Source organism: Pseudaquabacterium terrae (assembly GCF_013266755.1).
Classification (GTDB): domain Bacteria; phylum Pseudomonadota; class Gammaproteobacteria; order Burkholderiales; family Burkholderiaceae_C; genus Pseudaquabacterium; species Pseudaquabacterium terrae.
On record NZ_JABRWJ010000008.1, the window covers coordinates 332,840 to 445,784 of the forward strand.

The 112,945-nt window shown below is 68.7% G+C and carries 102 protein-coding genes, 2 tRNA genes and 1 pseudogene (2 of these 105 cut by a window edge); 66 read left to right on the forward strand and 39 right to left on the reverse strand.

The window, feature by feature from the left end:
• The 23 genes from HLB44_RS26130 to HLB44_RS26240 form a co-directional block, all read left to right on the forward strand.
• Positions 1–1,039: the 3' portion of a pyridoxal phosphate-dependent aminotransferase gene (locus tag HLB44_RS26130; protein ID WP_173129603.1), read on the forward strand. It extends 125 nt beyond the left edge of the window; only the last 1,039 of its 1,164 coding nucleotides appear in the window; the start codon falls outside the window, past its left edge; its stop codon occupies positions 1,037–1,039.
• Between the two features lie 169 nt (positions 1,040–1,208).
• A complete protein-coding gene (gene rpsO, locus HLB44_RS26135) occupies positions 1,209–1,478 on the forward strand; it encodes a 30S ribosomal protein S15 (protein WP_173129620.1) in 270 nt (89 codons plus the stop codon).
• 216 nt (positions 1,479–1,694) lie between these two features.
• Positions 1,695–4,019: a polyribonucleotide nucleotidyltransferase gene (gene pnp, locus HLB44_RS26140; RefSeq protein WP_173129623.1), complete on the forward strand. Its 2,325-nt coding sequence runs from the start codon at positions 1,695–1,697 to the stop codon at positions 4,017–4,019.
• Between the two features lie 21 nt (positions 4,020–4,040).
• Positions 4,041–5,033 carry an NAD(P)H-quinone oxidoreductase gene (locus HLB44_RS26145; protein WP_173129626.1) on the forward strand — a complete coding sequence of 331 codons (993 nt, stop codon included), beginning with the start codon at positions 4,041–4,043 and terminating at the stop codon, positions 5,031–5,033.
• Positions 5,034–5,044: 11 nt separating this feature from the next.
• Positions 5,045–5,785: a triose-phosphate isomerase gene (tpiA, locus tag HLB44_RS26150; protein WP_173129629.1), complete on the forward strand. Its 741-nt coding sequence runs from the start codon at positions 5,045–5,047 to the stop codon at positions 5,783–5,785.
• Between the two features lie 48 nt (positions 5,786–5,833).
• Positions 5,834–6,247, forward strand: a complete 414-nt coding sequence (gene secG / locus HLB44_RS26155; RefSeq protein WP_173129633.1) for a preprotein translocase subunit SecG — start codon at positions 5,834–5,836, stop codon at positions 6,245–6,247.
• Positions 6,248–6,392: 145 nt separating this feature from the next.
• Positions 6,393–6,477: transfer RNA gene (locus HLB44_RS26160), tRNA-Leu, on the forward strand.
• A 154-nt stretch (positions 6,478–6,631) separates the two neighbouring features.
• Positions 6,632–6,991 carry an NADH-quinone oxidoreductase subunit A gene (locus HLB44_RS26165; protein ID WP_173129637.1) on the forward strand — a complete coding sequence of 120 codons (360 nt, stop codon included), beginning with the start codon at positions 6,632–6,634 and terminating at the stop codon, positions 6,989–6,991.
• A gap of 33 nt (positions 6,992–7,024) precedes the next feature.
• Positions 7,025–7,504 (forward strand): NuoB/complex I 20 kDa subunit family protein, encoded by a 480-nt coding sequence (locus HLB44_RS26170; RefSeq protein ID WP_173129640.1) that lies wholly within the window; start codon positions 7,025–7,027, stop codon positions 7,502–7,504.
• Between the two features lie 12 nt (positions 7,505–7,516).
• On the forward strand, positions 7,517–8,116 hold the full coding sequence (locus HLB44_RS26175) for an NADH-quinone oxidoreductase subunit C (RefSeq protein ID WP_173129643.1): 600 nt from the start codon (positions 7,517–7,519) through the stop codon (positions 8,114–8,116).
• Position 8,117: 1 nt separating this feature from the next.
• Positions 8,118–9,371, forward strand: a complete 1,254-nt coding sequence (locus HLB44_RS26180) for an NADH-quinone oxidoreductase subunit D (RefSeq protein ID WP_173129646.1) — start codon at positions 8,118–8,120, stop codon at positions 9,369–9,371.
• A gap of 70 nt (positions 9,372–9,441) precedes the next feature.
• Positions 9,442–9,963 carry an NADH-quinone oxidoreductase subunit NuoE family protein gene (locus HLB44_RS26185; RefSeq protein ID WP_173129649.1) on the forward strand — a complete coding sequence of 174 codons (522 nt, stop codon included), beginning with the start codon at positions 9,442–9,444 and terminating at the stop codon, positions 9,961–9,963.
• Positions 9,964–9,974: 11 nt separating this feature from the next.
• Positions 9,975–11,333, forward strand: coding sequence for an NADH-quinone oxidoreductase subunit NuoF (gene nuoF, locus HLB44_RS26190; protein WP_246312487.1), 1,359 nt, complete (start codon positions 9,975–9,977; stop codon positions 11,331–11,333).
• Between the two features lie 88 nt (positions 11,334–11,421).
• Positions 11,422–13,746 (forward strand): NADH-quinone oxidoreductase subunit NuoG, encoded by a 2,325-nt coding sequence (nuoG, locus tag HLB44_RS26195; protein ID WP_173129652.1) that lies wholly within the window; start codon positions 11,422–11,424, stop codon positions 13,744–13,746.
• 81 nt (positions 13,747–13,827) lie between these two features.
• On the forward strand, positions 13,828–14,889 hold the full coding sequence (nuoH, locus tag HLB44_RS26200) for an NADH-quinone oxidoreductase subunit NuoH (RefSeq protein WP_173129655.1): 1,062 nt from the start codon (positions 13,828–13,830) through the stop codon (positions 14,887–14,889).
• Between the two features lie 87 nt (positions 14,890–14,976).
• The gene (nuoI, locus tag HLB44_RS26205) at positions 14,977–15,471 is read left to right on the forward strand and encodes an NADH-quinone oxidoreductase subunit NuoI (protein ID WP_173129658.1); all 495 of its coding nucleotides are present in this window, start codon (positions 14,977–14,979) and stop codon (positions 15,469–15,471) included.
• 84 nt (positions 15,472–15,555) lie between these two features.
• Complete coding sequence (locus HLB44_RS26210) at positions 15,556–16,209, forward strand: NADH-quinone oxidoreductase subunit J (protein ID WP_173129661.1); 654 nt, start codon at positions 15,556–15,558, stop codon at positions 16,207–16,209.
• Entirely contained in the window at positions 16,206–16,523 is a 318-nt protein-coding gene (nuoK, locus tag HLB44_RS26215) for an NADH-quinone oxidoreductase subunit NuoK (protein WP_173129666.1), read from the forward strand. Before HLB44_RS26210 ends, nuoK begins: the two co-directional genes overlap by 4 nt.
• Before the next feature lie 6 nt (positions 16,524–16,529).
• Positions 16,530–18,560, forward strand: a complete 2,031-nt coding sequence (gene nuoL, locus HLB44_RS26220; RefSeq protein WP_173129669.1) for an NADH-quinone oxidoreductase subunit L — start codon at positions 16,530–16,532, stop codon at positions 18,558–18,560.
• 22 nt (positions 18,561–18,582) lie between these two features.
• Positions 18,583–20,058, forward strand: coding sequence for an NADH-quinone oxidoreductase subunit M (locus HLB44_RS26225; RefSeq protein WP_173129672.1), 1,476 nt, complete (start codon positions 18,583–18,585; stop codon positions 20,056–20,058).
• A 93-nt stretch (positions 20,059–20,151) separates the two neighbouring features.
• Complete coding sequence (nuoN, locus tag HLB44_RS26230; protein ID WP_173129675.1) at positions 20,152–21,648, forward strand: NADH-quinone oxidoreductase subunit NuoN; 1,497 nt, start codon at positions 20,152–20,154, stop codon at positions 21,646–21,648.
• Between the two features lie 8 nt (positions 21,649–21,656).
• A complete protein-coding gene (locus HLB44_RS26235) occupies positions 21,657–21,956 on the forward strand; it encodes a DUF2818 family protein (protein ID WP_173129678.1) in 300 nt (99 codons plus the stop codon).
• 25 nt (positions 21,957–21,981) lie between these two features.
• Complete coding sequence (locus tag HLB44_RS26240; RefSeq protein ID WP_173129681.1) at positions 21,982–22,431, forward strand: DUF1178 family protein; 450 nt, start codon at positions 21,982–21,984, stop codon at positions 22,429–22,431.
• On the opposite strand, the gene HLB44_RS26245 is transcribed toward HLB44_RS26240, so the two are convergent.
• On the reverse strand, positions 22,432–23,841 hold the full coding sequence (locus tag HLB44_RS26245) for an FAD-binding oxidoreductase (protein ID WP_173129684.1): 1,410 nt from the start codon (positions 23,839–23,841) through the stop codon (positions 22,432–22,434).
• The gene (locus HLB44_RS26250) at positions 23,838–24,245 is read right to left on the reverse strand and encodes a DUF2069 domain-containing protein (RefSeq protein WP_425500856.1); all 408 of its coding nucleotides are present in this window, start codon (positions 24,243–24,245) and stop codon (positions 23,838–23,840) included. Before HLB44_RS26250 ends, HLB44_RS26245 begins: the two co-directional genes overlap by 4 nt.
• Positions 24,246–24,359: 114 nt before the next feature.
• Here HLB44_RS26250 and HLB44_RS26255 point away from each other — a divergent pair, with 114 nt between their 5' ends.
• The 4 genes from HLB44_RS26255 to HLB44_RS26270 all read left to right on the forward strand — a co-directional run bounded on the left by HLB44_RS26255 (position 24,360) and on the right by HLB44_RS26270 (position 30,854).
• Complete coding sequence (locus tag HLB44_RS26255) at positions 24,360–25,622, forward strand: YihY family inner membrane protein (RefSeq protein ID WP_173129687.1); 1,263 nt, start codon at positions 24,360–24,362, stop codon at positions 25,620–25,622.
• A gap of 34 nt (positions 25,623–25,656) precedes the next feature.
• On the forward strand, positions 25,657–29,634 hold the full coding sequence (hrpA, locus tag HLB44_RS26260; RefSeq protein WP_425500857.1) for an ATP-dependent RNA helicase HrpA: 3,978 nt from the start codon (positions 25,657–25,659) through the stop codon (positions 29,632–29,634).
• Between the two features lie 49 nt (positions 29,635–29,683).
• Positions 29,684–29,944, forward strand: a complete 261-nt coding sequence (locus HLB44_RS26265; protein ID WP_173129690.1) for a GlsB/YeaQ/YmgE family stress response membrane protein — start codon at positions 29,684–29,686, stop codon at positions 29,942–29,944.
• Positions 29,945–30,107: 163 nt separating this feature from the next.
• Positions 30,108–30,854 carry an energy transducer TonB family protein gene (locus HLB44_RS26270; protein WP_173129692.1) on the forward strand — a complete coding sequence of 249 codons (747 nt, stop codon included), beginning with the start codon at positions 30,108–30,110 and terminating at the stop codon, positions 30,852–30,854.
• Here HLB44_RS26270 and serB read toward each other — a convergent pair.
• From serB to mfd, 3 genes are read right to left on the reverse strand one after another with little or no spacing between them, the layout of a single operon-like run.
• Positions 30,844–31,557, reverse strand: coding sequence for a phosphoserine phosphatase SerB (gene serB / locus HLB44_RS26275; RefSeq protein ID WP_173129694.1), 714 nt, complete (start codon positions 31,555–31,557; stop codon positions 30,844–30,846). The two genes, HLB44_RS26270 and serB, sit on opposite strands and share 11 nt — an antisense overlap.
• Positions 31,557–33,491, reverse strand: a complete 1,935-nt coding sequence (gene sppA, locus HLB44_RS26280) for a signal peptide peptidase SppA (protein WP_173129697.1) — start codon at positions 33,489–33,491, stop codon at positions 31,557–31,559. The genes serB and sppA overlap by 1 nt, the downstream gene beginning before the upstream one ends.
• Positions 33,492–33,507: 16 nt before the next feature.
• Positions 33,508–36,963: a transcription-repair coupling factor gene (gene mfd, locus HLB44_RS26285; protein ID WP_173129700.1), complete on the reverse strand. Its 3,456-nt coding sequence runs from the start codon at positions 36,961–36,963 to the stop codon at positions 33,508–33,510.
• A gap of 26 nt (positions 36,964–36,989) precedes the next feature.
• Here mfd and ispD point away from each other — a divergent pair, with 26 nt between their 5' ends.
• Together ispD and ispF are read left to right on the forward strand one after the other, a co-directional pair.
• On the forward strand, positions 36,990–37,700 hold the full coding sequence (gene ispD, locus HLB44_RS26290) for a 2-C-methyl-D-erythritol 4-phosphate cytidylyltransferase (protein WP_173129703.1): 711 nt from the start codon (positions 36,990–36,992) through the stop codon (positions 37,698–37,700).
• Positions 37,697–38,206: a 2-C-methyl-D-erythritol 2,4-cyclodiphosphate synthase gene (gene ispF, locus HLB44_RS26295; RefSeq protein ID WP_173129706.1), complete on the forward strand. Its 510-nt coding sequence runs from the start codon at positions 37,697–37,699 to the stop codon at positions 38,204–38,206. The genes ispD and ispF overlap by 4 nt, the downstream gene beginning before the upstream one ends.
• An 8-nt stretch (positions 38,207–38,214) precedes the next feature.
• Here ispF and HLB44_RS26300 read toward each other — a convergent pair whose 3' ends face one another.
• From HLB44_RS26300 to ompR, 4 genes are all read right to left on the reverse strand, one after another.
• Positions 38,215–38,610, reverse strand: coding sequence for an Hsp20/alpha crystallin family protein (locus HLB44_RS26300; protein ID WP_173129709.1), 396 nt, complete (start codon positions 38,608–38,610; stop codon positions 38,215–38,217).
• A 17-nt stretch (positions 38,611–38,627) separates the two neighbouring features.
• Positions 38,628–39,065: an Hsp20/alpha crystallin family protein gene (locus HLB44_RS26305; RefSeq protein ID WP_173129711.1), complete on the reverse strand. Its 438-nt coding sequence runs from the start codon at positions 39,063–39,065 to the stop codon at positions 38,628–38,630.
• 102 nt (positions 39,066–39,167) lie between these two features.
• On the reverse strand, positions 39,168–40,505 hold the full coding sequence (locus HLB44_RS26310) for a sensor histidine kinase (protein ID WP_173129714.1): 1,338 nt from the start codon (positions 40,503–40,505) through the stop codon (positions 39,168–39,170).
• A gap of 19 nt (positions 40,506–40,524) precedes the next feature.
• Positions 40,525–41,259, reverse strand: coding sequence for an osmolarity response regulator transcription factor OmpR (ompR, locus tag HLB44_RS26315; protein ID WP_173129733.1), 735 nt, complete (start codon positions 41,257–41,259; stop codon positions 40,525–40,527).
• A gap of 167 nt (positions 41,260–41,426) precedes the next feature.
• Here ompR and HLB44_RS26320 point away from each other — a divergent pair, with 167 nt between their 5' ends.
• Positions 41,427–42,146: an SIMPL domain-containing protein gene (locus tag HLB44_RS26320; protein ID WP_173129736.1), complete on the forward strand. Its 720-nt coding sequence runs from the start codon at positions 41,427–41,429 to the stop codon at positions 42,144–42,146.
• A 3-nt stretch (positions 42,147–42,149) separates the two neighbouring features.
• Here HLB44_RS26320 and HLB44_RS26325 read toward each other — a convergent pair whose 3' ends face one another.
• Positions 42,150–42,920, reverse strand: a complete 771-nt coding sequence (locus tag HLB44_RS26325) for a 3-hydroxybutyrate dehydrogenase (RefSeq protein ID WP_173129739.1) — start codon at positions 42,918–42,920, stop codon at positions 42,150–42,152.
• An 84-nt stretch (positions 42,921–43,004) separates the two neighbouring features.
• Between HLB44_RS26325 and HLB44_RS26330 the strand changes: the two genes are divergently transcribed.
• The 3 genes from HLB44_RS26330 to HLB44_RS26340 all read left to right on the forward strand — a co-directional run bounded on the left by HLB44_RS26330 (position 43,005) and on the right by HLB44_RS26340 (position 46,268).
• Entirely contained in the window at positions 43,005–43,874 is an 870-nt protein-coding gene (locus HLB44_RS26330; RefSeq protein WP_343051561.1) for an alpha/beta fold hydrolase, read from the forward strand.
• Entirely contained in the window at positions 43,871–46,126 is a 2,256-nt protein-coding gene (locus HLB44_RS26335; protein WP_173129742.1) for a RelA/SpoT family protein, read from the forward strand. The genes HLB44_RS26330 and HLB44_RS26335 overlap by 4 nt, the downstream gene beginning before the upstream one ends.
• A gap of 65 nt (positions 46,127–46,191) precedes the next feature.
• A tRNA-Val gene (locus tag HLB44_RS26340) sits at positions 46,192–46,268 on the forward strand.
• Positions 46,269–46,589: 321 nt separating this feature from the next.
• Here HLB44_RS26340 and HLB44_RS26350 read toward each other — a convergent pair.
• From HLB44_RS26350 to HLB44_RS26385, 8 genes are read right to left on the reverse strand one after another with little or no spacing between them, the layout of a single operon-like run.
• A complete protein-coding gene (locus HLB44_RS26350) occupies positions 46,590–47,522 on the reverse strand; it encodes an alpha/beta hydrolase (RefSeq protein ID WP_173129745.1) in 933 nt (310 codons plus the stop codon).
• 28 nt (positions 47,523–47,550) lie between these two features.
• Positions 47,551–48,504 carry an NAD(P)H-dependent flavin oxidoreductase gene (locus HLB44_RS26355; RefSeq protein WP_173129747.1) on the reverse strand — a complete coding sequence of 318 codons (954 nt, stop codon included), beginning with the start codon at positions 48,502–48,504 and terminating at the stop codon, positions 47,551–47,553.
• 15 nt (positions 48,505–48,519) lie between these two features.
• On the reverse strand, positions 48,520–49,722 hold the full coding sequence (locus HLB44_RS26360) for an ABC transporter substrate-binding protein (protein WP_173129751.1): 1,203 nt from the start codon (positions 49,720–49,722) through the stop codon (positions 48,520–48,522).
• A complete protein-coding gene (locus HLB44_RS26365; RefSeq protein WP_173129761.1) occupies positions 49,719–50,669 on the reverse strand; it encodes a branched-chain amino acid ABC transporter permease in 951 nt (316 codons plus the stop codon). The genes HLB44_RS26360 and HLB44_RS26365 overlap by 4 nt, the downstream gene beginning before the upstream one ends.
• A gap of 3 nt (positions 50,670–50,672) precedes the next feature.
• A complete protein-coding gene (locus tag HLB44_RS26370) occupies positions 50,673–51,542 on the reverse strand; it encodes a branched-chain amino acid ABC transporter permease (RefSeq protein ID WP_173129763.1) in 870 nt (289 codons plus the stop codon).
• Positions 51,542–52,264 (reverse strand): ABC transporter ATP-binding protein, encoded by a 723-nt coding sequence (locus HLB44_RS26375; protein ID WP_173129765.1) that lies wholly within the window; start codon positions 52,262–52,264, stop codon positions 51,542–51,544. Before HLB44_RS26375 ends, HLB44_RS26370 begins: the two co-directional genes overlap by 1 nt.
• A 58-nt stretch (positions 52,265–52,322) precedes the next feature.
• Positions 52,323–53,123, reverse strand: coding sequence for an ABC transporter ATP-binding protein (locus HLB44_RS26380; RefSeq protein ID WP_173129767.1), 801 nt, complete (start codon positions 53,121–53,123; stop codon positions 52,323–52,325).
• Positions 53,124–53,133: 10 nt separating this feature from the next.
• Positions 53,134–54,639, reverse strand: a complete 1,506-nt coding sequence (locus HLB44_RS26385) for an AMP-binding protein (protein ID WP_173129769.1) — start codon at positions 54,637–54,639, stop codon at positions 53,134–53,136.
• Positions 54,640–54,708: 69 nt separating this feature from the next.
• Here HLB44_RS26385 and HLB44_RS26390 point away from each other — a divergent pair, with 69 nt between their 5' ends.
• Positions 54,709–55,806 (forward strand): AraC family transcriptional regulator, encoded by a 1,098-nt coding sequence (locus HLB44_RS26390; RefSeq protein WP_173129771.1) that lies wholly within the window; start codon positions 54,709–54,711, stop codon positions 55,804–55,806.
• A 66-nt stretch (positions 55,807–55,872) separates the two neighbouring features.
• Here the strand turns inward: HLB44_RS26390 and HLB44_RS26395 are convergent, their stop codons facing one another.
• The gene (locus HLB44_RS26395) at positions 55,873–56,781 is read right to left on the reverse strand and encodes a LysR family transcriptional regulator (protein ID WP_173129773.1); all 909 of its coding nucleotides are present in this window, start codon (positions 56,779–56,781) and stop codon (positions 55,873–55,875) included.
• 94 nt (positions 56,782–56,875) lie between these two features.
• Here HLB44_RS26395 and HLB44_RS26400 point away from each other — a divergent pair, with 94 nt between their 5' ends.
• From HLB44_RS26400 to HLB44_RS26435, 8 genes and pseudogenes are all read left to right on the forward strand, one after another.
• Complete coding sequence (locus tag HLB44_RS26400; RefSeq protein WP_173129775.1) at positions 56,876–57,547, forward strand: RraA family protein; 672 nt, start codon at positions 56,876–56,878, stop codon at positions 57,545–57,547.
• A 24-nt stretch (positions 57,548–57,571) separates the two neighbouring features.
• Positions 57,572–58,558: a Bug family tripartite tricarboxylate transporter substrate binding protein gene (locus HLB44_RS26405; RefSeq protein ID WP_173129778.1), complete on the forward strand. Its 987-nt coding sequence runs from the start codon at positions 57,572–57,574 to the stop codon at positions 58,556–58,558.
• Between the two features lie 16 nt (positions 58,559–58,574).
• Entirely contained in the window at positions 58,575–59,213 is a 639-nt protein-coding gene (locus HLB44_RS26410; RefSeq protein WP_173129780.1) for a 4-carboxy-4-hydroxy-2-oxoadipate aldolase/oxaloacetate decarboxylase, read from the forward strand.
• A gap of 28 nt (positions 59,214–59,241) precedes the next feature.
• Positions 59,242–60,207, forward strand: a complete 966-nt coding sequence (locus tag HLB44_RS26415) for a Bug family tripartite tricarboxylate transporter substrate binding protein (RefSeq protein ID WP_173129782.1) — start codon at positions 59,242–59,244, stop codon at positions 60,205–60,207.
• A 54-nt stretch (positions 60,208–60,261) separates the two neighbouring features.
• Positions 60,262–60,927 (forward strand): RraA family protein, encoded by a 666-nt coding sequence (locus HLB44_RS26420; protein WP_173129784.1) that lies wholly within the window; start codon positions 60,262–60,264, stop codon positions 60,925–60,927.
• A pseudogene (locus tag HLB44_RS26425) lies at positions 60,924–61,082 on the forward strand (aspartate transaminase); the annotation flags it as partial. The gene HLB44_RS26420 and the pseudogene HLB44_RS26425, both read left to right, overlap by 4 nt.
• Positions 61,083–61,247: 165 nt before the next feature.
• On the forward strand, positions 61,248–61,799 hold the full coding sequence (locus tag HLB44_RS26430; RefSeq protein ID WP_173129786.1) for a hypothetical protein: 552 nt from the start codon (positions 61,248–61,250) through the stop codon (positions 61,797–61,799).
• A 3-nt stretch (positions 61,800–61,802) separates the two neighbouring features.
• Positions 61,803–62,513, forward strand: coding sequence for a Fic family protein (locus HLB44_RS26435; protein ID WP_173129788.1), 711 nt, complete (start codon positions 61,803–61,805; stop codon positions 62,511–62,513).
• A gap of 306 nt (positions 62,514–62,819) precedes the next feature.
• Here HLB44_RS26435 and HLB44_RS26440 read toward each other — a convergent pair whose 3' ends face one another.
• Positions 62,820–63,710 (reverse strand): LysR substrate-binding domain-containing protein, encoded by an 891-nt coding sequence (locus HLB44_RS26440; protein ID WP_173129790.1) that lies wholly within the window; start codon positions 63,708–63,710, stop codon positions 62,820–62,822.
• A gap of 124 nt (positions 63,711–63,834) precedes the next feature.
• Between HLB44_RS26440 and HLB44_RS26445 the strand changes: the two genes are divergently transcribed.
• The 6 genes from HLB44_RS26445 (at position 63,835) to HLB44_RS26470 (ending at position 68,876) form a co-directional block, all read left to right on the forward strand.
• The gene (locus tag HLB44_RS26445) at positions 63,835–64,803 is read left to right on the forward strand and encodes a Bug family tripartite tricarboxylate transporter substrate binding protein (protein ID WP_173129794.1); all 969 of its coding nucleotides are present in this window, start codon (positions 63,835–63,837) and stop codon (positions 64,801–64,803) included.
• A gap of 69 nt (positions 64,804–64,872) precedes the next feature.
• Positions 64,873–65,571 carry an RraA family protein gene (locus HLB44_RS26450; protein WP_173129797.1) on the forward strand — a complete coding sequence of 233 codons (699 nt, stop codon included), beginning with the start codon at positions 64,873–64,875 and terminating at the stop codon, positions 65,569–65,571.
• The gene (locus HLB44_RS26455; RefSeq protein ID WP_173129799.1) at positions 65,568–66,488 is read left to right on the forward strand and encodes an NAD(P)-dependent oxidoreductase; all 921 of its coding nucleotides are present in this window, start codon (positions 65,568–65,570) and stop codon (positions 66,486–66,488) included. The genes HLB44_RS26450 and HLB44_RS26455 overlap by 4 nt, the downstream gene beginning before the upstream one ends.
• 66 nt (positions 66,489–66,554) lie before the next feature.
• A complete protein-coding gene (locus HLB44_RS26460; RefSeq protein WP_173129802.1) occupies positions 66,555–67,520 on the forward strand; it encodes a Bug family tripartite tricarboxylate transporter substrate binding protein in 966 nt (321 codons plus the stop codon).
• A gap of 21 nt (positions 67,521–67,541) precedes the next feature.
• Positions 67,542–68,465: an SMP-30/gluconolactonase/LRE family protein gene (locus HLB44_RS26465; protein WP_173129805.1), complete on the forward strand. Its 924-nt coding sequence runs from the start codon at positions 67,542–67,544 to the stop codon at positions 68,463–68,465.
• A gap of 45 nt (positions 68,466–68,510) precedes the next feature.
• Positions 68,511–68,876 (forward strand): hypothetical protein, encoded by a 366-nt coding sequence (locus tag HLB44_RS26470; protein WP_173129808.1) that lies wholly within the window; start codon positions 68,511–68,513, stop codon positions 68,874–68,876.
• A gap of 24 nt (positions 68,877–68,900) precedes the next feature.
• On the opposite strand, the gene HLB44_RS26475 is transcribed toward HLB44_RS26470, so the two are convergent.
• A complete protein-coding gene (locus HLB44_RS26475; RefSeq protein WP_173129811.1) occupies positions 68,901–69,734 on the reverse strand; it encodes an AraC family transcriptional regulator in 834 nt (277 codons plus the stop codon).
• A gap of 102 nt (positions 69,735–69,836) precedes the next feature.
• Here HLB44_RS26475 and HLB44_RS26480 point away from each other — a divergent pair, with 102 nt between their 5' ends.
• On the forward strand, positions 69,837–70,769 hold the full coding sequence (locus tag HLB44_RS26480; RefSeq protein WP_173129814.1) for an alpha/beta fold hydrolase: 933 nt from the start codon (positions 69,837–69,839) through the stop codon (positions 70,767–70,769).
• A gap of 10 nt (positions 70,770–70,779) precedes the next feature.
• On the opposite strand, the gene HLB44_RS26485 is transcribed toward HLB44_RS26480, so the two are convergent.
• Positions 70,780–72,483 carry a M14 family zinc carboxypeptidase gene (locus tag HLB44_RS26485; protein WP_173129817.1) on the reverse strand — a complete coding sequence of 568 codons (1,704 nt, stop codon included), beginning with the start codon at positions 72,481–72,483 and terminating at the stop codon, positions 70,780–70,782.
• 131 nt (positions 72,484–72,614) lie between these two features.
• Here HLB44_RS26485 and HLB44_RS26490 point away from each other — a divergent pair, with 131 nt between their 5' ends.
• Positions 72,615–72,821: a hypothetical protein gene (locus tag HLB44_RS26490; RefSeq protein WP_173129820.1), complete on the forward strand. Its 207-nt coding sequence runs from the start codon at positions 72,615–72,617 to the stop codon at positions 72,819–72,821.
• An 82-nt stretch (positions 72,822–72,903) separates the two neighbouring features.
• Complete coding sequence (locus HLB44_RS26495) at positions 72,904–75,600, forward strand: winged helix-turn-helix domain-containing protein (RefSeq protein WP_173129823.1); 2,697 nt, start codon at positions 72,904–72,906, stop codon at positions 75,598–75,600.
• Between the two features lie 50 nt (positions 75,601–75,650).
• On the opposite strand, the gene fahA is transcribed toward HLB44_RS26495, so the two are convergent.
• Genes fahA through HLB44_RS26510 form a run of 3 tightly spaced genes read right to left on the reverse strand, consistent with a single transcriptional unit; the run spans position 75,651 to position 78,489 of the window.
• A complete protein-coding gene (gene fahA, locus HLB44_RS26500; RefSeq protein ID WP_173129826.1) occupies positions 75,651–76,952 on the reverse strand; it encodes a fumarylacetoacetase in 1,302 nt (433 codons plus the stop codon).
• Positions 76,946–77,752, reverse strand: a complete 807-nt coding sequence (locus tag HLB44_RS26505; RefSeq protein ID WP_173129829.1) for a cyclase family protein — start codon at positions 77,750–77,752, stop codon at positions 76,946–76,948. The genes fahA and HLB44_RS26505 overlap by 7 nt, the downstream gene beginning before the upstream one ends.
• Positions 77,749–78,489, reverse strand: coding sequence for a TetR/AcrR family transcriptional regulator (locus HLB44_RS26510; protein WP_173129832.1), 741 nt, complete (start codon positions 78,487–78,489; stop codon positions 77,749–77,751). Before HLB44_RS26510 ends, HLB44_RS26505 begins: the two co-directional genes overlap by 4 nt.
• Positions 78,490–78,769: 280 nt before the next feature.
• Here HLB44_RS26510 and HLB44_RS36825 point away from each other — a divergent pair, with 280 nt between their 5' ends.
• The 3 genes from HLB44_RS36825 (at position 78,770) to HLB44_RS26525 (ending at position 84,662) form a co-directional block, all read left to right on the forward strand.
• Entirely contained in the window at positions 78,770–82,984 is a 4,215-nt protein-coding gene (locus HLB44_RS36825; protein WP_217283812.1) for a beta strand repeat-containing protein, read from the forward strand.
• 131 nt (positions 82,985–83,115) lie between these two features.
• Positions 83,116–84,183: an extracellular catalytic domain type 2 short-chain-length polyhydroxyalkanoate depolymerase gene (locus tag HLB44_RS26520; RefSeq protein WP_173129835.1), complete on the forward strand. Its 1,068-nt coding sequence runs from the start codon at positions 83,116–83,118 to the stop codon at positions 84,181–84,183.
• Between the two features lie 32 nt (positions 84,184–84,215).
• Entirely contained in the window at positions 84,216–84,662 is a 447-nt protein-coding gene (locus HLB44_RS26525) for a hypothetical protein (RefSeq protein WP_173129838.1), read from the forward strand.
• A gap of 137 nt (positions 84,663–84,799) precedes the next feature.
• Here the strand turns inward: HLB44_RS26525 and HLB44_RS26530 are convergent, their stop codons facing one another.
• Both HLB44_RS26530 and HLB44_RS26535 read right to left on the reverse strand, forming a co-directional pair.
• Positions 84,800–84,961, reverse strand: a complete 162-nt coding sequence (locus HLB44_RS26530) for a hypothetical protein (RefSeq protein WP_173129841.1) — start codon at positions 84,959–84,961, stop codon at positions 84,800–84,802.
• A 12-nt stretch (positions 84,962–84,973) separates the two neighbouring features.
• The gene (locus tag HLB44_RS26535; protein ID WP_281375234.1) at positions 84,974–85,267 is read right to left on the reverse strand and encodes a DUF6345 domain-containing protein; all 294 of its coding nucleotides are present in this window, start codon (positions 85,265–85,267) and stop codon (positions 84,974–84,976) included.
• An 18-nt stretch (positions 85,268–85,285) separates the two neighbouring features.
• On the opposite strand from HLB44_RS26535, the gene eat reads away from it, so the two are divergent.
• Positions 85,286–86,680 (forward strand): ethanolamine permease, encoded by a 1,395-nt coding sequence (gene eat, locus HLB44_RS26540; RefSeq protein ID WP_173129846.1) that lies wholly within the window; start codon positions 85,286–85,288, stop codon positions 86,678–86,680.
• 222 nt (positions 86,681–86,902) lie between these two features.
• A complete protein-coding gene (locus HLB44_RS26545) occupies positions 86,903–88,054 on the forward strand; it encodes a DUF3616 domain-containing protein (RefSeq protein WP_246312492.1) in 1,152 nt (383 codons plus the stop codon).
• 26 nt (positions 88,055–88,080) lie between these two features.
• Here HLB44_RS26545 and HLB44_RS26550 read toward each other — a convergent pair whose 3' ends face one another.
• A complete protein-coding gene (locus tag HLB44_RS26550) occupies positions 88,081–91,359 on the reverse strand; it encodes an acetyl-CoA carboxylase family protein (protein WP_173129849.1) in 3,279 nt (1,092 codons plus the stop codon).
• Positions 91,360–91,494: 135 nt separating this feature from the next.
• Between HLB44_RS26550 and HLB44_RS26555 the strand changes: the two genes are divergently transcribed.
• The gene (locus HLB44_RS26555) at positions 91,495–92,127 is read left to right on the forward strand and encodes a TetR/AcrR family transcriptional regulator (RefSeq protein ID WP_343051566.1); all 633 of its coding nucleotides are present in this window, start codon (positions 91,495–91,497) and stop codon (positions 92,125–92,127) included.
• Positions 92,128–92,154: 27 nt separating this feature from the next.
• Here HLB44_RS26555 and HLB44_RS26560 read toward each other — a convergent pair whose 3' ends face one another.
• Positions 92,155–93,090, reverse strand: coding sequence for a diguanylate cyclase (locus HLB44_RS26560; RefSeq protein ID WP_173129862.1), 936 nt, complete (start codon positions 93,088–93,090; stop codon positions 92,155–92,157).
• Between the two features lie 297 nt (positions 93,091–93,387).
• Here HLB44_RS26560 and HLB44_RS26565 point away from each other — a divergent pair, with 297 nt between their 5' ends.
• Genes HLB44_RS26565 through HLB44_RS26580 form a run of 4 tightly spaced genes read left to right on the forward strand, consistent with a single transcriptional unit; the run spans position 93,388 to position 95,737 of the window.
• On the forward strand, positions 93,388–94,146 hold the full coding sequence (locus HLB44_RS26565; RefSeq protein ID WP_173129865.1) for a MotA/TolQ/ExbB proton channel family protein: 759 nt from the start codon (positions 93,388–93,390) through the stop codon (positions 94,144–94,146).
• A gap of 13 nt (positions 94,147–94,159) precedes the next feature.
• Complete coding sequence (locus HLB44_RS26570; protein WP_173129868.1) at positions 94,160–94,585, forward strand: ExbD/TolR family protein; 426 nt, start codon at positions 94,160–94,162, stop codon at positions 94,583–94,585.
• Entirely contained in the window at positions 94,585–95,037 is a 453-nt protein-coding gene (locus tag HLB44_RS26575; RefSeq protein WP_173129871.1) for an ExbD/TolR family protein, read from the forward strand. Before HLB44_RS26570 ends, HLB44_RS26575 begins: the two co-directional genes overlap by 1 nt.
• A gap of 10 nt (positions 95,038–95,047) precedes the next feature.
• The gene (locus HLB44_RS26580; protein WP_173129874.1) at positions 95,048–95,737 is read left to right on the forward strand and encodes an energy transducer TonB; all 690 of its coding nucleotides are present in this window, start codon (positions 95,048–95,050) and stop codon (positions 95,735–95,737) included.
• A gap of 219 nt (positions 95,738–95,956) precedes the next feature.
• On the opposite strand, the gene HLB44_RS26585 is transcribed toward HLB44_RS26580, so the two are convergent.
• Positions 95,957–96,592 carry a hypothetical protein gene (locus tag HLB44_RS26585; protein WP_173129877.1) on the reverse strand — a complete coding sequence of 212 codons (636 nt, stop codon included), beginning with the start codon at positions 96,590–96,592 and terminating at the stop codon, positions 95,957–95,959.
• Positions 96,593–96,966: 374 nt separating this feature from the next.
• Here HLB44_RS26585 and HLB44_RS26590 point away from each other — a divergent pair, with 374 nt between their 5' ends.
• Positions 96,967–98,646 carry a sulfatase-like hydrolase/transferase gene (locus HLB44_RS26590; RefSeq protein WP_173129880.1) on the forward strand — a complete coding sequence of 560 codons (1,680 nt, stop codon included), beginning with the start codon at positions 96,967–96,969 and terminating at the stop codon, positions 98,644–98,646.
• Positions 98,647–98,748: 102 nt separating this feature from the next.
• Here the strand turns inward: HLB44_RS26590 and HLB44_RS26595 are convergent, their stop codons facing one another.
• From HLB44_RS26595 to HLB44_RS26630, 8 genes are all read right to left on the reverse strand, one after another.
• Positions 98,749–99,303, reverse strand: coding sequence for a hypothetical protein (locus tag HLB44_RS26595; protein WP_173129883.1), 555 nt, complete (start codon positions 99,301–99,303; stop codon positions 98,749–98,751).
• A gap of 39 nt (positions 99,304–99,342) precedes the next feature.
• On the reverse strand, positions 99,343–100,047 hold the full coding sequence (locus HLB44_RS26600) for a lectin (RefSeq protein WP_173129886.1): 705 nt from the start codon (positions 100,045–100,047) through the stop codon (positions 99,343–99,345).
• A 22-nt stretch (positions 100,048–100,069) separates the two neighbouring features.
• The gene (locus HLB44_RS26605) at positions 100,070–100,534 is read right to left on the reverse strand and encodes a c-type cytochrome (protein WP_173130054.1); all 465 of its coding nucleotides are present in this window, start codon (positions 100,532–100,534) and stop codon (positions 100,070–100,072) included.
• Positions 100,535–100,587: 53 nt separating this feature from the next.
• A complete protein-coding gene (locus tag HLB44_RS26610; protein ID WP_173129888.1) occupies positions 100,588–101,181 on the reverse strand; it encodes a redoxin domain-containing protein in 594 nt (197 codons plus the stop codon).
• A 7-nt stretch (positions 101,182–101,188) separates the two neighbouring features.
• Complete coding sequence (locus tag HLB44_RS26615) at positions 101,189–101,905, reverse strand: cytochrome c (RefSeq protein WP_173129891.1); 717 nt, start codon at positions 101,903–101,905, stop codon at positions 101,189–101,191.
• A gap of 18 nt (positions 101,906–101,923) precedes the next feature.
• The gene (locus HLB44_RS26620; protein ID WP_173129893.1) at positions 101,924–103,342 is read right to left on the reverse strand and encodes a DUF1501 domain-containing protein; all 1,419 of its coding nucleotides are present in this window, start codon (positions 103,340–103,342) and stop codon (positions 101,924–101,926) included.
• A gap of 45 nt (positions 103,343–103,387) precedes the next feature.
• A complete protein-coding gene (locus tag HLB44_RS26625) occupies positions 103,388–105,889 on the reverse strand; it encodes a DUF1549 and DUF1553 domain-containing protein (RefSeq protein ID WP_173129896.1) in 2,502 nt (833 codons plus the stop codon).
• Positions 105,890–106,028: 139 nt separating this feature from the next.
• A complete protein-coding gene (locus tag HLB44_RS26630) occupies positions 106,029–108,737 on the reverse strand; it encodes a TonB-dependent receptor (RefSeq protein ID WP_173129898.1) in 2,709 nt (902 codons plus the stop codon).
• Positions 108,738–108,887: 150 nt separating this feature from the next.
• On the opposite strand from HLB44_RS26630, the gene HLB44_RS26635 reads away from it, so the two are divergent.
• The gene (locus HLB44_RS26635; RefSeq protein WP_173129901.1) at positions 108,888–109,325 is read left to right on the forward strand and encodes a rhodanese-like domain-containing protein; all 438 of its coding nucleotides are present in this window, start codon (positions 108,888–108,890) and stop codon (positions 109,323–109,325) included.
• Between the two features lie 63 nt (positions 109,326–109,388).
• Here the strand turns inward: HLB44_RS26635 and HLB44_RS26640 are convergent, their stop codons facing one another.
• Positions 109,389–110,417: a sulfate ABC transporter substrate-binding protein gene (locus HLB44_RS26640; RefSeq protein ID WP_173129904.1), complete on the reverse strand. Its 1,029-nt coding sequence runs from the start codon at positions 110,415–110,417 to the stop codon at positions 109,389–109,391.
• 165 nt (positions 110,418–110,582) lie between these two features.
• On the opposite strand from HLB44_RS26640, the gene HLB44_RS26645 reads away from it, so the two are divergent.
• The 3 genes from HLB44_RS26645 to HLB44_RS26655 form a co-directional block, all read left to right on the forward strand.
• Positions 110,583–111,722: a sigma-54 interaction domain-containing protein gene (locus HLB44_RS26645; protein WP_425500859.1), complete on the forward strand. Its 1,140-nt coding sequence runs from the start codon at positions 110,583–110,585 to the stop codon at positions 111,720–111,722.
• Positions 111,723–111,845: 123 nt separating this feature from the next.
• The gene (locus tag HLB44_RS26650) at positions 111,846–112,871 is read left to right on the forward strand and encodes an LLM class flavin-dependent oxidoreductase (RefSeq protein ID WP_173129911.1); all 1,026 of its coding nucleotides are present in this window, start codon (positions 111,846–111,848) and stop codon (positions 112,869–112,871) included.
• A gap of 34 nt (positions 112,872–112,905) precedes the next feature.
• On the forward strand, positions 112,906–112,945 hold the 5' portion of the coding sequence (locus HLB44_RS26655; protein ID WP_173129914.1) for an alpha/beta fold hydrolase. 767 nt of this gene lie beyond the right edge of the window; the window shows 40 of its 807 coding nt (coding positions 1–40); its start codon is at positions 112,906–112,908; the stop codon falls past the right edge of the window.

The following is a 112,945-nucleotide window of genomic DNA, read 5'->3' on the forward strand; positions in this document are numbered from 1 at the left end:
GCGCCAGGCGGCGGCCGAGTCGCTGGCGCGCGGCGAGACCTTCTATTCGCACAACCTCGGCCTGCCGGAGCTGCGCGCCGCACTGCGCGAGTACACCGCGTCGCTGCACGGCGATCCGGGTGATCACCGCATCGCCGTGACCTCCTCCGGCGTCACCGCGCTGATGCTGGCGATGCAGCTGCTGGTCGATGCCGGCGACGAGGTCGTCGTCGTCACGCCGGTGTGGCCGAACCTGCCGGCCCAGCCGGCGATCCTCGGCGCGCGCGTGACGCGGGTGGCACTGCAGCCCGATCCGGCCGGCCTGTGGCGGCTCGACCTCGAGCGCCTGATCGCCGCGATCACGCCGGCGACGCGCGTGCTGCTGGTCAACGCGCCGAACAATCCGAGTGGCTGGACGCTCTCGCGCGACGAGCAGCAGGTGCTGATCGAGCACTGCCGCCGCACCGGCACCTGGATCGTCGCCGACGAGGTCTACGAGCGGCTGTGGTTCGGCGCCCGCGGCGCCTGCGCGCCGAGCTTTCTCGACGTCAGCACGCCCGACGACCGGCTGGTGGTCGTGCACAGCTTCTCGAAGAGCTTCCTGATGACCGGCTGGCGGCTCGGCTGGCTGGTGCTGCCGCGCGGGCACCTGGACGCGATGGCCAAGCTGATCGAATTCAACAGCTCCTGCGCGCCGGTTTTCGTGCAACGCGGCGGGTTGGCCGCGCTGCACGGTGCCGCCGCCAGCGTGCCGGTCCTGGTCGAGCACCTGCGCGGCTGCCGCGACACGCTGTGCAACGCGCTGGCCGCGCTGCCCGGGCTGCGGCTGGCGGTGCCGCCCGGTGGCATGTACGCCTTCCTGCAGGTCCCCGGTCTGCCCGAAGCGGCCGACTCGCTGGCCTTCGCCAAGCGCCTGGTCACCGAGCACGGCCTGGGCCTGGCGCCCGGCGCGGCCTTCGGCGAAGAGGGTGAAGGCTGGCTGCGCTGGTGTTTCGCTTCGCGCGACCCGGCGCGGCTTCTGCAGGGGGTCGAGCGGCTGAGCGGCGCGCTGCGTCTATAATCCGCAGGTTTTGCGCACCGGTCCGACCGGTCAACGCGAAATCAACGCACGGCGCGGGTTGGTTTCACCCGCGTCCGCAAGTGGAAACTTGGAAACCGCAGCTGGCGCGCCGTTCAACGGTGCTAGGCAGGCGGCTTCCGACATCAGGAACTGAAAGAAGGAAATCCGCATGTCCGTCGCCGACATCAATCGTGCCGAAATCGTCAAGGGCAACGCCCGCGCTGCCAACGACACCGGCTCCCCCGAAGTGCAGGTGGCCCTGCTGACCGCCCGCATCAACGAACTGACCCCCCACTTCAAGACCCACTTGAAGGACCACCACGGCCGCCGCGGCCTGCTGAAGATGGTCAGCCGCCGCCGCAAGCTGCTGGACTACCTGAAGGGCAAGGACGCTGACCGCTACACCGCGCTGATTCACAAGCTCGGCCTGCGCAAGTAAGCGAACCACCCACGAAAGAGCCTGTCTGGACCTCCTCCAGCACAGGCTCTTTTGACTTTGGAGCGTGCCGATTCAGTCGCAGCTGTGTCATTCCACCGCCGTCCCGCACCGGGCCGCGCTGGAATGGCATGCCGCTGAAGCCGGTTCATCAGACGCTCCCGGTCCCACCGGCGCCACCGCCTGCAAGTGCGCCGAGCAAGAACTGGAGACGCTTCCATGAGCATGTTCAACAAGATCACCAAGACCTTCCAATGGGGCCAGCACCAGGTCACGATGGAGACCGGCGAGATCGCGCGCCAGTCGGGCGGCGCGGTCGTCGTCGACATCGAGGGCACCGTGGTGCTGGCGACCGTCGTCGCGCGCGCCGAGGCCAAGGCCGGCCAGGACTTCTTCCCGCTGACGGTTGACTACATCGAGAAGACCTACGCCGCCGGCAAGATCCCCGGCAGCTTCTTCAAGCGTGAAGGCCGTCCGAGCGAGCTCGAGACGCTGACCAGCCGCCTGATCGATCGCCCGATCCGCCCGCTGTTCCCCGAGGGCTTCTTCAACGAGGTGCAGGTCGTCATCCACGTGCTGAGCCTGAACCCCGAGGTGCAGGCCGACATCGCCGCGCTGATCGGCACCAGCGCCGCGCTGTCGGTGTCGGGCATCCCGTTCAATGGCCCGATCGGCGCCGCGCGCGTCGGCTACATCAACGGCGAATACGTGCTGAACCCGGGCAAGACCCAGCTCGCCGACTCGAAGATGGACCTGGTCGTCGCCGGCACCGAGGCTGCGGTGCTGATGGTCGAGTCCGAGGCCGACCAGCTGAGCGAAGAGATCATGCTCGGCGCCGTCGTCTTCGGCCACGAGCAGGGCAACATCGCGATCAACGCGATCCACGAGATGGTGCGCGAAGCCGGCAAGCCCGAGTGGCAATGGCAGGCCCCCGCGAAGGACGAAGCCTTCATCGCCAAGGTCGGCGCGCTGGCCGAAGAGCCGCTGCGCGCCGCCTACCAGATCCGCAGCAAGCAGGCCCGCACCCAGGCCACGCGCGAGGCCTACGCCAACACGCTGGCCGCGCTGAAGGCCGAAGGCGCCGAATTCGACAGCGTCAAGGTCGAAGGCCTGCTGTTCGACATCGAGGCGCGCATCGTGCGCAGCCAGATCCTCGGCGGCGAGCCGCGCATCGACGGCCGCGATACCCGCACCGTGCGCCCGATCGAGATCCGCACCGGCGTGCTGCCGCGCACCCACGGCTCGGCGCTGTTCACGCGCGGCGAGACGCAGGCGCTGGTGATCTCCACGCTCGGCACCGACCGCGACGCGCAGCGCATCGATGCGCTGGCCGGCGAGTTCGAAGACCGCTTCATGCTCCACTACAACATGCCCCCGTTCGCCACCGGCGAGACCGGCCGCGTGGGCAGCCCGAAGCGGCGCGAAATTGGTCATGGGCGGCTCGCCAAGCGCGCGTTGATCGCCGCGCTGCCGAGCAAGGAAGACTTCCCGTACTCGATCCGCGTCGTCTCGGAGATCACCGAGTCGAACGGCTCGTCGTCGATGGCCTCCGTGTGCGGCGGCTGCCTGGCGCTGATGGACGCGGGCGTGCCGATGAAGGCGCACGTCGCCGGCATCGCAATGGGCCTGATCAAGGAAGGCAACCGCTTCGCGGTGCTGACCGACATCCTGGGTGACGAGGATCACCTCGGCGACATGGACTTCAAGGTCGCCGGCACCACCGGCGGCGTGACCGCGCTGCAGATGGACATCAAGATCCAGGGCATCACGAAGGAGATCATGCAGGTCGCCTTGGCGCAGGCCAAGGAAGCGCGCATGCACATCCTGGGCAAGATGCAGGAAGCCGTCGGCGGCGCGAAGACCGAGGTCTCGCAGTTCGCCCCGCGCCTGTACACGATGAAGATCAACCCGGAGAAGATCCGCGACGTGATCGGCAAGGGCGGCGCGACGATCCGCGCGCTGACCGAGGAAACCGGCTGCACGATCGACATCGGCGAAGACGGCACGATCACCATCGCGTCGACCGATGCCGACAAGGCCGAGTTCGCGAAGAAGCGCATCACCGAGATCACCGCGGAAGCCGAGATCGGCAAGATCTACGAAGGCGCGATCACCAAGATCCTGGACTTCGGCGCGTTGGTCAACATCCTGCCCGGCAAGGACGGCCTGCTGCACATCAGCCAGATCGCGCACCAGCGCGTCGAGAAGGTCACCGACTTCCTCAGTGAAGGCCAGGTCGTCAAGGTCAAGGTGCTCGAGACCGACGAGAAGGGTCGCATCAAGCTGTCGATGAAGGCGCTGCTCGACAAGCCCGAGGGCTACGAGGAAGAGCGTTTCGACCGCGGCCCGCGGGGCGATCGCGGCGACCGGGGTGACCGCGGCCCGCGTGGTGACCGCGGCGATCGTCCGCCGCGCCGCGAGCGCAGCGACCGTCCGGATCGTGCCGAGCAGCCGCGTGAAGGCGGCGAGGTGCCGGCCGAAGGCGGCGAGGGCGCTGGCGGCGAGCCGACGTCCGACACGCGCGGCATCGAGCAGCAGCAATAAGCCCGCGCGGCCTCGTCGACGATGCGTGCAATCGGACTGAACGGCTTCGGCGGCCCCGAGGTGCTGGTCGAGACGACCCGCCCGGATCCGCAGCCGGGGCCGGGTGAGCTGCTCGTGCGCGTCAGCGCGTCGGGGATCAATCGCCCCGATGTGCTGCAGCGCAAGGGCGCCTATGCGCCGCCGCCGGGGGCGTCGGACCTGCCGGGGCTCGAGATCGCCGGCGCCGTCGCCGGTGGTGATCCGGCCGAGCTGGCCGCGGCCGGCTTGGCGCTCGGTGACCGCGTCTGCGCGCTGGTTGCCGGGGGGGGTTATGCCGAGCTCTGCGTCGTGCCGATCCCGCAGTGCCTGCCGGTGCCCCAGGGCCTGAGCGATGTCGAAGCGGCGAGCCTGCCCGAGACCTTCTTCACCGTCTGGTCCAACGTCTTCGACCGCGCGCAGTTGCAGCCCGGCGAGACGCTGCTGGTGCAGGGTGGCTCGAGCGGCATCGGCGTCACGGCGATCCAGCTCGCGAAAGCGTTTGGCGCGCGCGTGCTGGTCACCGCCGGCAGCGACGACAAGGTCGCCGCCTGCCTGGCGCTGGGTGCCGACGTCGGCATCAACTACCGCACGCAGGACTTCGTCGCCGAGGTCAAGGCCGCCACGCAGGACCGCGGCGCGGACGTGATCCTCGACATGGTCGCCGGCGACTACGTCGGCCGCGAGCTGAAGTGCCTGGCCGATGACGGGCGCCTCGTGATCATCGCCGTGCAAGGCGGCGTGAAGAGCGAGGTCAACGCCGGAGAGATCCTGCGCCGCCGCCTGACGATCACCGGCTCGACGCTGCGGCCGCGGCCGGTGGCCTTCAAGGGCGCGATCGCCGCGTCGTTGCGCCGCCATGCCTGGTCGTGGATCGAGGCCGGCAAGGTGAAGCCGGTGATCAACCGCGTGTTCCCGGCCGCGCAGGCGGCCGACGCGCATGCGCTGATGGAATCGAGCCAGCACGTCGGCAAGATCGTGCTGGACTGGACGATCTGAAGGAATCCTCTATGCGACGCAAGCTCGTGGCCGGCAACTGGAAGATGCACGGCAACCACAAGGCGAATGCCGACCTGCTGGCGGCCATCGTCGCGGCACGCCCGTTCGGCTGCGACGTGGCGGTCTGCGTGCCGTTTCCGTACCTGTCGGAGACGGCGGTCACGCTGACCGGCACCGACGTCCGCTGGGGCGCGCAGGACTGCTCGGCGCACGAGCAGGGCGCCTACACCGGCGAGGTCTCGATCGGCATGCTGGCCGAGTTCGGCTGCCGTCACGTCATCGTCGGCCACTCGGAGCGCCGGCAGTACCACCACGAGAGCGACCAGCTGGTCGCCGACAAGGCCAAGGCGGCGCTGGCGCGCGGTGTCACGCCGATCGTCTGCGTCGGCGAGACGCTGGCCGAGCGCGACACCGGGCAGACCGAGGTCGTCGTCAAGCGCCAGCTCTCGGCGGTGATCCACACGCTCGGCCACTGCGCCGGCGAGATGGTCGTCGCTTACGAGCCGGTGTGGGCGATCGGCACCGGCCGCACCGCGACGCCGGAGCAGGCGCAGGCCGTGCACGCGCTGCTGCGCGCGCAGCTGCAGGCCGCGACCGCGCACGCCGCCGACATGAAGATCCTCTACGGCGGCAGCGTCAAGCCCGACAACGCGGCCACGCTGTTTGCCCAACCCGACATCGATGGTGGACTGATCGGCGGCGCCAGCCTGAAGGCGGCCGACTTCGTCGCCATCTGCCGCGCGGCCGCTTGAACACGAGCTTCAGCCCGCGGCACTTTCGAATCCTGGAGAAAAGAGAACATGCAAGTCTGGATGAACCTCATTCTGGTGCTGCAGCTGATTGCGGCGCTGGCGATGATCGGCCTGGTGCTGGTGCAGCACGGCAAGGGCGCGGACATGGGCGCATCGTTCGGCAGTGGCGCGTCGGGCAGCCTGTTCGGTGCCACCGGCAGCGCGAACTTCCTGTCGCGCTCGACGGCGATCTGCGCGACGGTCTTCTTCGTCACCACGCTGGCGCTGGCCTACATGGCCAACACCAACGTCGTGCGCGCGCCGAGCGGCGCCGAGAGCGTGCTCGACCGTGCAGGCAAGCCCGCGAGCGCCCCATCGGCCCCCGCGCAAGCGCAGATCCCCGGTGCCGCGCCGGCACCGCAGGTGGCACCGGCACCCGCGCCGGCACCGGCTGCATCGGCCGGCGAAATTCCGACCAAGTGAGCGTCGGTCGAGCGTGTGCCGGCCGGCGTCACACGCTCGCGACAAAGCCTCGGATTCGGTCGACTTTCGGCTTAGAATGCGCGGCTGTTCAGGGCGCCATCCTCACGCTAACTGAACACTGAAAAGGGCTGCGGTCCTTGACAAAGCCGACGTGGTGAAATTGGTAGACACGCTATCTTGAGGGGGTAGTGGCGAAAGCTGTGCGAGTTCGAGTCTCGCCGTCGGCACCAAAGAATCCAGCAGCGCAGGTCCTTATCCGGTGCCTGGGCTGTGCGCCCTGCAAAGCAGGGGCAAAAGGGGGCGCACCGTTGCAGCACCGAACGTGTTGTCACCGGAGCGCCTTTTTTACGCCGGATCGTTGTCTGACACCACACTGACGCCGCCATGGACCTGCAACAGTACCTCCCTGTCATCCTGTTCATCCTGGTTGGCGTGGGGGTCGGCGTTGCGCCCCAGGTGCTGGGCTTCCTGCTCGGGCCGAACCGCCCGGACGCACAGAAGAACAGCCCCTACGAATGCGGCTTCGAGGCCTTCGAGGACGCGCGCATGAAGTTCGACGTGCGCTACTACCTGGTCGCCATCCTCTTCATCCTGTTCGACCTCGAGATCGCCTTTCTCTTCCCGTGGGCAGTCGCGCTGAAGGACATCGGCGCCACCGGCTTCTGGGCCATGATGATCTTCCTGGCGATCCTGGTCGTCGGCTTCGTCTACGAATGGAAAAAGGGTGCGCTGGACTGGGAGTGATCTCCCGCGTCGACACGCATTCGAGGAATCAAGATGGGCATTGAAGGCGTTCTGAAGGAAGGCTTCATCACCACGTCGGTCGATACGCTGGTGAACTGGTCGAAGACCGGCTCGCTGTGGCCGATGACCTTCGGTCTCGCGTGCTGCGCGGTCGAGATGATGCACGCGGGTGCCGCGCGCTACGACATCGACCGCTTCGGCATGCTGTTCCGTCCCAGCCCGCGCCAGAGCGATCTGATGATCGTCGCCGGCACGCTGTGCAACAAGATGGGGCCGGCGCTGCGCAAGGTGTACGACCAGATGGCCGAGCCGCGCTGGGTGCTGAGCATGGGCTCCTGCGCCAACGGCGGCGGCTACTACCACTACAGCTACTCGGTCGTGCGCGGCTGCGACCGCATCGTGCCGGTCGACGTCTACGTGCCGGGCTGCCCGCCGACCGCCGAAGCGCTGCTGTACGGCATCCTGCAGCTGCAGGCCAAGATCCGGCGCGAGAACACGATCGCCCGCGCCTGACTGAAAGCCTTCATGACAGCACGTCTAGACAACCTGCAAGCCGCGCTCGACGGCGCACTCGGCGCGAAGATCAAGCACTTCAAGCGCGAGCGCGGCGAGATCACGATCACCGTTGCCGCGGCCGACTACCTCGCGGTGGCGCAGCAGCTGCGCGACGAGCCCTCGCTGAAGTTCGAGCAGCTGATGGACCTGTGCGGCGTCGACTACAGCAGCTACAAGGACCAGCCCTGGGACGGCCCGCGCTACTGCATCGTCTCGCACCTGCTGTCGGTCAGCAAGAACTGGCGCGTGCGGCTGAAGGTCTTCGCGCCGGATGACGACGTGCCGGTGGTGGCCAGCCTGACCGAAGTCTGGGCCGCCGCCAACTGGTTCGAGCGCGAGGCCTTCGACATGATCGGCGTGATCTTCGACGGCCACGTCGACCTGCGCCGCATCCTCACCGATTACGGCTTCATCGGCCACCCGCTGCGCAAGGACTTCCCGGTGTCGGGCCATGTCGAGATGCGCTACGACCCCGAGCAGAAGCGCGTGATCTACCAGCCGGTGACGATCGAGCCGCGCGAGATCACGCCGCGCATCATCCGCGAAGACAACTACGGCGGTCTCCACTGAAATGGCCGAGATCAAGAACTACACGCTCAACTTCGGTCCCCAGCATCCGGCTGCGCACGGCGTGCTGCGCCTGGTGCTCGAGCTCGACGGCGAGGTGATCCAACGCGCCGACCCGCACATCGGCCTGCTGCACCGCGCGACCGAGAAGCTCGCCGAGAGCAAGACCTACATCCAGTCGCTGCCGTACATGGACCGACTCGACTACGTGTCGATGATGTCCAACGAACACGCGTACTGCCTGGCGATCGAGAAGCTGCTCGGCCTCGAGGTGCCGATCCGCGCGCAGTACATCCGCGTGATGTTCGACGAGCTGACGCGGCTGCTGAACCACCTGCTGTGGCTCGGCGCCCACGGTCTCGACTGCGGTGCGATGAACATCCTCATCTACTGCTTCCGCGAGCGCGAGGACATCTTCGACATGTACGAGGCGGTCTCGGGCGCGCGCATGCACGCGGCCTACTACCGCCCGGGCGGCGTCTACCGCGACCTGCCGGATTCGATGCCGCAGTACCAGCCGTCGAAGCTGCGCAATGCACGCGCGATGGCGCAGCTCAACGAGAACCGCCAGGGCTCGCTGCTCGACTTCATCGACGACTTCTGCAAGCGCTTCCCGAAGAACGTCGACGACTACGAGACGCTGCTGACCGACAACCGGATCTGGAAGCAGCGCACCGTCGGCATCGGCGTCGTCTCGCCCGAACGCGCGCTGAACCTCGGCCTGACCGGCGCGATGCTGCGCGGCTCCGGCATCGCGTGGGACCTGCGCAAGACGCAGCCCTACGAGGTCTACGACAAGATGGACTTCGACGTGCCGGTCGGCGTCAACGGCGACACGTATGACCGCTACCTGGTGCGCGTCGAGGAGATGCGCCAGGCCAATCGCATCATCCAGCAGTGCGTCGAGTGGCTGCGCAAGAACCCCGGCCCGGTGATCACCGACAACCACAAGATCGCTCCGCCGCCGCGCGTGGACATGAAGTCCAACATGGAAGAGCTGATCCACCACTTCAAGCTCTTCACCGAAGGCTTCCGCGTGCCCGAGGGCGAGGCCTACGCGGCCGTCGAGCACCCGAAGGGCGAGTTCGGCATCTACATCGTTTCGGACGGCGCGAACAAGCCGTACCGGCTGAAGATCCGCGCCCCCGGCTTCCCGCACCTCGCGGCACTGGACGAGATGGCGCGCGGCCACATGATCGCCGACGCCGTCGCGATCATCGGCACCATGGACATCGTGTTTGGCGAGATCGACAGATGAATTTCGCCGGGCCGTTCCCAAGAAATTCGCTCCCCCTCGGGGGGATGGCGCGCAGCGCCAAGGGGGCCAATTGAATCTTTCTGACGCTCAGCAGGCGCGCATCGCGTCGCTGCCCCAGGCAACGATCGATCGCTTTGCGAAAGAAGTGGCCAAGTACCCGGCCGAGCAGCGCCAGTCGGCCGTGATGGCCTGCCTGGCGATCGTGCAGCAGGAGCAGGGCTGGATCTCGGGTGAATCCGAGGAGGCGGTCGCCGCCTACCTCGGCATGGCGCCGATCGCGGTGCGCGAGGTCACGACCTTCTACAACATGTACAACCAGCGGCCGGTGGGGCAGTTCAAGCTCAACGTCTGCACCAACCTGCCGTGCCAGTTGCGTGATGGCGAGACGGCGCTCGCACACGTGTGCCAGAAGCTGGGCGTGGAAGAGGGCGGCACGACGGCCGACGGCCTGTTCACGGTGCAGAAGAGCGAGTGCCTGGGCGCCTGCGCCGATGCGCCGGTGGTGCTGGTCAACGACCGCCAGATGGTCAGCTTCATGGACAATCCGCGGCTCGATGCGTTGATCGAGACGCTGAAGTCGCACGCAAAGTGAGCGTCCAGACCATGCAGATGCTCGATCTCTCGAAGTTCCAGGCCAAGGGCGTGGAGACCTGCTTCCACGACCGCCACATCACGCCGCAGATCGTCGCCGGCCTCGACGGCAGCAACTGGCGGCTGAAGGATTACGAAGCGCGCGGCGGTTACCAGGCGCTGCGCAAGATCCTCGGCAAGGACGGCGGCGAGGGCCTGACGCCCGACCAGGTCGTGGCCGAAGTCAAGAACTCCGGCCTGCGCGGCCGCGGCGGCGCCGGTTTCCCGACCGGACTGAAGTGGAGCTTCATGCCGCGCGCGCTGCCGGTGCAGAAGTACCTGGTGTGCAATTCGGACGAGGGCGAGCCGGGCACCTGCAAGGACCGCGACATCCTCGCCTACAACCCGCACATCGTCATCGAGGGCATGATCATCGCCGCCTACGCGATGGGCATCACGGTCGGCTACAACTACATCCACGGCGAGATCTTCGAGATCTACGACCGCTTCGAAGAGGCGCTCGCAGAGGCCCGCGCCGCCGGCCTGCTCGGCAACAACATCCTCGGCTCGAGCTACAGCTTCCAGCTGCACGCGCACCACGGCTTCGGCGCCTACATCTGCGGCGAGGAAACCGCGCTGCTCGAATCGCTCGAAGGCAAGAAGGGCCAGCCGCGCTTCAAGCCGCCGTTCCCGGCCAGCTACGGCCTGTACGGCAAGCCGACGACGATCAACAACACCGAGACCTTCGCCGCGGTGCCGTGGATCATCCGCCACGGTGGCCAGGCCTACCTCGAGTGCGGCAAGCCGAACAACGGCGGCACCAAGCTCTTCTCGATGGTCGGCGACGTCGAGCGGCCGGGCAACTACGAGATTCCGCTCGGCACGCCGTTCTCGAAGCTCCTCGAGCTCGCGGGCGGCGTCAAGGGCGGCCGCAAGCTCAAGGCCGTGATCCCCGGCGGTTCGTCGGCACCGGTGCTGCCGGCGCAGGTGATGATGGACTGCACGATGGACTACGACTCGATCGCCAAGGCCGGCTCGATGCTCGGTTCCGGCGCGGTGATCGTGATGGATGAGACGCGCTGCATGGTCAGCAGCCTGCTGCGCCTGTCGTACTTCTACATGCACGAGAGCTGCGGCCAGTGCACGCCGTGCCGCGAAGGCACCGGCTGGCTGTGGCGCGTGGTCAACCGCATCGAGCACGGCCAGGGCAAGCAAGACGACATGCAACTGCTCGACTCGGTGGCCGAAAGCATCATGGGCCGCACCATTTGCGCGTTGGGTGACGCGGCCGCGATGCCGGTGCGCGGCATGCTGAAGCACTTCCGCGACGAGTTCGCGTACCACGTCGAACACAAGCACTGCATGGTTGGCGGCGCACACACGCACGCCTGAATCACATGTACCCCCACGCTCACATTCGTTCGCTGCCCCCCGAGGGGGCTGGCCTCCCTTGGGGCGGCCCTGCGGGAGGCCCTCGCCGATGATTGAAATCGAACTCGACGGCAAGAAGGTCTCGGTCGCCGAAGGCAGCGTCGTGATGCACGCGGCCGATGCCGCCGGCATCACGATTCCGCACTTCTGCTATCACAAGAAGCTGAGCATCGCGGCGAACTGCCGCATGTGCCTGGTCGACATCGAGAAGGCGCCCAAGCCGATGCCGGCCTGCGCGACACCGGTGACGCAGGGCATGATCGTGCGCACCAAGAGCGACAAGGCGCTGAAGGCGCAGAAGTCGGTGATGGAGTTCCTGCTCATCAATCACCCGCTCGACTGCCCGATCTGCGACCAGGGCGGCGAATGCCAGCTGCAGGACCTGGCCGTCGGCTATGGCGCCAGCAACTCCCGCTACGAAGAAGAGAAGCGCGTCGTCTTCCACAAGAACGTCGGCCCGCTGATCTCGATGGAGGAGATGACGCGCTGCATCCACTGCACCCGCTGCGTGCGCTTCGGCCAGGAAGTGGCCGGCGTGATGGAGCTGGGCATGATCCACCGCGGCGAGCACAGCGAGATCACGACGATGACCGGCGGCACGGTCGACTCCGAGCTGTCGGGCAACATGATCGACATCTGCCCGGTCGGCGCGCTGACCAGCAAGCCGTTCCGCTATTCGGCACGGACCTGGGAGCTGTCGCGCCGCAAGAGCGTCAGCCCGCACGACTCCACCGGCGCCAACCTGATCGTGCAGGTCAAGGGCGGCAAGGTGATGCGCGTCGTGCCGCTGGAGAACGAAGCCGTCAACGAGTGCTGGATCGCCGACCGCGACCGCTTCAGCTACGAAGCGCTGAACAGCGAGCGTCGGCTGACGACGCCGATGATCAAGCAGGGCGGGCAGTGGAAGGCCGTCGACTGGAACACCGCGCTCGGCTACGTGGCCGACGGCCTCAAGCGCATCAAGAGCGAACACGGGCCGGCCGCGATCGGCGCGCTGGCCACGCCGCACCGCACCGTCGAAGAGCTGCACCTGCTGGCCAAGCTGGTGCGGGGCCTCGGCAGCGAGAACGTCGATACGCGCCTGCGCCACGCCGATTTCTCGAACACCGCTCCGCCAGGATATGCGCGCTGGCTCGGTCTGCCCGTTGCCGAGCTGTCGACGCTGGATCGTGCGCTGGTCATCGGCTCGTTCCTGCGCAAGGATCATCCGCTGTTCGCGCAGCGCATCCGCCAGGCCGCACGCCGCGGTGCGCAGGTGTTCAGCCTGAATGCCGCGCACGACGACTGGGCGATGCCGGTCGCCGGCCGGGTCACCGCGGCACCGAGCGGCTGGGCCCAGGCCCTCGCTGACATCGCGGGTTATGTCGCGACCGCGCGTGGCGTTGCCGCGCCGGCCAATGCGCTTGTCAACGAGGCCGCGAAGGCCGTCGCCGACGCGCTGCTCAGCGGCGAGCGCAAGGCGGTGCTGCTCGGCAATGCCGCCGCGCAGCATCCGCAAGCCGCCACGCTGCTGGCGCTGGCGCAGTGGATCGCCGAGCAGACCGGCGCGAAGCTGGGCTATCTGGGCGAAGCGGCCAACACGGTCGGCGCCCAGCTGGTCAACGCGGTGCCGGGCGATGGCGGGCTGAATGCCGGCCAGATGCTCGGCGCGCCGATGAAGGCGCTGCTGCTGCTCGACGTCGAGCCGGTGCTCGATGCCGCGAATGCCGCGGCCGCGCGCGCTGCGATGAACGGCGCCGGCCTGGTCGTCGCGCTGACCTCGTTCGAAGACGCGGCGGTCGACAACGCCGACGTGCTGCTGCCGATCGCGCCATTCAGCGAAACGGCAGGCACCTTCGTCAATGCCGAGGGCCGCGTGCAGAGCTTCCACGGCGTCGCCAAGCCGCTCGGCGAGAGCCGCCCGGCCTGGAAAGTGCTGCGGGTACTCGGCAACCTGCTGGGCCTGCCGGGCTTCGGGCACGAGAGTTCGGAAGAGGTTCTGGCCGAGGCGCTCGGCGACCTGGCAGCCGTCCCGGCGCGGATGGACAACCGCAGCGCCGTGCCGCTCACGCTGGCCCCGTCGGCGCCCAACGGCCTCGAGCGCATCGCCGACGTGCCGATCTACAGCACCGATGCGCTGGTGCGCCGCGCGGTCTCGCTGCAGCGCACGGCCGACGCCGCGCCGCCGGTGATCGGCGTGTCGACTGCGCTCGCCCAGCGCATGGGCCTGGTGCCGGGTGCCGAGGTGCGGGTCTCGCAAGGCAACGGCGCGACGCTGCTGCCGGTGCGCATCGAGTCGACGCTGGCCGACAACGCGGTCCGCGTCTCTGCGGGTCATCCGGTGACGGCGGCGCTGGGCGCCATGTTCGGCCCGATCAGCATCGAGAAGGCATGAAATGAAACCCCCACGCTCACTCCGTTCGCTGCCCCCCGAGGGGGCCTCAGTGCCCTTCGGGCGGCCGGGCGGGCACTGACCATGTTCGATCAAATCAACCAGTACGGCCTGCAGACGCTCGGTGGCACGCTGTGGCCCGTCGTCTGGACGCTGGCGAAGATCGTCGCGGTCGTCGCGCCGCTGATGGTCTGCGTCGCCTACCTGACGCTGTGGGAACGCAAGGCGATCGGCTGGACCCAGATCCGCCCGGGGCCGAATCGCGTCGGTCCGTTCGGCCTGCTGACGCCGATCGCCGACGCGGTGAAGCTGATCTTCAAGGAGATCATCCGCCCGACCGCGGCCCACAAGGGTCTGTTCTTCCTCGGCCCGGTGATGACGATCATGCCGGCGCTGGCCGCCTGGGCCGTCGTGCCCTTCGGCCCCGAGGTCGTGCTGGCCGACGTCAATGCCGGTCTGCTGTTCGTGATGGCGATCACCTCGCTCGAGGTCTATGGCGTGATCATCGCCGGCTGGGCGTCGAACTCGAAGTACGCCTTCCTCGGTGCGCTGCGCGCTGCCGCGCAGATGGTGAGTTACGAGATCGCGATGGGCTTCGCGTTCGTCGTCGTGCTGATGGTCTCGGGCTCGCTGAACATGACCGAGATCGTCAACGTGCAGAACCGCGGGATGATGGCCGATGCCGGCCTGAATTTCCTGTCGTGGAACTGGCTGCCGCTGCTGCCGATCTTCGTCGTCTACTTCATCTCCGGCCTGGCCGAGACCAACCGCCATCCGTTCGACGTCGTCGAAGGTGAATCGGAGATCGTCGCCGGCCACATGATCGAGTACTCGGGCATGGCGTTCGCCATGTTCTTCCTCGCCGAGTACGCGAACATGATCCTGGTCTCGACGCTGGCCGTGGTGCTGTTCCTCGGCGGCTGGGCGGCACCGATCGCGCTGCTCGACTTCATCCCGGGCTGGATCTGGCTGGCGATCAAGGTCTTCGTGGTCGTCACGATGTTCCTGTGGGTGCGCGCCACGTTCCCGCGCTACCGCTACGACCAGATCATGCGCCTGGGCTGGAAGATCTTCATCCCGGTCACGCTGGTCTGGCTGATCGTCGTCGGCGCGTGGATGCAGACGCCGCTCAACATCTGGAAGTAACGACATGACGCCCCCACGCTCACTTCGTTCGCTGCCCCCCGAGGGGGCGCAGGCCTCCTTTGGGGCGGCCCGGCAGGAGGCCTGACCATGTCCACCGCAACACTGAAAGACTTCGTCTCCAGCTTCCTGCTGCTGGAGCTGCTCAAGGGCTTGAAGCTCACCGGGCGCCATTTCTTCCAGAAGAAGATCACGGTGCAGTTCCCGGAAGAGAAGACGCCGCTGAGCCCGCGTTTCCGCGGCCTGCACGCGTTGCGCCGCTATGAAAACGGCGAAGAGCGCTGCATCGCCTGCAAGCTCTGCGAAGCGGTGTGCCCGGCGCTGGCGATCACCATCGAATCCGATGTGCGCGACGACGGCACGCGCCGCACGACGCGCTACGACATCGACCTGACCAAGTGCATCTTCTGCGGCTTCTGCGAAGAGAGCTGCCCGGTCGATTCGATCGTCGAGACGCACATCTTCGAATACCACGGCGAAAAGCGCGGCGACCTGTACTTCACGAAGGACATGCTGCTGGCCGTCGGCGATCGCTACGAGAAGGAAATCGCCGCCAACAAGGAGGCCGACGCGAAGTACCGCTGACGCCTTCACTCGCCCGCACCCGGCCGCACGACAGGCTGGGACCGGGCCGGAGGAGCGCGAATGCCTGGTCGCGGCTAGATAACCATGAATACCACTGGCGCACTGTTCTACCTGTTCTCCGCCGTGCTGCTGTTTGCTTCGTTCCGTGTCATCACGGCGAAGAGCACTGTGCACGCCGCGCTCTACCTGGTGCTGGCCTTCGCCAATGCCGCCGTCGTCTGGATGCTGCTGAAGGCCGAGTTCCTGGCCATCGCGCTGGTGCTGGTCTATGTCGGCGCGGTGATGGTCCTGTTCCTCTTCGTCGTCATGATGCTGGATCTCAAGGGCGACGAGTTCCGCGACGGCTTCTGGAAGCACCTGCCGCTGGCCGGCCTGATCGGCGCGGTGATCGCGCTCGAGATGGCACTCGTGCTGATGGGCGGCTTCCGCCTGACCGATGCGCCGGTGCTCGATCCGGCGCTGGCGAAGATGGGCAACACCCGCCTGCTCGGTATCGAGGTCTACACCAAGTACCTCTATCCGCTGCAGGTCGCCGCGGTGCTGCTGCTGGTGGCGATCGTCGCCGCCATCGCGCTGACGCTGCGCCGCCGCAAGGACAGCCGCTACCTCGACGCCGGCCAGCAGGTGCGCGCGAAGAAGGCCGACCGCCTGCGCATCGTCAAGATGTCGCCGGTGATCGACGAGCCCTCGGCGCCGCCGACACCGCCCGCGGCACCCGGCGCAGGAGACAAGAAATGACGCTCGGTCCGATCACGCTCGGTCACTACCTGTCGCTCGGCGGACTGCTGTTCGCGCTGTCGGTGATCGGCATCTACCTGAACCGCCGCAATCTGATCGTGCTGCTGATGGCGATCGAACTGATGCTGCTGGCGGTGAACCTGAACTTCATCGCCTTCTCGCACTACCTGGGCGACATGGCGGGCCAGGTGTTCGTGTTCTTCATCCTCACGGTGGCTGCCGCCGAATCGGCGATCGGCCTCGCGATCCTCGTGGTGCTGTTCCGCAACCGCGCGACCATCAACGTCGAAGAGCTCGACGCGCTGAAAGGCTGACCGCGCATGGCTTCCCAACTCTCCCAGAACCTGCTGCTGACGGTGCCGCTGGCCCCGCTGGCCGGCGCCGTGATCGCCGGCTTCTTCGGCAAGACCATCGGCCGCCGCGGCGCGCATGTCGTGACGATCCTCGGCGTGCTGATCTCCTTCATCGTCTCGGTGATGGTGTTGCGCTCGGTCGCCGACGGCGCACGCTTCAATGCCACCGTCTACGAGTGGATGGTGCTCGGGCCGCTGAAGATGGAGGTCGGCTTCCTGATCGACGGCCTGACCGCGATGATGATGTGCGTGGTGACCTTCGTGTCGCTGATGGTGCACGTCTACACCATCGGCTACATGGAAGACGACCCCGGCTACCAGCGCTTCTTCTCGTACATCTCGCTGTTCACGTTCTCGATGTTGATGCTCGTGATGAGCAACAACTTCCTGCAGCTGTTCTTCGGCTGGGAGGCGGTGGGCCTGGTGTCGTACCTGCTGATCGGTTTCTGGTTCAAGAAGCCGACGGCGATCTTCGCGAACCTGAAGGCCTTCCTCGTCAACCGGGTCGGCGACTTCGGCTTCATCCTCGGCATCGGCCTGATCGTCACCTATGCCGGCTCGCTGAGCTACGCCGAGGTCTTCGCCAAGGGCCCCGAGCTCGCGAAGCTGACGTTCCCCGGCACCGACTGGCTGCTGATCACGGTGACCTGCATTTGCCTCTTCATCGGCGCGATGGGCAAGAGCGCGCAGTTCCCGCTGCACGTCTGGCTGCCCGATTCGATGGAAGGCCCGACGCCGATCTCGGCGCTGATCCACGCGGCGACGATGGTCACCGCGGGCATCTTCATGGTCGCGCGCATGTCGCCGCTGTTCGAGCTGTCCGACACGGCGCTGAACTTCGTGCTGGTGATCGGCGCGATCACGGCGCTGTTCATGGGCTTCCTGGGCATCATCCAGAACGACATCAAGCGTGTCGTCGCGTACTCCACGCTGAGCCAGCTCGGCTACATGACGGTCGCGCTCGGCGTCTCGGCCTATTCGGTGGCGGTGTTCCACCTGATGACGCACGCCTTCTTCAAGGCGCTGTTGTTCCTCGGCGCCGGCTCGGTGATCATCGGCATGCACCATGACCAGGACATTCGCAACATGGGCGGCCTGCGCAAGTACATGCCGATCACCTGGCTCACGTCGCTGCTCGGATCGCTGGCGCTGATCGGCACGCCGTTCTTCGCCGGCTTCTACTCGAAGGATTCGATCATCGAGGCGGTGCACTTCAGCAAGCTGCCCGGCGCCGGCTTCGCGATGTTCGCCGTCACGCTCGGCGTCTTCGTCACCGCGTTCTATTCGTTCCGGATGTACTTCCTCGTCTTCCACGGCAAGGAGCACTTCCACCACAAGCCGTTCCCGCCCGAGGACCACGGCGCGCACGAGGAACCCGGCGACCACAGCGAGGTGCACGCGCCCCACGAGAGCCCGTGGGTCGTCACCGCGCCGCTGGTGCTGCTGGCGATCCCTTCGGTGGTGATCGGCTTCATGACGATCCAGCCGATGCTGTTCGGCGAGCTCTTGAAGGATTCGATCATCGTCGACGCGGCGCGCCATCCGGCGATGGCCGAGCTGGCGAAGATGTACCACGGCGCCACCGCGATGGCCTTGCACGGCCTGCAGACGCTGCCGTTCTGGCTGGCGCTCGGCGGCGTGGTCGCGGCCTACCTGTTCTACATGGTGATGCCGTCGATCCCGGCGACCATCGCGCGCATCTTCCGCCCGATCGTCGTGGTCCTCGAGAACAAGTACTACATGGACTGGATCAACGAGCACCTGCTCGCGCCGCTGGCGCGTGGCGTCGGCATGGGCCTGTGGAAGGGCGGTGACCAGGGGCTGATCGACGGCGCGATCATCAACGGCTCGGCGCGCGCGGTGAACGGCGTCGCGTCGCTGACGCGGCTGATCCAGACCGGCTATCTCTACTGGTATGCGCTGGTGATGCTGCTCGGCGTCTTCGGCCTGTTGACCTGGCAGCTGTGGCCCACCGTGTCCGGCGTATTCGGCCGTTGACCGGCAAGGGCGGAGAACAACAATGGGTCTGTTGAGTGTTTCGATCTGGCTGCCGATCGCTTTCGGCGCCTTGTTGCTGGCGCTGGGCAAGGACGACAAGGCGGCGATGGTGCGGCGTGTCGCGCTGGTCGGCGCGCTGGCCGGCTTCCTGGTCACGATCCCGCTGATCACCGGCTTCGACAATGCGAAGGCGACGCTGCAGTTCGTCGAGAACCTGCCGTGGATCGAGCGCTTCAACGTGCGCTACCACCTCGGTGTCGACGGCATCTCGGTCTGGTTCGTGCTGCTGACGGCCTTCATCAACGTGATCGTCGTCGTCGCCGGCTGGGAGGTGATCACCGAAAAGGTCGCGCAGTACATGGGCGCGTTCCTGATCCTGTCGGGCCTGATGATCGGCGTGTTCTCGGCCGCCGACGGGCTGCTGTTCTACGTCTTCTTCGAAGCCACGCTGATTCCGATGTACATCATCATCGGCGTCTGGGGCGGGCCGCGACGCGTCTACGCGGCCTTCAAGTTCTTCCTCTACACGCTGGCCGGCTCGCTGCTGATGCTGGTGGCGCTGTGCTACCTGTACTACAAGTCGGGCGGCAGCTTCGACATCGCCACCTGGCACAAGCTGCCGCTGACGATGCCGGCGCAGACGCTGCTGTTCTTCGCGTTCCTCGCGGCGTTCTCGGTCAAGGTGCCGATGTGGCCGGTGCACACCTGGCTGCCGGACGCCCACGTCGAGGCGCCCACCGGCGGCTCGGTCGTGCTGGCCGCGATCATGCTGAAGCTCGGCGCCTACGGCTTCCTGCGCTTCTCGATGCCGATCGCGCCCGACGCGAGCCGTGAGTACGACTGGTTCATCATCGCGCTGAGCCTGATCGCGGTGGTCTACATCGGCCTGGTCGCGCTGGTGCAGCAGGACATGAAGAAGCTGGTCGCGTACTCGTCGGTCGCACACATGGGCTTCGTGACGCTGGGCTTCTTCATCTTCAGCGAGCTCGGCATCTCGGGCGGGCTGGTGCAGATGATCTCGCACGGCTTCGTCTCGGGCGCGATGTTCCTGGCGATCGGCGTGCTGTACGAACGTGTGCATTCGCGTGACATCTCGTCGTACGGCGGTGTCGCCAACACCATGCCCAAGTTTGCTGCCTTCGCGCTGTTCTTCGCGATGGCCAATTGCGGCCTGCCGGGTACGGGCGGCTTCGTCGGCGAGTGGATGGTGATCCTCGGCACGGTGAAAACGAGCTTCTGGCTCGCCGCGCTGGCCGCCACCGCGCTGATCTTCGGTGCTGCGTACACGCTGTGGATGTACAAGCGCGTCTACTTCGGCGATGTCGCCAACGACGACGTCAAGGCGCTGCAGGACCTGAATGCGCGCGAGTTCGGCGTGATGGCCGCGCTGGCCATTGCCACGCTGTGGATGGGCGTCTATCCGAAGCCCTTCACCGACGTGATGCACCACTCGGTGAACAACTTGCTCACCCACGTCTCGGCCTCGAAGCTGAAGTGAACCAGGCATGAACCAACCCCCAAGCTCACTTCGTTCGCTGCCCCCCGAGGGGGCGCCAGTGCCTTCGGGCGGCCGGGCGGCACTGTGAACACCATGACCGACATGAACTGGATGGTGATCTGCCCCGAGGCGCTGCTGCTGGTCGCGGCCTGCGTCATCGCGATCGTGGATCTTTTCGTCACCGACGAGCAGCGCCGCCCGACCTTCTGGCTGACGCAACTGAGCTTCGCCGCGGTGGCCGCGCTGCACTTGAGCCAATACGACGGCGGGCTGTCGCTCTACGGCATGCAGGGCATGGTCGTCAGCGATCCGATGGGGCATCTGCTGGCTTTCTTCGCGACGATCGCGATGATGGTCACGGTGGCCTATGCGCAGCCCTACATCGCCGCGCGCGAGATGCTCAAGGGCGAGTTCTTCGTGCTGGCGCTGTTCGTGCTGCTGGGCATCCTGGTGATGATCGCGGCGAACAATTTCCTCGTGATCTACCTCGGCCTCGAGCTGATGAGCCTGTCGCTGTACGCGCTGGTGGCGCTGCGCCGCGACAACGGTGTCGCGACCGAAGCCGCGATGAAGTACTTCGTGCTCGGCGCATTGGCCTCTGGCTTCCTGCTGTACGGCCTGTCGATGATGTACGGCGCCACCGGCTCGCTCGAGATCCCGAAGGTCTACGAGCTGATCGGCAAGGGCGCGATCAATCAGCAGGTGCTGATCTTCGGCATCGTCTTCATCGTCGCCGGCCTGGCGTTCAAGCTCGGCGTCGTGCCCTTCCACATGTGGGTGCCCGATGTCTACCAGGGCGCACCGACCGCGGTGACGCTGCTGATCGGCGGCGCGCCGAAGCTGGCCGCGTTCGCGATCACGATCCGGCTGCTGGTCGAGGGCATGATCGGCCTCGCGGCGCACTGGCAGCAGATGATGATCGTGCTGGCGGTCGGTTCGCTGGTGATCGGCAACCTGGCGGCCATCGCGCAGAGCAACCTGAAGCGCATGCTGGCGTATTCGACGATCTCGCAGATGGGCTTCATGCTGCTGGCCTTGACCGCCGGCGTCTTCGGCGCCGACCGCACGCACGCCGGCAATGCCTACAGCTCGGCGATGTTCTACGTCGTGACCTACGTGATCACGACGCTCGGCACCTTCGGCCTGATCATGGTGCTGTCGCGCCAGGGCTTCGAGAGCGAAGAGATCACCGACCTGGCCGGGCTCAACAAGCGCGCACCGTGGCTGGCCGGCGTGATGACCGTGTTCATGTTCTCGCTCGCCGGCGTGCCGCCGATGGTCGGCTTCACCGCCAAGTTCGCGGTGCTGCAGGCGCTGGTGTCGACCGACGTGACGTTCTACGTCTGGCTCGCGGTGGTCGCGGTGATGCTGTCGCTGATCGGCGCGTTCTACTACCTGCGCATCGTCAAGGTGATGTATTTCGACGAGCCCGCCGGCGGCCTGGCCGCGTCGACGATCATCCCCGGCAGCACCAGCGGCATCAACGCGCTGCTGGCGCTCAACGGCTTCGCGGTGCTCGTCTTCGGCGTGCTGCCCGGCAGCCTGATGGCGATGTGCCGTGACGCGATCCTGAAGGCGTTGGCGACCTGAGCTCACCCGTGTCGGCTTCCATCTGGCTGCTGCTTGCTGTCGGTTTCGTCGCAGCCAACCTGCCGTTCTTCAGCGAGCGCGTGCTGCTGGTCGGTCCGCGGCCCGAGCACAAGTCGTTCTGGTGGCGCTTGCTCGAGCTGCTGCTGCTCGCGGCGCTGACGATCGGCCTCGGCGTGCTGATCGAGTCGCGCATCGGCCAGCGCCACCCGCAAGGCTGGCAGTTCTACGCCGTGGCGCTGTGCCTGTTCGCGACCTTCGCATTCCCTGGCTTCGTCTGGCGCCATCTGAGGCGCCACCGCCCCTCCTGACGTCGCGCCGGATAATGCCGGGCAGATGAAAGTCTTCAACCTGCGCTGCGGGCGCGATCACCATTTCGAAGGCTGGTTCGCTTCGGAAGAAGCGTTCACCGAGCAGCGCGCCGGCGGTCTCGTCGAATGCCCGCTGTGCGCCGACCGCGACGTCGTGCGCCTGCCGTCGGCGCCGCGGCTGAACCTGTCGGGCGCGCGCGAACAGCAGCAGCCCGGTCCGGTGGTGCAGCCGCGCGACAGCGATTCGCTCGAGGCGATGTGGTTGAAGGCGGTGCAGCACGTGCTGCAGAACACCGAGGACGTCGGCACGCAGTTCACCGAGGAAGCGCGCCGCATCCACTACGGCGAGGTCGAGCGCCGCGGCATCCGCGGCGAGGCGACGCCGCAGCAGCGCGAGGCGCTGGCCGACGAGGGCATCGAGGTGATGCAGCTGCCGATGCCCAAGGTCCTGGAAGGCGGCGGCAAGCCGCACTGATCAGAGCACGCGGCCCGGATTCATCCGGTTTTGCGGATCGAGCGCCTGCTTGATCGCACGCATCAGCTTCAACGCCACCGGCGACTTGCGCTCGGCGAGCTCGTCGCGCTTCAGCGCGCCGATGCCGTGTTCGGCCGAGAACGAGCCCGCGTGGGCCTGCACCGCGTCGTAGACGATGCGGTTGATGCCGTGCTCGTGCGCGCCGAGGAATTCGCCGGCGGGCGTGCCTTCCGGCGCCTGCACGTTGTAGTGCAGGTTGCCGTCGCCCAGGTGGCCGAAGTTCACCAGCCGAATGCCGGGATAGGCGGCGCGCAGCGCGGCGTCGGTGTGCTCGACGAACTCAGGAATCGCCGACACCGGCAACGCGATGTCGTGCTTGACGTTCAGGCCTTCCTCGCTCTGCGCCAGCGGGATCGATTCGCGCAGATGCCACAGCGCGGCCGACTGCGCGATGCTCTCGGCCACCGCCGCATCACTGATGAGCGCCTGCTCGAGCGCCGCTTCGAGCAGCGCTTCGAAGCGCGCCCGGGCCGAATCGACGCCTTCGCTGTCGGCGAATTCGAGCAGCACGGTCCACGGCGACGCGGCGAGCGGCTGCGGCAAGTGCGGGAAATGCCGGCGCACCAGCGCGAGCGCGAAATCGCCCATTACCTCGAAGCCGGTCAGGCCCGAGGCGAGCCGTGATTGCGAGAGCGCCAGCAGCGCGACGCACTGCTTGAGGTCCGCACAGGCGGCGAGGGCGGTCAGGCTCGCCGCGGGCTGCGGATGCAGCTTCAGCGTCGCCGCGGTGATGATGCCCAGCGTGCCTTCGCTGCCGATGAACAGGTCGCGCAGGTCGTAGCCGGTGTTGTCCTTGCGCAGGCCGGCCAGGCCGTTCCAGACCTCGCCGTCGGCGGTGACCACCTCGAGCCCGAGGCACAGCTCGCGGGCATTGCCGTAACGCAGCACCTGCGTGCCGCCGGCATTCGTCGCCAGGTTGCCGCCGATCGTGCAGCTGCCCTCGGCGGCCAGGCTCAGTGGCAGCAGCAGGCCGGCGTCGGCAGCAGTCTGTTGCAGCGTCTGCAGCACGCAGCCGGCATCGACTGTCAAGGTCAGGTTCGCCGCATCGAGGGCGCGCACGCGGTTCATCCGCGTCAGGCTCAGCAGCACTTGCGTGCCGCTGTCATCGGGCACGCCACCACCGACCAGGCCGGTGTTGCCGCCTTGCGGCACCAGGCTTGCACCGTGTGCGGCACAGGCCTGGACCACCGCCGCGACTTCCGCCGTGCTGCCCGGCCGCACGACCGCCAGCGCCTTGCCGCGCCAGCGCTTGCGCCAATCCAGCTCCCAGGCCGACAGGTCGCCCCCCGCCAGCACCTGCGAAGAACCGACCGCCGCACGCAGCGCGTCGAGCAGGGCAGCGCGGTTCATGTGGCGGCGAGCTTCGCCTGCGCGAGCCGGTGCCGCACGTGCGCCGCGCAGGCACCGAACAGCAGCACGCACAGCACCACCTGCGTCCAGGCCAGCGGCACGACGAGGCCGTCACTGCTGGTCGCACGCACGATGCCTTCGGTGAAGTACAGCCACACCAGCAGGCTCAGCCAACGATACGTGTAGAGCCGGTGCTTGAGCAGTCCGGCCAGCGGCAGCGCGAGCGGCAGCACCTTCAGCGCCCAGGTGCGCTGCCCCGTCGGCGCGAGCCACAGCTCCCACGCCAGGCCGAGCACGATCAGCGCGAGCAGGCTGCCGACGGCGAGGACCCGGGTGCGCCGCACGAAACCGTCCGGCGGCAGCGGCGACGGAGGTGTCATCGGCAGCGTTGTCACGGCTGGCATGATAGCCATCATGAACGGCCCCCAGCTCACTTCGTTCGCGGCCCCTGGGATCCGAAGGATCCTCTGCGGGATCCTTGGGCGCTCAGTGCCCTTCGGGCGGCCGGGCGGGCACTGATGACCCTCGACGAACCCCGCGCGGCGGACGGATTCACCCATGAAGCCGTGCGGCGGCGCCTGCGTTCGCACCTGCGCCGCCTGCTCGAGGTGCTGCGCACCTGGCCGTGGTTCGACACGCTGCGCATGCTGCGGCTGCGCTTCCGCGAAGACCGCCTCGGCCTGACCGCCAGCAGCCTGACCTTCACGACGCTGATCGGCCTGGTGCCGCTGGTCACCGTGACGCTGGCGCTGTTCTCGGCCTTCCCGATGTTCAACCGCTTCCAGATGGCGCTGCAGCAGTACCTGCTGCAAAGCCTGGTGCCGGACAACATCGCCCGGCCCGTGATGCAGGCGCTGACGCAGTTCGCCAGCAAGGCGAGCCGGCTCGGCAGCGTCGGCCTGATCCTGCTCGGCCTGACGGCACTGGCGCTGGTGTTCACGATCGACCGCACGCTCAACAGCATCTGGCGCGTCTCGAAGCCGCGGCCGCTGGCGCAGCGCGTGCTCGTCTACTGGGCGGCGATGACGCTCGGGCCGCTGCTGCTCGGCGCCAGCCTGACGCTCACTTCGTACGCTATCTCGGCCTCCCGAGGCATCGTCGACGACCTGCCTGGCGGAGTCAGCCTGCTGCTCGGGCTGATCGAATTCACGCTGCTGGCCGGCGGCGTGGCGGGGCTGTTCCGCTTCGTGCCGAACACGCACGTGCGTTGGGCCCATGCCTGGGCCGGCGGGCTGTTCGTCGCGGTCGGCTTCCTGATTGCGAAGCGGCTGCTGGCCTGGTATGTCGCCGCGGTGCCGACCTATTCGGTGGTCTACGGCACCTTCGCGACGCTGCCGATCTTCCTGCTGTGGATCTACCTCGGCTGGGTCATCGTGCTGCTCGGCGCGGTGATCGCCGCGTACGCGCCGAGCCTTGCGCTGCGCGTCGTGCGGCTGCCCGACCGCCCGGGGCAGCGCTTCGCGCTGGCCGTCGCCATCCTGCGGCTGCTGGCCAATGCGAGAGGCGATGCGCAGCGCGGCTACAGCCCCGAAGCGCTGGCCGGCGCGCTGCGGATCGATCCGCTGCAGGTCGAGCCGGTGACCGAGGCGCTGGTCCAGCTCGACTGGTGCGGCCGGCTCGACGAGGAGGGCGAACAGCGCATCGTGCTGCTGATCGACCCGGTGCAGACCAGCGCCGAGCCGCTGATCGACCGGCTGTTGCTGGCCGACAAGCAGTCGACCGGCGCCTTCCGGCAACGCACCGGGCTCGGCACCCTGACCGTCGAAGCCCTGATCCACTGAACGGCCGCAACCAGCGCGGATAATCCGCGCTCCCGTGAATCCAACCGTCCCCGCACAAAAGGCGCCGCGTGAAGTGCGCCCGCCACGCGCACCGCGTGCGCCAGGGTCGGGAGAGCGCCGCGGCGCACCGCGCCCGGCCACCCCGGTCCCGCCCATCACCTATCCCGAATCGCTGCCGGTCTCGAGCCGGCGCGAGGAGATCGCGCGCGCCATTCGCGAGCATCCGGTCGTCATCGTCTGCGGCGAAACCGGCTCGGGCAAGACGACGCAGTTGCCGAAGATCGCGCTCGAGCTCGGCCGCGGCCTGGGTGCCGGTGGCCGCGGGCTGATCGGCCACACGCAGCCGCGCCGCATTGCCGCGTCCAGCGTCGCCAAGCGCATCGCCGACGAGCTGAACTCGCCGCTCGGCGAGGTCGTCGGCTACAAGGTGCGCTTCCATGACCGGCTGCAGCCCGGCGCCTCGGTCAAGCTGATGACCGACGGCATCCTGCTCGCCGAGACGCAGGGCGACCCGGACCTGCGCGCCTACGACACGCTGATCATCGACGAGGCGCACGAGCGCAGCCTGAACATCGATTTCCTGCTCGGCTACCTGCGGCAATTGCTGCCGCGCCGGCCGGACCTGAAGATCATCGTGACCTCGGCGACGATCGATGCCGATCGGTTCGCGCAGCATTTCGCGAGCATCCGCGGGCCGGCGCCGGTGATCCAGGTGTCGGGCCGCCTGTTTCCGGTGGAACAGCGCTGGCGGCCCTTCGAGGAGTCGCGCGAGCACGACCTGAACGACGCGATCGCCGAGGGCGTCGATGAGCTCTGGCGCGGCGGCGGACCGGGCGACATCCTCGTCTTCCTCCCCGGCGAGCGCGAGATCCGCGAAGCCGCCGACCACCTGCACAAGCACCTCGCGCAACAGCACCGCGCCGGCCCGCCGGCGGAAATCCTGCCGCTGTTCGCGCGGCTGTCGCAGGCCGAGCAGGACCGCGTGTTCGAACCCGGCAACGGCCGCCGCATCGTGCTGGCGACGAACGTCGCCGAGACCTCGCTGACGGTGCCCGGCATCCGCTACGTGATCGATTCGGGGCAGGCGCGGGTCAAACGCTACAGCTACCGCAACAAGGTCGAGCAGCTGCAGGTCGAGCCGATCAGCCAGGCCGCGGCCAACCAGCGCGCCGGCCGCTGCGGCCGCGTGGCGAACGGCATCTGCATCCGGCTCTACGACGAGAAGGACTTCGAAGGCCGGCCGCGCTTCACCGACCCGGAAATCCTGCGCTCGTCGCTGGCCGGCGTGATCCTGCGCATGAAGAGCCTGCACCTGGGCACGGTCGAGCAGTTCCCGTTCCTCGAGCCGCCGCGCGCCAAGGCGATTGCCGACGGCTACGCGCTGCTCGGCGAGCTGAACGCCGTCGACGACGACAACGAGCTGACCGCGATCGGCCAGGAGCTGGCGAAGCTGCCGCTCGACCCGCGCATCGGCCGCATGATCATCGAGGCGCGCGAGCGCCAGTCCTTGAGCGAAGTGCTGATCATCGCGTCGGCGCTCAGCGTGCAGGACGTGCGCGACCGGCCGCTCGACCACGCGCAGGCCGCCGACGAGAAGCACAAGAAGTTCGACGACGAGAAGAGCGAGTTCGCCGGTTATCTCAAGCTGTGGAAGTGGCTCGAAGAGGCGCGGGGCGCAGCCGGCGCGTCGACCGAGGGCGCCGCGAAGCAGCACAAGCTCAGCCACCGCAAGCAGGAGCAGCTGCTGCGCGAGCACTTCGTCAGCCCGCGCCGCGTGCGCGAATGGCGCGACATCCATTCGCAGCTGCATACGGTGGTGGCAGAACACGGCTGGCGGCTCAATGGCTCGCCGGCCACCTACGACCAGGTGCACCTCGCGATGCTGGCCGGACTGCTCGGCAACGTCGGCTGCAAGCATGACGAGGAAGACTGGTACCTCGGCGCGCGCGGCATCAAGTTCTGGCGCCATCCGGGCGCGCACCTGTCGAAGAAGCCCGGCCGCTGGCTGATCGCCGCCGAGCTGGTCGAGACGACGCGCCTGTACGGCCGCGGCCTCGCCGCCATCGACGTGCAGTGGATCCCGGCGATCGCCGGCCATCTGCTGAAGAAGCAACTGCTCGAGCCGCACTGGGAGAAGAAGGCCGCCGAGGTGGTCGCGCTCGAACGCGCGACGCTCTACGGCATCGTCGTCTACAACAACCGGCGCGTGAACTTCGGCCAGGTCGATCCGAAGGCCGCGCGCGAGCTTTTCATCCGCGCCGCGCTGGTCGAGGGCGACTGGGACACGAAGCTGCCCTTCCTCGCGCACAACCAGAAGCTGGTCGCGCAGGTGCAGGAGCTGGAGCACAAGTCGCGCCGCCAGGACGTGCTGGTCGACGACGAGCTGATGTTCGCCTTCTACGATCAGCAGCTGCCTGCCGACGTGCACTCCGGCGCGTCGCTGGAGCGCTGGTTCCGCGAGGAGTCGAAGCGCCAGCCGCGCCTGCTGCAGATGTCGCGTGACGAGCTGATGCGGCACGAGGCCGCCGGCATCACGACGGCGAGTTACCCGAAGACGATTCGCCTCGGCGGCATCGACTGCAGCGCGAGCTACCTGCACGAGCCGGGCGATGCGAAGGACGGCGTGACCGTCACGGTGCCGATCTACGCGCTGAACCAGGTCAACGAGGAACGCTGCGAATGGCTGGTGCCGGGCATGCTGCCGGGCAAGGTCACCGCGCTGGTCAAGAGCCTGCACCAGAAGCCGCGCTCGCGGCTGCAGCCGCTGGTCGACTTCGTCGCCGAGTTCGTCGAGCTGAATGCCTTTGGCGAGGGCGCGCTGATGGACGTGTTGCTGAAGGCGGTGCGCGAGCGCACGCAGATCGCCGTGCAACGCAACGACTTCAAGCTCGACATGCTGCAGCCCCACCTGTTCATGAACTTCCGCATCGTCGATGAGCACGGCCGGCAACTCGGCATGGGCCGCCACCTGGCGACGCTGAAGGCCGAGCTCGGCGGCCAGGCGCGCACGGCCTTCCAGGCGCTGGCGGCGCTGAAGCTCGGCACGGCGGCGCCGGCCGCTGCCGCGCCTGCGCCCAGTGCGGCCAAGACGCCGCAGGGGCTCTCACGCGCCGAGGCCGGCCGCCCGGCACCCACCGCGCCGCCACCCGCGCCGCCGGCCGTCCCGGTCGCCTACACCCGCTGGAGCTTCGGCGAGCTGCCCGAGCTGATGGAGCTGAAAAAAGGCGGCCAGACGCTGGTCGGCTTCCCGGCGCTGATCGACAAGGCCACGCACGTCGAGATCGAGGTCTTCGACGAGCCGGTGGTCGCGGCGACCCGGCACCGCGCCGGCCTGCGCCGCCTCCTCGCGCTGCAGATCAAGGAACCCCTGAAGTACCTCGAGAAGAGCCTGCCCGAACTGCAAAAGATTGCTGTGCCCTTCATGCCGCTCGGCACGCTGGAAGAGCTGCGCCAGCAGATCATCGACGTCGCGCTCGACCGCGCCTTCCTGGCCGAGCCGCTGCCGGTCGACGAGGCCGGCTTCAAGGCCCGGCTCGACGAGGGCCGCGGCCGGCTGAACCTGATCGCGCAGGAGGTCGCCCGCGCCGCCGGCGCGGTGCTGGCCGAGTTCGCCGTCGCGCAACGCAAGCTGAAGGACAGCCGCCCGGCCAAGGAGGTTGCCGACGACATCCAGGCCCAGCTGCAGCGCCTGGTGCCCAAACGCTTCGTCGCGATCACGCCGTGGGCCCAGCTGCAGCACCTGGTGCGCTACCTGAAGGCGATCACGCTGCGGCTGGACAAGCTGCGCGCCGACCCCGCTCGCGATGCCCAGCGCCTGGCCGAGCTGCGGCCGCTGGAACAGCGCTGGGTGCGCCGGCTGGCGGAACTCAAGGGCACGCCGGATGGGCGGCTCGATGAATACCGCTGGCTGCTCGAGGAGTTGCGGGTGAGCTTCTTTGCGCAGGAGCTGCGCACGCCGCAGCCGGTGAGCGTCAAGCGCCTCGACAAGGCCTGGCAGCAGCTGAGCAGCTGAGGTCCACAATCCGCGCTGCCGCGCCCCGTCGGGTGCGCAAGGAGAAGCAATGCACTACGTCTGGATGGCCCTGGTGGGCTTCGTCGTCGGCCTGATCGCACGCGCCGTGCTGCCCGGCACGCAGAGCTTAGGGCTCATCATGACGACGCTGCTCGGCATCGTCGGGTCGCTGGTCGCCGGCTGGGCCGGCCAGGCCCTGGGTTGGTACGCACAAGGTCAGGCCGTCGGCTTCCTGGCATCGGTCGCCGGCGCAGTCGTCGTGCTGTTCGTCTACACGCTGGTCGTCAAGCCGTCGAACCCACCCGCCTGAACGCGAACGAATCCGCGGTTACCGCGCGGTTTCAAAACTTAATAGGGGCTGACGCGGATGGAGCCGCGTGGTGGTCTCCCTACAATCCGGCCCGCATCGACCCGACGCCCCGGGGCCTTCGAGCCCCGCTGTCGGCGCCACAAGCGTCGCATTGGGAGGCCCCTTGAGGAAGTTGATTCTGGCCACCGCCGGCCTGTGCTGCTGTATCAGCCTCGCCTCGGCACAAACCACCATCGATGCCGCCACGAAGGAGCGGATGGAGCGCGCCAAGCGCGACGCCGCGAATCCGCTGCGCATCATCATCGAAGCGGCCCAGGTCAAGCGCACCAAGGCCAGCGAGACGGCGGCGCCGGCGCCGGCGGCAGCTGCCGCTCCTGCGCCTGCACCGACTCCCGTGCCGGCACCCGTCGCCGCCCGGCCGCCCGCGCCCACCACCGCAGCGCGGCCGTCGCGCAGCGAACCGGCCACCGCCGCCACCACGCCGGCGAAGAGCGAGCCAGCCCCGACGCCGGCACCGATCGTCGAACCGACGCCCGAGCCGGCCGTCGCCGCAGCGCCCGCCAGCGCCGCACCGGCCCCCGTTGAAGCGTCGATCGCCGCGCCGTCGCAGCAATTGGCCAGCGCGAGCCCGCGCGCCACGCCGCCGGTCGTCGATGTGCCGCTGAAGCTGGTGCGCTACATCGAGCCCGAGATTCCGTCGCGCATCCGCGCGCGGCTGAAGCCGAACAACGAAGTCACCGTCGTGCTGCAGGTCAACCCGGACGGCAGCGTCAGCGGCGCGGACATCCGCGCGACGACCAGCCGCGCGCTCGACACGTTGGTGCTCGACGCCGTGCGCCAGTGGCGCTACGACCCGGTGCCGACGCCGCGCGAGCACACCGTGCAGCTGGTCTTCAACCTCAGCGACTGAACAGCGCGAGCGCCCGGTCCATCCCACCTTCCTCGATCGAGATCATCGCCTGCTCGCGCACCGCGGGCTTGCCGTGGTAGCAGATCGACAGCCCGGCCACCGACATCATCGGCAGGTCGTTGGCGCCGTCGCCGACGGCGATCGATTGCCGCGGCTCGATGCCCATCAGCTCGCAGACCTCGAGCAGCACGCGGCGTTTCTCGGCGCCGTCGCAGATGTCGCCCCAGGGCCGGTCGATCATCCGGCCGGTCAGCGCGCCGCGCTCGATCTCCAGCATGTTGGCGCGCGCGAAGTCCAGCTGCAGCCGGTGCCGCACGCGTTCGCTGAAGAAGGTGAAGCCGCCGGAGACCAGCAGCGTTTTCAGCCCGGCCGCCTGCAGCGCCTGCACGAAGCGCTCGACGCCCGGGTTCAGCCGCAGCTTCTCGGCATACACCGCGTCGAGGGCCGACGCCGGCACGCCGCGCAGCAAGGCCACGCGCTGGCGCAGGCTTTCCTTGTAGTCGGTGATCTCGCCGCGCATCGCCGCCTCGGTGATCGCCGCCACCTCGGCCTTGCGGCCGGCCGCGGCGGCGATCTCGTCGACGCATTCGATGTTGATCAGCGTCGAATCCATGTCGAACGCGACCAGCCGGTAGTGGGCCAGCGCCAGCGGCGGCGTGACGCCGCGCACGAAGAGGCCCGGTTCGAACTGCAGCGCGCTCATCAAGGTGCGCTGCAGAAGCAATGCACGACCGCCGAGAACGGCTGCCGGCGCTCGGTCAGCTCGGCCAGCCACGACAGCTCGCGGCCGATGTCGCGTACTTCGGGCGGCAGCATCGCGAGGGGTCCTGCGGCCTGCTGCGTCGCTTCGCTCAGGTAGGGCAGCAGCGCCTGCACCGCGCCGCCGCCCAGGAAGCTGAGCATGCGGGCCAGCCGGCCCGGCTCGCGCTCGACGTACACCGTGCGGTAGCCGGCCGGCAGCTTGGCGCGGCCGGCGGCGGCGTCGAGCGCATCGGTGAAGCTGCCGAGGCGGTCGACCAGGCCGCGCTCCTTGGCCTGCGCACCGGTCCAGACGCGGCCCTGCGCCACCTCGTCGAGCTTCTCGGGCGTCGTCTTGCGCGCGGCCGCGGCCTTGGCCGTGAAGTCGGTGTAGATGCGGCCGATCGTCGACTGCACCAGCGACGCGAAGCGCGCATCGATCGGCCGGCGCGGATCGTAGGCGTGGGTCAGCCAGGTCGTGCCGTAGCCGGCGGTGTTGACGGACAGCTTGGACATCAGGCCCTCGGCGGTCGGCAGCATCGCGAAGACGCCGATCGAGCCGGTCAGCGTCGCCGGGTCGGCGATGACCTCGTCGGCGGCCATCGAGATCCAGTAGCCGCCCGAGGCGGCGACGTCGCCCATCGAGACGATCACCGGCTTGCCGGCGGCGCGCGTCAGCTCGAGCTCGCGGCGCACCAGCTCCGAGCCGAAGGCGCTGCCGCCCGGCGAGCGCACGCGCAGCACGATCGCCTTGAGGCGCGGGTCGTCGCGCGCCATGCGCACCAGCTCGGCGGTCGAGCGGCCGCCGATGGCTCCGGGCGGTGCCTCGCCGTCGCTGATCTCGCCTTCGGCGACGATCACGCCGATCGCGTCGGACGGCAGCTGCGGCGCCTGGCGCCCGAGGTAGTCGCCGAAGGCGATCTGGCGGAAGGTCTTGCCGTCGGCATCCTTGGCGCCGCGCTCGATGATCATCGCGCGCAGCTCGTCGCGCGTCTTCAGGCCGTCGACCAGCTTGGTGTCGAGCGCCAGCTTGGCGACGTCACCGCCGGCGGCGGCGAGCCGCTGCGGCAGCTCGTCGATGCTCTTCATGATGCTGCCGGCCGGCAGCTTGCGCGCGGCCTCGACGCTGCGGGTGTAGTCGCCCCACAGGCCGTCGTACAGCAGCGCATCGGATTCGAGCGTCTCCTTGGACGGGGCTTTTGCGAAATAGGGTTCGCCGAAGTTCTTGTACTTGCCGGCGCGGATCACGTTGGCGCTGACGCCGAGGCGGTCGAAGGCTTCGCGGTAGTAGTTGCTCAGCCGGCCGAAACCTTCGACGTAGACCAGGCCCATCGGATGCACGTAGACCTCGTCGGCATGCGCGGCGAGGAAATACTGGCGCTGGTCGTAACCCGCGCCCCAGGCGACGACCTTCTTGCCGCCGCTGGCCTTCTTGTAGCGTTCGAGCGCCTGAGCCACTTCACGCAGGTTCGGCAGCCCGCCCCCCGCAAAGTCGTCGAGCACCAGCACGACGCCGCCGATCTTCGGATCCTTGGCGGCCAGCTCCAGCGCACGCAGCACGTCACGCAGCTGCACCTGCTCGTCGGGCTCGCCGCGCAGCTGCTTGAACGCGCGGTCGCGCGGATTGCCCGAGCGCTGGTCGACCAGCGGGCCGCTCAGGTTCAGCACCAGCATCGTCTTGTCGAGCATCGGCGCCGGGCCGCTCCTCAACCAGCCGACCAGCAGCACGCCGACGATCAGCAGGAAGATCAGGTTCAGCACCAGCCGGCGGCTGCCGTCGATCAGCCACCACAGGCGGCGGAAACTCCGGCGCACCAGGCCGGGGCCGCGCGGGGCGGGCGGCGGCGGGGGCGCGGGCGGCGGCACCGCCGGCGCGGCGGCTTCGAAGGAATCGTTCATCGGGAGCTCCCAGTGATCAGGCAGTCGCTGTCTTGGTCGGTTGGCCCAGCCCGCGCAGCACGTCGCGGATGAACTGGGCGCGGTCTTTCGGGTCGGCAATCTCACGCTCGATGCGCAGCTTGTCGTTGCCGGCCAGCTTGATGTGGCGATGCTTCTGCACCAGCTCGATGATGCGCATCGCATCGATCGGTGGATTCGGTTTGAACGTGATCGACATCAGCCTCGGATTGGCATCGATCTTCTGCACACCGTAGGGCTTGGCCAGCACGCGCAGCCGGTGCGTGTCGAACAGCGTCTGGCCTTGCGCCGGCAGCTTGCCGAAGCGGTCGGTGATCTCCTCGAGCATCAGATCCAGCTGCTCGGGGCGCTCGGCGGTGGCCAGGCGCTTGTACAGGTTCAGGCGGGTGTGCACGTCACCGCAATAGGCATCGGGCAGCAGCGCCGGCGCATGCAGGTTGATCTCGGTCGAGCCGCCGAAGACGCCGGTGGGCGACAGCAGGTCCGGCTCGCGGCCGGCCTTCAGCGCGCTGACCGCTTCGCCGAGCATGTCGTTGTAGAGCTGGAAGCCGACCTCCTGCATGTTGCCGCTCTGGTGCTCGCCCAGCACCTCGCCGGCGCCGCGGATCTCGAGGTCGTGCATTGCCAGGTAGAAGCCGGAGCCCAGCTCCTCCATGCTCTGGATCGCTTCCAGCCGCAGCGAGGCCTGCTTGGTCAGCGACTCGGTGTCGGGCACCAGCAGGTAGGCGTAGGCCTGGTGGTGGCTGCGGCCGACGCGCCCGCGCAGCTGGTGCAGCTGCGCCAGGCCGAACTTGTCGGCGCGGCTGATGACGATGGTGTTCGCGCTCGGCACGTCGATGCCGGTCTCGATGATCGTCGAGCACAACAGCACGTTGTGGCGCTGGGCGACGAAATCGCGCATCACGCTTTCGAGCTCGCGCTCGGGCATCTGGCCATGGGCGACTGCGATGCGCGCTTCCGGCAGCAGCTCGGCCAGCCGTTCGCGGCGCGCGTTGATCGTCTCGACCTCGTTGTGCAGGAAGTAGACCTGGCCGCCGCGCTTCAGTTCGCGCAGCACCGCCTCGCGGATGATGCTGTTGCCCTCGTTGCGAACGAAGGTCTTGATCGCCAGCCGGCGCTGCGGCGCGGTGGCGATCACCGACAGGTCGCGCAGCCCCTCGAGCGCCATGCCCAGCGTGCGCGGGATCGGCGTGGCGGTCAGCGTCAGCACGTCGACCTCGCTGCGCATCGCCTTGATCGCCTCCTTGTGGCGCACGCCGAAGCGGTGCTCCTCGTCGATGATCAACAGGCCCAGGCGCTTGTACTTGACCTCGGCGGACAAGAGCTTGTGCGTGCCGACGACGATGTCGACGGTGCCTTGTTCCAGCCCCTCGAGCGCGATCTTGACTTCCTTCGGCGAACGGAAGCGTGACAGCTCCGCCACCTTCACCGGCCACTTGCCGAAGCGGTCGACCAGCGTCTGGTAGTGCTGCTCGGCGAGCAGCGTCGTCGGCGCCAGCAGCGCCACCTGCTTGCCGCCGTGCACCGCGACGAAGGCGGCGCGCAGCGCCACCTCGGTCTTGCCGAAGCCGACGTCGCCGCAGACCAGGCGGTCCATCGGCTGCGGGCTGATCAGGTCCTGGATGACGGCGTGGATCGCCGCGCGCTGGTCGGGCGTTTCTTCGAAGCCGAAGCTGGCGGCGAAGGCCTCGTAGTCGTGCGGCGTGAAGCGGTGCGCGTAGCCTTCGCGGGCGGCGCGGCGGGCGTAGAGGTTCAGCAGCTCCGCGGCGGTGTCCCGCACCTGCTCGGCAGCGCGGCGCTTGGCCTTATCCCACGCGGCCGACCCGAGCTTGTGCAGCGGCGCCTCTTCCGCGCTGACACCGGTGTAGCGGCTGATCAGGTGCAGCTGCGACACCGGCACGTACAGCGTCGCCTTGTCCGCGTAGACCAGGTGCAGGAACTCCGAAGCCCCCTCGCCCAGGTCGATGTTGACCAGCCCCTGGTAGCGCCCGATGCCGTGGTTCGCATGCACCACCGGGTCGCCGATCTTCAGCTCCGACAGGTCCTTGATCAGCGCATCGACGCTGCTGGTCTGCTCCTGCTTGCGGCGCCGGCGGCCCTGCGGCGTGCTGGCGAAGAGCTCGGTCTCGGTGAGGAACTGGATCGCCTTCGCAGCGTCCGGTTCATGCCAGAAGAAGCCGGCGGCCAGTGGCGCGGCGGTGATCGCGACCTTCTCGTCGCTGGCCTCGAACTCGGCCAGCGTCGCGACGCTGGGCGGGTCGATCTGGTGGTCGCGCAAGAGCTCCAGCAGGCTTTCGCGACGGCCTTCGCTCTCGGCGACGATCAGCACGCGGTGCGGCGTTGCGTCGAGGTGCTTGCCGAGCAGCGCCAGCGGCTCGGTGGCGCCACGGTCGACGGAGACGTCGGGCAGCGGCCGCGCCCAGTCCACTGGCTCGGTGCCGCGCAAGGCCAGCGTCGCATGCCGGTTGGCATTGGCGAAGAACTCGTCGCTGCGCTGGAAGATGTCCTCGGGCGCCAGGATCGGCCGGTCCGGGTCGTGCTGCAGGAAGCGATGGCGCTCGCGCGTATCGGTCCAGAAGCGCTCCAGCGCCGCGTCGACCTCGCCGTGCAGCACCAGCATGGCCTCGCTGCCGAGGTAGTCGAAGATGGTCGCTGTCTGCTCGAAGAAGAGGGGCAGGTAGTACTCGATGCCGGCGGTCGCGATGCCCTGCGCGATGTCCTTGTAGATGCGGCTCTTCGTCGGGTCGCCGTCGAGCTTCTCGCGCCAGCGCTGGCGGAAGGTGGTGCGTGCCGCCTCGTCCATCGGGAACTCGCGCCCGGGCAGCAGGCGCACCTCGGGCACCGGGTACAGGCTGCGCTGGCTGTCGGGGTCGAAGGTGCGGATCGAATCCACCTCGTTGTCGAACAGGTCGACGCGGTAGGGCACCAGCGAGCCCATCGGAAAGAGGTCGATCAGGCCGCCGCGCACGGCGTATTCGCCCGGCGAGACGACCTGGCTGACGTGGTTGTAGCCGGCCAGCGTCAGCTGCGCGCGCAGCGCGGCTTCGTCGAGCTTGGTCTTCTGCTTGAACTGGAAGGTGGTGCCGGCGAGGAAGGAGGGCGGCGCGAGCCGCGTCAGCGCGGTCGTCGCCGGCAGCAGCACGACGTCAGCCTCGCGGGTGTGGATGCGCCACAGCGTCGCCAGCCGCTCGGAGATCAGGTCCTGGTGCGGGCTGAAGGTGTCGTAGGGCAGCGTCTCCCAGTCGGGGAAGATGGTCGTGCGCAGCCCCGGCACGAAGAACGGCAGCTCGTCGGCCAGGCGCTGCGCATCGGCCGGCTCGGCGGTGACGATCGCCAGCAGGCGCTTCTCCGCGTTGCGCGCCTGCGCGATGCGGGCCAGCAACAGCGCATCGGCCGAGCCGAGCGGGCGGGGGAGGGTGTAGCGCTTTCCGGGCGCGATCGAAGGCAGGAGCATCAGCGGCTGAATTTTAGAATCGTCCGATGATCCCTTACCCCATCGGCACCGAGCCGCGTTTCTTCGCCCTGGTGCCCTGCGCCGGCATCGGCGAGCGTGCCGGCACGGGCGGACCGAAGCAGTATGCGCCGCTGGCCGGCCGGCCGCTGGTGGCGCACACGCTGCATGCGCTGGCCGGTGTCGCGCGGCTCGCCGCGACGCTGGTCGTGCTGGCGCCCGGCGACGCGCTGTTCGAAGAAGCCGTGCCGGGCTTCGGCGGCGAGCACCAATGGCTCGCGCGCTGCGGCGGCGCGTCCCGTGCGCAATCGGTGGCCAACGGCCTCGACGAGCTGCTCGCCCGCGGCGCGTTGCCCCACGACTGGGTGCTGGTGCACGACGCGGCGCGCGGCCTGTTGCGCGCCGAGTGGGTCGAGCGCCTGATCGAGGCCTGTGCCGACGACGAGGTCGGCGGACTGCTGGCGCTGCCGCTGGCCGACACGCTGAAGCAATCGAGCGGCGGCCGCGCCGTGGCGACGGTGGCGCGCGGCGACAAGTGGGTCGCTCAGACGCCGCAGATGTTCCGCCTCGGCTTGCTGCGCCCCGCGCTGGCCCACGCCGGCGACGCCGTCACCGACGAAGCCAGCGCCATCGAGGCGCTGGGTCATGCGCCGAAGCTGGTGCAGGGCGATGCCGAGAACTTCAAGCTCACCTGGCCGGGAGACTTTGCGCTGGCCGAACGACTGCTGGGGACACGATGAATGACTTCCATTGGCGCGTCGGCGAGGGCTGGGACACGCACCAGCTGGTCGCCGGACGGCCGCTCATCTTGGGCGGTATCACGATCCCGCACAGCCACGGCCTGCTCGGCCATTCGGATGCCGACGCGCTGCTGCACGCGATCACCGACGCGCTGTTCGGCGCCGCGGGCCTGGGCGACATCGGCCGCCACTTCCCCGACACCGACGAGGCGTATCGCGGCGCCGATTCGCTGCAGCTGCTCGCCGAAGCCGCGCGACGCGTGCGCGAGGCCGGCTGGCGCATCGCCAACGTCGACAGCACGATCGTCGCGCAGGCGCCGAAGCTCAGCGGTCACATCCCGGCGATGCGCGAGCGCATCGCACAGGCGCTCGGCCTCGCCGACGATGCCATCAACGTCAAGGCGAAGACGGCCGAGAAGATGGGCCCGGTCGGCGAGGGCCGGGCGATCGAGGCGCGGGCGGTCTGCCTGCTGTGGCGGCCGCCCGGCGAGCCGAGCCCGGTCTGAGCGAGTGATCAGCTGACCTTCACCGCGATCTTGCGCGGCTGCGCATGCGCGGCCTTCGGGATGCGCACGCGCAGCACGCCGTGGCTCAGCTCGGCGTTGACCTTGTCGGCGTCGAGCTCCTTGCTGAGCGTGAAGGTGCGGCGATAGTGCGACAGCTGCACCTCGGCGTGGTGGGCCTGCATGCCTTGCGGCTGATTCAGCACGACCTCGCCTTCGATGCCCAGCGTGTCGCCTTCGACACGCACGCTCAGCTTGTCGCGCGGCACGCCCGGCAGGTCGGCGTACAGCGTGATGCCGGTCGAGTCTTCGATCACGTCGACCGGCGGCCACAGCGCGGGCTCGTGGCGCGACGGCGCGGCGGCTTGGGTGCCGGCTTCACGGGTGCGGGTAACGGCATTGCTCATGGTGTGACTCCTGAAATTCATTGCACTTCGATGCGGCGCGGCTGGGCCGATGCGCGGCGCTGGATGCTGACCTGCAGCACGCCGTCGCGGTAGGTCGCGGTCACCGCGTTCGGATCGATGTCGTCGGGCAGGCTGACGACGCGGCGGAAGCGGCCGGCGAAGCGTTCATTCGCATGCAGCGTCGTCTTCTCGTCGCTCTTGGGCAGGTCGCTCTTGCGCTCGCCGGCGAGCGTCAGCACGCCGCGGTCGAGGTTGACGTCGATGCTCGCGGGGTCGAGACCCGGCGCGAGGGCGTAGACCTCGACGGTGGTGGGGGTGCCGCCGACGTTCAACGCCGGATAGCCGCCGCGGCCATAACCGCGGATGCCGGGCGAGTGGTCGAACGCCTGCTGCATGTCGCGCTGCAGGCGGTCCATTTCTGCGAACAGGTCGCGCGGAAACAGGCTTCGATACATGGCAAGTCCTTCAATCGGTTGGGGGATGTCGGCCCCGGCGTTTGCCGTCGAACCGATGTCTCCGATCTAGGGACCGCCGCGGCGGTTTCAAGACCCGTCGTGTTACGGCGCGGGTGCGCGCTTGAGCCGGATGTGCAGCATCAGGCCGCCGTCGGGCGCGTTGGCGACCTCGACCGAGCCGCCCATGCGCTGCATCGCCTTCTCGACGATTGCCAGCCCGAGGCCGGCGCCGGTGGCCGCGGTGCGCGCGGCGTCGCCGCGGAAGAACGGCGTCGTCAGTTGCGACAGCTTCTCGGTTGCCACGCCGGGCCCGCGATCGCGCACCGTGACGATGACCCAGGGCCCCGAACGCACGTAGCTGACGGTGACGATCGAGATGCCCGTTTCGGTGGTGCGGCCATAGCGGCGCGCGTTCTCGAACAGGTTGGCGAAGACGCGGCCGAGCTCGATCTCGTCGGCCATCACGGCCAGGTCGATCGCCACCTTCGAGGTGATCTGGATTTCCGATGGATCGCGGAAGGCCGCGGCCTCCTTGTCGATCAGCCGCGACAGGTGCACCGGCCGCAGGTGGGTCTCGCCGGGCCGCGCGTAGTCCATGAACTTGTCGATGATCGCGTCGAGCTGGTCGATGTCGGAGGCCATGTTGCGGCGCGCCTCTTCTTCGGCGACGCTCATCTCGGCCTCCAGCCGCAGCCGTGCCAGCGGCGTGCGCAGGTCGTGGCTGATGCCGGCCAGCATCACCGCGCGGTCTTCCTCGACCTTGGCGAGCTCGCGCGCCATGCGGTTGAAGCCCATGTTGACCTCGCGGATTTCGCTGGTCAGCGTGTTCTCGTCGAGGCGCGAGTCGTACTCGCCGCCACGGATGCGGCTGGCGGCGAAGGACAGGTCGCGCAGCGGCCGGTTGATCAGCCGCGCGATCGCCACCGAGCCGATCACCGTCGCCGCCAGCGCGATGCTGACCCAGACGATCCAGGTGTCGCGCGTCAGCGGGTGGATGCGCGCCGACTCGGCCTGCAGCCACCACGGATCGTTCTCGATCGAGAAACCGACCCACAGTCCGGTGGCACCGTTGACGCTGCGCGCGACGATGGTGTCGGGCCCGAGCCGCGAGCGGATTTCCCCACCGATCTTGCGCGTGAAACGGTCCTCTTCAAAGGGTTCCCATTTGTCGCCCGGCTCGCGTGGCGTTACACGGATCGCCTCGCTCGCCTTCATCGCCTTGACCAGCGCGACGCGGTTGATCCGATCGGCGTAGCGCAGCCCTTCGCGCGACAGGTTCACGAGGCTGGCGATCTGCTGCGCGGCCAGCACCACGCGCGGCTCGGACTCGAGCGCGCGCAGCGTCTGCACCCACGCGAAGATGCCGCCGCCGAGCAGCAGCCCGAGCAGGAAGAAGGTGCGCCAGAACAGACTCAGGGCAACCCTTGTGGACTCCGCCATACGCGTGGGGCGGGCCCCTTCAGGTCGCGCCGTCCGGCACGAACACGTAGCCCACGCCCCAGACGGTCTGGATGTAGCGCGGCTGCGAGGGGTCGGGCTCGATCATCTTGCGCAGCCGCGACACCTGCACGTCGAGGCTGCGGTCGAAGGGTTCGAACTCGCGGCCGCGGGCGAGCTGGGCCAGCTTGTCGCGCGACAGCGGTTGGCGCGGGTGGCGCACCAGCGCCTTCAGCATCGAGAACTCTCCGGTGGTCAGCGCGATCTGCTCGCCGCTCTTGGTCAACCGGCGCAGCGACAGGTCGAACTCGAACGGACCGAAGCTGACGACCTGGGCTTCCTTCGACGGCGCGCCGGGCGCTTCCGGCGCCGGGCGGCGGCGCAGCACGGCGTGGATGCGCGCCAGCAGCTCGCGCGGGTTGAAGGGCTTGGGCAGGTAATCGTCGGCGCCGACCTCCAGGCCGACGATGCGATCGACATCCTCGACCTTGGCGGTCAGCATGATGATCGGCGTCGAATCGTTGGCCGCGCGCAGGCGCCGGCAGATCGACAGGCCGTCTTCACCCGGCAGCATCAGGTCGAGCACGATCAGGTCGATCGTCTCGCGCGTCATCAGCCGGTTCAGCGCCTTGGCGTCCTCGGCCAGCAGGACCTCGAAGCCTTCCTGCGTCAGGTAGCGGCGCAGCAGGTCGCGGATGCGGGCATCGTCGTCCACGACGACGATGCGATCGGCTCGAGCGTTTGCAGGCGCATTCATGCGTAACTCCGAATATGTAACAGAGGCATTGTGCGGGGCTGGCCACGGGGTTTTACCCCATTTGGGCCCGTTGTTACAACTTTTGCGGCTGTGCCGTAGGAAGCGTCCGACGGTTGTCGGACGTTGTCGGCGCTAGAGTGCCCGCCACCTGTTCCTGAGAGCCCGCCATGAGTGTCCGATCCCTGATCGCCGTTGCCGCGCTGGCCTGCGCTGCCGCTGCCAATGCGCAGCAGCAGGTGCTGGTGCCGCCGCCGCAGAACGTGCTGTCGCTGGCTGCCCAGGCCAGCGCCGAGGTGCCGCAGGACCTGCTGTCGATCACGCTGGCGGTCACGCGCGAAGGGGCAGACGCCGCCGCCGTGCAGTCGCAGCTGCGCCAGGTGCTCGACGCGGCATTGAACGAGGCGCGCAAGGCCGCGCGACCGGGCCAGCTCGATGTGCGCACGGGGCAGTTCTCGCTGTCGCCGCGCTACACCAACAAGGGCGTGCTGAGCGGCTGGAGCGGCCGCGCCGAGCTGGTGCTCGAAGGGCGCGACAGCGGCGCGATCAGCCAGCTCGCCGGGCGACTGAACGGGATGCCGGTCGCGCATGTCGCGCACGGGCTGTCGCGCGAGCAGCGCGAGAAGGCCGAAGCCGAGGTCGCCGCCCAGGCGATCCAGCGCTTCCGCCAGCGCGCCGAGGAATACGCCCGGCATTTCGGCTTCGCCGGCTACAGCATTCGCGAGGTCAACGTCGGCCAGGCCGACGGCATCCCGCCGCCGCAGCCCATGTTCCGGCGCGCGATGATGGCGCAGGCCGGCGCGGTGGCCGACGAATCGGTGCCGGTCGAGGCCGGCAAGGCCACCGTGACCGTGACGGTCAGTGGCAGCGTGCAGATGTCGGCGCGCTAGAACCTATTGCGCGACCCAGCCGCCGTCGACGTTCCACGCCACGCCGCGGATGTTGTCGGCGGCCGGCGAGCACAGGAAGACGGCCAGCTCGGCCAGCTGATCCGGCGTCGTGAACTGCAGCGAGGGCTGCTTCTCGGCGAGCAGCTGGCGCTTGGCTTCCTCGTTCGAGATGTCGCCCTGCGCGGCACGCGCATCGACCTGCTTCTGCACCAGCGGCGTCAGCACCCAGCCCGGGCAGATCGCGTTGATCGTCACGCCGGTGGTCGCGTTCTCGAGCGCCACCGATTTCGTGAAGCCGACGATGCCGTGCTTGGCGGCGACATAGGCGGATTTCTGCGCCGAGGCGACGAGCCCGTGCACCGACGCGATGTTCAGCACGCGGCCCCAGTTGCGGGCCTTCATGCCGGGCAGCGCGCAGCGCGTGGTGTGGAAGGCGGAGCTCAGGTTGATCGCGATGATGGCGTCCCACCGCTCGACCGGGAAGTCCTCGACCGGTGCGACATGCTGGATGCCGGCGTTGTTGACCAGGATGTCGAGCGTGCCGAACTCGGCCTCGCAGGCGCGCACCATGGCCTCGATCTCGGCGGGCTTGCTCATGTCCGCGCCGTGGTACGAGACGCGGCCGCCGAGCGCGGCGACCTCCGCCTTCGCACCCTCGACATCGCCGAAGCCGTTGAGCATCACGTGCGCACCCTGGCGCGCGAGCGCCAGTGCCATCCCCAAGCCGATGCCGCTGGTCGAGCCGGTGACGAGGGCGGTCTTTCCTTCGAGCATGCGAATCTCCGTTCGAGTTGGATTGCCCGGCGCTCGCCACGGGGCGGCCGGGCCTGCGATGATTATCGACAAGGAGCCTGAATCGTGACTGAACCCCGCCTGCACCACGTCCAATGCCTCGACAGCAGCATGGCGCTGCACCGCGTCGCCTATTGGGAATGGGGCGACCCGGCGAACCGGCGCGTGCTGGTGTGCGCGCACGGGCTGTCGCGGCAGGGGCGCGACTTCGACACGCTGGCGGCCGCGCTCGCCGATCACTACCGCGTGGTCGCCGTCGACGTCGTCGGCCGCGGCCAGTCCGACTGGCTCGCCGATCCGATGGGCTACAGCCTGCCGGGTTATGTCGCCGACATGGTGACGCTGCTGGCGCGGCTCGACGCCGAGACGATCGACTGGGTCGGCACGTCGATGGGCGGGCTGATCGGCCTGGGGGTCGCGGCGTTGCGCCATTCGCCGCTGCGGCGCCTGGTGCTCAACGACGTCGGACCGTCGATCCAGCCGGCCTCGCTGCAGCGTATCGGCACCTACCTCGGTCAGCCGGCGCATTGGGCCACGCTCGACGAGGCGGCCGACGCGCTGTGGGCGATCTCGCAGGGCTTCGGTCCGCACACCCGCGAGCAATGGCTGGAGCTGACGAAGCCGCAGCTCAAGCCCGACGGCGACGGCTTCAAGCCGCACTACGACCCGGCGATCGCCGTGCCGTTCAAGCTGATCACGCCCGAGGCAGCCAAGGCCGGCGAAGCGATGCTGTGGCAGGCCTGGGACCGGCTCACCCTGCCGACGTTGCTGCTGCGCGGCGCCGACTCCGACCTGCTGTCGCACGACACCGCCGTGCAGATGACGCAGCGCGGCCCGCGCGCGCAACTGATCGAGTTCGCCGGCGTTGGCCACGCACCGCTGCTGCAGCAGCCGGACCAGGTCCAGGCGGTGGTCGATTTCCTGCGCTCGCCATGAAGACCCGCGCGGTCGCGACGGAGCAGGAGGCCGCGCCGATCGTGCGGCTGTCCGACGCCGCGCTCGACAGCCCAGGCCCGGGCGGCGACGAGCACGGCACCGCCGCACTGGTGCGTGCGCGCGTCTTCTCCGAGCCGCTGCTGACCGGCCAGCGCCTCGACACCGGCGAGGACGCGCTGGCGCATGCCGATGGCGTCGCGGCGATCCTGCAGGGCATCGGCGCCGCGCCGTCGATGCGCGCCGCGGCCTACCTCGTCTACGCGGGTGACTACCTGCAACGGCCCGAGGAGATGGTCGCCAAGGCTTTCGGCGAAAGCTACGCGAGCGTGGTCGCGCACACGCGCAAGCTGGTGCAGATCCAGCGCGCCGCGCGCGAGGCGCAGGTCGAGGACGAGCAGCGCGCGCAGCAGACCGAACGCGTGCGCAAGATGTTGCTGGCGTTCTCGCGCGACCTGCGCGTGGTGCTGCTGCGGCTGGCGTCGCGGCTGCAGACGTTGCGCTGGTACGCCAGCACCCGGCACCCGTGCCCGGCGCTGCTGGCGCAGGAGACGCAGCAGGTTTTCGCGCCGCTGGCCAACCGGCTCGGCATCTGGCAGGTCAAGTGGGAGCTCGAGGACCTGTCCTTCCGCTTCCTGCAGCCCGAGGCCTACAAGCAGGTTGCGCGGCAATTGGCCGAGTCGCGCGTCGAGCGCGAGCGCAGCGTCGAAGGCGTGCGGCGCCAGATGCTGCAGGAGCTGGCGGCGGTGGGCCTCGCGGCCGAGGTGCAGGGTCGCCCGAAGCACCTGTACAGCATCTGGAAGAAGATGCAGGGCAAGAGCCTGGCGATCGGCCAGGTCTTCGACGTGCGCGCGCTGCGCGTCATCGTGGCCGATGTTCCTGCGTGTTATGCGGCGCTGTCGCGCGTGCACGAACGCTACCGCGCGGTGTCCGGCGAGTACGACGACTACATCGCGCGGCCCAAGGGCAACGGCTACCAGTCGCTGCACACCGTCGTGCTGGGCGACGACGGCAAGCCGGTCGAGGTGCAGATCCGCACGCAGGCGATGCACGAGCATGCCGAGCACGGCGTGGCGGCGCACTGGGCCTACAAGGAGGCCGGCACGCGCGGTTATGCCGGGGTCAGCGCCGCAGGCGACTTCGAGGAGCGCGTCGCCGAGGCGCGCAAGGCGGTGCTGCGGCAGCTGCTGGCCTGGGAGCGCGACTTCGTCGACCAGGCCGGCGCCAAGGCCACGGGGCCGGCCGCCGGGCCGTCGTTCGAAGACCGCATCTACGTCTTCACGCCGCAGGCCGCGGTCATCGAATTGCCGGCCGGCGCGACGCCGGTCGACTTCGCGTACAGCCTGCACACCGACCTGGGCCACCGTTGCCGCGGCGCGCGCGTCGACGGCGTGATGCTGCCGCTGAACACCCCGCTGGCCAACGGCCAGACCGTCGAGGTGATCGCCGCGAAGGAAGGCGGTCCGTCGCTCGACTGGCTGAATGGCGAGCTCGGTTTCCTGAAGAGCCACCGCTCGCGCGCCAAGGTGCGCGCGTGGTTCAACGCGCAGGCGCTGTCGGGCACGGTCGCGCGCGGCCGCGAGCTGGTGGAGAAACTGCTGCAGCGCGAGGGCCGCACGGCGCTGAAGCTCGACGACCTGGCCGCGCAGCTCGGCTTCAAGGGCGCCGAGGCGCTGTTCGAAGTCGTCGGCAAGGACGAGTACTCGCTGCGCCACATCGAGAACCTGCTGAAGCCGGCCGAGCCGCCGGCGCCGCAGGCCGATGTCATTCCGTTGAAGCGCGCGCGCGGCGCCGAGGGCGGCGTGCTCGTCGTCGGCGTCGAGTCGCTGCTGACGCAGCTGGCGCGCTGCTGCCGCCCGGCGCCGCCCGACGCGATTGCGGGTTATGTCACGCGCGGCAAGGGCGTCGCGATCCACCGTGCGGCCTGCAGCAACTTCCGCCACATGGCCGAACAGCAGCCCGACCGCGTGATCCCGGTCGCCTGGGGCGAGACGCCCGTGGGCCGCGAAGCGGCCTATCCGGTCGACGTGCTGATCGAAGCGGCGGACCGCTCTGGTCTCCTGCGCGATATCTCCGAGGTCTTCTCGAAGGACAAGCTCAACGTCATCGGCGTGCACACGCAGACGGTGAAGGACATCGGCGGCGGCACCGCGCTGATGACTTTCACGATCGAGGTCGCCGATGCCCACCGCCTGGCAGCGGTGCTGCGTCTCGTGGCGCAGATCCCCGGCGTGCGCCGCGCGCGGCGGCGCTGAGCCTTTTGCAACGCCCGACGCGGCTTCGAACGCTCCGGAACCCATGCTATAGTCCAGGGCTTCGCAGGCGCGTAGCTCAGCTGGTTAGAGCACCACCTTGACATGGTGGGGGTCGTTGGTTCGAGTCCAATCGCGCCTACCAATAAAAACCAACGCCGACAAGCGCTTAGCTTGTCGGCGTTGTCGTTTCCGGTGCCGCAAGATGTGGCAATCTGTGGAAAGTTGGGAAAGCTGACCGAGCGCAAAGCCGCGTGCCGCCTGGGTTCTGGTTTGACTACCAAATCGCGGACCAATCACCAGACCGTGGCGCCGGCCCTCGTAAGGGCCGCTTGGGGGACCGGCGTTCCGTGCGCGAAGTGCACGCCCTTCACGCGCAGGTCGCAAACCTTCCGACAAGCGCATCCCGGTGCCGTAAAGCAACTGCGCGAACAAGCGGTGTTCGCCCACCATGCCGCGAAAGTTTCTAAGCCAGCGACACCAGCGCTTCCACCAGCGCCGAAGGATTCGACGCGAAAGGCGAGTGGCTGGTGGCCAAGGTTTTCTGCACGAAGGCGTTGCCGGGCGTGAAGGCGTCGGCGTCCGCGATCATCTTGTCCTGCACCGCGATCGGGATCGCGCGGTCGCCGGTGCAACGGATGAAGGCGCGCGGCACGCTGCCCCAGCGTGCCGCCGTCGCGCCCACCGGCGTGGTGAACGCCTGGATCGGTTCGTCGGGCGTGAGCAGGTTGGCGATGACGGGGAAGGCTGCATCGCTCACGTCATGATAGAAGGCGCTCCGGCCCTTGGCCGCGTAGCCCGGGTCGGCCGAGTTGTGGTTGATACGGGCTGCCGCGGCGACGCGCGGATCGGCCACGAACAAGGGCGGCACTTCGGAGCTCGCGAAATTCGGCTGCATCAGGTACTCGAGCACCGTCTGGAAGGCCACGGGCACGAAGGCCGTGAGGTAGACGAGCCGGCGCACCAGCTGCGGCGCGGCCTCCGCCACCGCGCTCAGCGTGGCGCCGCCCAGGCTGTGCCCGACCAGGATCACCGGGCCGCTGCCGTCCTGCGTGAGGCCGCGAATGACCTTTAGCGTGTGCTCGCGGTAGTCGTTGAGCCCCAACGCCGCCAGCGGCGACGGCTCGCTGGACAGGGCGGCCGCATCCTGCGACAGGTAGGCCGCCGGGAAACGGGCCGTGATGCCGTGCCCGGGTAGATCGAGGGCCAGTGCGGGGTAGCCCTGTTCGGCCAGCAGCCGGACCACCTCGGACCAGCACCAGCCGCCGTGCCAGGCGCCGTGAATGAGCACGAACGTCGGCTTGCTTCCCGTGCCGCCGGCACTGCCCGAGCCGCACGCGGCCAGGCCGGCGCCGGCCACGCCGGCCGACAACTGGTTCATGAATGTCCTGCGTTGCATCGCTTGTCTTCTTCGTTGTTGAGGTTCGTCAGGTCGCCGTCTCGGCGAGGCGCTGCTGCGCCGCGCGGTATTCGCGGCGCAACCGCTCGACCAGCGCCGCGGTGGGCACCACCTCCGTCACGGCGGCGATGCCCTGGCCGCAGCCCCAGATGTCCTTCCACGGCTTCTTGCGATCGCTGCCGAAGTTCATCTTGCTGGCCTCGCTGTGCGGCAGCGCTTCGGGGTCCAGGCCGGCCGCAGCGATCGAGCCGCGCAGGTAGTTGCCGTGCACCCCGGTGAACAGGTTGGAATAGACGATGTCGCGGCTGCTGCTCTCGACGATCATCTGCTTGTAGGCTGCATCGGCGCGGGCTTCTTCGGTGGCAATGAAGGCCGAGCCGATGTAGCCGAAGTCGGCGCCGGCCGCGAGCGCAGCGAGCACCGCGTCGCCCGATGCGATGGCCCCGCTCAAGCCCAGCGGCCCGCGGAACCAGCTTCGGATCTCCTGCAGCAGCGCAAAGGGGCTCACGGTGCCGGCATGGCCGCCGGCGCCGGCTGCGACCGCGACCAGCCCGTCGGCGCCCTTCTCAACCGCCTTGCGCGCGAAGACGTCGTCGATCACGTCGTGCAGCACGATCCCGCCCCAGCTGTGCACGGCTTCGTTGATCTCCGGGCGCGCCCCGAGCGATGTGATCACGATCGGCACCTTGAAGCGCTCGCAGGCCGCCATGTCGCGATCGAGCCGGTCGTTGCTCCGGTGCACGATCTGGTTGATTGCGAACGGCGCAGCCGGCGCTTCCGGATGCCGGCGGTCGTGCGCCGCGAGTTCCTCGGTGATCTCGGCCAGCCAATCATCGAGAAGTTCCGACGGCCGCGCGTTCAGCGCCGGCATCGAGCCGACGATGCCGGCCTTGCACTGGGCGATGACGAGCTGGGGCGTGCTGATGATGAACAGGGGCGCGGCCACCACGGGCAGCCGCAGCTTGCGAAAGGCAGGATGCATGGGTTTCGGTCAAGGTCAGTGGATGGAAACGAAGCCGCCGAGGCGGTTCCAGCGCTTGCCGTCGAACTGCACGGGCTGCAGCGACTTGATCAAGCGGTAGTCGTCGGGGCTGCTGCTCACCACCACGCCGGGCAGGAACATCGGCAACTGCACGGCCTTGATCGACGTGGCCTGGCGCAGCACGTTCTCGCGCGTGAGGTTGTCGCCGCAGGCGCGCAGGATGTCGACCATCAGCCTGGCGCTGGAATAGGCGTAGACATGGGAGCCCAGTCGCAGGTCGGCTTCGGGCCGGTACTTCTTCATGAAGGCCAGCCATTCCCGGAACGCGGCATCGGTCTCCCATTGCGCATCGTTGGGATCCTTGGAATAGGCGGTGGAGATCACGCCGATCGCCTTCTCCGGGCCGGCGGGGTTGAACACGGCGCCGATCAGCGCGGCGCCCTGCGCCAGGTAGTGCGTCGGCTTCCAGCCGGTGTCGTGAAGCTTGCGCAGCGTCTGGATCGCCGCCTTCGCGGTGCTGAAGCTCACCAGCACATCGGCGCCGGAGCCCTTCAGCTGCACGATCTGCGAATCCACCGTGGGGTCGGTGAGCTCGTACGAGGCTTCCGACACGATCATGGTCTTGGCCTTGGTGCCCAGCCCCTCCTTGAAGCCCTTCAGGTAGTCGCGGCCATAGTCGTCGTTCTGGTACAGGACCGCGATCTTCGCGTTGGGGCGCTGCTCCAGGATCTGCCGCGCGTAAACGCTCGCCTCGGACGGATAGTCCGGGTAGAAGCTCATGCTCCAGGGGTTGCCCTTGGGGTCGTTCCACTTCGACGCGCCGGTGAGCAGCAGCAGGTGCGGCACCTTCCTGGCGTTGACGTAGCGATGCACGGCGGTGTTGGTGGCGGTGCCGAACATGCCGTACAGCAGCAGCACCTGTTCCTGCTCGACCAGCTTGCGCACGCCCTCCACCGTCTTGGGCGGCGAGTAGGCGTCGTCCAGGCTGATGAAGTTGATCTTTCGCCCATTGACGCCACCTTGGTCGTTGACCATGCGGAAGTACGCGGCCTGCGTCTTGCCGACTTCACCGTAGATCGAACCGGCACCGCTGTAAGGCATGGTCTGGCCGATGCGGATCTCGCTGTCGGACGCGCCCCGGTCGTACTTCTTTTGCGCCGCGGCGCTGCCGCAGGCCAGCGCCAGCGACGTGACCAGGCTGCAGATGATGGCCTTCATGTTTTGCTCCTCGTGTTGATCCAGGTTTGGATGCGGGCGGCGCCGCCTGCCACGCCGGTCGGCCAGACCAGCATCAGGGCCAGCAGGATGGCCCCGTACACCGCCCAGGGCGCGGCCTTCGAGACCTGCTCGGCCAGTTGCGGAATGAACTGGATGAAGAGGGCGCCATAGAGCGCGCCCGACAGCGACGAGAGCCCGCCGACCACCGCGCCGACCAGCAGCGTGATCGACAGGAAGACCGAGAAGCTGTCCGGCGCGACGAACTGCACGACGATCGCCGACAGCGCGCCGCCCACGCTCGTGTAGAGCGCCGAGACGCCGAAGGTGAGCGTCTTGACCCGTGCGTTGTCCACGCCCATCGCCTGCGCCGCGATCGCATGGTCGCGCACGGCGACCAGGCTGAGGCCGACGCTGCCGCGAAGCAGGTTGCGCGCCGCGGCGAACAGCACCAATGCCACCGTGAGGCTGAAGAAATAGAGCCACTGGTCGGCGTCCAGCGGCAGGCCGAAGGGCGCCTCGGGCTTCATCAGCACCAGGCCCTGCGAGCCACCGGTCCAGGCCTCGAAGCCCTTGTACTTGAGCAGTTGCGGCGTGGCCACGCCGAGCGCGAAGGTGGCCAGGGCCAAGTAGACGCCGTCCAGCTTGAGCGCCGGCATGCCGAACAGGGTGCCGACCACGCCGCCGGCCAGCGCAGCGGCGGGCAGCGTGGCCCAGTAGGGCCAACCCGCCTGCTCCATCAGCATCGCCGCGACGTAGGCACCCAGCGCGAAGAAGGCGCCGTGGCCCAGGGAGATCTGGCCGTTGAAGCCGGTCAGCAGGTTCAGGCCCAGCAAGGCGAGCGCGTAGGCGATGACCATGGTGGCCTGGAACACCGCGTAGCTGGGCAGCACGAACGGCAGCACGCAGGCGGCGGCCAGCAGGCCGGCAGCAAACAGGTTCTTTTGCATGGGTCAGACCCTCGCCACCACGGCTTTGCCGAACAGGCCGGAGGGCTTGGCCACCAGGACGACGATGATCAGCACCAGGGCGACCGAGAGCTTGAGCTCGGCGCCGACCACATAGGTGCCCAGCAGGTTCTCGAGGACGCCGACGATGAAGCCGCCGGCCACCGCGCCCGGCGCACTGCCGATGCCGCCCAGCACTGCGGCCGCGAAGGCATAGAGCAGCACGCCGGACATCATGTGCACGTCGAGGAACACGACCGGCGCGATCATCATCCCGGCCACCGCGCCGATGGCGCCGGCCAGTCCCCAGCCCAGGGCCAGCATGCGGTTGACGCGCACGCCCACCAGCCGGCTGGACGTCGGGTTCTCGGCGGTCGCCCGCATCTGCAGCCCGAGCGGCGAATAGCGGAAGAACACGTACATGAGCGCGAGCATCAGCAGCGTGACGCCGATCGCGCCCAGCTGATGCGGTGACAGCAGGCCACCGGCGACCGCCGCCTCCGCAAAGGGGCTGGGGAAGGGGCGGATTGCATAGCCGAAGAGCCAGCCGGCCAGGCTGTGCAGGATGACCAGCAGGGCCACGAACACGACCACGATCGCCAGGACCGGTGCGTTGCGAAGCCGCCGCACCAGCACGGCCTCGATACCGGCGCCCATGGCGAAGGCGATCGTCACCGTCGCGAAGAACGCCGCCCAGTAGGGCCAGCCGGCGGTGATCAGCATGGAAGCGATGAAGGTGGAGAACATCGCCATCTCGCCCTGCGCGAAGTTCACGTGGTGCGTGCTGCGGTAGATCATCACCAGGGCCAGCGCCAGGCTGGCGTAGATGCCGCCCGTGGCGAGGCCCGCCATCAGCTGCGCGAAGAATGCGTTCATCAGGCGGCTCCTCCGAGGTAGGCCGCGCGCACGGCCTCGTTGCTGCGCACCGACGCAGCCGGCCCGGCCAGCGCGATGCGGCCGGTCTCCAGCAGGTAGGCGGTGTCGGCCAGCTCGAGCGCGAGCGAGGCGTTCTGCTCGACCAGCAGGATCGCCACCTTCTGCTCTTCGCGCACGCGCCGCATGATCCGGAAGATGTCCTGCACCACTTTCGGCGCCAGGCCGAAGGAGGGCTCGTCCATCAGCAGCAGCCTGGGCCGCAGCATCAGCGCGCGGGCGATGGCCAGCATCTGCTGCTCGCCGCCGGAGAGCAGGCCCGCCTGCTGCTGCCGGCGCTCCTTGAGCCGCGGGAAGTACTCGTAGAAACGCTCGAAGTCCTCGCGCACGCCGGCCCTGTCGCGGCGCGTGCAGGCGCCCATGCGCAGGTTCTCCTCGGTCGTGAGGCCGGTGAAGGTGCCACGCCCGTCGGGCACATGCGCCACGCCGAGCCGCACGATCTCCTCCGTCGCCATGCCGTCGATGCGCTGGCCGGCCAGCGTGACGTGGCCCTGCCGGCGGATCAGGCCGCACAGCGCGCGCAGCGTGGTGGTCTTGCCGGCACCGTTGGCGCCGAGCAGCGCCGTGACCGAGCCTGCGGCCACCTGCAGATCGATGCCGAACAGCACGCGGCTGGCGCCGTAGCCGGCCTCGAGGCCGCGTACATCGAGCAATATGTCGCTCATTGGGTAACCTCCGCCCTACGGGCTTCGGTGCTATGAGCCTTGGGAGCGGCCCGGCGGCTCATGCGGGCTCTCCCAAATAAGCCCTGACCAGTTCGGGATCGCGCTGCACTTCGACGGGCAGGCCTTCGGCGATCTTGCGCCCGAAGTTCAGGGCGACGATCTTGTCGGAGAGGGTCATCACCAGGCCCATGTGGTGTTCGACCAGCAGCACCGTGAGCGCGAAGCGCAGTCGGATGTCGCGGAGCAGCGACCCCAGCTGGTCGACTTCGTGATGGTTGAGGCCGCAGGCCGGCTCGTCCAACAGCAGCAGCCGTGGCGAGGCCGCCAACGCGCGGGCGAGCTCTACCCGCTTTTGCGTGCCGAAAGGCAACTCGCCCACCGGCAGGTGCGCCACGTCGCCCAGCTGCAGCAGAGCGACCAGTTCGTCAACGCAGCGGGCCTGCGCGGCCTCCTCGCGCAGCACCGACGGCAACTGCAGCGCGTGGGCGAGAAAGCCCGTGCGCTGTCGGCACGTGGTGCCGACGGCGATGTTCTGCCGCACCGTCATCGTCCTGAACAGCGCGAGGTTCTGGAAAGTGCGGCCGATGCCCAGGCCCGCCATCCTGTGCTGCGGCAGCGCGCCGAGTGCGCGCCCGTCGAAAAGGATCTCGCCTGCGTGATGGGCGTACAGGCGCGACAGGCAATTGAACAGCGTGGTCTTGCCCGCGCCGTTCGGGCCGATCAGCCCGCAGATTTCGCCGGGCGCGACCTCGAAGGACACGCCGTCGAGCGCGACCACGCCGCCGAAGCGCACGCTGACATCCCTCACTTCAAGCAGGGGAGCAGGCCGCGCGCGACCGCCGGGGACGCCGTATCTCATCGTGCGTCCTTCATCCGCGGACCTGCTCGCGCAGCACGCCTTTCAGCACCTTGCCGGCGCCCGACATCGGCAGCTCGCGTACGAAGCTGAAGGCGCGCGGGCACTTGTAGCCGGCCAGCCGCTGGCGACACCATTCGCGCAGCACGTCGCTTTCGATCGGCGCCGACCCGGTGCGCAACACCACCACCGCATGCACGGCCTCGCCCCAGCGCTCGTCGGGCACGCCGACCACCGCCGCCTGCGCCACCGCCGGATGGCCGCGCAAGACGGTCTCGACCTCGCCGCCGTACACGTTCTCGCCACCGCTGATGATCATGTCCTTGAGACGGTCCACGATGAAGAGATGGCCGCTCTCATCCATGCGGCCGGCGTCGCCCGTTCGCAGCCAACCGTCGCGAAATGCTGCTTGCGTGGTCTCTGGCTGGCGCCAGTAGCCGCTCATCACCATCGGCCCCCGCACGATCACTTCACCCACCTCGCCGCGCCGCACGTCGCGCCCTTCTTCATCGACGACGCGGATCTCGGAGCCGAGGCCGGCGCGGCCCACGGAGTTGACAAGCCCTTGGGCGCGCGCCGCTGCGCGATGGTTGGCCGGCGGGTTCATGCAGACGGCGCCTGCGGTCTCTGTCATGCCGTAGGCCTGGAAGAATTGGGCCATCGGAAGTTCATCCAGCGCGCGCCCGAGCAGGTCGGGGGGCATCGGCGCGGCACCGAACGCGACGCGGGTAAGACCCAGCACCCGCTCGCGCCGGAACTCGGGCGCGTCCAGCAACGATTGCAGCATCGTCGGGACCACGACGATGTCGCTCACGGCATGGTGCTCGATGGCATCGAGCACACGGTCGGGCTGGAACCGGGCCAGCGTGATGCTGGTGCCGCCCACGATCAGCTGGCCGAGCAGTCGGCCCAAGCCTGCGACGTGGAACAGTGGCGCGACGAGCAAGGCCACCGAATCCGGCGAATTGGGAAGCTCCGCTCCACGCGCCACCGTGGCTGCCCAGAAGTTGCCGTGCGACAGCATCACGCCCTTGGCGCGGCCCGTCGTGCCGCCGGTGTAGAGAATGGCCGCGAGTGCGTCCCCCCCCGTGCGGGTGTCGGGAAACTCTGAGTGCTCGCGCCCCTGTGCCGCAAACGCATCCAGCGTGAGCAGTGGCGGTTCGGGCTGCGGCACCAGATGGGTGAGGGATTCGTCTGCAAGCAGCAGCACAGCGGCGCTGTCAGTCAGCGCGTCGGCCAACTCGGGCGCACTCCACCTGGTATTGAGTGGGCAGGGAACGGCTCCCAGCCACCAGCACGCCAGCAGCGCCTGGACGAGGCGGTCGTCGTTGGGCCCGAGCAGCGCGACCCGATCGCCGGAGCGCACGCCATTGCCCGCCAGTGCGGCGGCGAGCCGAGAAACGCCTGACACCAACTCGTCAAACCTCAGCCGGCGCGGGGCGCCAACGCCCAGGTGGATCAGGGCGTCCTTGCCGGGGTGGCGCTGCAGAGAACGGTGCAGTCCTTGGGTGATATACATGGGTGTGGGTTCCGAAAACACCCCAAGCATTGCCCCGCGGTGCGCTCGCGGCTATCGGAAAGGTGCACGATGACGGTTTTGGTGCATTCACTTGGCGCTTTCTGCCATTGCCGAGGGAATAGGATCAGCCCAAACTGGCTCATGCGAGTGGCTGCGCCGCCTTCACGGATCGAGTTCGCCGGCCACCGGATTGCCGGCGTGCGCTTGGCAGACTGCCTGGACGTCGACCAGTCCAACGAACTCTCGGCCCGCCTGTTTGGCTCCGCGCGTATGCGTCGGCTGCGCGCAGGCGGTGCCTTCCATTTCACGCACGATCACGTGCCGTTCGGTGCGATTTCGTTCGACCGCATGAGCTGGGGCGCGCATACCTCGCTGGTGCCCAAGGCCGAAGCGCTGCCTGGGTACTATCTGGTCACCCTGCCCATCCGGGGTGCGGCGCGCGTGCGGCAGGATTCGCACGTGCAGCCACTGGCGCGTGGCACCTGCGGTGTGTTCGGCCCCTTGCGCAGCTTCGAGATCGAAGCCTATGAGGGTTTCGACCAACTCCTGGTGCGCGTCGACGCGGCGTTCCTTGCTCGCGCATGGCAGGGGATTTCCGGCCAGCCGCTCACCGCACCCATCCACTTCGAATCCGCCACGCCGGATTCTCCTGTGCTCGCCGCCAATTGGATGTCGCTGGTGACCTTGGGCGAGAGCGTCGCAAGACTGCCGTTGGCCAGTGCGGCGCGCGAATATGCCCAATCGGCGTTGGCTGCCAATGTGGCATCGGTGCTGCTGACGCAACATCCTCACAACCACCGATTCCTGCTGGAAGTCGACGCGAAGATGCCTGCGCCACGCGTCGTACGGCTGGCCGAAGAGTTCATGCTGCAGCGCTTGCGTGAGCCGGCCACAGTGGACGACGTCTGCGCAGCCAGCGGGGTGTCACGCCGCTCGCTGTTCGCCGCGTTCCAGGCGCACCACGGGACCGGCCCGATCGCCTGGCTGCGCCAGCGCCGCCTGGAAGCGGCTCGGGCGTTGCTGGAGAAACCCGCGCGTGACGACCTGCGCGTGGCGGATGTAGCCGTGGAGTTCGGTTTTCCCCACGTGGGCGAATTCGCAGCCGCCTACGGGCGCGCCTTCGGCGAGACGCCGTCGGTCACATTGCGGCGAGGCCGGCTTGGCTAGCGCGCAATCCAACCCGGGCAAGGTCTTGGCCCTCTGAATGGCAGAGCCGGCTGATCGTTTGAGCCCTCAGCTCGCCGTTGCAGCGATTGAACGGCTCGTTCGCACCAGCGACTCCACAAAGCCCGCGACGACCTTGCTGCCCTCGCCACGCCTGGTCACCGCGAACACGGCGGCCTGGTCCTTCAGTTCGGGCAGCGGCACGAAGGCCAGGTCGTCACGGCCGCGGCTGACCGAGCGGCCAACGAGGCAGAAGCCGAGCTGCGAAGCGACCATGCCCAGCGCGGTGTGGATGTCGGTGGCTTCGTAGGCCACCGGCGATAGCCCGCCCGAACCGCGCAGCAACGCGACCGTGTGCTCCGCGAAGCGGCTCTGCGGGTCCTTCGGGTAGGTGATCAGGCCCGCCGCATCCAGGTCCCTGGCGCGCAGCGACTTGCGTCTGGCCAGTGCGTGCGTGGCCGGCAAGGCGACGACGAAGGGGTCGTCCAGCAGGTGCCTGAACTCGAGCCCCTCGACGGGTTCGACAGGGCCCAGGTAGCGCGACACGCCGACCTGGATGCGTCCGCTTTGCAGCTCGACATGCTGGTGCTCCGACAGCATGCTGAGGATCTCGACCTTGACCTTCGGGTGTCTGCCGCGAAAGTCGCGGATCGCGTTGGGCAGGATCGAAAAGATCGTCGAGCGTGTGTAGCCGACGGCGAGCACACCACTGTCGCCCGCTGCCACGGCACGGGCTTCGTCGTGCAGGCGGGTTGTCTCCGCCAGCAGCATCTTGGCGCGCGGATGGAAGTAGCGGCCCAGCGCCGTGAGTTCCATCGGCCGGCGCGAACGATCGAAGAGCTCGCCGCCGAGGTCCCCTTCCAACTGACCCAACTGCATGCTCAACGCCGTTGGTGCGACGTGCAGTCGCGCGGCAGCGGCGACCGCACTGCCGGCGTCGACGATCTCGCAGAAGTAGCGCAGCTGCCTCAGGTTCATGAAAAGTGATCCTAAGCTCAGAAATCAATGCTGGCTATCGGTACTGCTGGATTTCATACTGACCGCAACGACACAACCCCTTCCGGACTCCGCCATGAATGCACCGCCCGACTCCATCGCCATCCCCGCCGGCGCGCACGAGCTGAGCACCGCCGAAGTCTCCGATGCGCTCGATGCCCTTCGCCTGCCCGGCAGCGCGCTCGGCATCGGCCACGTGGCCGGCCGCGCGCGGGTGTTCGGCCCGGCCTACACGGTGCGCTACGCGCCGGTGGACAACGCGAACCCGGGGACCGTGGGCGACTACCTCGACGAGACGCCCGAGGGTGCCGTGGTCGTGCTCGACAACGGCGGCCGGACCGACTGCACCGTGTGGGGCGGCATCCTGAGCCAACTGGCCGCGCACCGCGGTATCGCCGGCTCCGTCATCTGGGGCGTGTGCCGCGACACCGGCGAGGCCGAGCAGGTCGACTATCCGCTGTATGCCTGTGGGCGCTTCATGCGCACCGGCAAGGATCGCGTCCAGGTCGAAGCTGTCGGCGAGGTGGTGAGTCTGTCCGACGTGCGCGTGGCGGCCGGTGACTACATCGTCGGCGACGAGGACGGCATCGTGGTCGTGCCACGTGCCCGCGCCACGGAAGTCTTCGAGCGTGCGCTCGTGCTGCGCGCTGCCGAGCAGCGCATCGTGGCCGCGACGCTCGCGGGTGCGACGCTGACTGACGCGCGCAAGCAAGCGGCTTATCACACGCTCCAGCGCGCCGGGTCCTGAATTCCACAAATTGGGAGACATTCGATGACGAACCTCTTCTGCGGTCGGCGCTCTGCGGCCTGGCTGATCATGAGCGCGCTGGCTGCTGCCGTGCCCGCCGCCTACGCGGCGGACGCGTACCCGTGCCAAGTCCTGAGGATCGTGTCACCCTATCCGGCCGGCGGCACCACGGACATCCTGGCGCGCCTGATCGGGCCCGGGCTGTCCAAGGGACTGGGCGTGCCGGTGATCGTCGACAACAAGGCCGGCGCCAGCAGCAACATCGGCACCGAATCGGTGGTGCGCTCGCAGGCCGACGGCTGCACGGCGCTGCTCGGCAACAACACCGGCATCGTCATCAATCGCAACCTCTACAAGCTGAAGTACGAGCCGACGCGCGACCTTACGGCCGTCGGGCTGGTCGCGTCCACGCCGCTGCTGCTGTACGTCAACGCGGAGTTCCCGGCGAAGAGCGTGGCAGAGCTTGTCGACCTGCTGAAGAAGTCACCGGGCAAGTACAGCTATGCCTCGGGCGGCAGCGGCAGCCCGCAGCACCTGCTGGGCGAGATGATCAAGATCCAGAAGAGCGTGTTCATGGTCCACATCCCCTACCGGGGACAGGGGCCTGCGCAGCAGGATGTCCTCGGCGGCACGGTGCCGATCGCGTTCGAAACCATCACCGCGCTGACGCCGCAGTTGAAGTCGCCGCGCATCCGCGTGCTGGCCACGACGTCCGCGAAGCGCGACCCCAAGCTGCCTGAGGTGCCGACGATGAACGAGTCGGGCTTCACGGACTTCGCGTTCGAGAACTGGTATGGACTGTTCGTGCCGTCGAAGACGCCGGCGCCTGTCGTCGAGCGGCTCTCGCAGGAACTGCAGAAGGTGCTCAGGTCGCCGGAAGTGACGGCAAAGCTGGCCGAGTTGGGCTCGCGCGATGTGAGCGGCACGCCTGCGCAGGCCGCGAAGTTCATCGCGAAGGAGCTGCCGCAGTGGGAAGCGGTGGTGAAGCGGTCAGGCGCCACGGTCGATTGATTGAAGGAGCACACAGATGAATCAGCAAGCGATCTACGAAGAACTGCGTGCGCTCGGCGCCGCGACGGTCTACGAGGCGCAGGGTGCCAAGGGTGCCCTCGACAGTGGCATGAAGCCGATCGACCAGGCATCGCGGCTGGTGGGTCCGGCACTGACCGTGGACACCCGCCCCGCCGACAACCTGATGCTGCACTACGCACTCTTGAAGGCCAGGCCCGGCGACGTCCTGGTTGTCGATGCCAAGGGCTTCCTCGAGGCGGGGCCTTGGGGCGACGTGCTGACGGCCGCGGCGCTGAAGGCAGGCGTGGCCGGGCTGGTCATCCACGGCGCCGTCCGCGACGCTGAAGCGATCGCCGCGATGGGTTTCCCGGTGTTCTGCCGTGGCCTGTCCATCAAGGGCACGGGCAAGGTGCACCCCGGCAGGGTCAACGTGCCGGTGTGCATCGGTGACGTGCTGATCCGGCCCGGCGACATCGTGGTGGGCGATCGCGACGGACTGGTGATCGTGGCGCCCGGCGAGGCGGAGTCCGTGCTCGCCAGCGCGAGGGCGCGAGAAGCCAAGGAGGCCGGGTTCCGATCGGCCATCGAGCAGGGCGCTAGCACGGCAGAGCTGTTGGGGCTGAGACCGACCCTCGAGAGCCTGGGACTGCGTTGACAGCATGCGAACCTACGGAGACAACAGAATGAGTCACCTGATCAAACTTCTTTCCGTGCTGCTGGCCAGCGCAGCGATGTTGCCCACGGTCCACGCACAGACCTATCCCGACAAGTCGGTCCGACTCATCGTGCCGTGGCCGGCCGGAGGCGCAGCCGATGCTGTAGGGCGCGCAGTGGCAGCGTCCTTGACCGCCGAATTCGGCAAGACCGTCTTCGTCGAGAACCTTGCCGGCGCTGGCGGCAACATCGGCACCCAGCAGTTCATCCGCTCAGCGCCCGATGGCCATACGCTGCTGCTGGCCACCAGCTCGACGAACGCAGCCAACCCGCATCTGTACAAGAAGACCGGCTTCGATCCGGTGAAGGATTTCACCCCGGTCGCTTCGTTGGCAGTGATTCCGAGCGTCCTTGTCGTGCCGGCGGCATCGTCATTCAAGTCACCCAAAGACGTGATCGCGGCGGCCAAGGCGGCACCGGGCAAGCTGGCCTACGGCTCGGGCGGAGTCGGCAACTCGGCGCACCTCGCGGGCGAGCTGTTCAAGTCGGTGGCAAGGATCGACGTCACGCATGTGCCGTACAAGGGCAGTGGTCCGGCGCTCACCGACGTCATGGGTGGCCAACTCGAACTGATGTTCGACACCGGCGCGTTCCCGCACATCAAGGGAGGGAAGATTCGCGCCCTGGCAGTGGCCGCCGACAAGCGCAGCCCGCTGATCCCGGATGTGCCGACGTTCGACGAACTCGGCATCAAGGGCATGATCATGAATGCCTGGTACGGCGTCGCTGCGCCAGCAGGCACGCCGCAGGCAGTCGTCACGAAAGTCAATGCAGCGGTCAACCAAGCGCTGAAGTCAGGGGATCTCGGCAAGCGCCTGGCAGACATCGGCGCCGAGGTGCGCGCCGGCTCGCCGGACGAGTTCTCGAGGTTCTGGCGCGCCGAACTTGCCCGCTACGAGGGCTTGGTCAAGCTGACAGGGGCGACGCTGGATTGATGCATCGAGCTCATGATCCGTACGCAGTAGCCTGTGCTTTCATGAGACCTTGCAATGTGCCCCTCCAGCCTTGATCGTCTCGCTCGCCTCGACACGAACACGGTGTCGGACGCGCTCGATTTCCTCTCGTTGCCAGGCGCCACGGTTGGGCTGCGCCCGCTGTGGGACTGCCCGAAGCTTGTCGGTCGTGCCAGCACCGTCCAGCTCGGTCCGAAGAGCGGCAGTGCACCGACCGTGCACCTGATCTCGCCGGTGATTGCGGCGATCAATGGTGCCGACCGTGTTCTGGTGATCGCAGGCGGCATCGACGGTGTGTCTTGTTGGGGAGACATCCTCGCCAACGCCGCCAAGGTGAAGCACGTGCGTGGCACGGTGATCGACGGCTTCAGCCGCGACATCGAAGCCAACGAAGCGATCTCCTATCCGGTCTACGGCCGTGGCGTCACGATGGTCAGCGCACGCAATCGGGTGGTGCAGCTGGCCTCGGGTACGCCGATCCAAGTCGCGGGCGTGACGGTCAGGGAGGACGACTACGTCATCGCCGACCGCTGCGGCACGGTGTTCGTGCCCTCTGATCGCATCGACGAGGTGCTGGACCTGGCCGAGCGCATCGGGCGCCGGCAGGAGGGCATGGTGCATGCGGTGCGCTCGGGCCGATCGGTCGAGGACGTGATGCACGACAAGGAGTTCGAAGCGATCAAGGCAGGAGCCCCGACATGAACGGCAGCCTGCAGTGCTTGAACGCCCACCTGGCCACGGCCAGACCCTCGGCCACCTACCGCATGATGGACCGTGTGGCCGAGCGCCGCGCCGCTGGCGCCAGGGTGATCTCGCTGTCCGCAGGCGAGCCCGACTTCGACACACCCACGCATGTCAGTTCGCCGCGATGCACGCGCTGAACATGGCCGAGCTGGACGGCATCATGGGCACTACGCTGACGCTCGATCCGGCCCCTGAAACCGGCAGTCCGCCGGACTCCGCACAGTTTGGTGCCAATCTGATAGTTTGACACCACTCGAGCTCAAGGCTATTCTCAAAGCATGAGCAAAGTCTCGACACCCATCCGCAGCAAGTCCGCCCCCGCGAAGGCGCGAGGCGCTACGGCGAAGCGTGCGAAGCCACGCGCCGCGGGGGGCAAGCGCATCACCAAGATCGGCCCTGCCGAGGTGCCACAGGCCCTCGCCGGGTCGAACGAGGATGCGGTGCGAACCAAGACGCTGCGACTGCAGCCGTCCTACGAGAAGGGCCTCGTGATCCTGAAGCGGATCCTCAAGATGCCCATCAACAAGATGGTGAACGAGGCGGTTGGCGAATACATCCAGAGGCGGACCGCCGAGGTGGAGTCTGAGCTCACGACAACACTCGAACAACTGCACGCGTATCGCCTCGCGGACCCGGACTTCGTGGCGGCGCGCCAAGCGTTCGTCGAGGGCGAAGCGCTGTACGGCAAGGACGATCCGATGGAGGGCCGAATCGTCCGTGTGAAGGTGCCGGCGCGCGATGGGGTGAAGCCCGGGGCATCCGCGCCTCCAACAGAGGCCGTGGCGGCCGGACCGGCCCTGAGAAAAGTTCGCGAGCTGCTCCGCCGCTAGCCCGTGGCCACGTCCCCCACCACTGCGCTTCCACACTGGGACGCCAACAGCCCAACGCTGCTCGCCAATCTCGCGCTCATCGATGCCGCGGTTCACGACGACGCCGCTCGACGCGTGACGCCGACGCTGAAGCGCATGCGCGAATGGCACACGGTGATGATGCATGGCCTCGATGCCGGGGACCCCACCTACGTCGGACGCTTCAGGGGCATGCCGGGTTTCCCGGCACTCGCCGAAGACGTGGAAATTGCCGGCATCCTGGGCACACCTTACGCTGACGTGGACGCCGAGGCCCGGGCGTTCGAGTCTCGCGTGCAGGCGGTCGTTGCTGCCCTGGACGCGATGTACGCGACGCCGGCGACCCTGGACGATGACGGGCGCGAGGCCGTGATCGAGCTTGCAGCCTATGCACACGGGGAGTGGGTGCGCATCCATCCGTTCATCAACGGCAACGGAAGGACGTCCCGGATCTGGGCCAACCTCATCATGCAAAGGTACGGCATGCCTCCGGTCCTCGCCTTGCGGCCCCGCCCCGCCGGGCGCGGCTACGCGAATGCTGCGTCGGCCTGCATGAACAGGGACTTGGCGCCCCTGGCGGCCTACCTTCGCAAGGCCTACGACGCCGTGGTTGGCGCTGCGAAACCGGGCAAGGCCATGCCGGCCACCAAGGTTGTCGCCAGGAAGGCGCCCGCAAAGAAGAGGGGCTCCAAGTGAGGGCGGGCCTATATGCAGGTCGAGGCCCGGCTGCAATGCGAGCGTGTCGTTGGAGTGGCTGAACACCCCCCGAGCGGGCCGGATCAAACATCCAGCGCGGACGCAAGAGGTACCGATTTTGCGAGAACCACTTGTGTCGCGGATGGTCGGCGCAGGTCGCTTCCGAAAAGTTGCGCTAAGTCCTTGTCAGAGTCGACATCCTTGACATGGTGGGGGTCGTTGGTTCGAGTCCAATCGCGCCTACCAACACTAAAAACCCGGTAGATCCGTTGTCTCGCAACGGCCTACCGGGTTTTTTCTTTTGTGTCAGGACGCCGCGGGGGTCTTTGACAGCAGGGCGATGAGGCGCAGCGAGGCCGGCGAAAGATAGCTGTTGACCCGATGCGTCACGACCAGGCGGCGCCGCATGGTCGTTTCCTTCAGCACGATCTCCTTGAGCCTGGATCCGCCGTGCCTTCCCGCGAGGTGATGGCGGGAAATGAAGCTCAGCAGGCCCGTCTCGGCGATAAGCGCCGGAAGCATCAGCAGCATCGTGCTTTCGACCTGGACGCGCGGTCGCGGCAGGCGCTTGCGGTCGAAGGTGTGGTCCAGCCAGTCGCGCGTGGGCGCGCCCGGAGGCTGCAGCGCCCAGCGATAGGAGGTGAGATCCTTCAGCGTCGGCTGGCCGCGCAAGAGGGGATGGCTGGCGCTCGCCGCGACGACGATCACATCCTCGGCAAGCAGGTGAGAGGCGAATCCGTCCTCCTCCGGGCTCTCCGTGCCAACCATCAGATCGAGCTCGCCGCTGCGCAGCAGCGGCTTGAGCGTATCGATGAGACCCACGACTGTTCGGAGCGTGACTTCCGGCGCTTCGTCCAGCAGCTGTCGCGCCACCGGGGGCAGCAGGAACTGAGCAGCCGTCGGCACGATGCCGATGCGCACGTGCCCGGACAGTCCCTGCCCGATGCTCGCCATCTCGCGCCGCGCGTCCTCCTCGTCGAAGCGCAGGCGCTGCGCCCACTTCAGCAGCACGCGGCCGGCAGCGCTGAGCCGGATGCCACGTCCCGCCTTTTCGAACAGCGGCGCGCCGCACTGCTCTTCGAGGCGGCGGATGCAGCTGGTCAACGCCGGCTGCGTGCGGTGCAGCTGCCGGGACGCCTTGCCCAGATGCTCCAGCGTGGCAATGACTTCGAAATAGCGCAGGTCTCGCAGGTCCATTGCAAAAGCCGGATCTATGGTTGCTAAAAAACTATCGATTGGACTGTAGGCCTGGCAGCGCCAATACTCAATCCCATCGACAGCCCGCCGTACGAGCAGGCGCCCGAGGGACAACGGAGACAGCATGACCTTTACCCGACGCACCCTGCTGGCGATCACCGCCGCCACGCTCACGACCGGCGCCTTCGCGCAGGCCTTCCCCTCCAAGCCGATCCGCCTGATCGTCCCGTTTCCGCCGGGAGGTGGCACGGACATCATCGCCCGCGAAACCAGCCAGAAGGTCGCCACGGCGACCGGCTGGACCTTCGTGATCGAGAACAAGCCGGGCGCCGGCGGCAACCTGGGCGTCGATGCGGTCGCCAAGTCGGCGGCCGACGGCTACACGATCGTGCTCGGCCAGACCAGCAACCTGGCGATCAATCCGACGCTGTACGCGAAGATGCCGTACGACTCGCAGAAGGACCTGACGCCGATCGTGCTGGTGGCCAACGCGCCGCTGGTGATGGTGACCAGCGCCACGTCGCCGTACAAGACACTGGCCGATGCGGTCAACGCAGCGAAGGCCAAGCCCGGAGCCGTCAACTTCGCCTCGCCCGGCAACGGCACGGTGGCGCACCTGACGAGCGAGTTGTTCCAGAAGGCCGCCGGCGTGAAGACGCAGCATGTGCCGTACAAGGGTGCGGCGCAGGCGCTGACCGACGTGATCAGCGGCACCGTCGAGCTCTACATGTCCTCGGTGCCGACGCTGCTGGGCCAGATCAAGCAGGGCAAGCTGCGGGCGCTGGCGGTCACCTCGGCCAGGCGCGTCGACGACCTGCCGAACGTGCCGACGATCAACGAGTCGGGCTACAAGGGCTTCGATGCGGTGACCTGGTTCGGCCTGCTGGCGCCGGCCGGCACGCCGAAGGACGTGATCGCCAGAATCAACGCCGAGTTCAACAAGGCGCTGCAGCAGCCCGAGCTGCGCAAGAAGCTGGGCGACGAAGGCGCCGATCCAGCCGGCGGCACGCCCGAGCAGTTCGCGGCCCTGATCAAGGACGAGATTCCGCGCTGGGGCAAGGTCGTCAAGGATTCGGGCGCGCGGATCGACTGAGCTCGCCGCGCCACTGCGGCCGGTGCATCCGCCGGCTGCCATCCCTTTAACGAGTTATTGGAGATTCAGATGAGTCAAGCCGCTGCATTGCCCGACGTGATCCGCGAGTTCGAGCGCGTCGACGCCGGCGTGGTCGACCAGGCCGCCCGCTACCCGTCGTCGATCCTGGCCGACGTGGCCGGCCGCCGCGGCGCGCTGCATGGCCGCATCGCGCCGCTGGCGCCGACGATGCGTTTCGCCGGCCCCGCGCTGACGGTCGAGGTGCGCCCCGGCGACAACCTGATGATCCACGCCGCGATGGCCATCGCCAAGCCCGGGGACGTGATCATCGTCGACGGCAAGGGCGACCTGTCGAGCGCGCTGATGGGCGAGATCATGTCGCAGCAATGCGTCGCGCTCGGCGTCGCTGCCGTGGTGATCGACGGCGCGGTGCGCGACAGCGAGGCGATTCGCGAGCTCGGTTTCCCGATGTTCGCGGCCGGCCTCAATCCGAACGGCCCGACCAAGTTCGTGCCCGGCCGCTTGAACCACCCGATCTCGATCGGTGGCGTCACCGTGTGCCCGGGCGACCTGGTGGTCGGCGACGCCGACGGCGTGACGGTGATCGAGCGCGCCAAGGCCGCCGCGATGCTGCCGCTGGCGGCCGACAAGGTCGCCGCGGAAACCAAGCGCATCACCGACATCAAGGGTCGCAGGGCGCTGCGCCCGGGCTGGCTCGACGGCGCGCTGCGCGCCGCCGGCGTGATCGGCGACGGGGAGACGTTGTGAGCCGGCGGCCGGTCTTCCTGGTCACGGGCAGCGACCTGGCGCCGCAGGCGCTGGCCCTGCTGGGCGACTACGAGATGGTCTTCGCCGGCAAGACGCCGACCGAGGACGGCATCGTCGAGCTGTGCCGTCGGCACGATCCGGTGGCGATCATCGTGCGCTACAGCAAGGTCGGCGCCGCGGCGATGGATGCCGCGCCCAGCCTGAAGGTGATCTCCAAGCACGGCAGCGGCACCGACACCATCGACAAGGCGGCCGCGAAGGCGCGCGGCATCCAGGTCGTCGCGGCTGCCGGCGCCAACGCGGCGGCGGTGGCCGAGCAGGCGCTGGCGCTGCTGCTGGCCTGCGCGAAGTCCGTCGTGGCGCTGGACCGGCGCATGCACGCCGGGCACTGGGACAAGGCGACGCACAAGAGCGTCGAGCTCGAAGGACGCACCATCGGCGTGATAGGACTCGGCGCCATCGGGCTGCGCTTCGCCCGCGTCGCCGACGCGATGGGCCTGCGCGTGCTGGGCTTCGACCCCTATGCGACGAACCTGCCGGCGTATGTCATGCCGGCTGCGCTGGAGACGATCTGGCGCGAGTCCGATGCGATCTCGCTGCACTGCCCGCTGACCGCCGACAACGCGAAGCTGCTGAACGCGACGACGCTGGCGGCGTGCAAGCCCGGCGTGATCGTCGTCAACACCGCGCGCGGCGGGCTGATCGACGAGGACGCACTGCTGGCCGCGATCCGCTCAGGCCAGGTGGCCAGCGCCGGCCTTGACAGCTTTGCCGTCGAGCCGATGACTGCGCCGCACCCGTTCCACGGCGAGTCGCGCATCACGCTGAGCCCGCACATCGGCGGCGTCACCGCCGATGCCTACGTGAAGATGGGCCTGGCCGCGGCGCAGAACGCGCTGGCGGTGCTGAACGGCTGAGCGCATGGCGCGCACATGCCTAGACAAGCTGCCAACCGAGCACCGACTTCCGTCTGGAGACACGCCATGAAGACCAGCCTTCGCCTCGCATTCGCGGCCGCGGCCTTTGCCCTCTGCTCGCTGGCACAGGCTCAAGCCTGGCCGGCCAAGCCGGTCAGGATCATCGTTCCGTACCCGCCGGGCGGCTCGGTCGACGTGGTCACCCGCAAGATGGCGTCCAAGCTGCAGGAGCAGACCGGCCAGACCTTCTTCGTCGAGAACAAGGCCGGCGCCACGGGCACGATCGGCCTGTCGCAGGTGGTGCAGTCGGCGGCGGACGGCTACACGTTGGCAGCCAACGACACCACCTACGCGCTGCTGCCGCACATCTTCAAGAAGTTGCCGTTCGACCATGCGCACGACCTGCTGCCCGTCGGCGCCTTCGTGTTCGCGCCGATGAGCGTGGTCGTGAAGGCCGACTCGAAGTTCCGCACGCTCGGCGACCTGGTCAACGCCGCGAAAGCCGAGCCCAACCGGATCACCTACGGCACCGGCGGCGCAGGCACCACGCCGCACTTCGTCAGCGAGGCCCTGGGCATCGCGGCCGGCGCGAATTTCATGCACATCCCGTTCAAGGGCGCGGGCGAGGCGACGCTGGGCATGCTGTCGGGCACGGTCGACTTCCAGGTCGCCTCGACGCCGGGCGTGATGGGGCAGGTCAAGGGCGGCAAGGCGCGATTGCTGGGCGTCAGCGGCAGCCGCCGCCTGGCAGCGCTGCCCGACGTGCCGACTTTCTCCGAGGCCGGCCTCAAGAACTTCGGCCTCATCAACTTCACCGGGCTGTGGGCGCCCAAGGGCACGCCGCAGGCGGTGATCGACCGCCTGCAGAAGGAGATCGCGACGGCGATGGCCTCGGCCGACATGAAGGCCTTCGCGGAGGGCATTGCGTCCGAGCCCGGCCACTGGGATTCGGCCGCCTTCGCGAAAGACCTGGCCGAGCGCACCGCGCACTGGGGCAGGGTGGCCGCCAACACGGCGTTCGAGCGCCAGTGATCCATCCACGGAGGCACGACGATGTTCCTGCTGCAGCCGCCCGAGGTGCGAGACACCGAGGTCTTCACGCGCCTGCCGGATCGGTTCCGCCGCGCCGGCGTCCGATCGGCCTGGGCCGACGCGAACCGCGGCGGCCAAGCCACGGACTCGTTCCTCGAAGGGCCCGTGTTCGATGCATCGGGCAACCTGTACGTGAGCGACATTGCCTTCGGCCGCGTCTTTCGCATCGATGCACGCGGCGAATGGGCGCTGGTGGCCGAGTGGGAGGGCGAGCCCAACGGCCTGAAGTTTCTGAACGAGCGCGAACTGGTCGTCACCGACTATCGCAACGGCCTGATGGCGTGCGACGTGACGACCGGCACGGTGCGGCCGTACCTGGACCGCCGCAACAGCGAGCGCTTCAAGGGCGTGAACGATCTCGTCTTCGACAGCCACGGCAACCTCTATTTCACCGACCAGGGGCAGACCGGACTGCACGACCCGACGGGGAGGCTGTATCGCCTTCGCCCCAATGGCCAGCTGGATCTGTTGCTGTCGAATGTGCCGAGCCCGAACGGCGTCGCGCTAGCGCCTGACGAACGCGTGTTGTACCTGGCGGTCACTCGCGGCAATCAGGTGTGGCGGGTTCCGCTGCTGCCGGATGGCAGCGTCTCGAAGGTCAGCGCCTTCTTCACTTCCTACGGCCCGAGCGGGCCCGACGGATTGGCCGTTGACGACACGGGGCGCGTCATCGTGGCGAATCCGGGACTCGGCGTCGCGTGGGTGCTCAACCATCGCGCAGAACCCGAGATCGTGCTGCGCAGCTGCACCGGCACGTCGCTCACCAACCTTGCCTTTGGCGGACCGGCGCGCAAGACGCTGTACTGCACCGAATCGGCCACCGGGACCGTGTTGCGGGCGACGCTCGACTTCTCCGGAGTGCCTCTTCACCGACCGGCCCCCTGACAAGCCCTGCGCGCGCCGGCCCCGTTTCACGTCCACATCGGACAAGTGATCTCGAACCGCACGGCATACTGCGCGGGCTCGATGAACCTTGCAATCCTGGCGCTGATCATCCTCTTCGCGGTGCCGATGGCGCTGTGGCCGGTCCTGTGGCTGTTCGTGCTCGGGCGGCACGCGCTTTCCCGGCGCTGGCAGCGCGTCGGCCAGGTGGCACTGCTGCTGCCGCTGTGGACCATCGCCGCGTCGGTCGCCGCGCTGCAGTTTCCCCGTCTGCTGGTCGCGCTGAACGCCGAGAAGGTGCCGCCCGGGCTGTTGTTCGCGGCCGTGGCCATCGGCGTCGCGACCTGCTTTGCCACGATTGCCTGGCTGCTTCTCATCCGGTCGTTTCGCGCTGGGGCTGTTCAGAACCCTTAGACGCCGAGCAGTTCGTGCGTTAGCTCAAGCGTCCGCCGCGTCCGACTTGCGCCACTCCCGCGGCGAAGACCCGGTCTGCGCGCGGAACGCCCGCGACAGCGCCGCCTCGCTGCCGTAGCCCACTTCGGCGGCGATCAGCTTGAGCGCCTGGCCCTGGCGCAGGCGCTTCTGCGCCAGGCCGACACGCCAGCGCTGCAGGTAGCTGCCGGGCGTCACGCCGACGCGGTCGCGAAACGTGTTCGCGAACACGGTGCGCGACATGCCGGCCTGCCGGGCCAGCGCCTCGAGCGACCAGTCCTGCTCGGGCGCTTCGTGCAGCGCCACCAGCGCCCGGCGCAGCCGCTCGTCGGCCAGGCCGGCGAGCATGCCGGGCTGCAGCTGGCGCTGCTCCATCAGCACCCGCAGGACCTGGATCAGCACCACTTCGAACAGGCGATCGAGCATCGCCTGGCGCCCGCAGTTCTCGGACTCGGCCTCGGCGAACAGCAGCTGCAGGATCGGCTCGCTGCCCGGCAGGCGCTGAAGCGGCAGGCACACGAACGGCGGCAGCGCGGCGGCAATCGGGTTGGCCTGCCCGCCTTCGAACGACACATGGGCGCAGACGAAAGTCGCGCCGCGCTGCTTGTCGGTGACGAAGCCGTGGGCCATCGGGCGCGGGTACAGCAGCAGGCTGGGCTCATCGATGCGCAGCGCCGTGCGCAAGCCATGGCGAACCTCGACCTGGCCCTCGCGGATCAGGTGCAGCTGGCCGAACGGCTCCTGTGCGTCGAGCGTGTTGATGCCGCAGAGCGCGCCGGCGTGGAAGGTGCGTGCGCTGACCGAGAAGTGAGCCAGCAGTGCCGCCAGTCGATCTGCCATCGCATGAACTCCAGATCAAGTAATGCGTACGAAATGAGTCATATGGTACGGGATCTCCCGGCACAGTTCGTCCTGTCAACCCACCCGAACCGGAGATCCACGATGAACCGCCTTGCCCAGCTCTTCGCCGTCTCGACCCTTGCCGCCGCCGCGATGGCGTCGCACGCACAGCCGGCCGCGCAGCCGGTCGCCCGCGCCGTCGCCGCGACCACCATCGCCGCGAAGGACGGCACGCCGCTGTACTACAAGGATTGGGGTCCGAAGGACGGCCCCGTCGTCGTCTTCAGCCACGGCTGGCCGCTCAACGCCGACAGCTGGGAGTCGCAGATGCTGTTCCTGGCCGACCAGGGCTACCGCGTCGTGGCGCACGACCGCCGCGGCCATGGGCGCTCGGGGCAGTCGTGGAGCGGCAACACGATGGACCAGTACGCCGACGACCTCGCCGCCGTGCTCGACGCGCTGAACCTGAAGAACGCGACGCTGGTGGGCTTCTCGACCGGCGGTGGCGAGGTGGCGCGCTACGTCGGCCGCCATGGCACGCGGCGCGTCGCCAAGGTCGTGCTGGTCGGCGCGGTCACGCCGATCATGGTCAAGACGCCGGCCAACGCCCAGGGCGTGCCGATGGAGGTCTTCGATGGCCTGCGCAAGGCCTCGCTGGACAACCGGGCCCAGCTCTACAAGGACATCGCCGGCGGCCCCTTCTTCGGTTTCAACCGGCCGGGTGCGAAGCCGTCCGCAGGGCAGATCGATTCGTTCTGGCGCCAGGGGATGCTGGCCGACCACAAGGCGACCTACGATTCGATCAAGGCCTTCTCGGAAAGCGACTTCGTCGAAGACCTGAAGAAGCTCGACAAGCCGACGCTGGTGATCCATGGCGATGACGACCAGATCGTGCCGATCGAGACCACCGGCCGCGCGACCGCGAAGCTGGTCAGGAACGCCCGCCTGATCGAGTACGCCGGCGGCCCGCACGGCATCACCGACACCCACAAGGATCGGCTGAACAAGGACCTGCTGGAGTTCATCAAGCGCTGACGGTTGGAGGTCAGGGGAGCTCGAGCAGGCGTTGCACGGGATACCGGCGCCACTCGGGCTCCGCATAACGCCGCGCGTTGCGGAAGATGAAGCCGAGCACGGCTTGGCGGTCGTCGAGCAGCGCGGGATGCTCGGCCTGCCAGGCCTCGAAGCGGCGGCGCAGGTCCGGCTCGGCGGCCAGCAGCCGTTCGGCCTCGTCCTCGAACAGGTAGTCGCTGAAGTGCTCCTTCTTGTCGAGCACGCTGTCGAAGAACGCCCAGCGCAGGAAGCTGTCGATGCCCAGCGGCTCCAGCACTTCGACGATGAAGCGGTCATGCGGCCCGCCGAGCGGCAGCAGCCAGTCACCCTCGGCCACCTCGGCGACCCGCGGCTCGATCTGCACCTCCAGCACGTGGTGCAGGTGCCGGCCCTCGAAGGGCAGGGGCCGCTTCTCGCAGCGTTGAATGCGGTAGGCCTCGGCGCGCAGGCGCACGGCGCGGTCGGCACGCTGCAGCGGCACGCCATGGGCCTGCAGGCGCTGCGCGACGTCGTGCCAGGCCTGCGGCAGGTGATAACCCCGCGGCGGCACGGCAGTGGCGGTGGCTTCGTAGCGGTCGAAGTACGGGATGTCCTTCTGCCATGGCATCGTGCGGTCGTAGCGCAGGCGCTCATAGCGCCCGAGCCGGCTCGGCTCATGCACCGCCTGGAAGCCGCTGAACCGGAACGGGCGGCTGCGCTGCAGGTCGAGCTTCCAGTCCAGCGCGACCGGCGCACCGCCCGAGACGGCCGCGCGGTCGGCAGCGCGCGCGGCGCGGATCGCGTCGCCGTGCGCCGTCGTGTGGGCCAGCGCGCTGTCCACCAGCGCGCGCGTGCCGTGGTAACGCGCCGCGAAGGGCTTGAGCATGTGCGTCTCGGGCATGAAGCCGATCGTGTGATGCAAGGCGGCGTAGCCGGTGGAAAAGCGCGGTGAATCGAGGAAGTCGGCAATGCCGTCGTCCGGAATCTCCTGCAGCGGATTCACGTAGGGGCACATCGGAAAGCCGCGCGCCGCCATGTCGGCGTACAGCGCCGGCAGCATCGCCTCGCGCAGGTGCTCTGCGGTGCGGCCGCCGAGCTTGTCGGGCTGCGTGGCGATCAGCGTCACCACGTGCTGGTAGTCGGCGCCGTTCGATGTGTGGGTGTCGACCATCACATCGGGATCCCAGCGCGTGAACACCTGCGCAAAGCAGCGGGCGTTCAGGCTGTCGGCCTTGATGAAATCGCGGTTCAGGTCGAGGTGGCGCGCGTTGCCGCGAAAGCCGAAGGCTTCCGGCCCGTTCTGGTTGACGCGGCTCGAGTCAGCCCGGTTCAGCGCGCCATCGACGTTGTAGACGGGGATGAAGACCAGCACCGTGCGCCCGAGCGCCGCGCGCCGCGCCGGATCGAGGCACAGGTCGCGCAGCATCGCCATGCAGGCGTCGATGCCCTCGGGCTCGCCGGGGTGGATTCCGTTGTTGTTGAAGAACACCGGCCGGCCGGCGGCTTTCACCGCTTGTGGATCGAACACGCCATCGCACGAGAACACGCCGACGTGGATCGGAATGCCTCCGTCGGAGCGGCCGGCCTCTTCGAACGTCAGCCATTGCGGATGGGCCCGTGCCAGCCGCTGATGGAAGTCGATGCACGCCTGCCACGAGGTGGTCTGGTTGCCGTTGCCCCGCTCGAATGGGGTGGTCCAATCGCTGTCGCTGTTCATGCGCCATTGTCCGGCGGTGTCGCCGCGTGAACGATGCAACGTCGCCGGCATGCACAAATGCTCACAGTGATGCGCGATGCATGCGGGCGGCGCACACTGGCGCCATTCCCTTCATGTGCTGAATACGCATCATGATCCACCTTCACTCCATCAGCTTCCGTCGTTATCCGCAGGCACTCGCGGCATTCATGTCCGGTCGAGGCCAGCGGCCCCGCACACATGCTGCCGATCGCGCGGACCATACCGCGCCGCGTGAGCGCAGCTGGCTGCGCGAGCTCGCATTGGGCGTCGCGCCCTACGCCGCGGCGGTCCTGGCGATCATCGCGATGGGTGCCTAGACAAGCAGTCCGGGCGCGAGCGGCGGCCGAAAGTGGCCGCTGTCACTGAGCGCACGGGGCCCCGGCACAATCCGCGGCTCCGATGAATTTCGCCCGCACCAAGATCCAGCCGCCGCGCCAGCGCGCCAGCCTGATCGCCCGGCCGGCGCTGGAGCAGGCGCTCGGCGAAGCCCTCGCGGAACAGCGCCTGACGCTGATCAGTGCGCCGGCCGGCTTCGGCAAGACCGTCGCGCTGACGCGGCAGATCCAGGGCGTGGCCGCCGGCACGGCGCTGGCCTGGGTCTCGCTGGACGAGGGCGATGACCTGCCGCGCCTGCTCGAGTGCCTGTTCACGGCGCTCGAGCCCTACGATCTTCCGTGGCGCGTCGACTCCCATGCGCTGGCGATGTCGGCCGGCGGCAACCGGAGCGAGCGCAGCGCGGTGGCGCACGAGCTGATCAACACGCTGGCCGCCACCGAGGTGCCGCGCGGCGTGATCGTGCTCGATGACCTGCACCGCTGCACCGACACGGCGCTGTTCGAGTTCCTTGATCTGTTCGTCGCGCGCCTGCCGCCCGCATGGGGCCTGGTCATCGCCAGCCGCGTCGACCCGCCGCTGGCGCTGCCGCGCCTGCGCGTGGCCGGCGAGCTGGCCGAGTTCCGGCAGGCCGAGCTGAGCTTCGATCACCGCGAGGTGCTGCAGCTCGGCGCCGCGCTCGATGGCCACGCCGGCCAGGCCCTCACCGATGCCGATGCCGACCTGCTGCTCGCGCGCACCGGCGGCTGGGCGGCCGGGCTGCGGCTGGCGCTGACGACGGCGCTGGCGCAGCGGGGAGACGCAGCGGGCATCGATTGGGCCGGCGCCGGCCGGCCGATGGATCGCCGCCTGTTCGACTACCTCGCCGACGAGGTGCTGCGCGACATGCCCGACGAGATGCGCGACTTCCTGCTGCGCTGCTCGGTGCTGCCCGAGCTCAGCGCGGCGCGCTGCGCTGCGGTGTCGGGCGACGCACTGGCCGCGCACCGGCTCGCCGACATCGAGCGCCGCGAGCTCTTCGTGACCGTGCTCGAAGGCCCCGAGCGCACGCTGCGCCTGCACGACATCTTTCGCGACTTCCTGGCCCAGCGCCTGAAGCTCGAGCTCGGGGCCGAGCTGCCGGCGCTGTACCGCCGCGCCGCCGCGGGCGAGACCGACCCGGTGCGCCGGGTCGGCCTGCTGCTGCTGGCACCGGCCTACGACGAGGCCGCGGCGGCGCTGGTCGAGGTGGGGCCGGCGCTGCTGCAGGCCGGCGCCGGCGCGCAGGTGGTGCGCCTGATCGAGCAGATTCCGCAGGCGCACAGCCCGCCGCAGCTGCTGCACCTGCGCGGCCTGTGCGCCGGAACGCATTGGGAGTGGGCCACGATGCAGACGTCGATGGCGCGCGCGGCGCTGGGCTTCGAGCGTGCCGGAGTGCCGCAGCTCGCGCGCCGCTCGCGCGCTTACGAGGTCGTCGCGCTCAGCGGCTGCGGCCAGCTCGACGCCGCGGCGCAACGCCTGGCGGAGCTGCGCGCCGTCGCGCCCGATGGCGACGATCCCACGCAGGCCTTCGTGATGCTCGTCAGCACCTGGGACGCCGTGATGCGCGGCCCCGCCGCGAATGCGGCTGCGCATCTCGGGGCGATGGTCGACGTGCTCGAGCGCTGCATCGACCCGACGCCGTGGTTCGCCTGCATGCCGCACATGCAGTTCGTCGGCCTGCCCGGCATGCGGCGGGCGCTCGAGCGCTACGTGATGCACGCGCTGGACCGCGCCGGCGAGCGCGAGGGCGCGTTGCGTGCCGGCGCACTGATGCTGCAGGCCTGGCTGCTGCTGTGGCGCGGCGACGCCGATGCGGCGCGCAGCGTGGTGCGCGAGGTGCAGCAGGGCGAGGCGTGGTTCGCACGGCCGCGCAACCTGCGCCTGCCGCTGCAGCTGCTGCTGGCGACCGACCACGCGCTGCGCGGCGAGGCCGCACCGGCCCGGGCCTTGTGGCAGGACCTGCTCGACGACGTGGAAAACGACGAGCAGCGGCGATCGGGCTGGGGTGGCGTCTACCTGTTTCTCGCGCTGCGGCTGGCCTGGCTGGTCGACGATCAGGCCAGCATTGCGAGCCTGATGCCGCGCTTGGAGGCCAGTGCGCATGCGCGCGAATGGCCGTTCATGCGCGCGGCACGGCAGCTGCTGCGCGGCCAGCTCGCGCTGCAAACGGGCCGGGCCGGCGACGCGGTGCCGCTGCTGGCGGCGGCACTGGCCGAGTCATCGACGCTCGACACGCTGGGGTTGGACGCCGGCGTGCGCGCGCTCGCCGCGCTGGCTCATCTGCGGTGCGGCGACCGCACTGCCGCCTGGCGTGCGTTGTCGCCGCTGCTGCAGCAGGCGGGGCAGAGCGGCGAGGTCGCCGGCTTGATGATGTCGGGCGAAGCGGTGCTGGCCGAGTTGGCGCGCGCGACCTGGGCGGATGACGCCGCTGCGGTCCTGCTCGCGCCGCTGCACGAGGCGCTGCGCCGGCTGCAAGCCCTGCGCGCCGGCACGATGGCGACCCCGACCGATGGTGAAGGCCGCGAGGCGGCCGCTCGCGGACCATCACGACTTCAGCAGGATCTGAGCCCGCGCGAGGCGGAGGTGCTGGAGCGCATCGCCGCCGGCGAAAGCAACAAGCTGATCGCCCGCGCCTTCGACCTGAGCCCGCACACCGTCAAGCGCCACGTGGCCAACATCCTCGACAAGATCGGTGCCAGCAGCCGCGGCGAGGCGGCGGCCTGGTGGCACCAGCGGCAGTGACTCGATGCGGTGCCGCGGGGCGGGCGCCGCAAGCGATCAGTGCGTCGATGTCAGTGCGCCCCTGAGGGCAGTACCGTCCCGCGGCATTCGCCGAAGCCGATCCGCGCGAAGCCGTCGCGCTCGCACCAGCCGCGCATCACCACGGTGTCGCCGTCCTCGAGGAAGGCGCGTTCTTCGCCGTTCGGCAGCCGGATCGGGCGCTGGCCGCCGTGGCTCAGCTCGAGCAGGCAACCCTTCTCGTCGTCGTTCGGACCCGATTGCGTGCCGCTGCCGATCAGGTCGCCCGGGCGCAGGTTGCAGCCGTTGCTGGCGTGGTGCGTGAGCATCTGCGCCAGCGACCAGTGGAAGTGGCGTGCGCTGCGGCGCGTCAGCGGCATCGGCGCGGCGCTGGTGGCGGTCTGCAGAGCGACTTCCAACTGGATGTCGAACGCGGCGTGCTCGCGGCCCGGCGGCAGCCTCAGGTAGGGCAGTTCCTCGGGGGCCTCGGCGCGTCGCGGCAAACCGCAGAGGAACGGCGCCAGCGCCTCGAGCGTGACGATCCAGGGCGAGATCGTCGTCAGGAAGTTCTTGGCCATGAAGGGCCCGAGCGGCAGGGCTTCCCAGGCCTGCAGGTCGCGCGCCGACCAGTCGTTCAGCAGCACGATGCCGAACAGGTGCGCTTGCGCATCGCCGACCGCGATCGGCCGGCCGCGCACATTGCCCGGCCCGACGAAGGCGCCGATCTCCAGCTCGTAGTCCAGCCGCTGCGACGGGCCGAACGAAGGCGCCGCGGCGCCCGGCGCGCGCGTCTGGCCCAGCGGGCGCGGGAAGTCCGTGCCGCTGACATCGATGGACGAGGATCTGCCGTGATAGGCGATCGGCAGCCAGCGGAAGTTCGGCAGCTCCGGATGGGCCGGCTGGAAGATCCGGCCGGCGTTGACCATGTGGTCGTACGAGGCCAGGAAGTCGGTGAAGTCGCCGATCTGCGCCGGCACCGTGTGTTCGGCATCGGCCTGCGGCACCAGGCATTCGCGCAGCCGCGCGGCCTGCGGCGCGCGCTCGCGCAGCGCCTGCGACAGCGCCGCGCGCAGTGCCGACCAGGCCACCGGCCCCGCGGCCATCAGGCCATTGAGCTGCGGTGCGGCGGCCAGCGCGGCGGCTTCGGCCGCGAGGCCGTCGAAGAGGCCGAGCGCAGCGGCCGGGCCTAAGTCCAGCACCTGGTCGCCGATGGCGACGCCGCCGCGCCAGGCCTCGCCGCTGCCGCGCCGGCGGAACACGCCGTGCGGCAGGTTCTGGATCGGGAAGTCGGCGTCGGGTCGGTTGGCCGACGCGACCCAGCTCGTCAGTTGCGGATCGTGGGTGGTGTTCAGCATCGCAGCGCGGCCATCAGCGCGTCGTCGACGATCGCCACCGCGCGCGTCCAGCCGGCGGAGGCGCCGCGGATCTTCACGGGGAAGCAGGCGATGGTGAAGCCGGTGGCGGGCAGCGCCTCCAGGTTGTGCAGCTTCTCGAGGTGGCAGTAGCCGATGTCGCGCCCCGCCTTGTGGCCTTCCCAGATCAGCGAGGCGTCGCGCGTGGCGGCGTATTTCTGCGCGGTGTAGGCGAAGGGCGCGTCCCAGCTCCAGGCGTCGGTGCCGGTCAGGCGCACGCCGCGCTCCAGCAGGACCATGGTGGCTTCGTAGCCCATGCCGCAGCCGGCGCGCGTGTACTCGGGCGTGCCGTAAGCCGAGCCGGCGCGGGTGTTGACCACGACGATCTCCAGCGGCTTCAGCACGTGGCCGATGCGCGCGAGCTCTGCCTCCACGTCTTTTGGCTGCACGACGTAGCCGTCGGGCAGGTGGCGGAAATCGAGCTTCACGCCCGGCTGGAAGCACCAGTTCAGATCGACCTCGTCGATCGCGATCGCGCGCTCGCCGCCGTCCATCGTCGAGGCGAAGTGGTAGGGCGCATCGAGGTGGGTGCCGTTGTGCGTGTTGAGCTTGACGTCCTCGACCGCCCAGGCCTCGCCGTCGGGCAGGTCGCTGCGCTGCAGGCCCGGGAAGAACTGCGCCAGGTCCTCGTAGCTCATCTCGTGGTCGATGTAGCGGATCTGCGGTCCGAGCCCCGGCGGGTCGGAGGGCACGTCGTTCTCCAGATGCATGGAGATGTCGATGAACTGTCGACGAGGGGTCATGCAGGGCTCCTGGCGGTCGATGGGCGCTTCTTCGGCGCCGACGCAGGCTTGGGGGGCAGGACACCGCGGAAGCCCGCGGCGATGAAGCGCAGCAGCCACTCGCGGGCGGCGGGATCGTGCGGCGAGGCCGGCTCGCCGGCCAGCCGCTGCGCGCGCTCGGCCGACAGCAGGAAGTGCAGCATCGCGCCGAGCGCGAACTGGTAGCACCAGGCCATCTGCGCGCGCGTGGCGCCGGGGCAGGCGGCGAGCAGCGCATCGACGAAGGCGTGCGCCATCGGGTCGAAGAAGCGCGCCTGCACCGCGGCCGCCTCGGGGCTCGGCGACGCCAGGTCACGCGCGGCCATCACCGCGAAGTACTGGCCTTCGGGGCTGGCGTGCGTCTCGATCACCGGGCTGACGAAGGCATCGACGATGCGCTCGAGCGCGTCGCTGGCCCGTGGGTCGGCGGCCGCCGTGGCGAGCCGCGCGAGGCGCTCGTCGATCGTCGGCTGCCACGACTCGAAGATCGCGAAGTACAGCTCGTGCTTGGCGCCGAAGTAGTAGCCCACCAGCGCCAGCGGCACGCCGGCCTCGGCGGCGATGTCGCGGATCGACACCGCGTTGTAGCCGGCCAGGCCGAACAGCTTCTCGGCGGCCAGCAGGATGGCCTGCCGGCGGTCCGGCTTGTCCTGCGCCGCGGCGGCACGACGGCGCGGGGCCGGGCGCGTGGCGGCGGCGTTCTTGGCGGCGTTCTTCATGGGCCGATTCTGCGGCGCGACCGCCGGGCACCCGGTGCGCGGCGCGGGTCGTACAGCGGCAGGGCGGGCAGTCGATCGCATGACCGATTTGTACGACCGTACAGCATATTTGTACATACGTACAAACACGATTGCGGCCGAATGACGTGATCTTTTGCACGCGGCGCTGCGTCCGCGCTGCGGGGCAATCCCGTAGGTGCGGGGTCCACGAAGCGGCCCGAATCACTGAGGCGGCGTGGCCCCTTCGACCTTCCACAACTGCACAACAAGGAGCCAGACCATGGCTGTAACCGGTACCTTCACGAACGGCGTGTTGTCCGTCATCGGCGACAACCTCGGCAATACCATCACGATCAGCCGCAATGCCGCGGGCCAGCTGCTGATCAACGGCGGCGCGGTCGCCATCACCGGCGGCACGCCGACGGTGGCCAACACCTCGCTGGTCCAGGTCTTCTCGCAGGGCGACAACGACGTCGTCACCTTCGACGAAGCGCTGGGCGCGCTGCCGCGGGTCAACCACTTCGGCGGCACCGGCAACGACACGCTGACCGGCGGCTCGGGGAACGACCAGCTGTTCGGCCAGAGCGGCAACGACGTGCTGCTCGGCAAAGGCGGCAGCGACTTCCTGTTCGGCGGTGCCGACAACGACGTGCTGACCGGCGGCGACGCCGACGACCAGATGTTCGGCGAGGACGGTGACGACCGCCTGATCTGGAACCCGGGCGACGACACCGACCTGCACGAAGGCGGCGCCGGCATCGACACGACCGAAGTCAACGGCGGCGGCGGGCGCGAGATCTTCACCGCCACCGCCAACGGCACGCGTGTGCGCTTCGACCGGCTCGATCCGGCGCCGTTCTCGATCGACATGGGCACGATGGAGAAGCTGGTCGTCAACATGAACGGCGGCGACGACGAGTTCAGCGCCACCGGCAACCTCGCGGCGCTGATCCAGATCACCGTCGACGGCGGCACCGGCAACGACAGGATCCTCGGCGGCAACGGCATCGACACGCTGCTGGGCGGCGAGGGCAACGACTTCATCGACGGCCAGCAGGGCAACGACGTGGCCTTGCTCGGCGCGGGCCACGACATCTTCCAGTGGGATCCGGGCGACGGCAGCGATGTGGTCGAAGGCCAGGACGGCAGCGACACGATGCTGTTCAACGGCAGCGCGGGCAACGAGATCTTCGCGCTCAGCGCCAACGGCGCGCGTGCCCTCTTCACGCGCAACCTCGGCAACATCGTGATGGACCTGAACGATCTCGAGATCGTCGAGCTCAACGCGTTGGGCGGCACCGACACGCTGACGGTCAACGACATGACCGGCACTGACATCTTGGAGGTCAAGGTCAACCTGGCCGGCGTGATCGGCGGCACCGCGGGCGACGCGGCGGCCGACATCGTGACCGTCACCGGCCGCAATGCGAACGACGCGATCACCGTCACCGGCGCCGGCACGGCGTTCAACGTCACCGGGGTCGCGGCGCAGGTGTCGGTGACCAACAGCGAAGGCGCCAACGACGCGCTGGTGGTCAACGCCCTCGGCGGCGACGACACCATCACCGCCACCGCGCTGCCGGCCGGCGTCGTCACGCTGACGATCGACGGCGGCGCGGGCAACGACACCATCAACGGCAGCCAGGGCGCGGACACGGTCCTCGGCGGCGACGGCAACGACTTCGTCTTCGGCGACAACGGCAACGACCTCGCGCTGATGGGCGCCGGTGCCGACGTGTTCCAGTGGAATCCGGGCGACGGCAACGACACGATCGAAGGCCAGGCCGGCACCGACACGATGCTGTTCTTCGGCGCCAACATCGCCGAGAGCATCGACATCACGGCCAACGGCGGCCGCGTGCGGTTCAACCGCGACGTGGCCAACGTGACGATGGACACGGACGACGTCGAGTCGATCGACTTCCGCGCACTGGGCGGGGCCGACAACATCGTCGTCGGCGACCTCTCCGGCACCGATGCGACGCTGATCGGCATCGACCTGCGCGGTCCGAACGGCGGCGGCGACGGCGCGGCGGACACGGTCACGGTGAACGGCAGCCAGGCCGACAACACCATCACCGTCGCCGGCAATGCCGGTGGCGTCTCGGTGTCCGGCCTGCAGGCGCAGGTGAACATGCTCTCGCCCGAAGCGGCGAACGACCGGCTGGTGGTCAACGGACTGGGCGGCGACGACGTGATCAACGCCAGCTCGCTCGCGGCCGACGGCATGCAGCTGACGCTCAACGGCGGCCTCGGCGACGACCTGCTGATCGGCAGCCAGGGCGGCGACCTGTTCAACGGCGGCGACGGCAACGACGTCGCGCTGATGGGCGCCGGCGACGACCTGTTCGTGTGGAACCCGGGCGACGACAACGACACCCTCGAAGGCCAGGCCGGCAAGGACACGCTGCTGTTCAACGGCTCGAACGCGGCCGAGCAGGTGACGATCTCGGCCAACGGCGGCCGGGCGCTGCTCTTGCGCGACATCGCCAACGTGCTGATGGACATGAACGACGTCGAGACGCTGCAGTTCAACGCCCTCGGCGGCGCCGACCGCATCGTCGTCAACGACATGAGCGGCACCGACCTGCAGCAGGTGCGCATCAACCTCTCCGGCGTGCTCAACGGCACGACCACCGATGCGGCGGCCGACAGCGTGACAGTGCAGGGCACCGCCGGCAACGACGTGATCACGCTGTCGCTGCGCAACGGCTCGCTGGTGGTCAGCGGCCTGGCAACCGAGGTGGTGATCGACAACTTCGAGATCGACAACGACCGCATCACGATCAACGGCCTGGGCGGCAACGACGTGATCGACGCGTCGCAGATCAATGCGGCGGCGCTGCAGCTCACGGTCGACGCCGGCGACGGCAACGACATCGTGGTCGGCGGCAACGGCGCCGACACGCTGGCCGGCGGCGCGGGCAACGACGTGCTGCTCGGCGGGCCGGGCACCGACGTGCTGGACGGCGGCACCGGCGACAACATCGTGATCCAGGGCGGCAGCGGCACCTTCAGTGCGCAAGCGGTTGCCACGCAGACCGGCAACGCCGGCGACGATCAGCTCGTGGTGAGCCGCAATGCGGCGGGTCAGATCCTGTTCAACGGCGCGCCGGCCGGCAGCGCCAGCGTGGCCAACACCGCGCTGGTCCGCGCCTTCGGGCTGGAAGGCAACGACACCCTGACCTTCAACGAGGCCGACGGTGCCTTGCCCGCGGGCGCGCTGTACGGCGGCGGCGGCAACGACGCGGTGACCGGCGGCGCGGGCGGCGACCTGCTGTTCGGCGGCGACGGCAGCGACACGGTGCTGGGCAAGGGCGGCGACGACCAGCTCTACGCCGGCGACGGCAACGACGTGCTGACCGGTGGCGATGGCGACGACCAGATGTTCGGCGAGGCCGGCGACGACCGGCTGATCTGGAACCCGGGCGACGACACCGACCTGCACGAAGGCGGCGCCGGCATCGACACGACGGAAGTCAACGGCGGCGGTGGGCGCGAGATCTTCACCGCCACTGCCAACGGCACGCGCGTGCGTTTCGACCGGCTCGATCCGGCCCCGTTCTCGATCGACATGGGCACGATGGAGAAGCTGGTCGTCAACATGAACGGCGGCGACGACGAGTTCAGCGCCACCGGCAACCTCTCGGCGCTGATCCAGATGATCGTCGACGGCGGTGCCGGCAACGACAGGATCCTCGGCGGCAACGGCATCGACACGCTGCTCGGCGGCGACGGCAACGACTTCATCGACGGCAACCAGGGCAACGACGTGGCGTTCCTGGGCGCCGGCGACGACCGTTTCGTCTGGAACCCGGGCGACGGCAGCGACGTGGTCGAAGGCCAGGCCGGCTTCGACATCCTGCAGTTCGACGGCAGCGCTGCGTCGGAGAACTTCGAGGTCCTGGCCAACGGCGGGCGCCATCGGCTGACGCGCGACGTCGGCAACATCACGATGGACAGCGACGATGTCGAGACCATCGAGATCAACGCGCTCGGCGGCGCCGACACCATCCGCGTGCGCGACCTGGCCGGGACCGACGTGCAACGCGTGCGCATCGACCTCGCGGCGGCCGGTGGCGGCGGCGACGGGCAGGCCGATACCGTCGTCGTCGACGGCACGAACGGCAACGACACCGTGGTGGTGATCATGCAGGCGGACGGCACGGTGGTCCTGCGTAGCGGGGGCAAGCTCATCAACATCAAGGGCTTCGAGGCCGACCGGGACCGCCTGGTCTTCGAAGGCCTGGGCGGCAACGACACGGTCGATGCCAGCCGGCTCCCGGCCGGCGCGATCCAGCTGGTGCTCAACGGCGGTGACGGCGACGACCGGCTCACCGGCGGTGGCGGCAACGACGTGCTCGACGGCGGCGCGGGCTTCGACCACCTGATCGGCGGCCCCGGCGTCGACGTGCTGCTCAACGGCGAGGTGTCGATCGAAGGCCTGGGGCCGGCGGCGGCGATCGGCTTCGCAGCCGGCCTGCTCGGGGGCTGAGTCATGGGCTTGGCGCCATAGGCGAACGAGTGCGCCGGCGCCATCCCGAGTCCACTTGCTGCACAGGTCGCCATTTGTTCACCGATCGGCGCTAGATTGGCCCGCTCCAAACATGCAAAGGGAGCGTGGCGATGACGATCAGCGCGGAGTCCAAGGTGGTGCAGCTGGGCGCCTACAAGGTGCAGCGCGGGCAGAGCTCGGTGTCCGGTCTGTCGTCCGGAGCGTTCATGACGGTGCAGCTGCACCTGGCGCATTCGGCCAGCTTCGCCGGCGCCGGCATCATCGCCGGCGGTCCGTACCGTTGTGCCGAGAGTTACCGCGCCGCTGCGCTGGTGGCCGAGGACGCCTACGTGCAGAGCTCGCTGTACATCTGCATGAACCCGCTGGTGCCGCAGGCAGCGCCCGATGCGGCGCATCTGGCGCAGCTGGCGCGGCAGGCGGCCCTCGACGGCGACATCGACGACATCGCGCACCTGGGCGGCCATCGCGTCTACATCTTCACCGGCAGCGAGGACAAGGTCGTCGCGTCGCCGGTGGTCGCGCGCACGCGGCGCTTCTACGAGCTGCTCGGCGTGCACGCGGCACAGATCCGCTATGTCGATGACGTGCCGGCCGGCCACGCGATCCTCACCGACAACCCGGAGGATTCGCCGCTCGGCGCCAACCAGCCGCCGTACATCAACCGGGCCGGCTACATGCAATCGCACGACATCCTGCGCCACATCCACGGCGACCTGAAGCCGCCGGCCGAGCGGCCGGACGGCCGGCTCGTGCGCTTCGACCAGACCGAGTTCTTCGGCAACGAGCAGCGCGCCAGCATGAGCGCCTACGGCTACGCCTACGTGCCGCGCGCGGTGGAGCAGGGCGCGCCGGCCCGCGTGCACATTGCGCTGCACGGCTGCAAGCAGGGCTACAACTACACCGACTTCGTCAACGGCCGGCCCGACAGCGCGAACGTGCCGCCGTACGGCAACCGCTACATCACCAGCACCGGCTACAACACGATCGCCGACAGCAATCACATCATCGTGCTGTACCCGCAGGCCGAGGGCCGCGACAGTGCGCTGACGCAGAACCCCGAGGGCTGCTGGGACTGGTGGGGCTACTCCAGCCCGAGCGCCGAGCGGCCGGACTACCACTCGCGCAGCGCGATCCAGATCCAGGCGATCCATCGCATGCTGCAGCGCCTGGGCGGCTGAGCGCGAAGCCGCCTTCATTCGAGGAGAAGACGATGACTCTCGAAGTTTCCCGCGGCGATGCGCCTGCCGCGGCGCCCGCGGCGCAGCCGCTGCTGCGCGCGCACAAGGCGCACTGGCTGTTCGGCCAGATGGGCTGGCGCGCTGCGGGGGTGCACGCCGCTGCCGCGGCGACGCTGCCCTGGCATGCCGGCGACGCCGCCACCTGGCACGAGCTGTGGGCGCTGCAGTCGGCGGTGGCCGAGCGCCTGCAGCAGCAGCAGCGTGCCTGGCTCGACGGCTGCACGGCGCTGCTGCAGGACTACGCGCAACTCGGCCAGGCGAACACCGTCGCCAAGGTGGTGGACCAGGAATTCGATGTCGCTGCGCGCTTCAACGCGCTCGTGAAGGACCAGCTCACCGACGTGATCGAGCTGGTCGAGAACGCGCAGGTCAACTGGGGCTACTGGCTGTCGCGCAAGCAGGCCGCTGCGGGGGACTGACGGTCGCGTGAATCGGCCGCGTCTGGTACCAGACTTCGAGCGACATCATGACGTCGAGAGAGTCGGCTCCACCCGTCAGAACATGCGGCAGGCGCGTGGGTTGGCCACCGCGTCGGCCCGTTTCGCCTGTTCCGGCGTCATGTCGACGGCGACGACGTGGCGGCGGAAGTCATGCCGTAGCGTGCTTTGGAGTACTTGCTGTTTCGGCTGCTCATGGAGTCGAACCGAGTTGCGTGAAACATGGGTATCTTCCCCGGCAATCTCGGCAGGCTGGCCGGCAGTTTGAAGAGTTCGTTCATGGTCGACTCCGCTCAGCAGGCGCCGCGCAGGTAGAAGCGCGATGTCGGGCTGACAGGGTCCGCGCTGACGAAGCCCTTGCCATGCCAGTGATCGTTGAAGGTGTCGGTTCCCGAGGCGTCGGCGCGCAGATCGGCCCAATCGGTGTCGGAATCTTCGGTTTCAGTGCAGGCGCGAATCCAGGCGTCGCGGATCGTCCATCCGCTGTTCAACCGCTCTGCGAACTTTCTTCCGCGATCGCCGCTGTCGCCGCAGATCGTGTCGAAGCCGAGCATGTAGTGAAGGGCGTGCAGAATGCACGTCGACATAACACCCAAGGAGGTGCGATGACGCAGCGGGTCAAGCGGGAACTGAAGCGTTCGCTGAAGACGATCCACCTGTGGGGCATCGCCGTCGGGCTGGTGATCTCCGGCGAGTACTTCGGCTGGAGCTACGGCTGGAGCAGCGCCGGCACGCTGGGCTTCCTGGTCACGTCGCTGGTGATCGCGGCGATGTACACCACCTTCATCTTCAGCTACACCGAGCTGACGACCTCGATACCGCATGCCGGCGGGCCGTTCGCCTATGCACACCGCGCGTTCGGGCCGAATGGCGGCTTCATCGCCGGCATCGCGACCCTGATCGAGTTCGTGTTCGCGCCACCGGCGATCGCGCTGGCCATCGGCGCCTACCTGAACGTGCAGTTCCCGGCGTTGAATCCCAAGCACGTGGCGGTGGCCGCCTATGCCATCTTCATGACGCTGAATCTGATCGGCGTGTCGATCGCGGCGACCTTCGAGCTCGTGGTCACCTTGCTCGCGATCTTCGAGCTGCTGGTCTTCATGGGCGTCGTCGCGCCCGGCTTCTCGATGGCCAACTTCGTCGCGCACGGCTGGGCCGGCCAGGACGGCTTCACGCCGGCGGCCATCGGCGGCATGTTCGCGGCGGTACCGTTCGCGATCTGGTTCTTCCTCGCGATCGAAGGTGCGGCGATGGCCGCCGAAGAGGCCGAGGACCCGCGCCGCACGATCCCGAAGGCCTACATCGCCGGCATCCTGACGCTGGTGGCACTGGCGATCGGCGTGATGGTCGCGGCCGGCGGCGTCGGCGACTGGCGCAAGATCAGCAACATCAACGACCCGCTGCCGCAGGCGATGAAGGTCGTCGTCGGCGAGAACTCGGGTTGGTTGCATATGCTGGTGTGGATCGGCCTGTTCGGGCTGATCGCCAGCTTCCACGGCATCATCATGGGCTACTCGCGCCAGGTCTATGCGCTGGCGCGCGCCGGCTACCTGCCGCACGCGCTGGCGGCCGTCAACCGGCGCTTCCAGACGCCGCACTGGGCCATCCTGGCCGGCGGCGCGGTCGGCATCGCGGCGATCTTTTCCGACGAGGCGGTGAGCTACAACAACAGCTCGCTGACGGCCAGCATCCTGACGATGTCGGTCTTCGGCGCGATCGTGATGTACATCGCGTCGATGGCCGCGCTGTTCAAGCTGCGGCGCAGCGAGCCGCAGCTCGAGCGGCCGTACCGCGTCCCCTTCTACCCGCTGTTCCCGGCGCTGGCGCTGCTGCTCGCGCTGGTCGCGTTGGCGGCGATGATCTACTACAACGCCGTGCTGTTCGTCGCCTTCGCCGCGATGGTCGGCGTCGGATACGTCTACTTCCGCCTGACCCAGGCCGCGCGCGATGGCGCGCCGGTCGACGAGATGCTGCACCGAGGCGCCAGGGTGGTCGAGTAGCGGGCGCGGCGGCGGATCCGACCCTGAACGTGACACGGGCGCTGCCCACCAGGGGTGGGGAGCGCCCGCGGGTCTGGTCGGGACCTGGCTACATCACGCAGTGAGATCCCTCTCGGACCAAGAGATTGAAGACATATCACCCCCTTTCACCGTTGCCAAGAGGACGCCAGGGTACTCCATTTCTCAGGTACCTCGCCTGGGACACGGAGTACCGCGGTGCCGATGGCGCCGGGGGGCTCAGGCCTTGGCTGCCAGCGCCGGATCAACCCTGCGCCGCCGGCGAACCTGGACCACCGGGGCCGCAGGCGTCGGACCCATCGGCCGCCGCCCACCGCTGATCTTGCGCAGCTCATGCTCGATGCTCGAGGCGTTGAGGGGCTGCACGACGTCACCGTTGACCTGCGCGTACGAGCCGTCCGTCTGCCGCACCAGCGCGCCGATGGTCCATCCGCGCTGAACGACGCCGATGACCTGGCCGTCGCGCGGCATGCGCGGCAGAAACCGCTCGGCGCCGAACGGCACGACGCGGACCTTGGTTCGGGATTGCATGCGCGCATTGTCGCCGCTCGCGGTTACGGCAACTGTGCGATGCGCGTTCACCTTCGGCGTTCATTGAAGGACGACGCTGGCAACGCGAAGCTGCTGGCCCGCGTCACGCTCGACGGCAACCGCCGCCTGCTGGCGCGCGTGCCCATCGACACCGACGCCAATGGCGAACCGATCCTCGTGCGCCAGGCGGCCGATGGGCGCCGCGCGATGCGCCTGAAGGGCGATGCGCAGGAGAACCAGCTGACGAAGCTGCTGGCCGACGATCCGCATGTCGGCCCCTTCCTGGCCATTCCCGGCAAGGACAATGGTTTCGACATCGAGGGCCTGGCGGTGATCGGCTCGCACCTGCTGCTTGGCCTGCGCGGCCCGGTGCTGCGCGGCTGGACCCTGCTGCTGGAGCTGTGCGTCCAGCCATCAGGCGACTGGCTTCGGCTGGTGCCGCTGGATGACGACGGCACGCTGGTGCGCAAGCGCTTCCTGCAGCTCGGCGGGCTGGGCGTGCGCGACCTGCATGTGGCCGGGGACGACCTCTTCATCCTCGCCGGACCGACGATGGTGCTCGACGGCGACATTCGCCTCATCCGATGGCCCGGCGCACTCGGCGCGCTGAAGGACAACCGGGCCGCGGTGCGTTTCCAGGAGACCTTCGATGCGCCCGTGGAGCTGCCGCACGCGCGCGGCGGCGATCGCGCCGAAGCCTTCTGCGAGGCGCCCGAAGTTCTGCAGCGTGGAAAACGATCGTGGCTGGTGCTTCATGACGCGCCCAGCGAGCACCGCCTGATCGGCGAACACGTGGTGCTGCGGGATCTGCTGCGGCTCGAATAGCGCTCGGCCGCCTGGGACGAAACGGCCTACAGCGCGGCACGAACCGACGACGACTGCCGGTGCGCCGAATCCAGCCCGCGCACCAGCCAGCTGCGCGTCTCGGCCGGGTCGATCACGGCGTCGATCTCCAGCGTTGCCGCCATGTTCATGGCCTGGCCGTTCTGATACTGCTGCGCCACCAGGCGCTCGTACAGCGCGTCGCGTTCGGCGCCGGGCGCGGCCGCATCGAGCTCCTTGCGGAAGCCCAGCTTCACCGCGCCCTCCAGGCCCATCGCGCCGAACTCACCGGTCGGCCAGGCCACGGTGAACACCGGTGCGTCGAAGCCGCCGGCGGTCATGGCCTGCGCACCCAGGCCATAACCCTTGCGCAGCACCACGGCGAAGAAGGGCACACGCAGGTGCGCCGCCACCACGAACATGCGGCATGTGCGGCGCACCTGGGCCTGTTCCTCGATCTCGGGTCCGACCATGAAGCCGGGGGTGTCGCACAGCGAGACCACGGGCAGGCCGTGCGCATCGCACAGCTGCAGGAAGCGCGCGGCCTTGTCTGCGGCTTCCGCATCGATGGCGCCGCCGAGGTGGCGCGGGTTGTTGGCCAGCAGTCCCACCGGCCGGCCCTCGAAACGCGCCAGCGCGGTGATCATGCCGGCGCCGAAGCCGCCGCGCAGCTCCAGCACCGAGCCTTCGTCGGCCAGCAGGCGCATCGCCTCGCGGATGTCGTAGACGCGCAGCCGGTTCTCCGGCACGGCATGGCGCAGCAGGCGCTGGTCGGCACAGGTCCAGTGCGCCAGCGGCCCCTGGAAGTACGACAGGTAGCGGCGCGCCGCAGCCACCGCCTCGGCCTCGTCCTTCACCAGGATGTCGATCACGCCATTGCCCCATTGCACGTGGCTGGGGCCGATCTCCTCGGGTCGGAAGCGGCCGAGGCCGCCGCCCTCGATCATCGCCGGCCCGCCCATGCCGATGTTGCTGGACGCCGTGGCGATGATGGCGTCGGCGCAACCGAGCAGCGCGGCGTTGCCGGCGAAGCAGCGGCCATGCACGACACCCACCACCGGCACCTTGCCCGATAGCGCGGCGAACTGGCTGAAGGTGTGGTTGTTCAGGCCGGCGACGATGGGCATGTCGACATCGCCCGGCCGCCCGCCGCCGCCCTCGGCGAACAGCACCACCGGCAAGCCCAGCTGGTGCGCGAGCGCCAGCAGGCGGTCCTTCTTGTAGTGGTTGCGCAGCCCTTGGGTGCCGGCCAGCACGGTGTAGTCGTAGGCCATGACGACGCAGCGCGAACGCTCGGGGCCGAAGTGCGCGGCATTGACGGTGCCGATGCCGGTGACCAGACCGTCGGCCGGCGTGTTGGCGATCAGGTCCTCCATGCTGCGCCGCCGCGTCTGCGCCGCGACGGCCAGCGCGCCGTACTCGATGAAGCTGCCGTCGTCGCACAGGTCGCCGACGTTCTCGCGCGCGGTGCGGCCGCCCTGCGCGTGGCGTTTCGCCACCGCGTCCGGCCGCGCGGCGTCGTGCGTGAAGGCGTGCCGGTCCAGCACGCGCTGCAGGTCGGGGCGGATGGCGTCGAGGTCCGCGGTCTGCTGCTGCATCGGGTCCGCGCTGCTCGCCTCGGACGGCTCCAGCACCACGATCACCTGGTCCTCGCGCAGCAGCGCGCCGGCGTGCGTGCGCAACTCCAGCACGCGGCCGGATCGCGGCGCCTGCAGCACGTGCTCCATCTTCATCGCCTCGAGCACCGCCAGCTGCGCGCCGGCCGCGACGAGCTGGCCCGGGGTGGCGTCGATCTGCACCACGCGGCCCGGCATCGGGGCACGCACGGCCAGCGCGCCGTCGGGCACGGTCTGCGGCGTCACGTGCGTCTGCGGCGCACTGCCGGAGGCCGTGGGCGGCAGCTCGGACGACGCATGCCCCTGCGCCTCGGCCAGCAAGGCGGCCAGGTGCTCTTCGACGAAGCGCGTGTGCACTTGCTGCGATCCGAACTCGGGCCGTGCCGCCAGCGCGCGCAGCAGCGCCAGGTTGGTCGGCAGGCCGATGATGCGGCATTCGGCCAGCGCGCCGCGGCAGCGCCGCACGGCGTCGGCGAAGTCGGCGGATCGCGAATGGACGATCAGCTTGGCCAATAGCGTGTCGTAGTGCGGCGACGGCTCGGCCCCGGTGCTGCCGTGCGTGTCGACCCGGATGCCCGGACCGGCGGGCAGCTCGAAGCGGTCGAGCCGGCCGTGCGCGGGGCGCGCCTGCCCCTGGGCATCGAGGGTCTCGGCGTTGATGCGCCACTGCACCGCGAAGCCCTGCGGCCGTGGCGGCTGGTGGGGGTCCAGCCCCAGCGCGTGCAGCGACTCCCCGGCCGCCACGCGCAGCTGCAGCTGCACCAGGTCGAGCCCCAGGACCTCCTCGGTCACCGTGTGCTCCACCTGCAGCCGCGGGTTCGCCTCCATGAAGACGAAGGGCAGGTCGGCCGCTGCGGGATCGACCAGGAACTCGAAGGTGCCCAGGCTGCGGTACTGCACCTGGCGCGCCATGCGCAGCGCGGCCTCGGTAACACGCTGGCGCAGCGCGTCCGGCAGGCTGGGGCTGGGCGCGATCTCCACCAGCTTCTGGAAGCGGCGCTGCAGCGAGCACTCGCGCTCGCCCAGCGCGATCACGGCCGCGCCGTCGCCCAGCACCTGCACCTCGATGTGGCGCGCGTGCGGCATCAGCCGCTCGACGTACACGCCTTCCACGCCGAAGGCGGCGCGGGCTTCCGAGCTGCAGCGGGCGAACGCCTCGGGCACGTCGGCCGCTTCGAACACCGCACGCATGCCGCGGCCGCCGCCGCCGCCGATGGCCTTGATCATCACGCCGGCGCCCGCAGGCTGCGCAGCGAAGAAGGCCTGGGCTTCCGGCAGGGTCACCGCGCCGGGGCTGCCCGGCAGCAGCGGCACGTCGCATTCGCGGGCCAGCCGGCGCGCGCGGGCCTTGTCGCCGAACAGGGCCAGCTGGTCCGGCGTCGGCCCGATGAACGCCACGCCGGCCGCGGCGCATGCCTGCGCAAAGTCGGCGCGCTCGCTCAGGAAGCCGTAGCCGGGATGCACGGCGTCGCAGCCGTGCTCGCCGGCGATGGCGACGAGCCGGGCCACGTCGAGGTAGGCGCCCGGTCCGCTGGCGCCCAGCGCCGCGGCCTGGCCGGCCAGGCGCACATGGGGCGAGGCGGCGTCGTCTTCGGCATGCACGGCGACGCTGGCCGCGCCGAGATCGCGGCAGGCGCGCACCAGGCGCAGCGCGATTTCGCCGCGGTTGGCGATGAGGATGCGGCGGAACATCAGGCCAACTCCTTGAGCAGGAACGCTTGCGGAATATACCGTGGGGTAGAAGAATACTACCCGATGGTAGAACCCTTGCGACGACCTGCGCGACAACGCGCCGCCGACCGGGCAGGCGCCGTTCCGGCGGCGCCCGTGTCGGGCCGCCAGAAGGCCAGCACGCCCGGCACCGACGCCAAGCGCGAAAGCATCCTGCAGGCCGCCCAGCGGCTGTTCCACGAGCAGGGCTACGCCGACACCACCATCGACCAGATCGTGCGCGAACTGGGCGTGACCAAGCCCTACGTCTACTACTACTTCCGCAACAAGCAGGAGATCTTCGAAGTGCTGTCGTGGCAGCCCACGGTGGCCTGCTTCACGGTGCTCGACCTGCCCGCCGGCGACAGGCGTCCGGCGCACGAGAAGGTCGCGCAGGGCCTGCAGGACCTGATCCGCACCACCATCGACCACTACCCTGCAGCCTTCTTCGCCTACCGCGACCCGCAGGCGTTCCGGCCCGAGTTCGCGGCGGCGCAGAAGAAGATCGCGCACCACTTCTACGACCGGCTGTGTGCGCTGATGGAGCAGGCGCGCGCCGAAGGCACGCTGGACTTCGCCGAAACCAAGGTCACGGCGCTGGCCGCCTGCAGCATCCCCGGCTTTCTCTACAGCTGGTACCGGCCCGAAGGCCGGCTCGACAGCGAATCGATGGTGCAGGAGCTCACCGCGCTGGCCTGGCGCGTGATCGGCCTGCATCGACCCGCGCTCGGGTCCCTTCAGCGGCCGTAGCGCAGCCAGCGGTCATGCGGCCGCAGATCAGGAAGGGCTGGTCGACACGCGATCCCGTCCCAGACTCTTGGCGTGATACAGCGCCTGATCGGCGCGTTCCATGACCGAAGCGAGCGATTCGCCCGATTGCGCCTGCACCAGTCCTGCCGAGAAGGTGAACCGCACGCCTTCGTGCGGAGAGAGCGTGCGACGCAGGCGTTCGACCGCCAGGCAGGCGTCGTCGACCGGCGTTGCGGGCATGAGCAGCAGGAATTCCTCGCCGCCGAGCCGACCCAGCGAGTGCTCGGCGCGCAGCTGCTCCTGACAGTGCCTGCAGAAGCTGCGCAACACGGCGTCGCCAGCGCCATGGCCGTGCGTGTCGTTGATCCGCTTGAAGTGGTCGAGATCCATGATCCCGATCGTGACCGGCTTCGATTGCTTGCGATGATCCGCCAGCACGCTCTCCGCCAGCTGCAGGATGTGCCGGCGGTTCGGAACCCCGGTCAGCTCGTCGGTGAGTGCCTTTTGAACAGCCGTGCTGTGGGCGTGGCGCAACTCGGCGGCCATCTTCTCGTTCATCCTGAGCAGCCGTTCCAGTTCGGCGTTGCGCTCGCGAAGTTCGCATCGCTGGCGGTGCAGCTCGACGAATACGCTCACCTTGCTTTCGAGCACGCGCGGCTCGACGGGTTTGAACAGGAAATCCACCGCGCCGGCCTCGTAGCCCCGAAACGTGCGTCCCGCATCGATCATCGTGCCGGTCAGGAAGATGATCGGCACGTCGCGCATCTGCGGGTCATCGCGCATGGCTTCGGCCAGCTCGAAGCCGCTGATGCGCGGCATCTGCACATCGAGCAAGGCCAGCGCGACGTCGTGGTCGCGCAGCAGCTCGAGCGCGCTCGAAGCCGAGTTCGCGGTCAACACCGCCAGGCCGGGGCGCTCGAGCAGCACCTTCATCGAGATCAAGGCGTCTTCCAGGTCGTCCACCACCAGGATGTGGGTGGTCGATCGGGGTGCAGCGTGGCTCGAAGGGGGCATTCGTCGGTGCGGGCGGAAGCCGGAGCATCCACAGAGCAACCGGGGTGCCCGACCCGAAACTCTGCACTTTTCGATATGCAGCCGTTCTTGGATGTTGCTGCGCCGCCAGCAGCGCGGCACCAGTGCTGACCGCGCACCACCAGCGCGGGCGCACGAAACGTCCGCCGCTCACGAGGGAAGCACCGACTGGCATCGTCCTTGCCTTCAGCGCCGTGCACACGACCCCTTGCGAAGGAAGCGCTTCACATGACTCTCAATGCATCGCTGGCGACGGCCGCCGCCGCCAATCCCTACGGCATCGACGCGCTCTGGGCGCAGAGCGACGGCGTCGCCAAGGCCGTGCTGCTGATCCTGGTGGTGATGAGCGCGGCGAGCTGGTACGTCATCGTCACCAAGCTGCTGCAGCAGTGGCGACTGAACCGCCAGGGCCGCGCGGCGGCGCGCGACTTCTGGTCCGCGGGCAGCGTGAACGCCGGCGCGGCACGGCTGCCGTCGCAGAGCCTGTACCGCCACGTCGCCGAGGCCGGGCTCGAGGCGACGCGGCGGCACGTCGGGCTGCGCGCCCGTGTCGACTTCGCCGACTGGGTCGAGCTGTCGCTGCACCGCGCGACCGAACGGGTGCAGCGCCAGCTGGCCACGGGCCTGAGCGTGCTGGCCACCGTCGGCTCGACCTCGCCGTTCGTCGGCCTGTTCGGTACCGTCTGGGGCATCTACCACGCGCTGACGGCGATCGGCGTCGCCGGCCAGGCGTCGATCGACAAGGTGGCGGGCCCCGTCGGCGAAGCGCTGATCATGACGGCGCTGGGCCTGGCCGTCGCCGTGCCGGCGGTGCTGGGCTACAACTGGCTGCTGCGCCGCAACGGCGCGGCGCTGGACGAGCTGCGCGACTTCGCCGGCGAGCTGCAGGCGGTGCTGCTGGGCGCGGCGCACGAGGCGGCGCCGGCGCCCGCCGAAGCGCACGACGGTGCCGCGCGGCCGGTCGGGGCCGCGGCGGCTGCCGCCTGATCGGAGCGTCCCGATGGCCATGCAGTTGACAGGCGGCGGCGGCCCGGACGAGGTCGTCGCCAGCATCAACACCACGCCGCTGGTCGACGTGATGCTGGTGCTGCTGATCATCTTCCTGATCACGATCCCGGTCGTGAACTTCTCGGTGCCGGTGGAGCTGCCGAAGCTGCGCAACGCACTGCGCGAGAGCCGGCCGAAAGACATCGTGATCACCGTCGACGCGCGCGGCGGCCTGCACTGGTTCGACGCGCCGGTCGCCAGCCAGGCGGCGCTCGTCGAGCGGCTGAGGGCGGTTGCGAAGCAGGACCCGCAGCCGGAGGTGCACATCCGCGGTGATGCGTCCAGCCGCTACGCGCCGGTGGGCCGCGTGCTGCTGGCCTGCCAGCGCGCCGGCATCGCGAATGTCGGCTTCATCACCGAACCGGCGGCGAGGTCGTGATGGCCGGCCGTGAATTGAAACGCCTGCGCGCGCGCCGCACTGCGGGCAGCGCCGCCGCCGAGCCGATCGTCGACGTCAACACGACGCCGCTGATCGACGTGATGCTGGTGCTGCTGGTGATGCTGATCATCACGATCCCGGTGCAACTGCACGCGGTGAACCTGAACCTGCCGGTCGGACCGCCGCCGGCCGCCGATCACAAGCCCGAGGTCGTGCGCATCGACATCGATGCGGCGGGTGCGCTGCACTGGAACGGCCAGCCGCTCGCCGACGCCGCGGAGCTGCGCCAGCGCCTCGATGCGGCCGCGACGCAAGCGCTGACGCCTGAAATACACGTCCGGCCCGACCAGGCCGCGCGCTACGACCGCTTCGCCGACGTGATGGTGGCCGCCGACCGCGCCGGCCTCGTCAAGCTCGGCGTGGTCGGCAGCGAACAGTTTGTCGACGAATGAGGACTTCTGCATGAGTGCGATTCTTCTGCCGGGCGGTGCGCCCGTTTCCCGCGGCCATGCGGCGCGTGCCTTGCCCGGGGCCGGACAGCGTGGCACCGGGCTGGCCGTGGTGCTCGGCGTGCACGTGCTGGCGGCCTGGGCGCTGAGCTCGGGGCTCGCGCGCGACGCGATCGAGGTGGTCAGGAAGCCGATCCAGATGGCCATCGTGCCGGAAGTGCCGCCGCCACCGCCGCCGCCGAAGGCCGAGAAGCTGATCGAGCGGCCCAAGCCCGCGACACCGCCGCCGCCGGCTTACGTGCCGCCGCCCGAAGTCGCGGTGGCGCCGCCGACGGCGCCGGTGATCCAGGCGGTGCAGTCCGCCGAGCCGCCGAAGGAGCCCGCGGTGATCGCGCCGCCGGCCCCACCGGCGCCGCCCGCGCCGCCGCCGCAGCCGGTGGCCATCAAGCGCGAGATCAGCGTCGCGTGCCCCGGCTACGAAGCGATCCTCGGCCAGGCGCTGGAGGAGGCGATCGAACGTGTCGGCCTGCGCGGCACCGTGCACACGCTGATCCGAATCCGCGGCAACCAGGTGGCCGAGGTCGTGCCGCAATCCGGTCCCAAGGAGTACCACAAGTACGTGCAGGCCGCGGTCAAGCGCATGCGCTGCTCGGCCGGGGGTGCGGACGAGGTGTTGGTGACGCTGCCGGTGGTGTTCTCGTGACGCTGACTCGAACAAAGCGAGTCCGCCGAGCGAGCAGCAGCCAAGTCATTGGTCAATGGGAGCATCGCAAGGGCGCGAAAGTCCGTCGCGGCCGAGCCCTTCGCCGTCCCTGACCTCGGGCGCACAAGAAAGTCGGCCGCGGGCAGCAAATGGTTCCGTGGGATAGGACCGCTCTCAGCCATGAGCGGGTGCTCCCGAACGTCCGCGGTGGCCTGGCGCCTACGACCGGGCCCGCAACCGCTTGTTCATGCGCTCCGGGAATTTGCGGTTCTTGAAGAGGTCGATGACGTCTTGAAGACCCAGATACCTGCCGCCCGGACCTTCCTTGCCCATGACGTTCAACAACACCGGCCACTCGCCGATCATCAGCGCCCGGTCGATGGACCGCCTGCGTCCTGCGGCGCGCGCGAAATTCGCGTCCATGTAGGCGCGCAGTTCCGGCAATCCCAGGCCGAGTTCCGACGATCCATCGTCGTTCGTTTTCTCCTTGGCGAAGCCCCGAAGCCTCGACACTTCCTTCGCATCGATGGCACCGCGGGCGTCCAGGAGCCCGGATCCCACGCCCTTCTTGTCGAGCGGCCCGCCACGAAGCGCATTCAGCTGCAAGCCGTGCCACTGGGTATCGGCCAGCGACAGGGGGCCCAATCCGTTCGCCACCGAGCCGATGGCGTAGACCGCCATGCGCGGCAGCACAGGACGGCCATCGCCGGCGCGGGCCGTGGCCGCCACGACTGCCGCGACCTTCGCCAGTGGTTCGCGGTCATCGGCCAACTCTCCCGTCGCCACGAGCGCACGCAGGAAAGGACATGGATTGTTTGCCGACACAGGGTGCGGCCCGCCCGACTTCTTGCCCACGGTATCTCCAGGAACTGGCATTGTTTCCGTCTCTTGGCCCGACTTCGTCGGCTGCCCGCTTGCTGCTGTCGTCGCCCGATGCACACCACGGACCAGAAGGCGCGCCCTGCCGCTGCACGACGCTGCGGCCGAGTATCAGCGTCGCCTCGACGGTCCAGGCTGGATCGTGACTCCGGCCGACCGCACCGTCCGTGCGGTGCCGAACATCGCCCGCGGTGGACGCTGACGCGCCGCGATCCGCTCGAGAACGCACTGACCAGGCTGCGTCGAGGCCGGCCTGGTCGCTCAGCCCCTGCCGGCGGCAATGTCTTACACCGCGAGCGATCAGGTTGCCAGGGGTCTTGGCCAGAATGCTGTTATCTGCGTAGAACGTCATGGAGCAACATAGCGATCCACAGGAGGCGAATGTGGCATCTGCGTCAACGGCAAATAGACCGCACGGCGTCGTCAGTCTGATCGACTATGTTTGGGGCGCGATCCTGCTGATCCCAGCCGTGACCATCTTTTCATCCACGCATGTCTCGGATCTCGGCGCCGCCTACCCCCTTGCCGCGACCGCAGGGTTCTTTGGCTTACTTCGGGCGATCCTAGGGCTTCGAGTATTCGTGGTCCTGACATACGTCCCGGCGCTGTTCGGCGTTCTAGCCGTGGGAGCCGACCTTCTACGCGATGTCAACCTTCTCGAGGCGGCCTTGATTCGGCCGGACCCGCACGAAGCGTGGCCAGTAATTCAGCCTCATGTTCACTGGATAGGCCTGACCGCGGTCCTGCTCGCCGTGCCGATCTGGGTGTTGTTTCGCACTCCGTCAACCCGGACGGCGCGCGGGAAGTGGCCTTCGGCCATACTTGCGGCAATCACTTTCGCCGCAGTCACATGCGGCGCCGTCTTTCATGACACCGTGTTGCGCGCGTGGCCGCTGAATGTGATTTCCGTTGCCGCGGCTTCTGCGATCGGCCGTGACGAATTCATCTCGACGGCGTTGCCATATGCGCCCATTAACCCCCGTTCGGCGTCCGCGAGTTGGGGCGTCTCGCGGTTGCCGGGACTTCACCCGCAGAACGAGACATACGTCCTCATCATCGGGGAATCAGTGCGTGCCGACCGGCTCGGCGCATGCGGGGGCCAAAAGCAGGTCGCCATCAGCCATCGAGACGCGATCATCTATTGCGATGTGACGTCCGGATCCAGCAGCACGCATACGTCGGTCCCTCTGCTCATCTCGCGCGAAATGCCTGGCGGTGCATTTCGGGTCAGCAAGGACGCAACATTCATGAAGGCTTTCGAGGAAGCTGGATTTCACACCTATTGGCTTGCCGTCCAGGAAAGAGGCATTGCGTGGCCTGACGCCAACACCGAAATGTTCGTAACAACAAAGAAGACCGATCGAGAAAGCCTTCTGCCATTGCTCAGATTGGTGCTCGCGCAGAACGCGCCCAAGAAATTGATCTTGGTGCATGCCTACGGCGCACACTTTTCGTACTGCGATCGCTATGAGCCCGCAACAGCTACTTTCCAGGCCGACTGCTCGAAGCTTTCTGAGCTCCCAGATGATTCCACCCTGCCGGATTTCATCCGCGCCTACGACAACGCCGTAGCCGAGTCCCTCCGATTCGTCGATGCTGTGATCTCAGAGCTAGGGCAGGCGGGCGGCTCGTCCTTCGTGATGTACACGGCTGACCATGGTGAGAACTTGCTTGACGACGGACGAAAACTTTTTCAACACGCGCTGAAGAATCCGACGCGCTGGGACACGACAGTCCCGGCCGTAATGTGGGCGAGCGATGAATGGCGCGCCAGCAACTCCGCGCGTTGGGAACGGCTCCGTGCCAACCATGAAGCCATGGCGATGCATGCCGATCTTGTGCCCACCCTGCTCGGTTCAGCGGCCATTAGATATGTCGACGAGCGGCAAGTGGCTGTCGATCTCGGAGCGATGTCACCGGCTGCCGATAGAACCCGGTGGGTAATGCGACGTCTCGGTGAGAAGGTTGATGGCGATCAACTGCGCCTAGTACATCCCCGGGGGGCAATAGGCGCGGGGACCGGAAAGTGACAAATCCTAGGCCGAAGCCGGGGCAAGCCCTCGCGCGTCGATTTCCGCGCACTCGACCCATCTTCGAACTGAACGGAGAGCCAACGCGCGCTACGCGCCGCCTCAGTCGGCGCCGGCGCGGTAGCTCCAGCGCGGCGTGATGAACAGCACCACGAGCGACACCAGCGCCAGCACGATCGCGCCCTGGAAGAACCACGGCGCTGCGGCGATGCGCTGCGGGTAGATGGTCCATGCCGCGCCCAGCCCGATCGCATTGCCGCCGGCGGCCAGCAGCGTCGTTGCGATGTCGTGGAAACGCCGCGCGCGGTTCGCGCCCTGCGACCAGCGTGGCTCGGTGTTGTAGCTCGGCAGCGCAAGGTGCGCATCGTTGAGCTGCTCGAGCGCCGCGAGGAAGGTGCGCAGGTTGGTGATCGCGCGCTCGGCCTTGTAGTTCAGCAGCGCGAGGCAGGTCGAGGCCAGCGGAAAGCCGAGCAGCAGCCACTCGACGGGCGCGGGCTCGGCGCCCGGCGCCGGCCGCAGCGCGACCAGCGCCGCCAGCAGGCTGACCACCAATGTGACGTACAGCGTCAGCGCCTGCTGGCGCTGCGCGATGCGCGCGTTGACCTCCTGGTAGGCGGCGATGAAGCGGTAGTTCGCATCGACGGCGGGCACGGGCATGGCGCGCAGTATGCGTCGGGCCTGCGCGCCGTCGAGCGCCTACTGCGCCGCGAAGCAGTACAGCAGCCCCGCGCCGCCGCTGCTGATCAGCTTGGCCTGGCTGCAGCCGCGGCTGCCGTGCGCCGAGTTCCACGAGGTGTTGTTGCCGCCGGTGCGGTCGAAGTGGCCGACCTGCGCCGAGCCGTCCTCGGCGCTGCTGGTGTAGTTGCGGCAGGTCTTGTCGGCGCCGTCGGGGAAGGCGCGGCCGTCGGTCGTCGAGCCGGTCAGGATGTCGTGCTCGTTCGGCCGGTCGCCCTGGCCCTTGACCGGTTCGCCCTTCTCGGTCAGCGCGGTGCCCCGGCTCAGGTTGTTGCCCAGCCGTGCGAGCTCGAGCTCGTCGCCGTGCAGGTGCGCGACGTCGCGCGCGATGACCTGGCCGCGCACGTTGGTCCACGGGCCTTTGCCGATGCGCTCGCGTGCATGCACCGCCGGCTGCCCGTTCGCGGCCTGCGCGCTGAGGTAGGCGCGCCAGGTCTTGTACGGGTTGCCCGCCGCGTCGGCGAGTTTCTGGCAGTGCGCGTCGGCGCCGGGCAGGCCGCCGTAGTTCGCGCCGTTGCCGGCGCCGGTGCTGGTGACGAAGAAGGTGAACGGCGGTGGGGGTGGCGCGGAAGCGCCGGGCGCGGGCGTGGGCACGGCGGTCTGGGCGGCGGCGAACGGCGCGGCCAGGCAGAGCAGCGTGGTCGCGAGGGGGGTGCGGAGCTTCATCGTCGTGGATGGGTGTGGAGGGTCAGTTGCGGTAGTCGTCATGGCAGGCCTTGCAGCTGCGCTGCAGGTTGCCGAACTGGGCCTTGATGGCAGTCAGGTCGCCGGTCAACGCGACGCGGTGCAGCTCACTGGCTTCCTTCGCGAAGGCGGCGGATTTCGCGCCGACGCCGGAGCCGTCGCTGAACAGCGTCGGCTTGACAGTGGTTTCATGCCAGCCCTTGCCGGTCTCGGTGCCCGGGCGGAACAGGCTGCCGAGCCCGCCGTTGGCCAGCGCCGCGACGATCGCCGCGGCGCGCGCGACCTCGTCCTTCTGGAAGCTGCCGTCGACGTTGCTCTTGATGCGCGCGACGTTCCACGCGATGGTCTGGTAGGCCGACTGGCGCCATTTGATGAGCTGCTCGGGTTTCGGCGGCTGTTGCGCGTGGGCCAGCGCGGGCAGCGCGAGCGCTGCGGCGAGCACGAGTGCGCGAGGGAAGGGGGCAGGCATGGGCAAGAAGGGTCCTCGTGGTTGAATGAATCGGAATGTCATGACACGCGAAGTCAACGGCCAAGCGCCTTGACCGCGGCGAGCGTGCGCGCGACGTTGTCGCGCGGCGAGACGCCACCGATCGCCGCGGCGATGCGCCCGTCGCGACGGATCACGAAGGTCGTGCGCTCGACGCGGTCGTGGGCAATCGCCTCGCCGCGCTGGTTCTTCTGGTCGGCTTGCGCCGCCTGCAGCTGCAACGCGTAGCGGCGCGCGATGCGGCCGTCGGAATCGGAGGCGACCGGGAACTTGCCGGCGCACGACTGCGGATCGGCCGAGAAGGCATTCAGCCGCTCGATGTGATCGAGCGACACGCCGACGAGCGTGGCGCCGGCGGCGGCGAACTCCGCGGCCGCTTCGGCGAAGCCGCGCGCCTGCAGGCTGCAGCCGCCGGTGAACGCGGCCGGATAGAACCAGACGACCACCGGGCCGCGCGACAGTGCATCGGCGAGCCGGTAGTCGATCGTGCGGCCGGCAAGCGACGCCGGCGCGCTGAACGTGGGCGCGGCATCACCTTCGGCCAGCGCGGCGTGCGCGGCCGGCAGGGCGTGCAGAGACGCCAGCAGCGCGGCGGCGCGAGCGATCGTGTGTCGAAGCGACAGGGGCATGGGCAACTCAGCGGAAAGGCTTGTGGGGGTCGTGGCAGTCGTTGCAGGCCTGCGCGATCGAACGCGCGGCCCGCGCCGCGCCGACGTAGTCCTGCGCCGCGAGCAACGCGGGAATCGACGCGGCCTGCACACGTCCGGCGTGCGAGACCTGTTGCGCGTCGGCTGCTGGATATTCGTGCACGAAATAACGCTCCATGCGCGCGTACAGGTCCTCCAGCACGCGGGCATCGGCCTGCGCCGCCGCGGCGTGCTGCGCCGCGATGTGGCGCTGCACGCTGACGCTCCTCTGGTCGATCACGCGCATCCAGCGGCCGAACTCGAGCTGCGATGTCTTCTGCGCGAGCGGCGACTTGTTCTTGTAGACCTCGTGACAGGCCTTGCAGCTGCGCGTGAGCTGGTCCAGCGCGTCCTGCGCCGCATCGAAGTCGCCGGCCCGCACGGCGCCGGCAACCGCCGACGCATGCTGCTGCGACGCTCGCGCGAGCTCGACGCCGCGCGCCGCATCGCCGCGCGCGGCGTAGTGGCCCTCGACCTGGCGGAAGAAGCCGCGCAGCTCCTCGGCCTCGGCCAGCGCCTTCGGATGCTTCAGGCTGACGTTCGAATCGAGGCTGCGCAGCGTGTCCTCGGCATCGCGCATCGCGTCGGCCGACAGCTCGGCACCGGCGGCCAGCACGGTCGCCACCAGCGCCAGCGGCAGCGCCGTGGCGAGCAGCAGCTTACGCATCGGTCGGTCGACGCGCCGTCACGCGAGGATCTCCTTGATCACGTCGCCGAATACGGTCGTCGCCTTCTCCGCGCGTCCTTGATGCGCGAAGACGAGCTTCTTGTGGTTCAGCCCCATCTGATGCAGCAGTGTCGCCTGCAGGTCAAAGGTGTCGACGACGCCGCTCTCGGCGCGCAGCCCCAGCTCGTCGGTGCCGCCGTAGGTGCCGGGCTTGATGCCGCCGCCCGCCACCCACTGCGTGTAGCCCCAGGGGTTGTGGTCGCGGCCGTCGCCGCTCTGGCCATACGGCGTGCGGCCGAACTCCGACGCCCAGACCACCAGCGTCGAGTCGAGCAGCCCGCGCGACTTCAGGTCCGCGAGCAGCGCGCCGACCGGCCGGTCGACCTGCTTGCTCATCACCGCGTGGTTCTTCTCCAGGCCGTTGTGCGCATCCCAGCTGTCGACCGAGTTGTCCGGCGCGCCGGAGATCACGTGCACGAAGCGCACGCCGCGCTCGACGAGCCGGCGCGCGCGCAGCAGCGCGGTGCCGTACTCGTCGGTCTCCTGGGTGCCGATGCCGTAGAGCGCCTTGGTCGCCGCGCTCTCCTTGCCCAGGTCCACCGCCTCGGGCGCCGAGACCTGCATGCGATACGCCAGGTCGTAGCTCTTGGCACGAGCGAGCAGCTCGGTATCGCCCGGGTAGCGCGCGGCGTGCTGCTCGTTCAGCGCCTTCAGCAGCTCCAGCTGCTGGCGCTGCGCCTGCTCGGTGATGCCCTCGGGCCGCGCCAGGTGCAGGACAGGCGAATCGCCCTTGCGGAACGGCGTGCCCTGGTAGGCCGCCGGCAGGAAGCCCGAGCTCCAGATCACCGCGCCGCGGCCGCCGCCCGCCGAACCGACGCCGGTGGGCAGCACGACGAAGGCCGGCAGGTCGGGGTTCGATGCGCCCAGGCCGTACTGGATCCACGAGCCCAGCGCCGGACGGCCCGGCACCAGGCCGCTGGTGTGCAGCTTCAGCGACGCGATGACGTGCGTGCTGCCCTCGGTCTTGCTGCCCTTGAGGAAGGCGATGTGGTCGGCCTGCTTCGCGATGTTCGGCAGCAGGTCGGAGACCCACGCGCCGCTCTCGCCGTGCTGCTTCCAGGTGCGCTTGCTGGCGAAGAGGTTGCCGACGCCGCCGTCGGTGGCGGTCTTCAGGTCCTTGCCGAAGGAATCGGGCAACGGCGTGCCGGCCAGGCGGATCAGCTCGGGCTTGTGGTCGAACAGGTCGAGCGTGCTCGGCGCGCCGGCCATGTGCAGCCAGATGATCGCCTTGGCCTTCGCCGGATGGTGCGGCGCACGCGGCGCGGCGGGGTCGAGCAGCCCGGCCGCCCACGCGGATTCGAGGCCGAGGCTGCCGAGCGCGGTGGCCGCGGCGCCCGCGTGTTGCAGGAAGTGGCGGCGGGAAGGGTGGTGGCTCATCGGGTGATCCTCTTGTTCGAGTTCATTCGCGGTTCAGTTCGCGGTTCAGAAGCGGTAGGTGAATTCGTTGGCGTTGACCAGCGTGTGCACCAGGTCGACGAAGGCGCTGGCGCGCGCCGGGCTCAGGGCCGCTTGCTTCTGCGGTGCGCCCTTGGGCGGGGTTGGTGAAGCCTCGGCGGGCGCACCGCCGTCGTCGTCACCGGCGCCGGCGCTGCTGCCGAGCTGGGCCTTCTGCTGGTCGAGGTGGCCGATGAACGCCGCCTTCTCGAAGCGGTCCGGCGCGCGCCGGTACACCGCCTGGTAGAAGCGCTCGATCTGCGCGCTGAGCGCCGGCTCGACGCCGTAGCCCTCGGGCAGATGCGGCTTCTTCAGCTGCGGCGCTTGAGCCTGCTGCAACGCCTCCTGGCCGTTGAGGAAGCTGCCGAGCTTCGCGAGCTCCGCGGCCGTCGGCTTGCGGGCGTAGAGGATCTGGTAGACCCGCTCGATGCGCGCCGCATCGCTGGACGGTGCCTCGCGCAGCACGCGGCCGGCGAGCGCCTTCGACCATTCGAGCACCAGGTCGCTGTTGACCAGCGCAAGCGCCTGCGGGGCGGTCGTCGTCACCTCGCGGCGGTGGTGCGGCGATTGCGGGTTGGCCCAGTCGAAGGTCTCGAGCAGCGGGTACGGCGAGTTGCGCAGCACGAAGACGTAGAGGCTGCGGCGATGGTGGTCGCGCGGATCCTGCGACGTGACCCAGCGGTTGCGCTGGCCGCCGATGTCGAAGTTCGGCGGGATCGGCGGGAACACCGCCGGGCCGCCGACCTTCTCGACCAGCAGGCCGGACGCGGCCAGCAGCGAGTCGCGGATCTGCTCGGCCTCCAGGCGCTGGCGCGGGAAGGCCCACAGCAGCTTGTTGTCGGGATCGGCCTTGGCCACCGCCGCATCGTCCGCGCGCGGCGCGCTGGCCTGGGCGTAGGTGGCCGACAGGAGGATCTGGCGGTGCAGCTTCTTGACGCTCCAGCCGTTCTTCACGAAGTCGCCGGCCAGGTGGTCCAGCAGCTCCGGATGGGTCGGCTTGGTGCCGGTCTTGCCGAAGTCGGCCAGCGTCTCGACGATGCCGCGGCCGAAGAACTGCGCCCACTGGCGGTTGACGAAGGTGCGCGTCGTCAGGCCGTTGTCGGGGCTGACCAGCCAGTTGGCGAGCGCGGTGCGCCGGCCCGACGAGGTGGCGGTCGGCTTCACGTCCGGCTGCACCTCGGACCACAGTGCGGGCAGGCCCGGCTGCACTTCCTCCAGCGGCCGGTCGTAGATGCCCTTGAACAGCACGCGCGTCGGCGGCGCGTCGGCGCCCAGCTCGGTCATCGTCGAGATCTGCCCCGGGTCCTTGGGCTTCAGGGGATCGAGCTTCTTCAGCTCCGCACCCAGCGCCTCGTACTTCGCCCAGGCCTCCTTGTCCTTGGTCTTGAGCTGGTTCTCCGCATTGCGCGTGCGGCCGGACATCGTCCACAGGTTGCGGTGGTGGATCCAGCGGTCGTAGGCGTCGCGCTCGGCAGCGGGCTTCGTGATCGACTCGCGCGTCTTCGGCACGAAGCCGGACAGGCGGTCGCTCTCGAGCTTGTCGACCACGGGTTTGAGCAGCGCGTCGCGCTGCTCGCGGATCGGTTTCGTCGCCGCTTCCCAGGCCGCGTACCTGGCGAGGTAGGACTTCAGGCCGTCGCCGCTCAGCGCGGTGACGTCGTCCTTCCAGCTCGCGTTCGCGAAGTAGGCCTGGAACTGGTAGTACTCCTTCTGCGAGAGCTTCTCGCTCTTGTGGTCGTGGCATTGGGCGCAGTTGATCGTCGCGCCGAGGAACACCGAGCCCACGGTGTCGGTCAGGTCGTTGGCGACCTCCTGCTTCTTCAGGTTCAGGTCGCGCGCGTTGATCTCGTCGGGCAGGTTGCGCAGGAAGCCGGTGGCGATGAGCGCCTCGGTGGACTCGGGCCACAGCTCGTCGCCGGCCAACTGCTCCTTGACGAAGCGGTCGAAGGGCTTGTCGCTGTTGAAGGCCTGCACCACGTAGTCGCGGTAGCGCCAGATGTTCGGCCGCGTGCCGTCGGTGTTGTAGCCGTCGCTGTCGGCGTAGCGTGTCAGATCAAGCCAACGACGGGCCTGGCGTTCGCCGTAGCGCGGTGAGGCCAGCAGGCGGTCGATCAGCTTGTCGTGCGCCTTGGGCGACTTGTCGGCGACGAAGGCCTTCACCTCTTCCGGTGTCGGCAGCAGGCCCCAGGCATCGAGCGTCGCACGGCGGATGAAGGTGGCGCGGTCGGCTTCGGCCGACGGGCGGATGCCGGCGCCTTCCAGCTTGGCCAGGATGAAGGCATCGAGCGGGCTCTTGACCCACTTGGCGTCCTTCACCGCCGGCAGCGCGGCGCGGGCGCCGGCGGCGATGGGCTTGAGCGGGCTGTAGGCCCACGGGCGCTCGCTGCCGCGCTTGAACGCGCCGGGCGCTTCGTAGTCGGTGGCAGTGCGGCCGGCGAGCGAGACGCCGGCGAGCACGGCGGCCAGCGAGAGGGTGGCTATTCTGTTCATGGTCGGTTCCTCGGGTTCTGCGCGCTGTCAGCGCAAGTTGCGGGCCAGCGCCGCAGCGGGTGCAGCAGGGGTTTTCGGCGGTGTCGAGGTGTTCGGCTGCTGCGCCCGCAACAGCGGCGCAGCAGCGCTGTTGCGGCGGCTACAACTTCGCGGTGAACTGGACGCCGATGCTGCGCGGCACGGCCGGCGTCACCGTGGTCGACGTGATCGCGCGCGGCGTGTTGTCGTCGAACAGGTTCTTGACGATCAGGCTGGCCTGGAAGCTCTTGTTGCGGGTGCCGAAGCCGATCGACGCGTCGACCAGCGTGCTGGCCTTGACCACCGAGTATTCGGACAGCAGCACGTCAGAGTAGTAGCGGCTGGAGTACGCGGCATTCGCCGACGTGAAGATCTCCTTGTCGCCCCCCACCGGCACGCGCCAGTCGGCGCCGACGTTGAAGCTCCACTTCGGCGCACCGGCGAGCGGCCGGCCGCTCAGGTCGCGGTAGGGCGCGGCACTCGGGTAGCCGTTCTCGACCGGCTGCGCGGCATTCGGGAAGCGCTTGTACTCGGCCAAGTTGTACGCGCCCGAAAAGCGCAGCTGCAGGTTGCGGATTCCGGCGTAGACGCCGTCGACCTCGAGGCCCTTCACTTCCACTTCCGGCACGTTGCCGGTGGCGGTGGTGTAGATGGTCTCGCTGGACAGCGCGGTGGTGTAGGCATCGACGGTGCGCACGCTCTGCTGGTAGTCGCGGATGCGGGTGTAGAACACGTCGGCGTTGAGGATCAGCGTGCGGTTCAGCAGCGAGGACTTGATGCCCAGCTCGAGCGAATCGGTCTTCTCCGGCTTCACGAGCGCGGACACGCCGTTGACGAACTGCGCGATGCCGGCCTTCTCGCCATGCTGGTAGGAGGCGTAGGTGGTGACGTTGGGGTTGAGCTTCCAGCTCGGGCTCAGCACCAGCGCCGGCTGCGTCTTCTTGAAGCGCTCGGCCTCGGTGCTGGCGAACAGCACGCCGAGGTTGGTCTTGCGGATGGCCTGCGCATCGGCAAGCTGCCGCTTCTGCGCGTCGGTCAGCGCGCTCCAGCTCGCGGTGTTGAAGTACTTCTTCGCCGCGGTGTCGGCGGCGGCCTGCGCGCTGGCGACCAGCGCGGCATCGCGCGTGTCGGTGGTCAAGGCGACCGTCGGTGCCGCCGACGTGCCCGCGGCCACCAGCACGGCGCCCGGCGTGTCCGCGGCCACGACGATGCCGTTGCGCACCCACCGGGCCGCGCCGGTGTTGAGGTAGGAATCGAAGCCGCCGAGCAGCACGCCGTTGACGATCGACGGGTTGAGCTCCGGCGCGCTGCCGTTGCTGGTGATCTCGCTGCGGCCGGTGTTGCGGCGGTCCTCCCGCGTCAATCGCGCGCCGGTGGTCAGGGTGAAAGCGTCGCTGAAGTGCCAGTTCGCCTGGCCGAAGATGGCAGCGCTCTTGTTGCGGATGTCCTGCACGCCGGTCGGGCTGTTGTACGAGGCCTTCAGGTTGGCCAGGCTGTTGCGCAGCAGGTCACGGCCGGCACCGTCGGCATCGAGCCGGCCGTATTGCGCGTTGGTCGCGAACCATGCGCCGGCATCGTTGCCCCACCAGCGCCGGTAGTCGACCTGGTTGTCCACGCCGATGAAGTACAGCCCGCCCTGGTAGTCGACGAGGCCGCCAGCGGGCGACGAGAGGCGGAACTCCTGCGTCGCCTGGCGGTAGTCGTTCCAGAAGCCGCCGGCGTTGCGGTAGACGTCGAAAGGGCTGCCCTCGTCGTTGACGGCGTCGAAGTGGTAGGTCTTGTAGGCGGTGATCGAGGTCAGCGTGTGCTGCCCCAACTGCCATTGCAGATCGGCCGTGGCGCCCGCGCTGCCGGTGACCAGGCCGCGCACGGCATCGGACGACAAGTAGTTCCGGTAGTCATCGACGCTGTAGCCGGTGTTGCTGGAGAACCAGCGCCGCAACAGCCGCTGTTCATTGCTCAGCGTGGTGATGGCCTGGCCGTTCGACCAGGTGGTCGGCGCGTCGGCCCGCGGCAGCGAGCGGCCGTTGGTCGTTTCGCCGGCGCGCGGCTGCAGGTCGAAGGCGAAGCGGGCCTTGAAGTCGGGCGACGGTGTCAGCAGGAACTGCACGCGGCCCGATGCGCGGTCGGTGTTGGTGTAGCTGATGTCGCGGTTGTAGGCGTTCTTGATGTCGCCGGCGCCCTTGTTGACCGAGAAGGTGCCGCGCCAGGCGAGCAGGCCGTCGACGATCGGGCCGCCGATCGCGCCGGTGGCGAAGAGGCCGTCGCGTTCGCGGAACGACAGCGTGAAGTCGGCGGTTGGCGTGAAGCTCGGTCGCTTGGTGGTGAAGATCAGGTTGCCGACGCTCGCGTTCTTGCCCAGCAGCGTGCCCTGGGGCCCGCGCGTGACCTCGATCGTGTCGATGTCGACGAAGTCGAAGCTCGAGGTCAGCGCGTTGTACGCGTAGCTGACGCCGTCGACGATGATGCCGACGCTCGGGTCCTGCGCCTCGGTCTGGCCGATCTTGCCGATGCCGCGGATCGCGATGCTGCTGGTGCGCTGGTTGCCGAGGTTCCACGAGACGTTCGCCGCGCGCCTGGTCAGGTCGTCGATGCCGACGGCGCCGAGCCGGTCGAGCTCGCTGCCCTGGATCACCGAGATCGACAGCGGCACGTCCTGCAGCTTCTCGATGCGGTGGCGGCTGCGCACGGTGACCGCGTTGAGCTGCGCGTCGGCCGCGGGCTCGTCGGCGCCGAGCGCAGGGCTGCCGAGCGCAGGGGTGCCGAGAACGATGCCGGCCATCAGTGCGGCGAGCGGGCGGAGGGGGGAGGGTACGGCGATGAAGGGCATGGGCGCGTTGTCGTCTGTTGTGGGAGAACGGGCTTGCCGTACGCAGGCCGCGTGCCGACCCGGGTGCGCAAGCTCATGCGGGATTTGCAGTTGCGCGTGGCATGGAAGCTGCTGCTGCGATGTCGTCTCAACCCACGACGTGCATCACCGATGACTCGACTTCTCTCTGCCGCGATTGCGGGCCTCGCGATCCTCACCGCCCCCGCGCAGGCGCAGACCAACCCGCCGCCTGCGGCCGAGCAACCATGGCGTTATCAGACGAAGCGGCTGAACGTCGCCGAGGTGGATGCGCTGCTCGCGCAGCCGACCAGGCTGCTGGTGCTGGACGTGCGCCGTCCCGACGAGCTGATCAGGTACGGCAGCTTCCCGGTGTTCCTGAACGTGCAGTACCGCGAGCTCGAGAGTCAGATCGCCTGGCTGCCGACGGACCGCGCGATCCTGACCGTGTCGAACCATGCGCAGCGCGCCGGTGCGGCCGGCGACCTGCTGCGGGCGAAGGGTTTCGAGGTCGCCGGCGCGACCGGCTCGGAGGACTACGAGCAGGCCGGCGGCAAGGCGGTGGCGCACATCCAGCCGCCCAAGCGCTGAGATTCGAGCGAGGCCTCCCGGCCTCGCGGCACACCAGAGCGAGGCCTCCCGGCCTCGCGTGGCTCACTTCTTCGTATAGACCTGGTCGAACACGCCACCGTCGTTGAAGTGGGTGGTCTGTGCCTTGGTCCAGCCGCCGAACACCTCGTCGATGGTGAACAGGCTCAGCTTCGGGAAGGCCTTGGCATGCGCGGCGGCCACCTTCGGATCGATCGGCCGGTAGTGGTGGCGCGCGGCGATCTCCTGGCCTTCGGGCGAATACAGGTACTCGAGGTAGGCCTGCGCCACCGCGCGCGTGCCCTTCCTGTCGACCACCTTGTCGACCACCGACACCGGCGGCTCGGCCAGGATGCTGACCGGCGGGTAGACGATGTCGAACTTGTCGGCGCCGAATTCCTTCAGCGCCAGGTGCGCCTCGTTCTCCCAGGCCAGCAGCACGTCACCGATGCCGCGCTCGGCGAAGGTCACCGTCGAGCCGCGCGCGCCGGAATCGAGCACCGGCACGTTGGAGAACAGCCTGGCGACGAAGTCCTTGGCCTTCGTTTCGTTGCCGCCCGGCTGCTTCAGCGCGAAGCCGTAGGCCGCCAGGTAGCCCCAGCGTGCGCCGCCGGAGGTTTTCGGGTTTGCGGTGATCACCGAGACGTTCGGTTTGACCAGGTCGTCCCAGTTGCGGATGCCCTTCGGGTTGCCCTTGCGCACGAGGAAGATGTAGGTGCTGGTGTAGGGCGAGCTGTTGTGCTTCAGGCGCTTCTGCCAGTCGGCCGGCAGCAGCTGGGCCTGCGTGTTCAGCACGTCGACGTCGTAGGCCAGCGCGAGCGTGACGACATCGGCGTCGAGGCCGTCGATGACCGAGCGCGCCTGCTTGCCCGAGCCGCCGTGGCTCTGCTTGACGCTGACGGTGTCGCCGGTCCTGGCCTTCCAGTGCGTCGCGAAGGCCTTGTTGTAGTCGGCGTAGAGCTCACGCGTCGGGTCGTAGCTGACGTTCAGCAGCGTGATGTCCTTGGCCCAGGCGGCGGGTGATGCCAGCGAGGCGGCGGCCGCGAGCGCGAACAGGGTGCGGCGCGTGAATTGGGCGAAGCGGGGCAAGGTCATGATCGAGTCGAGGTGTGAAAGTCGGTTGAACACGGGCCGCGACTCTAGAAAGCGAATGCAGCGGCGCCAACGAAGCAAATCGCTGCAGCTCATGCATTTGCTGTTGCGGCTGTTGCGCGCATGCACAGCATGTGCACAGAACAAAACGTTCGTAGCGGCGGGGTCTTGCCGACCCTAGAGTCGGCGCTCCTTAGTCACGACGGAAGTTGCTCCTTGCCCACCGACCGCCTGCTCACGCTGCCCGAATCGCCCGGCGCCGCCTTGTCGATCCGCGCCAAGGCGCTGGTCTTCCACGACCCGCAATCCGTCGCGCTGATCGAGCAGGTGGAGCGGATCGCGGCCACTGATGCGACGGTGCTGATCATCGGCGAGACCGGCACCGGCAAAGAGCTGATCGCCCGCCACGTGCACCGCGAGAGCGGCCGCCGCGGCCCCTTCGTCGCGGTGAACTGCGGCGCGTTCTCCGAGAACCTGATCGACGCCGAGCTGTTCGGCCACGAAGCCGGCGCATTCACCGGCGCCAGCCAGGCGCGCGCCGGTTGGTTCGAGGCTGCGAACAACGGCACCCTGTTCCTCGACGAGATCGGCGACCTGCCGCTCGCGCTGCAGGTGAAGCTGCTGCGCGTGCTGCAGGAGCGCCAGGTCACGCGGCTGGGCTCGCGCCGGCCCACGGAGATCGATGTGCGCCTGGTCGCCGCGACCAACGTCGACCTGGCGCGGGCCGTCGAGGCCGGCCGTTTCCGGCGCGACCTGTACTACCGGTTGAACATCGCGCTGCTGCGGCTGCCCCGCCTCGCCGAGCGGCCGGCGGACATCCTGGCGCTGGCGGAGCATTTCATCGCCGTGTACGGCCGACGCATGGACTTGCGCGGGGTGCGCCTGGGCGCCGATGCGCGCCGCGCGCTGCTGGCGCACGACTGGCCCGGCAACATCCGCGAGCTGGAAAACGTCATCCACTATGCGCTGATCGTCAACCGCGGCGATGAAATCCGGGCCGACTCGCTGAACCTGCATGCCGGGCCGGCGCAGGTGGGTGCGCAGCGCGGTGTTGTCGGACCGGATGCCGGCGCGGCGGAGGACGATCCGCTCGCGCAGTTGCGGCGCAACCTGGAGGGCTTGTTCCAGCAGGATCGACCCGACGTGTTCGCCACGCTCGAGCGCGAGATCGTGCAGGCGGCCTTTCACTTCTGCCACCGCAATCAGGTGCGAACGTCGGTGCTGCTGGGCATCAGCCGCAACGTGCTGCGCTCGCAGCTCAAGCGCTTCGGGCTGCTGCCGGCGCAGCTTTCGAACCAAGGTCCTTGATTCGGCCGCGCCGGCGTTCCACGAGCCGAGACGGAATTCGAACGCCGTCCGTTGACGTGTCCACCCCCGACCAATGAACATTGCCCCCAGGCAAATGCATTCGATTGGTTGGAAGGAAACGCAATGAAATTCGGTCTGTTCGGTGGCGCCCGCGTCAGCGAGGAAGGCTCGCGCAGCGACAGTCAAGGTTATGCCGGCTTCGTGAATTACGTGGTCGAGGCCGAGAGACTCGGCTTCGCGAGCATGTTCCTGGTGGAGCACCACTTCACCGGTATCGGGCAGGTTTCTTCCTCGCTGTCGCTGCTGTCCTACCTGGCCGCGAAGACCAGCACGATTCGCCTGGGCACGGGAGTCGTGGTCCTGCCTTGGCACAACCCGGTATTGGTGGCCGAACAGGCGGCGACGCTCGATTTGCTGTCGAATGGCCGCTTCGATTTCGGCGTCGGAAGGGGCTATCGGAAGTCCGAATTCGACAGCTTCGGCATTCCGATGGACGAAGCGGCCGAGCGATTCGAAGAAGCGATCGAAGTGATCCGCAAATCCTTCGTGTCCCGCACGCGCTTCTCGCACCACGGCAAGCGCTGGAACTACGAGAACATCGTCGTCGAGCCGCCGGTGAAGCAGAGGCCGCATCCGCCGCTGTGGATCGGTGCCGGCAATCTCGAGGTGATTCGGCGCGGCGCCCGCGACGGATTCAACCTGCTGCTCGATCAGGTGGCACCCGTGGCATTGATTGGCGAACGCGTGGCGGCCTTCCGCGACGAATGCGTGCGCATCGGCCGCGCCTACACGCCGGACATGGTCGGTGTGACCCGCGGCTACTACCTGGCGCGCACACCCGAGCAGCGCAGCGAACAGAAGGCCCGGCGCGAGCAGATCCTTGGCAGCATCGGCGGCATCCGCCAGACCGGCGCGCCGCTTCCGCCGCCGGAGGAGGACGATGCCCCGTTGTTCGGAAGCTGTGCCGAAATCATCGAACGCCTGCGTGCGCTCGAACGCGTCGGTGTCGGCTACGTGCTGGTCAGCGATCCGAGCGGTGACCTGGAGGCGCTGAAGGTGTTTGCCGACGAAGTGATGCCGGCCATGCGAACGGGTGCCGCCGCCGCGCGCGCCGCAGTCGAGGTCGATTCGGCGCATCAGCCGGCATGAGATCTCGCGATCGAACACCACGGAGAGACAAGCCATGCAACACGGATTCGCCAAGACCTCTGCGGGCCAGATTC

Bases quoted from the DNA above. Each gene is read 5' to 3' on its own strand.
- HLB44_RS26210 (WP_173129661.1), top strand. From the start codon at position 15,556: ATGAATACCACTGGCGCACTGTTCTACCTGTTCTCCGCCGTGCTGCTG.
- HLB44_RS26535 (WP_281375234.1), bottom strand. From the start codon at position 85,267: ATGTCGACGTGCATTCTGCACGCCCTTCACTACATGCTCGGCTTCGAC.
- HLB44_RS26420 (WP_173129784.1), top strand. From the start codon at position 60,262: ATGTGCCCCTCCAGCCTTGATCGTCTCGCTCGCCTCGACACGAACACG.
- HLB44_RS26510 (WP_173129832.1), bottom strand. From the start codon at position 78,489: ATGAAGAACGCCGCCAAGAACGCCGCCGCCACGCGCCCGGCCCCGCGC.
- HLB44_RS26360 (WP_173129751.1), bottom strand. From the start codon at position 49,722: ATGAAGGCCATCATCTGCAGCCTGGTCACGTCGCTGGCGCTGGCCTGC.
- secG (WP_173129633.1), top strand. From the start codon at position 5,834: ATGCAAGTCTGGATGAACCTCATTCTGGTGCTGCAGCTGATTGCGGCG.
- HLB44_RS26545 (WP_246312492.1), top strand. From the start codon at position 86,903: ATGGCGCCGGGGGGCTCAGGCCTTGGCTGCCAGCGCCGGATCAACCCT.
- HLB44_RS26400 (WP_173129775.1), top strand. From the start codon at position 56,876: ATGAATGCACCGCCCGACTCCATCGCCATCCCCGCCGGCGCGCACGAG.
- mfd (WP_173129700.1), bottom strand. From the start codon at position 36,963: ATGCTCCTGCCTTCGATCGCGCCCGGAAAGCGCTACACCCTCCCCCGC.
- HLB44_RS26335 (WP_173129742.1), top strand. From the start codon at position 43,871: ATGAAGACCCGCGCGGTCGCGACGGAGCAGGAGGCCGCGCCGATCGTG.
- HLB44_RS26175 (WP_173129643.1), top strand. From the start codon at position 7,517: ATGACAGCACGTCTAGACAACCTGCAAGCCGCGCTCGACGGCGCACTC.
- HLB44_RS26525 (WP_173129838.1), top strand. From the start codon at position 84,216: ATGACTCTCGAAGTTTCCCGCGGCGATGCGCCTGCCGCGGCGCCCGCG.
- HLB44_RS26320 (WP_173129736.1), top strand. From the start codon at position 41,427: ATGAGTGTCCGATCCCTGATCGCCGTTGCCGCGCTGGCCTGCGCTGCC.
- HLB44_RS26580 (WP_173129874.1), top strand. From the start codon at position 95,048: ATGAGTGCGATTCTTCTGCCGGGCGGTGCGCCCGTTTCCCGCGGCCAT.
- fahA (WP_173129826.1), bottom strand. From the start codon at position 76,952: ATGCTGAACACCACCCACGATCCGCAACTGACGAGCTGGGTCGCGTCG.
- HLB44_RS36825 (WP_217283812.1), top strand. From the start codon at position 78,770: ATGGCTGTAACCGGTACCTTCACGAACGGCGTGTTGTCCGTCATCGGC.
- pnp (WP_173129623.1), top strand. From the start codon at position 1,695: ATGAGCATGTTCAACAAGATCACCAAGACCTTCCAATGGGGCCAGCAC.
- HLB44_RS26350 (WP_173129745.1), bottom strand. From the start codon at position 47,522: ATGCAACGCAGGACATTCATGAACCAGTTGTCGGCCGGCGTGGCCGGC.
- HLB44_RS26605 (WP_173130054.1), bottom strand. From the start codon at position 100,534: ATGCCTGCCCCCTTCCCTCGCGCACTCGTGCTCGCCGCAGCGCTCGCG.
- HLB44_RS26610 (WP_173129888.1), bottom strand. From the start codon at position 101,181: ATGCCCCTGTCGCTTCGACACACGATCGCTCGCGCCGCCGCGCTGCTG.
- HLB44_RS26530 (WP_173129841.1), bottom strand. From the start codon at position 84,961: ATGAACGAACTCTTCAAACTGCCGGCCAGCCTGCCGAGATTGCCGGGG.
- HLB44_RS26440 (WP_173129790.1), bottom strand. From the start codon at position 63,710: ATGGACCTGCGAGACCTGCGCTATTTCGAAGTCATTGCCACGCTGGAG.
- HLB44_RS26390 (WP_173129771.1), top strand. From the start codon at position 54,709: ATGACGGTTTTGGTGCATTCACTTGGCGCTTTCTGCCATTGCCGAGGG.
- HLB44_RS26480 (WP_173129814.1), top strand. From the start codon at position 69,837: ATGAACCGCCTTGCCCAGCTCTTCGCCGTCTCGACCCTTGCCGCCGCC.
- HLB44_RS26165 (WP_173129637.1), top strand. From the start codon at position 6,632: ATGGACCTGCAACAGTACCTCCCTGTCATCCTGTTCATCCTGGTTGGC.
- HLB44_RS26460 (WP_173129802.1), top strand. From the start codon at position 66,555: ATGAAGACCAGCCTTCGCCTCGCATTCGCGGCCGCGGCCTTTGCCCTC.
- HLB44_RS26590 (WP_173129880.1), top strand. From the start codon at position 96,967: ATGGAGCAACATAGCGATCCACAGGAGGCGAATGTGGCATCTGCGTCA.
- HLB44_RS26240 (WP_173129681.1), top strand. From the start codon at position 21,982: ATGAAAGTCTTCAACCTGCGCTGCGGGCGCGATCACCATTTCGAAGGC.
- HLB44_RS26640 (WP_173129904.1), bottom strand. From the start codon at position 110,417: ATGACCTTGCCCCGCTTCGCCCAATTCACGCGCCGCACCCTGTTCGCG.
- HLB44_RS26365 (WP_173129761.1), bottom strand. From the start codon at position 50,669: ATGCAAAAGAACCTGTTTGCTGCCGGCCTGCTGGCCGCCGCCTGCGTG.
- serB (WP_173129694.1), bottom strand. From the start codon at position 31,557: ATGAGCGCGCTGCAGTTCGAACCGGGCCTCTTCGTGCGCGGCGTCACG.
- HLB44_RS26565 (WP_173129865.1), top strand. From the start codon at position 93,388: ATGACTCTCAATGCATCGCTGGCGACGGCCGCCGCCGCCAATCCCTAC.
- HLB44_RS26405 (WP_173129778.1), top strand. From the start codon at position 57,572: ATGACGAACCTCTTCTGCGGTCGGCGCTCTGCGGCCTGGCTGATCATG.
- nuoL (WP_173129669.1), top strand. From the start codon at position 16,530: ATGGCTTCCCAACTCTCCCAGAACCTGCTGCTGACGGTGCCGCTGGCC.
- HLB44_RS26630 (WP_173129898.1), bottom strand. From the start codon at position 108,737: ATGCCCTTCATCGCCGTACCCTCCCCCCTCCGCCCGCTCGCCGCACTG.
- nuoN (WP_173129675.1), top strand. From the start codon at position 20,152: ATGACCGACATGAACTGGATGGTGATCTGCCCCGAGGCGCTGCTGCTG.
- ispF (WP_173129706.1), top strand. From the start codon at position 37,697: ATGAATGACTTCCATTGGCGCGTCGGCGAGGGCTGGGACACGCACCAG.
- HLB44_RS26355 (WP_173129747.1), bottom strand. From the start codon at position 48,504: ATGCATCCTGCCTTTCGCAAGCTGCGGCTGCCCGTGGTGGCCGCGCCC.
- HLB44_RS26305 (WP_173129711.1), bottom strand. From the start codon at position 39,065: ATGTATCGAAGCCTGTTTCCGCGCGACCTGTTCGCAGAAATGGACCGC.
- HLB44_RS26600 (WP_173129886.1), bottom strand. From the start codon at position 100,047: ATGAAGCTCCGCACCCCCCTCGCGACCACGCTGCTCTGCCTGGCCGCG.
- nuoG (WP_173129652.1), top strand. From the start codon at position 11,422: ATGATTGAAATCGAACTCGACGGCAAGAAGGTCTCGGTCGCCGAAGGC.
- HLB44_RS26635 (WP_173129901.1), top strand. From the start codon at position 108,888: ATGACTCGACTTCTCTCTGCCGCGATTGCGGGCCTCGCGATCCTCACC.
- HLB44_RS26445 (WP_173129794.1), top strand. From the start codon at position 63,835: ATGACCTTTACCCGACGCACCCTGCTGGCGATCACCGCCGCCACGCTC.
- HLB44_RS26170 (WP_173129640.1), top strand. From the start codon at position 7,025: ATGGGCATTGAAGGCGTTCTGAAGGAAGGCTTCATCACCACGTCGGTC.
- HLB44_RS26495 (WP_173129823.1), top strand. From the start codon at position 72,904: ATGAATTTCGCCCGCACCAAGATCCAGCCGCCGCGCCAGCGCGCCAGC.
- HLB44_RS26550 (WP_173129849.1), bottom strand. From the start codon at position 91,359: ATGTTCCGCCGCATCCTCATCGCCAACCGCGGCGAAATCGCGCTGCGC.
- HLB44_RS26465 (WP_173129805.1), top strand. From the start codon at position 67,542: ATGTTCCTGCTGCAGCCGCCCGAGGTGCGAGACACCGAGGTCTTCACG.
- HLB44_RS26225 (WP_173129672.1), top strand. From the start codon at position 18,583: ATGGGTCTGTTGAGTGTTTCGATCTGGCTGCCGATCGCTTTCGGCGCC.
- HLB44_RS26385 (WP_173129769.1), bottom strand. From the start codon at position 54,639: ATGTATATCACCCAAGGACTGCACCGTTCTCTGCAGCGCCACCCCGGC.
- HLB44_RS26410 (WP_173129780.1), top strand. From the start codon at position 58,575: ATGAATCAGCAAGCGATCTACGAAGAACTGCGTGCGCTCGGCGCCGCG.
- rpsO (WP_173129620.1), top strand. From the start codon at position 1,209: ATGTCCGTCGCCGACATCAATCGTGCCGAAATCGTCAAGGGCAACGCC.
- HLB44_RS26300 (WP_173129709.1), bottom strand. From the start codon at position 38,610: ATGAGCAATGCCGTTACCCGCACCCGTGAAGCCGGCACCCAAGCCGCC.
- ispD (WP_173129703.1), top strand. From the start codon at position 36,990: ATGATCCCTTACCCCATCGGCACCGAGCCGCGTTTCTTCGCCCTGGTG.
- ompR (WP_173129733.1), bottom strand. From the start codon at position 41,259: ATGAATGCGCCTGCAAACGCTCGAGCCGATCGCATCGTCGTCGTGGAC.
- HLB44_RS26575 (WP_173129871.1), top strand. From the start codon at position 94,585: ATGGCCGGCCGTGAATTGAAACGCCTGCGCGCGCGCCGCACTGCGGGC.
- HLB44_RS26650 (WP_173129911.1), top strand. From the start codon at position 111,846: ATGAAATTCGGTCTGTTCGGTGGCGCCCGCGTCAGCGAGGAAGGCTCG.
- HLB44_RS26570 (WP_173129868.1), top strand. From the start codon at position 94,160: ATGGCCATGCAGTTGACAGGCGGCGGCGGCCCGGACGAGGTCGTCGCC.
- nuoI (WP_173129658.1), top strand. From the start codon at position 14,977: ATGTCCACCGCAACACTGAAAGACTTCGTCTCCAGCTTCCTGCTGCTG.
- HLB44_RS26450 (WP_173129797.1), top strand. From the start codon at position 64,873: ATGAGTCAAGCCGCTGCATTGCCCGACGTGATCCGCGAGTTCGAGCGC.
- HLB44_RS26370 (WP_173129763.1), bottom strand. From the start codon at position 51,542: ATGAACGCATTCTTCGCGCAGCTGATGGCGGGCCTCGCCACGGGCGGC.
- HLB44_RS26615 (WP_173129891.1), bottom strand. From the start codon at position 101,905: ATGCGTAAGCTGCTGCTCGCCACGGCGCTGCCGCTGGCGCTGGTGGCG.
- HLB44_RS26430 (WP_173129786.1), top strand. From the start codon at position 61,248: ATGAGCAAAGTCTCGACACCCATCCGCAGCAAGTCCGCCCCCGCGAAG.
- HLB44_RS26380 (WP_173129767.1), bottom strand. From the start codon at position 53,123: ATGAGATACGGCGTCCCCGGCGGTCGCGCGCGGCCTGCTCCCCTGCTT.
- eat (WP_173129846.1), top strand. From the start codon at position 85,286: ATGACGCAGCGGGTCAAGCGGGAACTGAAGCGTTCGCTGAAGACGATC.
- HLB44_RS26180 (WP_173129646.1), top strand. From the start codon at position 8,118: ATGGCCGAGATCAAGAACTACACGCTCAACTTCGGTCCCCAGCATCCG.
- tpiA (WP_173129629.1), top strand. From the start codon at position 5,045: ATGCGACGCAAGCTCGTGGCCGGCAACTGGAAGATGCACGGCAACCAC.
- HLB44_RS26620 (WP_173129893.1), bottom strand. From the start codon at position 103,342: ATGAGCCACCACCCTTCCCGCCGCCACTTCCTGCAACACGCGGGCGCC.
- HLB44_RS26415 (WP_173129782.1), top strand. From the start codon at position 59,242: ATGAGTCACCTGATCAAACTTCTTTCCGTGCTGCTGGCCAGCGCAGCG.
- HLB44_RS26145 (WP_173129626.1), top strand. From the start codon at position 4,041: ATGCGTGCAATCGGACTGAACGGCTTCGGCGGCCCCGAGGTGCTGGTC.
- HLB44_RS26520 (WP_173129835.1), top strand. From the start codon at position 83,116: ATGACGATCAGCGCGGAGTCCAAGGTGGTGCAGCTGGGCGCCTACAAG.
- HLB44_RS26595 (WP_173129883.1), bottom strand. From the start codon at position 99,303: ATGCCCGTGCCCGCCGTCGATGCGAACTACCGCTTCATCGCCGCCTAC.
- HLB44_RS26375 (WP_173129765.1), bottom strand. From the start codon at position 52,264: ATGAGCGACATATTGCTCGATGTACGCGGCCTCGAGGCCGGCTACGGC.
- sppA (WP_173129697.1), bottom strand. From the start codon at position 33,491: ATGAACGATTCCTTCGAAGCCGCCGCGCCGGCGGTGCCGCCGCCCGCG.
- HLB44_RS26485 (WP_173129817.1), bottom strand. From the start codon at position 72,483: ATGAACAGCGACAGCGATTGGACCACCCCATTCGAGCGGGGCAACGGC.
- HLB44_RS26245 (WP_173129684.1), bottom strand. From the start codon at position 23,841: ATGAACCGCGCTGCCCTGCTCGACGCGCTGCGTGCGGCGGTCGGTTCT.
- nuoF (WP_246312487.1), top strand. From the start codon at position 9,975: ATGCAGATGCTCGATCTCTCGAAGTTCCAGGCCAAGGGCGTGGAGACC.
- HLB44_RS26255 (WP_173129687.1), top strand. From the start codon at position 24,360: ATGACCCTCGACGAACCCCGCGCGGCGGACGGATTCACCCATGAAGCC.
- HLB44_RS26475 (WP_173129811.1), bottom strand. From the start codon at position 69,734: ATGGCAGATCGACTGGCGGCACTGCTGGCTCACTTCTCGGTCAGCGCA.
- HLB44_RS26395 (WP_173129773.1), bottom strand. From the start codon at position 56,781: ATGAACCTGAGGCAGCTGCGCTACTTCTGCGAGATCGTCGACGCCGGC.
- HLB44_RS26310 (WP_173129714.1), bottom strand. From the start codon at position 40,505: ATGGCGGAGTCCACAAGGGTTGCCCTGAGTCTGTTCTGGCGCACCTTC.
- HLB44_RS26625 (WP_173129896.1), bottom strand. From the start codon at position 105,889: ATGAACAGAATAGCCACCCTCTCGCTGGCCGCCGTGCTCGCCGGCGTC.
- nuoK (WP_173129666.1), top strand. From the start codon at position 16,206: ATGACGCTCGGTCCGATCACGCTCGGTCACTACCTGTCGCTCGGCGGA.
- HLB44_RS26325 (WP_173129739.1), bottom strand. From the start codon at position 42,920: ATGCTCGAAGGAAAGACCGCCCTCGTCACCGGCTCGACCAGCGGCATC.
- HLB44_RS26490 (WP_173129820.1), top strand. From the start codon at position 72,615: ATGATCCACCTTCACTCCATCAGCTTCCGTCGTTATCCGCAGGCACTC.
- nuoH (WP_173129655.1), top strand. From the start codon at position 13,828: ATGTTCGATCAAATCAACCAGTACGGCCTGCAGACGCTCGGTGGCACG.
- HLB44_RS26505 (WP_173129829.1), bottom strand. From the start codon at position 77,752: ATGACCCCTCGTCGACAGTTCATCGACATCTCCATGCATCTGGAGAAC.
- HLB44_RS26250 (WP_425500856.1), bottom strand. From the start codon at position 24,245: ATGCCAGCCGTGACAACGCTGCCGATGACACCTCCGTCGCCGCTGCCG.
- HLB44_RS26265 (WP_173129690.1), top strand. From the start codon at position 29,684: ATGCACTACGTCTGGATGGCCCTGGTGGGCTTCGTCGTCGGCCTGATC.